This window comes from Nocardioides sp. BE266 (genome assembly GCF_031457855.1).
In the GTDB taxonomy this organism is placed as follows: domain Bacteria; phylum Actinomycetota; class Actinomycetes; order Propionibacteriales; family Nocardioidaceae; genus Nocardioides.
In genome coordinates, this window is the sequence record NZ_JAURTI010000004.1 from 273,737 (window position 1) to 385,773 (window position 112,037).

Annotated in this window: 116 protein-coding genes and 1 riboswitch (2 of these 117 running past the window's edge); of the genes, 53 read left to right on the forward strand and 63 right to left on the reverse strand. The window is 71.6% G+C overall.

Going from position 1 to position 112,037, the window contains the following annotated elements:
* The 17 genes from J2X46_RS13610 to J2X46_RS24110 form a co-directional block, all read right to left on the reverse strand.
* On the reverse strand, positions 1-38 hold the 5' end (the start) of the coding sequence (locus J2X46_RS13610) for a hypothetical protein (protein WP_310251396.1). Its footprint begins 97 nt before the window's first position; the window shows 38 of its 135 coding nt (coding positions 1-38); the start codon lies at positions 36-38; its stop codon lies beyond the left edge, outside the window.
* A complete protein-coding gene (locus J2X46_RS13615) occupies positions 35-904 on the reverse strand; it encodes a recombinase RecT (RefSeq protein ID WP_310251399.1) in 870 nt (289 codons plus the stop codon). Before J2X46_RS13615 ends, J2X46_RS13610 begins: the two co-directional genes overlap by 4 nt.
* Entirely contained in the window at positions 901-1,728 is an 828-nt protein-coding gene (locus tag J2X46_RS13620; protein WP_310251400.1) for a PD-(D/E)XK nuclease-like domain-containing protein, read from the reverse strand. Before J2X46_RS13620 ends, J2X46_RS13615 begins: the two co-directional genes overlap by 4 nt.
* Entirely contained in the window at positions 1,728-2,084 is a 357-nt protein-coding gene (locus J2X46_RS13625; RefSeq protein WP_310251403.1) for a hypothetical protein, read from the reverse strand. Before J2X46_RS13625 ends, J2X46_RS13620 begins: the two co-directional genes overlap by 1 nt.
* Positions 2,081-2,425 (reverse strand): hypothetical protein, encoded by a 345-nt coding sequence (locus J2X46_RS13630; RefSeq protein WP_310251405.1) that lies wholly within the window; start codon positions 2,423-2,425, stop codon positions 2,081-2,083. The genes J2X46_RS13625 and J2X46_RS13630 overlap by 4 nt, the downstream gene beginning before the upstream one ends.
* A gap of 8 nt (positions 2,426-2,433) precedes the next feature.
* A complete protein-coding gene (locus tag J2X46_RS13635; RefSeq protein ID WP_310251407.1) occupies positions 2,434-2,730 on the reverse strand; it encodes a hypothetical protein in 297 nt (98 codons plus the stop codon).
* Complete coding sequence (locus tag J2X46_RS13640) at positions 2,727-3,245, reverse strand: hypothetical protein (protein WP_310251409.1); 519 nt, start codon at positions 3,243-3,245, stop codon at positions 2,727-2,729. The genes J2X46_RS13635 and J2X46_RS13640 overlap by 4 nt, the downstream gene beginning before the upstream one ends.
* Positions 3,242-3,430 carry a hypothetical protein gene (locus J2X46_RS13645; protein WP_310251410.1) on the reverse strand — a complete coding sequence of 63 codons (189 nt, stop codon included), beginning with the start codon at positions 3,428-3,430 and terminating at the stop codon, positions 3,242-3,244. Before J2X46_RS13645 ends, J2X46_RS13640 begins: the two co-directional genes overlap by 4 nt.
* Positions 3,427-3,735: a DUF4406 domain-containing protein gene (locus J2X46_RS13650; protein WP_310251412.1), complete on the reverse strand. Its 309-nt coding sequence runs from the start codon at positions 3,733-3,735 to the stop codon at positions 3,427-3,429. Before J2X46_RS13650 ends, J2X46_RS13645 begins: the two co-directional genes overlap by 4 nt.
* Complete coding sequence (locus tag J2X46_RS13655) at positions 3,732-3,911, reverse strand: hypothetical protein (protein ID WP_310251415.1); 180 nt, start codon at positions 3,909-3,911, stop codon at positions 3,732-3,734. The genes J2X46_RS13650 and J2X46_RS13655 overlap by 4 nt, the downstream gene beginning before the upstream one ends.
* Before the next feature lie 67 nt (positions 3,912-3,978).
* Complete coding sequence (locus tag J2X46_RS13660; protein WP_310251417.1) at positions 3,979-4,248, reverse strand: hypothetical protein; 270 nt, start codon at positions 4,246-4,248, stop codon at positions 3,979-3,981.
* A complete protein-coding gene (locus J2X46_RS13665; protein ID WP_310251419.1) occupies positions 4,245-4,424 on the reverse strand; it encodes a hypothetical protein in 180 nt (59 codons plus the stop codon). The genes J2X46_RS13660 and J2X46_RS13665 overlap by 4 nt, the downstream gene beginning before the upstream one ends.
* Entirely contained in the window at positions 4,421-4,777 is a 357-nt protein-coding gene (locus tag J2X46_RS13670; protein ID WP_310251421.1) for a hypothetical protein, read from the reverse strand. The genes J2X46_RS13665 and J2X46_RS13670 overlap by 4 nt, the downstream gene beginning before the upstream one ends.
* Before the next feature lie 221 nt (positions 4,778-4,998).
* Entirely contained in the window at positions 4,999-5,367 is a 369-nt protein-coding gene (locus tag J2X46_RS13675) for a hypothetical protein (RefSeq protein ID WP_310251423.1), read from the reverse strand.
* Positions 5,364-5,585, reverse strand: a complete 222-nt coding sequence (locus tag J2X46_RS13680) for a hypothetical protein (RefSeq protein WP_310251424.1) — start codon at positions 5,583-5,585, stop codon at positions 5,364-5,366. The genes J2X46_RS13675 and J2X46_RS13680 overlap by 4 nt, the downstream gene beginning before the upstream one ends.
* A complete protein-coding gene (locus J2X46_RS13685; protein ID WP_310251425.1) occupies positions 5,582-5,770 on the reverse strand; it encodes a hypothetical protein in 189 nt (62 codons plus the stop codon). Before J2X46_RS13685 ends, J2X46_RS13680 begins: the two co-directional genes overlap by 4 nt.
* Positions 5,767-6,051 carry a helix-turn-helix domain-containing protein gene (locus J2X46_RS24110; RefSeq protein ID WP_397214363.1) on the reverse strand — a complete coding sequence of 95 codons (285 nt, stop codon included), beginning with the start codon at positions 6,049-6,051 and terminating at the stop codon, positions 5,767-5,769. The genes J2X46_RS13685 and J2X46_RS24110 overlap by 4 nt, the downstream gene beginning before the upstream one ends.
* 9 nt (positions 6,052-6,060) lie before the next feature.
* Between J2X46_RS24110 and J2X46_RS13690 the strand changes: the two genes are divergently transcribed.
* Positions 6,061-6,411: a helix-turn-helix transcriptional regulator gene (locus tag J2X46_RS13690; protein ID WP_310251427.1), complete on the forward strand. Its 351-nt coding sequence runs from the start codon at positions 6,061-6,063 to the stop codon at positions 6,409-6,411.
* Between the two features lie 11 nt (positions 6,412-6,422).
* On the forward strand, positions 6,423-7,409 hold the full coding sequence (locus J2X46_RS13695) for a carbohydrate kinase family protein (protein WP_310251429.1): 987 nt from the start codon (positions 6,423-6,425) through the stop codon (positions 7,407-7,409).
* A 107-nt stretch (positions 7,410-7,516) separates the two neighbouring features.
* Here J2X46_RS13695 and J2X46_RS13700 read toward each other — a convergent pair whose 3' ends face one another.
* Positions 7,517-7,756: a sulfurtransferase TusA family protein gene (locus J2X46_RS13700; RefSeq protein ID WP_310251431.1), complete on the reverse strand. Its 240-nt coding sequence runs from the start codon at positions 7,754-7,756 to the stop codon at positions 7,517-7,519.
* Positions 7,756-8,883 carry an aminotransferase class V-fold PLP-dependent enzyme gene (locus J2X46_RS13705; protein ID WP_310251433.1) on the reverse strand — a complete coding sequence of 376 codons (1,128 nt, stop codon included), beginning with the start codon at positions 8,881-8,883 and terminating at the stop codon, positions 7,756-7,758. Before J2X46_RS13705 ends, J2X46_RS13700 begins: the two co-directional genes overlap by 1 nt.
* 151 nt (positions 8,884-9,034) lie before the next feature.
* Between J2X46_RS13705 and coxB the strand changes: the two genes are divergently transcribed.
* The 5 genes from coxB (at position 9,035) to J2X46_RS13730 (ending at position 14,698) form a co-directional block, all read left to right on the forward strand.
* On the forward strand, positions 9,035-9,964 hold the full coding sequence (gene coxB, locus J2X46_RS13710) for a cytochrome c oxidase subunit II (RefSeq protein ID WP_310251435.1): 930 nt from the start codon (positions 9,035-9,037) through the stop codon (positions 9,962-9,964).
* 56 nt (positions 9,965-10,020) lie between these two features.
* Complete coding sequence (gene ctaD / locus J2X46_RS13715; protein ID WP_310252068.1) at positions 10,021-11,733, forward strand: cytochrome c oxidase subunit I; 1,713 nt, start codon at positions 10,021-10,023, stop codon at positions 11,731-11,733.
* The gene (locus tag J2X46_RS13720) at positions 11,730-12,128 is read left to right on the forward strand and encodes a cytochrome c oxidase subunit 4 (protein WP_310251437.1); all 399 of its coding nucleotides are present in this window, start codon (positions 11,730-11,732) and stop codon (positions 12,126-12,128) included. The genes ctaD and J2X46_RS13720 overlap by 4 nt, the downstream gene beginning before the upstream one ends.
* 87 nt (positions 12,129-12,215) lie before the next feature.
* Positions 12,216-13,436 (forward strand): Ig-like domain-containing protein, encoded by a 1,221-nt coding sequence (locus J2X46_RS13725; protein ID WP_310251439.1) that lies wholly within the window; start codon positions 12,216-12,218, stop codon positions 13,434-13,436.
* A 98-nt stretch (positions 13,437-13,534) separates the two neighbouring features.
* Positions 13,535-14,698 (forward strand): RtcB family protein, encoded by a 1,164-nt coding sequence (locus tag J2X46_RS13730; protein ID WP_310251441.1) that lies wholly within the window; start codon positions 13,535-13,537, stop codon positions 14,696-14,698.
* A 74-nt stretch (positions 14,699-14,772) separates the two neighbouring features.
* Here J2X46_RS13730 and J2X46_RS13735 read toward each other — a convergent pair whose 3' ends face one another.
* The 4 genes from J2X46_RS13735 to J2X46_RS13750 are packed head-to-tail and all read right to left on the reverse strand — an operon-like array spanning position 14,773 to position 19,140.
* On the reverse strand, positions 14,773-16,527 hold the full coding sequence (locus J2X46_RS13735) for a cytochrome bc complex cytochrome b subunit (RefSeq protein ID WP_397214371.1): 1,755 nt from the start codon (positions 16,525-16,527) through the stop codon (positions 14,773-14,775).
* Positions 16,524-17,591, reverse strand: a complete 1,068-nt coding sequence (locus J2X46_RS13740) for a Rieske 2Fe-2S domain-containing protein (RefSeq protein ID WP_310251443.1) — start codon at positions 17,589-17,591, stop codon at positions 16,524-16,526. The genes J2X46_RS13735 and J2X46_RS13740 overlap by 4 nt, the downstream gene beginning before the upstream one ends.
* Positions 17,588-18,460, reverse strand: coding sequence for a cytochrome c (locus tag J2X46_RS13745; protein ID WP_310251444.1), 873 nt, complete (start codon positions 18,458-18,460; stop codon positions 17,588-17,590). Before J2X46_RS13745 ends, J2X46_RS13740 begins: the two co-directional genes overlap by 4 nt.
* 32 nt (positions 18,461-18,492) lie before the next feature.
* Complete coding sequence (locus J2X46_RS13750) at positions 18,493-19,140, reverse strand: heme-copper oxidase subunit III (RefSeq protein ID WP_310251446.1); 648 nt, start codon at positions 19,138-19,140, stop codon at positions 18,493-18,495.
* A 66-nt stretch (positions 19,141-19,206) separates the two neighbouring features.
* Here J2X46_RS13750 and J2X46_RS13755 point away from each other — a divergent pair, with 66 nt between their 5' ends.
* Positions 19,207-20,163: a cytochrome c oxidase assembly protein gene (locus J2X46_RS13755; RefSeq protein ID WP_310251449.1), complete on the forward strand. Its 957-nt coding sequence runs from the start codon at positions 19,207-19,209 to the stop codon at positions 20,161-20,163.
* Here the strand turns inward: J2X46_RS13755 and J2X46_RS13760 are convergent.
* On the reverse strand, positions 20,045-20,932 hold the full coding sequence (locus J2X46_RS13760; protein ID WP_310251452.1) for a glycosyltransferase 87 family protein: 888 nt from the start codon (positions 20,930-20,932) through the stop codon (positions 20,045-20,047). The genes J2X46_RS13755 and J2X46_RS13760 overlap by 119 nt on opposite strands.
* Positions 20,933-20,983: 51 nt before the next feature.
* Here J2X46_RS13760 and J2X46_RS13765 point away from each other — a divergent pair, with 51 nt between their 5' ends.
* Positions 20,984-21,394, forward strand: coding sequence for a hypothetical protein (locus tag J2X46_RS13765; protein WP_310251453.1), 411 nt, complete (start codon positions 20,984-20,986; stop codon positions 21,392-21,394).
* Between the two features lie 16 nt (positions 21,395-21,410).
* Here the strand turns inward: J2X46_RS13765 and J2X46_RS13770 are convergent, their stop codons facing one another.
* Complete coding sequence (locus J2X46_RS13770) at positions 21,411-22,757, reverse strand: hypothetical protein (protein WP_310251455.1); 1,347 nt, start codon at positions 22,755-22,757, stop codon at positions 21,411-21,413.
* Positions 22,758-22,820: 63 nt separating this feature from the next.
* Between J2X46_RS13770 and trpD the strand changes: the two genes are divergently transcribed.
* Positions 22,821-23,852, forward strand: a complete 1,032-nt coding sequence (gene trpD / locus J2X46_RS13775) for an anthranilate phosphoribosyltransferase (protein ID WP_310251457.1) — start codon at positions 22,821-22,823, stop codon at positions 23,850-23,852.
* A 5-nt stretch (positions 23,853-23,857) separates the two neighbouring features.
* Here trpD and J2X46_RS13780 read toward each other — a convergent pair whose 3' ends face one another.
* The 3 genes from J2X46_RS13780 to J2X46_RS13790 are packed head-to-tail and all read right to left on the reverse strand — an operon-like array spanning position 23,858 to position 28,804.
* Entirely contained in the window at positions 23,858-25,246 is a 1,389-nt protein-coding gene (locus J2X46_RS13780) for a hypothetical protein (protein ID WP_310251459.1), read from the reverse strand.
* Positions 25,243-25,872: a hypothetical protein gene (locus tag J2X46_RS13785; protein ID WP_310251461.1), complete on the reverse strand. Its 630-nt coding sequence runs from the start codon at positions 25,870-25,872 to the stop codon at positions 25,243-25,245. The genes J2X46_RS13780 and J2X46_RS13785 overlap by 4 nt, the downstream gene beginning before the upstream one ends.
* A 28-nt stretch (positions 25,873-25,900) precedes the next feature.
* Positions 25,901-28,804, reverse strand: a complete 2,904-nt coding sequence (locus J2X46_RS13790) for an Ig-like domain-containing protein (protein ID WP_310251463.1) — start codon at positions 28,802-28,804, stop codon at positions 25,901-25,903.
* 159 nt (positions 28,805-28,963) lie between these two features.
* On the opposite strand from J2X46_RS13790, the gene J2X46_RS13795 reads away from it, so the two are divergent.
* On the forward strand, positions 28,964-29,242 hold the full coding sequence (locus J2X46_RS13795) for an Lrp/AsnC ligand binding domain-containing protein (protein ID WP_310251465.1): 279 nt from the start codon (positions 28,964-28,966) through the stop codon (positions 29,240-29,242).
* Between the two features lie 18 nt (positions 29,243-29,260).
* Here the strand turns inward: J2X46_RS13795 and J2X46_RS13800 are convergent, their stop codons facing one another.
* Positions 29,261-30,526 (reverse strand): hypothetical protein, encoded by a 1,266-nt coding sequence (locus J2X46_RS13800; protein WP_310251467.1) that lies wholly within the window; start codon positions 30,524-30,526, stop codon positions 29,261-29,263.
* A gap of 73 nt (positions 30,527-30,599) precedes the next feature.
* On the reverse strand, positions 30,600-32,384 hold the full coding sequence (locus J2X46_RS13805; protein ID WP_310251469.1) for a DEDD exonuclease domain-containing protein: 1,785 nt from the start codon (positions 32,382-32,384) through the stop codon (positions 30,600-30,602).
* Positions 32,385-32,486: 102 nt separating this feature from the next.
* Here J2X46_RS13805 and J2X46_RS13810 point away from each other — a divergent pair, with 102 nt between their 5' ends.
* The 11 genes from J2X46_RS13810 (at position 32,487) to J2X46_RS13860 (ending at position 43,964) form a co-directional block, all read left to right on the forward strand.
* Positions 32,487-33,404, forward strand: coding sequence for a glycosyltransferase (locus J2X46_RS13810; protein ID WP_310251471.1), 918 nt, complete (start codon positions 32,487-32,489; stop codon positions 33,402-33,404).
* The gene (locus tag J2X46_RS13815) at positions 33,401-35,389 is read left to right on the forward strand and encodes a hypothetical protein (protein WP_310251472.1); all 1,989 of its coding nucleotides are present in this window, start codon (positions 33,401-33,403) and stop codon (positions 35,387-35,389) included. The genes J2X46_RS13810 and J2X46_RS13815 overlap by 4 nt, the downstream gene beginning before the upstream one ends.
* Positions 35,386-36,090, forward strand: a complete 705-nt coding sequence (locus J2X46_RS13820) for a class I SAM-dependent methyltransferase (protein ID WP_310251473.1) — start codon at positions 35,386-35,388, stop codon at positions 36,088-36,090. The genes J2X46_RS13815 and J2X46_RS13820 overlap by 4 nt, the downstream gene beginning before the upstream one ends.
* Entirely contained in the window at positions 36,087-36,986 is a 900-nt protein-coding gene (locus J2X46_RS13825) for a lysylphosphatidylglycerol synthase domain-containing protein (protein WP_310251475.1), read from the forward strand. Before J2X46_RS13820 ends, J2X46_RS13825 begins: the two co-directional genes overlap by 4 nt.
* A 38-nt stretch (positions 36,987-37,024) precedes the next feature.
* Positions 37,025-37,300 carry a hypothetical protein gene (locus tag J2X46_RS13830; RefSeq protein ID WP_310251476.1) on the forward strand — a complete coding sequence of 92 codons (276 nt, stop codon included), beginning with the start codon at positions 37,025-37,027 and terminating at the stop codon, positions 37,298-37,300.
* A gap of 19 nt (positions 37,301-37,319) precedes the next feature.
* Entirely contained in the window at positions 37,320-38,558 is a 1,239-nt protein-coding gene (locus J2X46_RS13835) for an NYN domain-containing protein (RefSeq protein ID WP_310251478.1), read from the forward strand.
* A complete protein-coding gene (locus J2X46_RS13840) occupies positions 38,555-39,934 on the forward strand; it encodes a hypothetical protein (protein ID WP_310251479.1) in 1,380 nt (459 codons plus the stop codon). Before J2X46_RS13835 ends, J2X46_RS13840 begins: the two co-directional genes overlap by 4 nt.
* A gap of 80 nt (positions 39,935-40,014) precedes the next feature.
* The gene (locus tag J2X46_RS13845; RefSeq protein WP_310251481.1) at positions 40,015-40,221 is read left to right on the forward strand and encodes a hypothetical protein; all 207 of its coding nucleotides are present in this window, start codon (positions 40,015-40,017) and stop codon (positions 40,219-40,221) included.
* A gap of 118 nt (positions 40,222-40,339) precedes the next feature.
* Positions 40,340-40,508, forward strand: a riboswitch (cyclic di-AMP (ydaO/yuaA leader).
* Between the two features lie 78 nt (positions 40,509-40,586).
* On the forward strand, positions 40,587-41,507 hold the full coding sequence (locus tag J2X46_RS13850) for an NlpC/P60 family protein (RefSeq protein WP_310251482.1): 921 nt from the start codon (positions 40,587-40,589) through the stop codon (positions 41,505-41,507).
* 73 nt (positions 41,508-41,580) lie between these two features.
* Positions 41,581-42,753 carry a hypothetical protein gene (locus J2X46_RS13855; protein WP_310251483.1) on the forward strand — a complete coding sequence of 391 codons (1,173 nt, stop codon included), beginning with the start codon at positions 41,581-41,583 and terminating at the stop codon, positions 42,751-42,753.
* Entirely contained in the window at positions 42,750-43,964 is a 1,215-nt protein-coding gene (locus J2X46_RS13860; protein ID WP_310251486.1) for a M48 family metallopeptidase, read from the forward strand. The genes J2X46_RS13855 and J2X46_RS13860 overlap by 4 nt, the downstream gene beginning before the upstream one ends.
* Before the next feature lie 71 nt (positions 43,965-44,035).
* Here the strand turns inward: J2X46_RS13860 and J2X46_RS13865 are convergent, their stop codons facing one another.
* The 11 genes from J2X46_RS13865 to J2X46_RS13915 all read right to left on the reverse strand — a co-directional run bounded on the left by J2X46_RS13865 (position 44,036) and on the right by J2X46_RS13915 (position 55,499).
* Positions 44,036-44,227 (reverse strand): Flp family type IVb pilin, encoded by a 192-nt coding sequence (locus J2X46_RS13865; protein WP_310251488.1) that lies wholly within the window; start codon positions 44,225-44,227, stop codon positions 44,036-44,038.
* An 81-nt stretch (positions 44,228-44,308) separates the two neighbouring features.
* Positions 44,309-44,476, reverse strand: coding sequence for a Flp family type IVb pilin (locus J2X46_RS13870; RefSeq protein ID WP_310251490.1), 168 nt, complete (start codon positions 44,474-44,476; stop codon positions 44,309-44,311).
* A gap of 82 nt (positions 44,477-44,558) precedes the next feature.
* A complete protein-coding gene (locus J2X46_RS13875) occupies positions 44,559-44,750 on the reverse strand; it encodes a Flp family type IVb pilin (protein ID WP_310251491.1) in 192 nt (63 codons plus the stop codon).
* A gap of 176 nt (positions 44,751-44,926) precedes the next feature.
* Positions 44,927-45,580: a response regulator transcription factor gene (locus J2X46_RS13880; RefSeq protein WP_310251493.1), complete on the reverse strand. Its 654-nt coding sequence runs from the start codon at positions 45,578-45,580 to the stop codon at positions 44,927-44,929.
* Complete coding sequence (locus tag J2X46_RS13885) at positions 45,577-47,139, reverse strand: histidine kinase (RefSeq protein WP_310251495.1); 1,563 nt, start codon at positions 47,137-47,139, stop codon at positions 45,577-45,579. Before J2X46_RS13885 ends, J2X46_RS13880 begins: the two co-directional genes overlap by 4 nt.
* Before the next feature lie 4 nt (positions 47,140-47,143).
* Positions 47,144-48,073 (reverse strand): type II secretion system F family protein, encoded by a 930-nt coding sequence (locus J2X46_RS13890; protein ID WP_310251496.1) that lies wholly within the window; start codon positions 48,071-48,073, stop codon positions 47,144-47,146.
* 1 nt (position 48,074) lies between these two features.
* Complete coding sequence (locus tag J2X46_RS13895; RefSeq protein WP_310251497.1) at positions 48,075-49,970, reverse strand: type II secretion system F family protein; 1,896 nt, start codon at positions 49,968-49,970, stop codon at positions 48,075-48,077.
* Positions 49,967-51,418, reverse strand: a complete 1,452-nt coding sequence (locus J2X46_RS13900; protein ID WP_310251498.1) for a CpaF family protein — start codon at positions 51,416-51,418, stop codon at positions 49,967-49,969. The genes J2X46_RS13895 and J2X46_RS13900 overlap by 4 nt, the downstream gene beginning before the upstream one ends.
* A gap of 1 nt (position 51,419) precedes the next feature.
* Positions 51,420-52,661 (reverse strand): P-loop NTPase, encoded by a 1,242-nt coding sequence (locus J2X46_RS13905; RefSeq protein WP_310251499.1) that lies wholly within the window; start codon positions 52,659-52,661, stop codon positions 51,420-51,422.
* 3 nt (positions 52,662-52,664) lie between these two features.
* Positions 52,665-53,411 carry a Flp pilus assembly protein CpaB gene (gene cpaB / locus J2X46_RS13910; RefSeq protein WP_310251500.1) on the reverse strand — a complete coding sequence of 249 codons (747 nt, stop codon included), beginning with the start codon at positions 53,409-53,411 and terminating at the stop codon, positions 52,665-52,667.
* A gap of 291 nt (positions 53,412-53,702) precedes the next feature.
* Positions 53,703-55,499 carry an AMP-dependent synthetase/ligase gene (locus J2X46_RS13915; protein WP_310251502.1) on the reverse strand — a complete coding sequence of 599 codons (1,797 nt, stop codon included), beginning with the start codon at positions 55,497-55,499 and terminating at the stop codon, positions 53,703-53,705.
* Positions 55,500-55,636: 137 nt separating this feature from the next.
* Between J2X46_RS13915 and J2X46_RS13920 the strand changes: the two genes are divergently transcribed.
* The 4 genes from J2X46_RS13920 to J2X46_RS13935 are packed head-to-tail and all read left to right on the forward strand — an operon-like array spanning position 55,637 to position 58,632.
* The gene (locus tag J2X46_RS13920) at positions 55,637-56,074 is read left to right on the forward strand and encodes an SRPBCC family protein (protein WP_310251503.1); all 438 of its coding nucleotides are present in this window, start codon (positions 55,637-55,639) and stop codon (positions 56,072-56,074) included.
* A 14-nt stretch (positions 56,075-56,088) separates the two neighbouring features.
* Positions 56,089-57,282 (forward strand): ArsA family ATPase, encoded by a 1,194-nt coding sequence (locus J2X46_RS13925; RefSeq protein ID WP_310251505.1) that lies wholly within the window; start codon positions 56,089-56,091, stop codon positions 57,280-57,282.
* Positions 57,279-57,674, forward strand: a complete 396-nt coding sequence (locus tag J2X46_RS13930) for a hypothetical protein (protein ID WP_310251508.1) — start codon at positions 57,279-57,281, stop codon at positions 57,672-57,674. Before J2X46_RS13925 ends, J2X46_RS13930 begins: the two co-directional genes overlap by 4 nt.
* Before the next feature lie 7 nt (positions 57,675-57,681).
* Positions 57,682-58,632, forward strand: coding sequence for an ROK family protein (locus J2X46_RS13935; protein WP_310251510.1), 951 nt, complete (start codon positions 57,682-57,684; stop codon positions 58,630-58,632).
* Here the strand turns inward: J2X46_RS13935 and J2X46_RS13940 are convergent.
* Together J2X46_RS13940 and J2X46_RS13945 are read right to left on the reverse strand one after the other, a co-directional pair.
* Entirely contained in the window at positions 58,617-59,855 is a 1,239-nt protein-coding gene (locus tag J2X46_RS13940; protein ID WP_310251511.1) for a TIGR00300 family protein, read from the reverse strand. The genes J2X46_RS13935 and J2X46_RS13940 overlap by 16 nt on opposite strands.
* Before the next feature lie 27 nt (positions 59,856-59,882).
* A complete protein-coding gene (locus J2X46_RS13945) occupies positions 59,883-60,326 on the reverse strand; it encodes a hypothetical protein (protein ID WP_310251512.1) in 444 nt (147 codons plus the stop codon).
* 47 nt (positions 60,327-60,373) lie between these two features.
* On the opposite strand from J2X46_RS13945, the gene J2X46_RS13950 reads away from it, so the two are divergent.
* The 3 genes from J2X46_RS13950 to macS are packed head-to-tail and all read left to right on the forward strand — an operon-like array spanning position 60,374 to position 63,130.
* On the forward strand, positions 60,374-61,183 hold the full coding sequence (locus tag J2X46_RS13950) for an alpha/beta fold hydrolase (RefSeq protein ID WP_310251514.1): 810 nt from the start codon (positions 60,374-60,376) through the stop codon (positions 61,181-61,183).
* A gap of 10 nt (positions 61,184-61,193) precedes the next feature.
* Entirely contained in the window at positions 61,194-61,955 is a 762-nt protein-coding gene (locus tag J2X46_RS13955; RefSeq protein WP_310251515.1) for a lysophospholipid acyltransferase family protein, read from the forward strand.
* A gap of 53 nt (positions 61,956-62,008) precedes the next feature.
* Positions 62,009-63,130: a MacS family sensor histidine kinase gene (gene macS, locus J2X46_RS13960; protein WP_310251517.1), complete on the forward strand. Its 1,122-nt coding sequence runs from the start codon at positions 62,009-62,011 to the stop codon at positions 63,128-63,130.
* Here macS and J2X46_RS13965 read toward each other — a convergent pair.
* Complete coding sequence (locus J2X46_RS13965; protein ID WP_310251519.1) at positions 63,100-65,301, reverse strand: fused MFS/spermidine synthase; 2,202 nt, start codon at positions 65,299-65,301, stop codon at positions 63,100-63,102. The genes macS and J2X46_RS13965 overlap by 31 nt on opposite strands.
* Positions 65,302-65,398: 97 nt before the next feature.
* Here J2X46_RS13965 and J2X46_RS13970 point away from each other — a divergent pair, with 97 nt between their 5' ends.
* Positions 65,399-65,917, forward strand: a complete 519-nt coding sequence (locus J2X46_RS13970) for a flavin reductase (RefSeq protein ID WP_310251520.1) — start codon at positions 65,399-65,401, stop codon at positions 65,915-65,917.
* Between the two features lie 55 nt (positions 65,918-65,972).
* Positions 65,973-66,614: a response regulator transcription factor gene (locus J2X46_RS13975; protein ID WP_310251522.1), complete on the forward strand. Its 642-nt coding sequence runs from the start codon at positions 65,973-65,975 to the stop codon at positions 66,612-66,614.
* Positions 66,615-66,621: 7 nt separating this feature from the next.
* On the opposite strand, the gene J2X46_RS13980 is transcribed toward J2X46_RS13975, so the two are convergent.
* From J2X46_RS13980 to J2X46_RS13990, 3 genes are read right to left on the reverse strand one after another with little or no spacing between them, the layout of a single operon-like run.
* Positions 66,622-67,680 carry a hypothetical protein gene (locus tag J2X46_RS13980; protein ID WP_310251524.1) on the reverse strand — a complete coding sequence of 353 codons (1,059 nt, stop codon included), beginning with the start codon at positions 67,678-67,680 and terminating at the stop codon, positions 66,622-66,624.
* On the reverse strand, positions 67,677-68,333 hold the full coding sequence (locus tag J2X46_RS13985; protein WP_310251526.1) for a sortase domain-bontaining protein: 657 nt from the start codon (positions 68,331-68,333) through the stop codon (positions 67,677-67,679). The genes J2X46_RS13980 and J2X46_RS13985 overlap by 4 nt, the downstream gene beginning before the upstream one ends.
* Positions 68,333-69,187 (reverse strand): DUF4397 domain-containing protein, encoded by an 855-nt coding sequence (locus tag J2X46_RS13990; protein WP_310251528.1) that lies wholly within the window; start codon positions 69,185-69,187, stop codon positions 68,333-68,335. The genes J2X46_RS13985 and J2X46_RS13990 overlap by 1 nt, the downstream gene beginning before the upstream one ends.
* Before the next feature lie 170 nt (positions 69,188-69,357).
* On the opposite strand from J2X46_RS13990, the gene J2X46_RS13995 reads away from it, so the two are divergent.
* From J2X46_RS13995 to J2X46_RS14010, 4 genes are all read left to right on the forward strand, one after another.
* Complete coding sequence (locus tag J2X46_RS13995; protein WP_310251529.1) at positions 69,358-70,254, forward strand: arylamine N-acetyltransferase; 897 nt, start codon at positions 69,358-69,360, stop codon at positions 70,252-70,254.
* A complete protein-coding gene (locus J2X46_RS14000; protein ID WP_310251531.1) occupies positions 70,251-70,712 on the forward strand; it encodes a GNAT family N-acetyltransferase in 462 nt (153 codons plus the stop codon). Before J2X46_RS13995 ends, J2X46_RS14000 begins: the two co-directional genes overlap by 4 nt.
* Before the next feature lie 97 nt (positions 70,713-70,809).
* Positions 70,810-71,619: a class I SAM-dependent methyltransferase gene (locus J2X46_RS14005; RefSeq protein ID WP_310251534.1), complete on the forward strand. Its 810-nt coding sequence runs from the start codon at positions 70,810-70,812 to the stop codon at positions 71,617-71,619.
* 10 nt (positions 71,620-71,629) lie between these two features.
* Entirely contained in the window at positions 71,630-72,523 is an 894-nt protein-coding gene (locus tag J2X46_RS14010; RefSeq protein ID WP_310251536.1) for a hypothetical protein, read from the forward strand.
* Here the strand turns inward: J2X46_RS14010 and glpK are convergent.
* Together glpK and J2X46_RS14020 are read right to left on the reverse strand one after the other, a co-directional pair.
* Positions 72,520-73,986 (reverse strand): glycerol kinase GlpK, encoded by a 1,467-nt coding sequence (gene glpK, locus J2X46_RS14015; protein WP_310251538.1) that lies wholly within the window; start codon positions 73,984-73,986, stop codon positions 72,520-72,522. The genes J2X46_RS14010 and glpK overlap by 4 nt on opposite strands.
* On the reverse strand, positions 73,983-74,825 hold the full coding sequence (locus J2X46_RS14020; protein ID WP_310251540.1) for a DUF1028 domain-containing protein: 843 nt from the start codon (positions 74,823-74,825) through the stop codon (positions 73,983-73,985). The genes glpK and J2X46_RS14020 overlap by 4 nt, the downstream gene beginning before the upstream one ends.
* 90 nt (positions 74,826-74,915) lie before the next feature.
* On the opposite strand from J2X46_RS14020, the gene J2X46_RS14025 reads away from it, so the two are divergent.
* Positions 74,916-76,106, forward strand: a complete 1,191-nt coding sequence (locus tag J2X46_RS14025) for an MFS transporter (protein WP_310251542.1) — start codon at positions 74,916-74,918, stop codon at positions 76,104-76,106.
* Between the two features lie 6 nt (positions 76,107-76,112).
* Here the strand turns inward: J2X46_RS14025 and J2X46_RS14030 are convergent, their stop codons facing one another.
* Entirely contained in the window at positions 76,113-77,309 is a 1,197-nt protein-coding gene (locus tag J2X46_RS14030; protein ID WP_310251544.1) for a pyrophosphate--fructose-6-phosphate 1-phosphotransferase, read from the reverse strand.
* Positions 77,310-77,483: 174 nt separating this feature from the next.
* Between J2X46_RS14030 and J2X46_RS14035 the strand changes: the two genes are divergently transcribed.
* The 4 genes from J2X46_RS14035 (at position 77,484) to J2X46_RS14050 (ending at position 82,945) form a co-directional block, all read left to right on the forward strand.
* Entirely contained in the window at positions 77,484-78,935 is a 1,452-nt protein-coding gene (locus J2X46_RS14035; protein WP_310251546.1) for an APC family permease, read from the forward strand.
* Between the two features lie 69 nt (positions 78,936-79,004).
* The gene (locus J2X46_RS14040; protein ID WP_310251548.1) at positions 79,005-80,366 is read left to right on the forward strand and encodes a metallophosphoesterase; all 1,362 of its coding nucleotides are present in this window, start codon (positions 79,005-79,007) and stop codon (positions 80,364-80,366) included.
* A 64-nt stretch (positions 80,367-80,430) separates the two neighbouring features.
* Positions 80,431-81,768 carry a class II 3-deoxy-7-phosphoheptulonate synthase gene (locus J2X46_RS14045; RefSeq protein WP_310251550.1) on the forward strand — a complete coding sequence of 446 codons (1,338 nt, stop codon included), beginning with the start codon at positions 80,431-80,433 and terminating at the stop codon, positions 81,766-81,768.
* Positions 81,769-81,949: 181 nt separating this feature from the next.
* Complete coding sequence (locus J2X46_RS14050; protein ID WP_310251552.1) at positions 81,950-82,945, forward strand: GntG family PLP-dependent aldolase; 996 nt, start codon at positions 81,950-81,952, stop codon at positions 82,943-82,945.
* A 3-nt stretch (positions 82,946-82,948) separates the two neighbouring features.
* On the opposite strand, the gene J2X46_RS14055 is transcribed toward J2X46_RS14050, so the two are convergent.
* From J2X46_RS14055 to J2X46_RS14080, 6 genes are all read right to left on the reverse strand, one after another.
* A complete protein-coding gene (locus tag J2X46_RS14055) occupies positions 82,949-83,443 on the reverse strand; it encodes a GNAT family N-acetyltransferase (RefSeq protein ID WP_310251555.1) in 495 nt (164 codons plus the stop codon).
* 2 nt (positions 83,444-83,445) lie between these two features.
* Positions 83,446-84,609, reverse strand: a complete 1,164-nt coding sequence (locus J2X46_RS14060) for an NADase-type glycan-binding domain-containing protein (RefSeq protein ID WP_310251556.1) — start codon at positions 84,607-84,609, stop codon at positions 83,446-83,448.
* 47 nt (positions 84,610-84,656) lie between these two features.
* The gene (locus tag J2X46_RS14065) at positions 84,657-85,556 is read right to left on the reverse strand and encodes a DMT family transporter (RefSeq protein ID WP_310251557.1); all 900 of its coding nucleotides are present in this window, start codon (positions 85,554-85,556) and stop codon (positions 84,657-84,659) included.
* A 17-nt stretch (positions 85,557-85,573) separates the two neighbouring features.
* Positions 85,574-87,742 carry a Stk1 family PASTA domain-containing Ser/Thr kinase gene (gene pknB, locus J2X46_RS14070; protein ID WP_310251559.1) on the reverse strand — a complete coding sequence of 723 codons (2,169 nt, stop codon included), beginning with the start codon at positions 87,740-87,742 and terminating at the stop codon, positions 85,574-85,576.
* A gap of 127 nt (positions 87,743-87,869) precedes the next feature.
* Complete coding sequence (locus J2X46_RS14075) at positions 87,870-88,670, reverse strand: family 16 glycosylhydrolase (protein WP_310251561.1); 801 nt, start codon at positions 88,668-88,670, stop codon at positions 87,870-87,872.
* A gap of 84 nt (positions 88,671-88,754) precedes the next feature.
* The gene (locus J2X46_RS14080; RefSeq protein WP_310251563.1) at positions 88,755-89,471 is read right to left on the reverse strand and encodes a transglycosylase SLT domain-containing protein; all 717 of its coding nucleotides are present in this window, start codon (positions 89,469-89,471) and stop codon (positions 88,755-88,757) included.
* A gap of 169 nt (positions 89,472-89,640) precedes the next feature.
* Between J2X46_RS14080 and J2X46_RS14085 the strand changes: the two genes are divergently transcribed.
* From J2X46_RS14085 to J2X46_RS14095, 3 genes are read left to right on the forward strand one after another with little or no spacing between them, the layout of a single operon-like run.
* Positions 89,641-90,012: an Rv2175c family DNA-binding protein gene (locus tag J2X46_RS14085; protein WP_310251565.1), complete on the forward strand. Its 372-nt coding sequence runs from the start codon at positions 89,641-89,643 to the stop codon at positions 90,010-90,012.
* Positions 90,012-90,521, forward strand: coding sequence for a ribonuclease domain-containing protein (locus tag J2X46_RS14090; protein ID WP_310251567.1), 510 nt, complete (start codon positions 90,012-90,014; stop codon positions 90,519-90,521). The genes J2X46_RS14085 and J2X46_RS14090 overlap by 1 nt, the downstream gene beginning before the upstream one ends.
* Before the next feature lie 5 nt (positions 90,522-90,526).
* Positions 90,527-90,961: a barstar family protein gene (locus J2X46_RS14095; protein WP_310251569.1), complete on the forward strand. Its 435-nt coding sequence runs from the start codon at positions 90,527-90,529 to the stop codon at positions 90,959-90,961.
* Between the two features lie 310 nt (positions 90,962-91,271).
* Here J2X46_RS14095 and J2X46_RS14100 read toward each other — a convergent pair whose 3' ends face one another.
* Positions 91,272-92,336 (reverse strand): polyprenyl synthetase family protein, encoded by a 1,065-nt coding sequence (locus J2X46_RS14100; protein ID WP_310251571.1) that lies wholly within the window; start codon positions 92,334-92,336, stop codon positions 91,272-91,274.
* A 63-nt stretch (positions 92,337-92,399) separates the two neighbouring features.
* Between J2X46_RS14100 and metF the strand changes: the two genes are divergently transcribed.
* Together metF and J2X46_RS14110 are read left to right on the forward strand one after the other, a co-directional pair.
* Positions 92,400-93,290 (forward strand): methylenetetrahydrofolate reductase [NAD(P)H], encoded by an 891-nt coding sequence (gene metF, locus J2X46_RS14105; RefSeq protein WP_310251572.1) that lies wholly within the window; start codon positions 92,400-92,402, stop codon positions 93,288-93,290.
* Between the two features lie 34 nt (positions 93,291-93,324).
* On the forward strand, positions 93,325-93,927 hold the full coding sequence (locus J2X46_RS14110; RefSeq protein ID WP_310251574.1) for an SIMPL domain-containing protein: 603 nt from the start codon (positions 93,325-93,327) through the stop codon (positions 93,925-93,927).
* Here J2X46_RS14110 and J2X46_RS14115 read toward each other — a convergent pair whose 3' ends face one another.
* The 3 genes from J2X46_RS14115 to J2X46_RS14125 are packed head-to-tail and all read right to left on the reverse strand — an operon-like array spanning position 93,928 to position 96,323.
* Positions 93,928-95,229 (reverse strand): FAD-dependent oxidoreductase, encoded by a 1,302-nt coding sequence (locus tag J2X46_RS14115; RefSeq protein WP_310251576.1) that lies wholly within the window; start codon positions 95,227-95,229, stop codon positions 93,928-93,930.
* 30 nt (positions 95,230-95,259) lie between these two features.
* Positions 95,260-95,850, reverse strand: coding sequence for a DUF4126 domain-containing protein (locus tag J2X46_RS14120; RefSeq protein WP_310251578.1), 591 nt, complete (start codon positions 95,848-95,850; stop codon positions 95,260-95,262).
* Positions 95,850-96,323: a YbaK/EbsC family protein gene (locus tag J2X46_RS14125; protein ID WP_310251580.1), complete on the reverse strand. Its 474-nt coding sequence runs from the start codon at positions 96,321-96,323 to the stop codon at positions 95,850-95,852. The genes J2X46_RS14120 and J2X46_RS14125 overlap by 1 nt, the downstream gene beginning before the upstream one ends.
* 47 nt (positions 96,324-96,370) lie before the next feature.
* On the opposite strand from J2X46_RS14125, the gene J2X46_RS14130 reads away from it, so the two are divergent.
* The 7 genes from J2X46_RS14130 (at position 96,371) to J2X46_RS14160 (ending at position 104,109) form a co-directional block, all read left to right on the forward strand.
* Positions 96,371-96,838, forward strand: coding sequence for a hypothetical protein (locus tag J2X46_RS14130; RefSeq protein WP_310251582.1), 468 nt, complete (start codon positions 96,371-96,373; stop codon positions 96,836-96,838).
* A 177-nt stretch (positions 96,839-97,015) separates the two neighbouring features.
* A complete protein-coding gene (locus J2X46_RS14135; RefSeq protein WP_310251584.1) occupies positions 97,016-97,339 on the forward strand; it encodes a DUF6504 family protein in 324 nt (107 codons plus the stop codon).
* Between the two features lie 10 nt (positions 97,340-97,349).
* Entirely contained in the window at positions 97,350-97,751 is a 402-nt protein-coding gene (locus tag J2X46_RS14140; protein WP_310251586.1) for an SAV_6107 family HEPN domain-containing protein, read from the forward strand.
* Between the two features lie 8 nt (positions 97,752-97,759).
* Entirely contained in the window at positions 97,760-101,566 is a 3,807-nt protein-coding gene (locus J2X46_RS14145; protein WP_310251588.1) for a DNA polymerase III subunit alpha, read from the forward strand.
* Positions 101,567-101,609: 43 nt separating this feature from the next.
* Positions 101,610-102,344 carry a methyltransferase domain-containing protein gene (locus J2X46_RS14150; protein WP_310251589.1) on the forward strand — a complete coding sequence of 245 codons (735 nt, stop codon included), beginning with the start codon at positions 101,610-101,612 and terminating at the stop codon, positions 102,342-102,344.
* Between the two features lie 27 nt (positions 102,345-102,371).
* Complete coding sequence (dinB, locus tag J2X46_RS14155) at positions 102,372-103,571, forward strand: DNA polymerase IV (protein ID WP_310251591.1); 1,200 nt, start codon at positions 102,372-102,374, stop codon at positions 103,569-103,571.
* A 94-nt stretch (positions 103,572-103,665) separates the two neighbouring features.
* On the forward strand, positions 103,666-104,109 hold the full coding sequence (locus J2X46_RS14160; RefSeq protein ID WP_310251593.1) for a DUF3040 domain-containing protein: 444 nt from the start codon (positions 103,666-103,668) through the stop codon (positions 104,107-104,109).
* Between the two features lie 30 nt (positions 104,110-104,139).
* Here J2X46_RS14160 and J2X46_RS14165 read toward each other — a convergent pair whose 3' ends face one another.
* Positions 104,140-104,487 (reverse strand): hypothetical protein, encoded by a 348-nt coding sequence (locus J2X46_RS14165; protein ID WP_310251595.1) that lies wholly within the window; start codon positions 104,485-104,487, stop codon positions 104,140-104,142.
* A 145-nt stretch (positions 104,488-104,632) separates the two neighbouring features.
* Between J2X46_RS14165 and J2X46_RS14170 the strand changes: the two genes are divergently transcribed.
* Positions 104,633-108,952 carry a BTAD domain-containing putative transcriptional regulator gene (locus tag J2X46_RS14170; RefSeq protein WP_310251597.1) on the forward strand — a complete coding sequence of 1,440 codons (4,320 nt, stop codon included), beginning with the start codon at positions 104,633-104,635 and terminating at the stop codon, positions 108,950-108,952.
* A 6-nt stretch (positions 108,953-108,958) separates the two neighbouring features.
* On the opposite strand, the gene J2X46_RS14175 is transcribed toward J2X46_RS14170, so the two are convergent.
* Positions 108,959-111,334 (reverse strand): DUF3488 and transglutaminase-like domain-containing protein, encoded by a 2,376-nt coding sequence (locus J2X46_RS14175; protein WP_310251599.1) that lies wholly within the window; start codon positions 111,332-111,334, stop codon positions 108,959-108,961.
* A protein-coding gene (locus tag J2X46_RS14180) for a DUF58 domain-containing protein (protein ID WP_310251600.1) crosses the window boundary here: on the reverse strand, positions 111,331-112,037 show its 3' portion. 562 nt of this gene lie beyond the right edge of the window; 707 of the gene's 1,269 nt are visible here — the last part of the coding sequence; its start codon lies beyond the right edge, outside the window; the stop codon is at positions 111,331-111,333. The genes J2X46_RS14175 and J2X46_RS14180 overlap by 4 nt, the downstream gene beginning before the upstream one ends.

Sequence of the window (112,037 nt, forward strand, 5' to 3'; positions counted from 1 at the left end):
ATGCTGTCGAGCTCGGTGCCGAAGTCCTTGACGTTCAAAGGGACTCACCTGCCTGGTTGGCGTCGGCGGCGATCGACTCCATCGCCTTGATGACGGCGTGCGCGTCGTCGTCGGTCATCTCGGCGGACGACCCGATCTCGCGGCCGAGGACCGCGCTGGCGTAAGCGAGTCGGTCTTCCTTCTCCTCGAGCCCGGCCGAGCGGAACGTGGCAAACATCCGCTTGGCGAGGGAGCCTCGGGTGTCAAGCAGGGGGGACTCGTAGGCTGGTCGCTCTGCCACCGGCGCGGCTGGCGCGAGGGCGGCGGCAAGGCCCGGGCGCGGCGCGGCGGTGGTTCCGTCCCACGGCTGCTCCATCTGGAGCTCCTCCACCGCGTAGACGCCATTGAGCACGTCGGGGGCGATCTTCCGGCACACCTCCGAGAGCGCCTTGCTGTAGAGCATCGCCTGAGGGTCGGTGCGGTACTTCTCGTTGTTGGTGTAGCCCGCCTTCTTGGCGCGCTCGAAGGTCCAAGTGGACTCCTCGATGTGCGCCGATCCCTTGCGTTGGCCGGCGACCGTCACGGACTCGTCGGAGGTGGAGACCGTCCAGGTGTTGTGGCCGGCGCCCTTCACGAGTGCGTCCATCGCCCTGGCGTAGAGCGCGGCCTGTCCGTGCACGACGTAGATCTGCCGGGCGGACTGCATGGGGTCGAGGTTGAGGCTCGCGCCGTAGAGCATGGCGGCGGCGAGCTCGTCGGGCTTGTTCTGGAAGTGCTTCGGGATCATCTGCGTGCTGGCGACGGCGGTGGCGAGCTTGTGAGCGTCGACCATGACGGCGGCTGCCTCGCGGATGAGGTTGGCTCCAGTGGAGCCGGGCATGGGGACGACGGGCGTGGTGTCCTGGCGGACGGCGATCTCGGTCATGCGGATGTCTCCAGTTCTGCCCAGCGCGGGGCGGTGAGTGTCAGGAACCCGGTGGCGCCTTCGTAGGCGGGCGCGTCCGGGGTGGTCAGGCGCTCGATGGCGCGGCGCCGGAGTTCGGCTCCGCGGGCGAGCAGGGTGCCGTCGATCTCGGCGACCGTGACGCGGGGCTTGTCGTCCTTGCTGACGAACACGAGGGCGAAGGCCGGGGCATCGAGGCCAAGAAGGTCGGCGACGGCGAGGTAGTGCGCAGCGGACACGTCGTAGCCGTAGTCGATGGCCGCGCGGGTCAGCGAGTGCCGGCCGGGCTTGGCGCTGGTCGACTTGAGGTCCACGATCGCGCCGGGGATGCGCCTGTCGAAGCGCGCCTTGTGCCGGACCCCGTCGTCGTCCACGGCGAACGCCGACTCCTCGTTGGTTCCCTCGGGGCCGAAGAGGAGTTGTGCGGCGGTGGCGTGATCGCGCAGAGCCTCCGACATCCGCAGCGCCCGGTCGAGGTCGGCCTGCGCGACAACGGTGCTGCCACTCTCGCTGGCCTCTGCGACCGCTGCCTTGAACTTTGCGGTCATGTGCGGCGCGTCGTAGGGCTTGCCGGTCTTCGGGTTGTTGCCCGCGATGGCGGTGGCGTCAAGGGCGACGTAGCCGGCGAGATTGTCGGGCTCAAGCACGGCGGTGTGGAACAAGGTGCCGAAGTCGAGCGCCTCCTGGCTGCCACCGGGCTTGTAGTGCTCGGGAAGCGCAGCCTTGAGCTGGCTGGACGAGAACCAGTCGGTGATGGCGTGGTACTCGTCGTTGCTGAGGTCGTGGCGCAGGCCGGGCTCGATCATCACCCCTCCTTCTCGATCTGGTGCATCAGCTCGGCACGCATCTCCTCGCGCACCTTGAAACAGGTCGCGCAGTGACACGGGCAGTCGACGCAGGTGGTTCCGCAGGCACGTGGCTCGGGTCCGGTGCAAAGCATTCGGTCCCCGCAGCGGTCGCAGCGGATCTCGCCGCAGTCCTCGACCCCGCAGCGCAGGTGGCGCACGATCTCCAGCGACCTGTCCAGGGCGCCCTGCCACTCAGGGCCGAGCGGCTCGGTGTTGTCGGGCAGGCTCGCGGTGGCTGGGTCGAAGCCGCGGGCCTGGCAGTCGTCGAAGGAGCCAGGACGGGGCGGGGTTGGCTCCCAGTCGTTGGCGGTCATGATTCGGCCGCTTCATCGTTGGGCCATTCAGCGGCTGCAATGACAGTGAGCACGACGGCCTCGATCTCTGCCAGTCGGTGCCCGGCTTCGCTCTGCACGTGGTCATGGCGGGCCCGGATGGAGATCGGCTCAACCACGCCATCGGTAACGAAAGCGGTGAAGTCGTCCGGCTTCAGGGTCAGTCCGTGGTGGCGGCCCTCGCTCCACATGACGACGTCGATGGGCTTGACGTGCGACGTGCCCTTCTTGTCGTCTGGTCGCGTCACCCACCACGTACCTGTGATGAGTCCGCCGTCGTTGTTGACGAGTCGCCAGTAGCGGCTCATGTCGTGGCCGGTCACAGGTTCACTCATGACGCCACCGCCCAGATGGCCACGGGCTTGGCGTGCGTCGACTTCAGCGTCGAAGCCTCCTCGCCGACCTTCACCAGGCGCGGCTCCTTGCGCAGGGCAGCGGCATGGACGCGGCTGCCGATGAGCCCGGAGCGGACGGCTGGCATGAGGCGACGAATCGAGTTGGCGCTGAACGGCTCACCCGACGCGATGGCTTCGGCGATCACCTTGTCGACGGCGATCTTGAGGCGCGGGTCGGCACCATCCTCGGCCAGTCGCATCCCGGCGTCGCGAGCTTCGGTGGCGGCGGTCATGGCTGGACTCCTTCGCTGAGGATGCGGACGGCTGTGACCTTCGGCCAATACGTGGCGGTGCGGTCCTCGTCCTCCGAGCAGGCCCAGACGCCAGAGGCGTCGAGGCGAACCCAGTGGTCGCCCTTCTCGTCCTCCACCACGGCCCCCAGTCCGGTCGGCTCATCCGGCTTCAGCGGCGTCGGGTTGGCGAACTCGTGGAGGGCGTCAGCGAGGCGATCGGCGTGACAGGTCGTCGAGTAGCACGGCCTCCCCTCGTGAATGTCGTGACCGACCATGAGGTCGCGCAGCCGCTCGATCTGCTCGCGGTCCTCGGGGTCGATGACGACGAGGGGGCGTATGACCGCATCCCCGTCACGGTCACTCATCCAGCAATTGCCGTAGTTCTTCGTGTCGGGTCCGTCGCCGTTGTAAGCCCATCCCATGTTGCTCGGGACGCCAGACCGGACGGCCACCGCGTCGACTCCGATAGTGCCGCGGACCAGCGCCACGTTGCCGGGCTTCCACTCGCGCTTCATGGCTGCATCTCCTTGGCCCAGAACTCGAAGCACAGGGCGTCGTAGGTCGGCGTCTCGTCGTCAGCCCACTCGGGGCGCTCGTCGGTCCAGGCGTCGTCGTGGCTCTTGGACCACAGCACCAGCGCGACCACGGCGGCAGGGATCACGACCAGCCACAGCGCGAGGGCGATCAGGAGTAACGTCATGAGGACGCCTCCAGCCACTTGTCGACCGACCAGAGGCGCAACCCGAGGGCCTCGGCGATGTGGACCTCAAGCGAGGCCCCTCGGCTGTCCTGCCAGCCCGGCAGGAGCGCTAGTCCATCCACCTTGCTGATCTGGACGAGCGACATGCGCATGAACGCGAGCCACGACGCTTCGCCCTCCAGCTCATTCTCGGCTGGGTTCTCCACCTCGTAGCCAGCCCCGCGGAGGGCAGCGGCGGCATCGAAGAACGCGCGGTAGTTGAAGTCAGGGAGGCCGCTCATGGGGCCCGCGACATAGAGCCTCATCGTCGCGCCGCCTTCCGGTTCGAACTGGCAGCCAACCTCGGTGCAGGCTGCTCGGGCTGACCGTGGCGCGCGATCTGGCAGGCGACGGCAAGCGAGACCATCAGGATGATGAGCACCCACCCGACGAACACGGGGCCGTCGAGGTTGGTGATGTAGGCGAGCAGGGTGGCGGTCATGGTCGACCACCTCCGATCCGGTAGAAGGTCGTGTGTCCGAGTCGTCGGCTGTAGAAGGGGGCGCGCATCAGTCGTCCTCCCACTCGCGCGTCCAGCCGGGAAAGAGGTCGGTGCAGCCGCTCACCTCGCCCTGGATTTCGACGTGCGGCCCGTAGTACGACAGGCCATCGGGCACCATGACGACCCAGAAGAACTCGTGACGGCGGCGGTGATGGAAACACCAGCGCTCACCGAGGGATCGTCGACTGTGCTCAACCATCCGAGTTCCACAGAAAGCAATCCCGGCTTCCTCGTCGGCTTCGCACCAGTCGGCCCACTGTTCAGTAGCGGCGGTCATGAGTTCGCCACCGCCTCGGACAGCAGCCTCGCGAACGTGGTCGGGCTGACGGCTATCAGGTATTGCGCCAGGGCATCCGACAACAGCGCGTGCGGCATGTCGGGCAGCTCGGCGTAGGTGCGCCACAACTCGGCCTTCTGGGCGGTCGTGGTGGGCAACTCTCCGGTGGTGATCATCGGGCTGCCTCCTCGTCCAGCGCGGACCAGTCGACGAGGTCGCGACCCTCGGCCTTGGCCCATGCATCGACACCAGAACGCGCCCACGTCGGGCACACTTCGGTGTCGCCAGCCATGGACTTCTCCCAGCGCTCGGCGTTCCAGTCCCACGACCGCTGCTCGCTCTTGACCTTGACGTCAAGTTCGTCATCGGTCAGCGGAATGCGGATCGAACCGTCCGCCTCGCGGATCAGGCCGAGCCGGTCAGCCTCCGCGACCGCCGCGAGCAGGTGCGCACCCAGAGCAGGGTGGCGAGTGAGGTGCTCGCTCGGAATCTGTGCGACGAGGTGCCCCTGGCGCTGCCAGTCGGACAAGTCGTCGTGGGTTTCGGGTCGTGCCATGAGATGATCTCCTTGCAGTTGTTGAGCGGGCCCGGTTGCTTCGAGGTGGCCGGGCTTCGCTGTTCTCTTGTGGGCATGACCCAGCCGCCCGACGCCCTGAGGTGACGGCTGGGAGTTGGTGACCGACGGCTGGGGGTTGGTGACCGCGGCGTGGGGTCGGTGAGTCGCTCCACGCCGCGGCGGTCAGTGCGTTGTTAGGCGTCCATTGCGGGTGGAATGACGCGGTTCGCGTGCTCAGCCACTCGCACAGCTCGCTCAGCAGCAATGACCAACATCTGGGTCGTGTAGTACTGCTCGGCGCAGGCGAAGCACAGGTCCGTCACCATCGGGCGCGTCAGCGGTTGATGCGTGTCCCGGTCTACGTAGGCGTAGACGTCGTGATTCTTGAACATGACCGCTCGGACGTACTGCTCGCCCTTCTCGATCTTCCGAGGACACGGGGCGGGGTAGGTCGCCGTGCGGTCGCCACACCAACGCTCCTTCGCCGCCCGGACGATGCGGTAGGTAGCGCCCGGCTCCTTGGCTTTGAGCGCGTCATTCTCGGGAGACCGCTGCTCGCTCATGACGCCACCCGCCACGCACGCTTGGCCTTGCCGCGCACGATCATCAGGTCGCCACGACGACGCAGCCACGGACCGAACTCCTCGGCGCTGGCCTCATGGGCGTCCGCGTCGCGCAGGTCCTTCTCGTAGGCCACGAGCAGACGGTGCGCCTGCTGCCGGGTCACACCCAGCTCGGCGACAAGGAACCGCATCTGCTGGGTGCGGGTGGAGAGGTTCATGCGGCGCCTCCGAATAGCGTTTCTTGACCGAGTCGCTTGGCTGCGATCTCGCAGTAGCGCTCGTCGAGGTGGTACAGCGTCACCAGGTCGTCCTCGTAGTAAGGCTTCGACTGGGTGGAGAGCTCACTCTCCGCGCTGATCTGCTCAACGCGAGGCATGGGACTGGCTGAGGTGGGCGGGCTCATGCGGCGGCCTCTTCCTTGGCCCGCTCAACCTCTGACCGGGTGAAGAGGTATGCACCATGAGGCCCACCGGGGGCCGTCAGTGCGGGGACTAGAGCGCCGGCTGTAACCATCCGGTGGACCGTGCGCGTCGAGACGTGGAGTTCGGCAGCCACCTGGGGAGTGGAGAGGTAATCGCTGCTCATGCGTGCCACTTTGGCACAATGTCGCATGACGGACAAGCGACTACGTTGAGAAAGTGTTGACTTTCTGAAACTTGACGCACGAGCGTCACGATGTGCCATACTCAACCCATGACCACACAGGCACAGGAGCGCATCCCGGCCGTCACGCTCAAGTGGCGCTTGCAGATGTCGCTCGACGAGGCGGGGATCTCTGTCGAGGAAGCCGCCGCTCGGATGGACGTCAGCCGCTCTACCATCAGCCGCTGGCTCAATGGACGAGGCACCGCTCCGAAGCGCCCGTTCCTCGCTCAGTGGGCGCTCATGACCGGCGTTCCCGTCGAGTGGCTGGAGAACGGCGAGGGCACCGGCACGCCGACGCCTCCTGATGGCGGCGAGCCGAGCCCTGGTGTGGATACCGCCATCGCCAAGCTGGCGGCCGGGAAGCGAAGCGCGACACGCGGAGCAACTACCGGGAGGTAGTGTTTCGCGTCGTGTCCCTCCTTGTAGCCGGATCCATCGCGACCGACCACCTGATGTCCTTCCCGGGCAAGTTCTCCGACAGCCTCGTCGTCGACCAGCTCGACAAGCTGTCGGTGTCGTTCCTCGTCGAGGACCTGGAGGTACGCCGCGGCGGCTGTGCCGCCAACATCTGCTTCGGCCTCGGCAACCTGGGCCTGCGCCCGGTGCTCGTCGGCGCGGTCGGCGAGGACTTCGCCGAGTACCGCGCGTGGCTCGAGCGCCACAACGTCGACTGCGACTCCGTGCACGTCTCGGAGACGCGCCACACCGCCCGGTTCGTGTGCACCAACGACACCGCACACGCCCAGATCGCGAGCTTCTACGCCGGCGCGATGAGCGAGTCGCGCGAGATCGAGCTCAAGCCGATCGTCGACCGCGTGGGCGAGCCCGACTACGTGATCATCGGCCCCGACGACCCGCAGGGGATGCTGCGCCACACCGAGGAGTGCCGCCAGCGCGGCTACAAGTTCCTCGCCGACCCGTCGCAGCAGCTCGCCTTCGGCGACGGCGACCTGATCCGCCCGCTGATCGACGGCGCGGAGATCCTGTTCTCCAACGAGTACGAAGCCAGCCTGATCACCCAGAAGACCGGCTGGAGCCGCGACGAGGTGCTCTCGCGGGTCGGCACCTGGGTCGTCACCCTCGGCCCCGACGGCGTCCGCATCGACCGCGAGGGCGCGGAGTCGATCGTGGTCCCGGCGGTCCCCGAGATCGAGAAGGTCGAGCCCACCGGCGTCGGCGACGCCTTCCGCGCCGGCTTCCTCGCCGCCCTCAGCTGGGGCCTCGACCACGAGCGCGCCGCCCAGCTCGGCTGCCTCCTCGCGGTCTACGTCGTCGAGCGGGTCGGCACGCAGGAGTACGAGATCTCCCGCAGCGCCTTCCTCGCCCGCTGCCAGGAGACCTACGGCGACGACGCCGTGGCCGACCTCGAGCCGCACCTCAAGACGATCCGTCCCTGATCGAGGACGCGCCAGCGGACTCGATCGTCGGTGGTTGAGCAGCGACCGCGGCTGAGGGACGAAGCCGCGACGGAGCGTGTCGAAACCCGGTCAGCCGGGCAGCGCGCTCAGCTGACGCGTCGTACGACGTAGCGCGGCGCGCCGTCCGCGGCGGTGTCCGCGCCGACGTAGTCCTGCGCCTTCATCCGGCACCAGGCCGGTACGTCGACCGCTGCCGCGGGGTCGTGCGCGACGACGGCCAGCAGCTCGCCGACCCCGACATCGGCGAGGTGGCGGGCCAGCTCGATGACCGGCATCGGGCACGGCATCTCGCGGCAGTCGAGCTCGAGCGCGACGTCGTACTGCATCAGAGGCCGACCCGCGCGCGGATCTCGGCGACGACCCCTGGCAGGGCGTCGCAGAAGGCGTCCACGTCCGCGCGGGTCGTGTCGCGCTGCAGCGAGAGCCGCACGTTGCCGTGGGTGAGCACCCCCATCGCCTCCAGCACGTGGCTTGGAGTGAGCGTCGAGGCGGTGCAGGCCGAGCCGCTGGCGATGCCGAAGCCGCGGCGGTTGAGCTCGGTCACCAGAGCCTCGCCGTCGACGTAGAGGCAGGAGAACGTCACCAGGTGGGGGAGCCGCCGGTCGGGGTCGCCGACCACCTCGACGTCGGGCACCTCCGCCGCCACCCGCTGCCGTACGACGTCCACGAGCGCGTGCTGGCGCACACCGACCTCGTCACGCTCTGCCACCACCGCCTGGAGCGCGGCGGCCGAGGCGAGGATCGCGGGAACGTTCTCGAAACCGGTGGAGCGTTCGTCGACCCGGTCGTCGCCGGGGAACGGGTTGCGCCAGCGCGCCCGTTTGCGGACCAGCAGCACGCCGACGCCCGCCGGGCCGCCCCACTTGTGCGCCGAGCCGGCTGCAGCGGCCCAGCCCTCCGGCAGCGGCAGGCGGCCCATCGAGGCGCAGGCGTCGGTGAACAGCGGGACGTCGTCAGGCAGCTCGAGGTCGCCGACGTCCTGGACCGTGCCGACCTCGTGGTTGGCGGTCTGGAGGGCCACCGCCCCGACGTCTGGGGCGGCGGCGCGAGCAGTGAGCTCGCCGGCGTCGATGCGTCCGAGGTGGTCGACGCCCACCTCGGAGGCGCGGGCGCCCCACGCGACGGCGTGCCGCACCGCGGAGTGCTCCACCGCCGAGTGGACGACGACGTCCCCGCGGCGCGACCCGCGGACCAGCCCCAGCAGGCCCAGGTGGACCGCATGTGTCCCGGACGGCGTGAAGGTCACCTCGTCGGCCCGCACGTCGAGCGCGTCGGCCGTGGCCTCGCGGGCGTTGTCGAGCAGCAGCCGGGCGTCGCGGCCGGCGCCGTGCAGCCGGCGCGGGTCGGCGTACCCCCGGTCGAGGGCCGCGAGCAGCACCTCGCGGGCCGCCGGGTGCAGGGAAGCGGCGGACGCGCTGTCGAGGTCGCGCCTCCCGCTCGCCGGCCCAGTCACAGGGGCAACTTATGCCACGCACAGCCCTGTCCACGCGGGACGGCCGATGCTGATCCACGCAGATCCGCCGACACCCGACCCTGCCCGGCACGGCAGGCCCGGATGGGGATAGTCTCTGTTCGTCGAAAAGGACCGAGAGAGAGGCTCGTCAGTGGGTCTGCAAGTCCCCAAGCTTTCAGGCGCGCCAGCCCGGCGCATCCTGAGGGTCGCGCTGCTGGGCGTGACGATGCTGGTGCTGGCCGGGTGTTCCGAGGCCGACGAGCACCAGATCCGCAACCTCGCGATGCCCGACCGCGCGAGCGCGCAGGGTCCCTACACCTACGAGCTGTGGAAGTGGGCCTGGGTGGCCGCCATGGTCACCGGTGTCATCGTCTGGGGCCTGATCTTCTACGCCGTGGTCAAGTTCCGTCGTCGCAGCGACGACGAGATCCCCCGCCAGACGCGCTACAACCTGCCGCTCGAGGTCTTCTACACGATCGCGCCGGTCCTGATGTGCGTCGTGTTCTTCTTCCACACCGTCCGCGTGCAGGACGAGATGACCAAGCTCGTGCCGAACCCCGACCTCACCATCGAGGTGACCGGCCAGCAGTGGTCGTGGACCTTCAACCACGGCCTCGGCGAGCAGGACACCTCCGCCACGGGCGAGCCGGGTGCCAACGGCACCGAGGACGACTTCGCCTACAGCGACTACGTCTACGAGTCCGGCACCGCCCGCGACATCCCGACCCTCTGGCTCCCGGTCGACCAGACGATCCAGTTCAACCTGCACTCGCCCGACGTGATCCACGACTTCGGCGTGCCGGCGTTCCTCATGAAGATGGACGTCATCCCCGGCCGCGTGAACAAGCTCCAGGTCACCCCGACCGTCGAGGGCGACTACGTCGGCAAGTGCTACGAGCTCTGCGGTGTCTCCCACTCGCGGATGCTCTTCAACGTCAAGGTCGTCAGCCAGGCCGACTACGAGGCGCACCTCGCCGACCTGGCGGAGGCCGGCCAGGAGGCCGCAACGCCTGTCCTCGGTGGCGACTACGTCAACGACCAGGTCGGGCTCGACGACGACTCGGAAGGACAGAGCGAGTGACCGCCACCACCTCCGCCGGATCCCACACGTCGGCGCAGCCGCCGGAGCGCAAGCCGCTGGGACAGCAGGTCGTCCGGATCCTGACGACGACCGACCACAAGCTGATCGGCAAGATGTACCTGATCACCTCGTTCGGGTGGTTCCTGGCCGCGGGCCTGATGGCCATGCTGATCCGCGCCGAGCTGGCCTACCCCGGCCAGCAGATCGTCAACGACCAGCTCTACAACCAGCTGTTCACGATGCACGGCACGATCATGCTGCTGCTGTTCGCGACGCCGCTGTTCTTCGGCTTCGCCAACGTGATCATGCCGCTGCAGATCGGTGCGCCCGACGTCGCGTTCCCGCGCCTCAACATGTTCAGCTACTGGCTGTTCCTGTTCGGCGGGCTGATCGCCGGCTCGGGCTTCCTGACGCCCTCGGGCGCCGCCGACTTCGGCTGGTTCGCCTACACGCCCCTCTCCGACGCCGTACGCAGTCCCGGTGTCGGTGGTGACCTCTGGATCATGGGCCTCTGGATGGCCGGTCTCGGCTCGATCCTCGGTGGCGTCAACTTCATCACCACGATCATCTGCATGCGCGCGCCCGGCATGACCATGTTCCGGATGCCGATCTTCGTGTGGAACACGCTGATCACCAGCATGCTCGTGATCCTGGTCTTCCCGATCCTCGCGGGCGCGCTGCTCTCGCTGGAGGCCGACCGGATACTCGGGGCCCACGTCTTCGACCCGTCGCACGGCGGGCCGATCCTGTGGCAGCACCTGTTCTGGTTCTTCGGGCACCCCGAGGTCTACATCATCGCGCTGCCGTTCTTCGGCATCATCTCCGAGATCCTCCCGGTCTTCAGCCGCAAGCCGATCTTCGGCTACGTCGGCCTGGTGGCCGCGACGCTCGGCATCGCGATGCTCTCGGTGGCCGTGTGGGCGCACCACATGTTCGTCACCGGCGCGGTCGACCTGCCGTTCTTCTCCGGCATGACCTTCCTCATCGCCGTGCCAACGGGTGTGAAGTTCTTCAACTGGATCGGCACGATGTGGGGCGGAAGCCTGTCCTTCGACACCCCGATGCTGTGGTCGATCGGCTTCCTCACCACCTTCCTCTTCGGTGGCCTGACGGGCGTCATCCTGGCCAGCCCGCCGCTGGACTTCCACGTGTCCGACTCCTACTTCGTGGTGGCGCACTTCCACTACGTCGTCTTCGGCACCGTGGTGTTCGCGATGTTCGCCGGCTTCTACTTCTGGTGGCCGAAGATGACGGGCAAGATGCTCGACGAGCGCCTCGGCAAGGTCCACTTCTGGGTCCTCTTCGTCGGCTTCCACACCACCTTCCTCGTCCAGCACTGGCTGGGTGTCGAGGGCATGCCGCGTCGCTACGCCGACTACCTCCCCGAGGACGGCTTCACCACGCTCAACCAGGTCTCCACGGTGGGCTCGTTCCTGCTGGGTGCCTCGGTGCTGCCGTTCCTCTACAACGTCTACATCTCCGCCAAGGGTCCCAAGGTCGAGGTCGACGACCCGTGGGGCTGGGGCCGCTCGCTCGAGTGGGCAACCAGCTCCCCGCCGCCGCGCCACAACTTCCACACCCTGCCGCGGATCCGCTCCGAGTCGCCCGCCTTCGACCTGCACCACCCCGAGGTGGCGCTGCGTGAGCTCGACGAGCACGACGCCGAGCGCAACGGCGACTTCGCTGACGCGCCCGAGGTCTCCGGACGCGAGGAGATGCTGCGCGACCGCGCCGACACGACCACCCCGACCGAGGAGGACAACCGATGAAGGCCGAGGCCTGGATCTTCGGGCTCACCGCGCTGTTCGTCGCGGTGGTGACCCCGGCCTACTGGTTCCTCGCCGAGGACCCGACCGGCACGTCGGCCCTGGTGATGACCGCGCTGCTGTTCGGCATGGTCACCCTCTACCTCGGCTTCCACGCCTCGCGCATGGACCCGCGGCCCGAGGACCGCAAGGAGGGCGAGATCGCGGAGGGCGCCGGAGAGCTGGGCTTCTTCCCGCCCTACTCGTGGTGGCCGCTGTGGTGCGCCCTCACCCTGGGCGTGATCGTGTACGGCACCGCCCTCGCGGCGTGGTGGCTGGTGATCATCGGCTTCACCATCGGCGCCGTGGCCGTGTGCGGCTTCGTCTTCGAGTACTACCGGGGCGAGCACGCCCACTGAGCGTCCGCCGAATTCGGAAGAGCCCGTCCGCGTCGTACGCTGGACGGGTTCTTCCGTTTCGTCAGCTCGCCCAGGGGGTCTCGTCGCATGGTCCGTGCGTCCCTGCCCGTGTCCACGCGCCGCCCGCACCGTCGTACGGCGCTCGCTGCGGCGCTCCTCGCCGTCACCGCCCTCGCCGGCTGCAGCTCGGCGGGCGGCAGCTCGTCGTCGCCCGACGGCCCCGGAGCCGACGCGGCGTCGGAGTCGGCCAAGCCCGACCCGGTCCGGCTCACCACGAGCTTCCAGGACGCGAAGGCAGTGCCGATCGACGCACCGGTGACGGTGGGTGCGACCGGTGGCACGCTCGGCACGGTGACGGTGACCTCCACGCTCGGTGAGCTCGCGGGCAAGGTCCAGGACGGCTCCTGGACGTCCGGCGCGGCCCTCGAGCCCGGCACCGACTACACCATCACCGCGAGCGCGGAGCGCAGCGACGGCAGCAGCGTGGAGCGCACTCGCTCGTTCCACACCGTCGACCTGACCCTCGACCAGCAGACCTACGCCGCCATCGCGCCGCTCGACGGCGAGACCGTCGGCGTCGGCATGCCGGTGATCGTCACCTTCGACGTCCCGGTGACCGACAAGGCGCTGTTCGAGAAGCACATGCACGTCACGAGCACCCCGCAGCAGAAGGGCTCGTGGTACTGGATGAGCGACCAGGAGGCGCACTTCCGCCCGGCCAGCTACTGGAAGGCCGGCACCGACGTCTCCGTCGACCTCGAGATCAACAGCCTGCCCGCCGGCAACGGCATCTACGGCCAGGAGGACCGCCAGGTCTCCTTCCACGTCGGTGACGCCCACGTCTACAAGGTCAACGCCCAGACCCACCAGATGCAGGTCTTCTCCAACGGCACGCTGCTGCGGACGATCCCGATCACCACGGGCAAGCCCGGCTTCACCACGCGCTCGGGCACCAAGGTGATCATCGAGAAGTTCGCCACCAAGCGGATGAACTCCGAGACCGTCGGCATCAACCGCAACAGCCCCGAGGCCTACGACATCGACGACGTGCGCTGGGCGATGCGGGTCACCTACTCCGGCGAGTTCCTCCACGCAGCACCGTGGTCGGTCGGCTCGCAGGGCCACGCCAACGTGTCGCACGGCTGCACCGGCATGTCGACCGCCGACGCCGGCTGGCTGTACGCGATGAGCCGCCGCGGCGACGTCGTCCAGTACACCGGCACCGACCGGCCGATGACCCTCCAGAACGGCTACGGCGACTGGAACCTCTCCTTCGCCGACTGGAAGCAGGGTTCCGCCCTCACCTGAGGCAGCACACGCGAAATGGGCGGTGCAACCCGTTTCGCGGCCTCTAGCGTCCTCCACCGGCCCGCAACCCTGCGGGCCCGGACAGACAAGGAAGGACGATGGAGAACCTGACCCCGACGCTGCTCAGCTGGGCGTCGATCCTCGAGGACACCACGCGCGCCCAGGCGGAGCAGACGGCCCAGATGCCGTTCATCCACCCGCACGTCGCGCTGATGCCCGACGCACACCTCGGCCTGGGTGCCACCGTGGGATCGGTGATCCCGACCCTCGGTGCGATCATCCCGGCCGCCGTGGGCGTCGACATCGGCTGCGGCATGATCGCCGTGCGCACCCAGTACGCCACCGACGACCTGCCCGAGGACCGCAAGCCGGTCCGTGAGGCGATCGAGCGGGCGATCCCGCTCAACGCCGGCGCCGCGAACCGCACCGTGAGCCGTGAGCACACCGAGCAGCGGCTCGAGCAGCTCCGAGGCCTCGCGGCCGGGGCGGGCTTCGACCCGGCGTCGTACGCCTCGCGGTGGGACCTGCAGCTGGGCACCCTCGGGTCGGGCAACCACTTCATCGAGGTGACCGCCGACGAGAGCGGGGGAGTGTGGCTGTTCCTGCACTCGGGGTCCCGCGGCGTCGGCAACCGGATCGCGCAGAAGCACATCGCGGTCGCCCGCGAGCTGTGTGCGGACGTGGAGCTGCCGCACCGCGACCTGGCCTACCTCACCGAGGGCACGGAGGAGTTCGACGCCTACATCCGCGAGATGCGGTGGGCGCAGACCTACGCGCTGCTCAACCGCGAGGAGATGATGGACCGGGTCGTGCGCCAGTTCGGCGAGTGGGTCGGCGGTGACGTGGAGCGGCAGGAGGAGATCAACTGCCACCACAACTACACCGAGCCCGAGCACCACTACGGCCGCGACGTGTGGCTCTCCCGCAAGGGGGCCATCAACGCCGAGGCCGGGCGCCCGGGGTTGATCCCGGGGTCCATGGGCACGGCGTCCTACGTCGTGGTCGGCAAGGGTGACCCGGCGTCGCTCTGCTCGGCGCCGCACGGTGCCGGGCGGGAGTACTCGCGGACCCGGGCGCGGAAGACCTTCACCGCCGAGGACCTGCGGGTCGCGATGGCGGGGATCGAGTACCGCGACACCGACGCCTTCATCGACGAGATCCCGGCGGCCTACAAGGACATCGACCAGGTGATGGCCGACGCCGCTGACCTCGTGGAGGTGCGCCACGTGCTGCGGCAGCTGGTGAACGTCAAGGGCGACTGACCCCGCTCACGCAGCAGGAACGACGAGGGCCCGCCGGGATGATCCCGGCGGGCCCTCGTGCTGTCGTACGACGATCAGTGGTCGCGCAGCGGCACGTCGTCGGTGTCGCGCAGGCGGTGATCGTCGAACTGGTGACCGTCGACCGGGTGGTCGAGACCTGCGGCGAGCTCCGCCTCGTGCTCGGCGTGGTGGTGCGCCTCCTCGAGCTCGGCGACCGTGGGCTTCTGCACGTTGTGGACGTACATCCACCTCGACAGGCGGGCCCGCAGGCGCTCGGAGCGACTGTTGGGGGCTGCCACACCGGCGGCGTCGGTGTCGCTGCCGACGGTGAAGACCTCGTCACGCTCCCGGGCCGTGAGGGTGTAGGCCGTCTTCTCGTTGATCGGCAGGTGCCGCTCGGCGTACTGGCCCTCGGGGGAGCGGGTGATGATGCCCGTCTCGTAGCCGTGGAGGAGCTTCTCGTTGTCGTGGCGCTGCAGCGAGATGCACCAGCGTCGGGTGATCCAGAACGCCAGGGCGGGACCGAGGAAGACGGCTCCGCGCATGAAGTAGGTGATCTGGTTGATGCTGGCATGCAGCTTGATCGCGATGATGTCGTTGCCGCCCGCGGCCCAGAGCAGGCCGTAGAAGGTCATCAGCGACACCATGACCGCGGTGCGCGTGGGCGCGTTGCGCGGGCGCTGGAGCAGGTGGTGGTCGCGCTTGTCACCGGTGATCCAGCCCTCGATGAAGGGCAGCAGCATCAGGATGACGAGCATCATCGGCGGCAGCAGCAGGATCGGGATCAGCACGTTCCAGGAGATCGTGTAGCCGAAGAGGACGGTCTCCAGGTGGCTGGGCATGATGCGCAGCGCGCCGTCGGGCCACCCCATGTACCAGTCGGGCTGCGAGCCGGCCGTGACCTTGGTCGGGTCGTAGGGGCCGAACTTCCACACCGGGTTGATCGACAGCAGGCCGCCCATGAGGGCCACCACGCCGAACACCATGAAGAAGAAGCCACCGGCCTTGGCGGCGTACACGGGCAGCATCGGGAAGCCGACGACGTTCTGCTCGGTGCGGCCGGGGCCGGGCCACTGCGTGTGCTTGTGGTAGACGAGCAGCAGCATGTGGGCGGCGATCAGCGCGAGCAGGATGCCCGGGATCAGCAGCACGTGCACGATGTAGAGGCGCGGGATGATCGACTCACCCGGGAACTCGCCACCGAAGAGCAGGAACGACATGTAGGTGCCGATGACCGGGCTGGCCTTCATGAAGCCGTCGGCCGCGCGGACGCCGGTGCCGGAGAGCAGGTCGTCGGGGAGCGAGTAGCCGGTGAAGCCCTCGAGCGTGCCCAGGAGCAGCAGCACGCAGCCGATGACCCAGTTGAGCTCACGCGGCTTGCGGTAGGCGCCGGTGAAGGCGACGCGGAGCAGGTGCACCATCATCGCGGCGATGAAGATCATCGCGGCCCAGTGGTGCATCTGGCGCATGAGCAGGCCGCCGCGCACGTCGAAGGAGATGTGCAGCGTGGAGGCCATCGCCTCGGACATGCCGATGCCCCGGAGCTGGTCGTAGGAGCCCTCGTAGGTCACCTCGCCCATCGACGGGGTGAACCACAGCGTGAGGAACACGCCGGTGAGGAGCAGCACGACGAAGCTCCACAGGGCGATCTCGCCGAGCATGAACGACCAGTGGTCCGGGAAGACCTTGCGGAGGTTCTTCTTCATCATCGTGGCCAGGCCGAGCCGGTCGTCGGCCCACGAGGCCAGCGACCCGGCGGGGCCGGGCTTCGATGCGGTCGCGGCGTCGGTGCGGTTGCTCGTCGCGACCTTGCTGGTGTCGACGCTCACTGCTTCTCACGCTCCCAGTAGCTTGCCCCGATGGGCTCGGTGAAGTCGCTCTGTGCGACGAGGTAGCCCGCTTCGTCCACTGCCAGGGGCAGCTGGGGGAGGGGCCGGGCAGCCGGACCGAAGATGACCTTGGCGTGGTCGGCCAGGTCGAAGGTCGACTGGTGGCACGGGCACAGCACGTGGTGCGTGGTGCGCTCGTAGAGGGAGATCGGGCACCCCACGTGGGTGCAGATCTTCGAGTAGCAGATGATGCCGTCGACGGTCCACTTCTCCCGACCCTTGGCCGGGATGATGTTCTCGGGCTCCATCCGCACGATGATGATGGCGCCCTTGGCCTTGTTGACCTGCAGCTCGGCGCCGTGGAGTTCCTCGTAGCCGTTCTCCTCGGTGGGGAACAGGGCCTCGGGAGCCGCGTTGATCAGGTCGCCCATCTCGACCTCGCTCGCGAGGATCGGCGTGCCGACCACGTCGCGCACCAGGCGCATGCCCGGCTCCCAGATCGTGTGCGCGAGCTTGCTGATGTCGAGCTCGTCGCCGGGGGCGAGGTCGCGCAGCAGCACGACGGCCGGGAGGCCGAGGATGCCGACCGCGCCGAGCATCGTGTTGCGCACCAGCGGGCGGCGGCCGATGCCGGCCTCGTCGAGGCCGGCGTTCAGCGCCTCGATGGTCGCCTCGCGGTCCTCGGGCGGGGAGGCGGCCGAGTGGCGCATCTCCACCATCTCGACGTCGGACATCAGCTTGCGGGCGAGGTGGATGATCGCGATGCCGATGAGCAGCAGCGTCAGGCCGAGGGTGACGCCGAGGGCCACCGTGGAGGCGCCCATGCCGGCGAAGGTGTCCCAGTTGTCGCCGACCTCGAAGGAGAAGTAGGCGACCACGAACAGGACCGCGCTGATCATCGCGGCGATGAACATCGCGGCGATCTGCCGCTCGGCACGCTTCTCGGCCTTGGGGTCGACGTCGGTCGGGCGCCAGTGGTGCGGCGGCAGGCCCGGGTCGGGGATCGGCTCGGCCTCGCGGTGCGTCGGCACGTGCGACTCGTGGGGAGGGGTCTCGATGCTCACGCGTTCACCTTGCTCTTCTTGCTCCGAGTCGTGTGCGAGGCGATCCAGATCGCCGCGCCCACCAGCGAGCCGATGCCGGCCAGCCAGGCAAACATGCCCTCGGAGACGGGGCCGAGGCCGCCGAGCGTGAAGCCGGCGTACTCGGGCGTGTCCTGGATGCTGCCGAGGTAGGCGATGACGTCACGCTTCTCGTCGGGGGAGAGGTTGCCGTTGCTGAAGTTGGGCATGGCCTGCGGGCCGGTCAGCAGGGCCTCGAAGATGTACTTGCCCTCGACACCGTGCAGGTTCGGGGCGTAGCCACCACGGGGCATGGCGCCGCCACGGCCGTTGAAGTTGTGGCAGGCCGTGCAGTTGGTCAGGAAGATCTGGCCGCCGCGGGAGATGGCCTCCTCGCGCTCCTCGTCCGAGAGCCCCTCGATGGAGTAGTCGGACTCGTTGGGGATGGCCGGGCCGGGCGCGAGCGAGGCGACGTACGCCGCGAGGGCCGCGGTCTCCTCGTCGTTGAAGGCGACGGGCTTGCGGGGTGCCTGCGCGCCGGGGCTGGCCATCGGCATGCGGCCGGTGCCGACCTGGAAGTCGACCGCGGCGGCGCCGACGCCGACCAGCGACGGGCCGACCTGGTAGCCCTCGCGCACGGTGGGCATGCCCTCGCCGTTCTTGCCGTGGCAGAACGCGCAGCTGGCGAGGAACAGCTCCTTGCCCTGAGCGACCTGGTCGGTCTCGCTGGGCTGGTTGTCAGCCTGCGCCGGGGCCAGGGCGGTGTAGAGGGAGCCGCTGATCAGCAGGCCCAGCAGCAGGACGGCGAGACCCGCGAGAGGTCCTCGACGGTGCCGGGAGAGGCGACCAGCGGTTCGGTTGAGCACACGCACTTTTCAGTCCTTAGCCGTTGCGGGGCGGGGCTTTACTGGATGACGTAGATCGTGAAGAACAGGCCGATCCACACCACGTCGACGAAGTGCCAGTAGTAGGACACGACGATCGCGGTGACGGCTTGCTCGTGGGTGAAGCGTCGGGCCAGGTAGGTGCGTCCCAGCACGAACAGGAAGGCGATCAGGCCGCCGGTCACGTGGAGGCCGTGGAAGCCGGTCGTGAGGTAGAACATCGTGCCGTAGGCGGAGCTCGGGATGGTCACGCCCTCGTGGATCAGCTCGGCGTACTCCAGCGCCTGGCCGCCGATGAACACCGCGCCCATCAGGTAGGTCAGGATGAACCACTCGCGCAGGCCCCACTTGGTGAAGTTGAGCAGGCCACCGGTGCGGCCGACCTGCCCGCGCTCGGCGGCGAACACGCCCCACTGGCAGGCGAACGACGACGCCACGAGGATGATCGTGTTGCCCGTCGAGAACGGCACGTTGAGCTTGCTGGTCTCCTGCGCCCACAGCTCGGGGCTGACGGCGCGGATCGTGAAGTAGGCCGCGAACAGCGCCGCGAAGAACATCAGCTCGCTGGAGAGCCAGATGATCGTGCCCACGCTGACCATGCTCGGTCGGTCGTGGTGCCCGTGCAGTCGGGATGCCGGAATCGCTGTTGCTGTCGCCACGGGCCTCATTATGGCTGCTCTTGAAGCCGGAGGGCACCCCGACCCCCTGTGTAGTCCCGTCATAAAGTTCACAGCGTGCTGATCCACCTGCCGATGCTCTCCGCGGCGGCTTCCGAGACCCTTCCGCGATTCACGCTCGGGCGGGTCTTCACCGACTGGGGGATCGATCCGATCCCGTTCGTCGTGACGGTCTGGGCGACCGGCCTCTACCTCCTCGGGGTGGCCGCGCTCCGGCGCCGCGGGGACCGCTGGCCGGTCGGTCGCACGCTCGCCTTCGTCGGGCTCGGCATGGGGTCGTTCCTCGTCGCCACGTCGTCCGGGCTCGGGCGCTACGACACCACGCTGCTGAGCGTGCACATGGTCCAGCACATGGTGCTGTCGATGGTGGTGCCGCTGGCCCTCGCGCTCGGCGCGCCCGTGACCCTCGCGCTGCGCACGCTGCCCGCCGCCCCGCGGCGCTGGCTGCTGGCGCTGCTGCACTCACGGGTCGCGAAGGTGCTCGCCTTCCCGCCCCTGGCCTTCGTCCTCTACGTGGCCTCGCCGTGGGCGCTCTACTTCAGCTCCTGGTACGACGCCAGCCTGGGCTCGGCCTTCGTCCACCAGATGATGCACGTCCACCTCGTCCTCGTCGGCACCCTCTTCTTCTGGCCGCTGATGGGCATCGACCCGGTGCCGGGCCGCGTCGGCTACCCGTTCCGGGTGCTGCTCACGATCATGACGCTGCCGTTCCACGCCTTCCTCGGGGTGACGATCATGGGACAGACGACGCTGATCGGCGGCGAGCACTACCTCGCGCTGCGGGAGGGCCCGATGGGTGCGTGGCTGCCTCCGGCCCTCGACGACCAGCACCTGGCCGGCGGCATCCTCTGGGCCAGCGGCGACCTGGTCGGCGTGCTGTTCTTCGCGGTGCTCTTCACCCAGTGGGTGCGGCAGTCGATGAGGGAGGCGTCGCGGGAGGACCGTCGGCTCGATCTCGCCGAGCGGCGCGAGGCCGGGCTGCCCGGAGCCGGGGGATCGCGGCCAGGAGCGTGAACGACCCGTTCCAGATGAACGGCGTCGCGAGCACCATGGCCAGGGGCAGCACCCACACCCGGTTCGTGCGGGCGCCCCAGACGACGAGGAGCAGAGCCACCGGGATCCGGTAGATCGGCCCGGGGATGAACTCGTAGCCGATGGCGCCGTCCGACAGCCGGGCCTGGTCGACCAGGAACGTGAACCACTGGTGCCACAGCCCCGGCGCGGCGACGTACGACACCACGGCGACGGCGAGCGTGGTAGCGGCGGCCTGCGCCACGGCCGTCCACTCGCGGCGGACCGCGAACCAGACGGGCCCGAGCGCGGGCGTGATCTTGGTGAGCGCCACGAAGGCCCACAGGTGGGGGCGCCGCATCCCGAGCACGGCGACGATCGCCATCGGGATGAAGATGTTGCCCGAGACGATCTCCTGCGACGCCGCGAGCCACAGCGGGACGGCCAGGCTCAGGGGGAGCGGTCGCAGCAGCCAGGCCAGCCCGACCGCGTTGATCGCGATGAAGACGCCGAGGAAGAGCGGCCACGTGGTCTGCGCGAGCGGCCACACCACCTGGGCGAAGGCGGGGCTGTAGAGGTAGTGGCCGGGGTCGCCGACGGAGCCGTCGTACATCGCGCCGCGCCAGGCGTCCCAGTAGGCCCAGGCGTCCCAGCCGGGGCCGCCCTGCTCGAGGTGGGCCCACGTCTCGATCAGTCCCACGCCCGCGAGCAGCATGCACAGCGCCAGTGCGGGCAGGCGCCGACGCAGGTCGACCTCGGCTCGCGACTCCACCGTCGGAGCCTAAGCGAACGACCCGCCGGTGTCCGTGGATACGATGGGTCGGTGAGCGACACCACGAAGCCGTTGAAGGTCCTGGTCTACAGCGACGACGTCAACACCCGCCAGCAGGTCATCCTCGCTCTCGGTCGTCGGCCGCACCCCGACCTCCCCGAGCTCGAGTACGTCGAGGTGGCCACGGAGCCCGTCGTCCTGCAGAACATGGACTCCGGCGAGATCTCCCTCGCGATCCTCGACGGCGAGGCCGTTCCCGCCGGTGGCATGGGCATCGCCAAGCAGCTCAAGGACGAGATCTACCAGTGCCCGCCGGTCCTGGTGCTCACCGGTCGTCCGCAGGACGCCTGGCTCGCCACCTGGTCGCGCGCCGAGGCCGCGGTCTCGCACCCGATCGACCCGATCCAGCTCGCCGAGGCCGTCATCGGCCTGCTCCGCTCGTCGGTGCCGGCCACGTCCTGAGGCCTGGGCCGACCACTCACGGACGGGTGGTCGACAGCGCCGGTGCCGGTCGGGAGAGGCTCGGGTCCGCCCAGATCCGGCGACCGAGGAAGCCGGCCATGAGGCACGCGGCGACGAAGAGCACCAGCAGCACCGGACGCTCGGCGAGCACGGAGAAGAAGCTGTGCCAGTGCCAGGCGTCCTGGTCGCCGGCGCCGAGGTCGCTGTCGATGGCGCCCGCGCTGATCACGAACGCCTGGAGCGCGAGGACCGGGGCGAACAGGGCTCGCGCCCACCGGCCCGTCCGGGCTGCGGAGAGGGCAAGCGCGGGGACCGCGCAGACGAGCATCTCGATCATCAGCCGGTAGGCGTAGAACGCGTCTCCTCCGCCGAAGCGGTCCAGCACACCCTGCAGCAGGCTGTAGGCGAGACCGCCGAGGACGAGCGCCTTCGTCCAGTCGGGGAGCGAGCGCCAGCTCCTCACGAGCGCCGGCAGCAGCAGGACGAGGACGGGCGTCCAGACCAAAAGACCGCGGTCGGGGGAGATCCAGAAGCCCAGGTGGTTGACCACGTCGAGCCTGTTGCGATCGGCGTAGGCCTCGAACTTGCCGGTCTCGTAGGAGGACATCGGGTTCCAGCTGCCGTAGAGCTGCCGGGTCCAGACCGTCTCGAGGGCGAGCAGGGCCGCGCTCGGGACGGCGACCTTGGCGACCAGCAGCGGGTCGCGGCGCCGCCACCCGACCAGCAGGCCGACCGCGGCCACCACGACGACCGCGTGGAGACGGCCCCAGAGGAGCACGCCGCCGAACAGGCCGACCAGCCACCAGCGCTCGCGGCTCGCCGCCCAGGCCATGCCGCTCAGGGCGAGGACCGTCACGGTGTGCGGCCACATCCCGTCGGCAGCCACGCACCACACAGGCGTGGACAGGGCGAGCGCGAAGCTGGCCAGCAGCACCTGCCGCCGGGGCACGAGGTTGCTCAGGGCGAGCGACATCACCGCCATGGCGAGGGCCGTCAGGAGGGCTGCGGTGACCGCACCGGGAACGAGCGAGAACTCCTCGCCGCCGAAGAGCCGGTATGCCGGCACGGCCGACGCGACGGCGCCGGGCGAGCGGCCGACGACCTCGTGGCCGTCAGCCGCCTCGATGATCCACCCCTCGCGCGCGGGGTGCTGGTCCAGCGGCGGGTAGGTCTCGGCGGTGAAGGTCGAGCTCCCCTGCGTCCCGAGCTGCCAGGCGAGCACGTCGGCTGCGACCACGTCGCCGGACGCCGAGGAGTAGCCGGCCGTGAGCAGATAGATCACCGCGGTGACGACGCCGACGGCCCAGGGCAGAACCCAGGCGGGTCGCCCCGCAGCGCGCTGCTCGTCGCCCCCGCTCGTCATGCGTGCATCCTCGCAGCCGTGGACAGTGCAGGCGCGCTGATGGCCCCCGACTAGCCTGACGGCATGTCGCACACCTGGCCCGATGTCCTCTCCACGCTGGTCGCCGGACGCGACCTGACGACCGAGCAGGCGCGATGGGCAACGGACGAGGTGTTCACCGGTGCGGCGACCCCCGTCCAGCTCGCCGGCTTCGTCGTGGCCCTGCGCGCCAAGGGGGAGACCGTCGAGGAGGTCTCCGGCTTCGCTGCCGCCATGCTGGCGGCCGCCAACCCGATCTCCGTGCCCGGTCGGCTGCTCGACGTCGTCGGCACCGGAGGAGACCGCTCCATGTCGGTCAACATCTCCACCATGTCGGCGATCGTCGCCGCCGGCGCCGGGGCGCGGGTGGTCAAGCACGGCAACCGCTCGGCCTCGTCGAAGTCCGGCTCCGCCGACGTCCTGGAGGCGCTCGGCATCCGGCTCGACCTGGCCCCGCCACGGGTCGCACAGGTCGCGGAGGAGGCCGGGATCACCTTCTGCTTCTCCGCGGCGTTCCACCCGGCCATGCGCCATGCTGCGGTGACCCGCCGCGAGCTCGGCATCGCCACGACCTTCAACATCCTCGGTCCGCTGACCAACCCCGCACGCCCGCAGGCCCAGGCGATCGGCTGCGCCGACCTGCGGATGGCTCCCGTGATGGCAGGCGTCCTCGCCGAGCGCGGCGTCGACGCGTGGGTCTTCCGGGGCGACGACGGGCTCGACGAGCTCACCACGACGACGACGTCGACCGTGTGGCGTGTGCACGGAGGTGCGGTGGACCAGGTGGAGGTCGACCCGGCGACGCTCGGCATCGCGCGGGCCACGACCGAGGACCTGCGCGGCGGCGACGCGGACCACAACGCCGACGTCGTACGTCGGGTGCTGGCGGGCGAGCCGGGGCCGGTCCGCGATGCGGTGCTGCTGAACACGGGTGCTGCCCTGGCGGTCCACGGTGCCCCAGAGCAGTCGGTCGAGGAGTCGCTGCCGGCGGGCATCGCGCGCGCGGCGGAGGCGATCGACTCGGGTGCCGCGGCCCGCGCGCTCGAAGGCTGGATCGCGGCGAGTTCGCGGGACTGACCCGCTCAGCTCCCGGGCGGCGTCAGCAGCACGAAGTCGTCGTCGCCCTCGACGCGCGTCCACCCGAGCTGGTTCTCGACGGCGTAGCCGAGCGGCGTGTCGGGGTCGAGCAGGGCGACGTCGACGTCGAGGTCCGCCAGCAGGTCGTCCCACCCGGGCTCGAGGCGGACCAGGTCGGCGTTGCGGGCGAGCTCGTCGTCGGTGAAGACCTCGCCGTAGCCGTGCATCACGAGCTCCAGGTCAGGGTGCTCGGCGAGGAGGTAGGCCCCGGCCGACCAGTCGTCGAGCACCTTCGCGCCGGCGGGCAGCGCGTCGAGGCGGCTGTCGACCCAGTCGGCGACGACCTCCTCCGAGGCCCTCTTCGCCGACACGACTGCCAGGGCGAGTGAGGTTACGAGCAGGATCGCGACGACGGAGGCGAGCTCAGGCCGGCTCAGCGGGCCGGTGTCCGGGACCAGTCGTTGGAGGGCGGTGGCGACGATCGGCGCGAGCATCAGCGCGGCGACGGGCGTCGTACGCACCGAGAACAGGGCCCACGCCAGCGCCAGGAGTGCGAGCAGCGCGGGCACCCACGGCACCGGGTCGGAGCGGAGCCCGGCGAGGAGCACGAGGGCGACCACGACGGCGAGGAGCGCGCCCGCAGGCTCGGTGAAGTCGGTGGGGCCCCACTCGGAGAAGTACGCCGACCGCGATCCGACGTCGAACACGCTGCGCACGACCGCCGGGCCGAGGGGGTTGAGCGCCGCCACCACGAGCGAGAGCACGGGGATGGCCGCCAGCCGGAGCAGCGGACGTCCGCGGACGTCGCCCTGCAGCGCGATCCCGACGACGGCGACCACGGAGATCGAGATGCCGATCGGCCACATGCCGTGGAGCATCGGCCAGACCCAGGCCAGCGCGACGACCCACCAGCGGGCCCGGCCGTCACGGGCGGTCCGGAGCCAGGCGTAGGTCGTCGCGATGATGAGCAGGTAGCTCAGGAGCTGGGGGCGGGCCGACAGGCCGGGGGAGGCCCCGAACATCGCGAGCGCCGTCGCCATCGCCGCCGGCAGCGGCGCGGCCGCGCGCCGGCAGGACAGGTAGAGGGCGACCGCGATCAGCAGCTGGACGAAGCCACCCGCGAAGACGACCCCGGCGATGCCGAGGTGGTCGTCGAGCCAGGCCATGCCGATCTGGGGGAGCCACTGTGTCGGGATCCAGTCCGCGGTGTCGAAGACGCCGAGGTGGCCCGGGTGGCGCAGGCTCCAGCTCCCGGAGAGGAACTCCTCGCCGAAGCGGAGGTGGAACCAGGTGTCGGAGATGACGATCGGCACCCGCTGCGTCCGTACGACGGCACCCAGCACGAGCGCCAGCGCGGCGAGCGGCACCACCCGCCGCACGACGAGGGTGATCATCCAGCCACGTCCAGGACCCACGACTGGCCCTCGCGGCGGAAGCCCAGGCGGTCGTAGTAGGCGCCCACCATCGACGGAGGGGTGACCACCCGCCGGATGCCGCGGTCGGCGAGCATCCCGCTGCGGCGCCAGACGAACTCGCCGGGGGAGAAGTCGCGGTAGCGGGGCGTGACGTAGTCGAGCAGGACGTTGGCCGTCTCGCCGTCCTCGCGCAGGAGCACCACGCCGACGGTCTCGTCGCCCTTCTGGACGAGGAAGGCGTCGTGGGTGTCGCCCGGGTCGTGGACGAAGTCGGGGTTGAACCGGAGGATGTCCTCGCCGTGGACCCGGAGGACGTGGCGGAGGTACTCGTCGGTCGCGCTGACCTGCAGCACCTCGAAGGCCTTCTCGTCGTGCCGCTCGCGCAGCATCTTCACGATGAACCACGCGTTGATCGCGACCAGCACCGTGTTCATGCCGACCATCGGCCAGACCTCGAGCACGCCGTTGAACACGATCAGGATCACGCAGGCGATCGCGTTGAGGATCCTCAGGCGCAGCACGCTCGCCTGGAGGAGGGAGTACACCAGGAGTGCACTCCCTCCCCAGCCGAGGACGTCGAGCCAGTGGTCGGAGAGCCAGGTCACGGGCGAACGCTAGTCCATCTGTCGGCCGCTACAGCCCCGGTACGGCGGCAGTCTGGTCGACGAGCTGGTTGCCGGCGCCGTCCCTGATCGAGGTGTTGGTGAACACGATCTGGTACGTGCCGCGCTTGAGCTTGCCCTTGGGGTCGATCAGGACCTCGCGGCCCTTCTTGGCGACCTTGACCTTGGCCTTGACCGCGATCTTGAACTTGCCCTTGCTGTTGGCGCGCATGAGCTTCACGGTCTTCTTGTTCGCGCCCTTGACGGCCTCGGTGAACCGCACCTTGAGCGTCGACTTCTTGGTGAGCTTCTTGGGCGTCACCTTGAGCACGCGAGGGGCGTCGGCGTCGACCCAGAAGGGTCGCGCCGAGCTGACGCCGAGCGTGCGGCCGGCGGCGTCGAGCGCCGTGACCTGCCAGACGTAGGAACCCGTGCGCAGCTCGGACGGCGCGTAGGCGGTGCCGACCGTGTTGATCACGGTGTTGTCCGTGCCGGCACGCAGCGCCACCTGGTACGACGCCGCGCCCTGCACGTCGCTCCACTCGAAGTACGCGCCCGCCGTCGGCTGGTTGGCGCCGGGGCCGGGTGTGAGGAGCTCGGGTGCGCTGCCGAGCGACACGAACGTGCCGGCGGACCAAGGACCCGGATTGCCGCGCGAGTCGATGCGGCGCACACGCCACACGTAGGGGACGTTCGAGGCGGCCAGGGTGTCCGTCGGTGTGTAGGCCGGGTTGGCGACCGTAGCGGCGGCGACCCGGTTCGGACCGGAGAACGCGGTGTCGCCGTTCTTGTAGATCTCCACGTCGTACGCCTTGGCGAAGGCCTGCGGCGCCCACTGGAGCGGCGCGGTGCCCGCGACGGCGGCGCCGCTGACGGGGGAGAGCAGGCTGATCGGCGGGCTGGCCTTGACCAGCTCGGCCGTGCTGGACCACGTCAGGCCGTTCCCCTCGCCGTCGATGGCCTGGACCCGCCAGTACAGGCGGCCCTCCGGGTAGAGCCGGTCACCGGACGTGAACGTCGCCTGGTCGACGGTCGCCGAGTCGATCAGCGGCTCGGCGAAGCTCGGCTCGTTGTCCACCTGGATCAGGTACGTCTTCGCGGACTGCTGGCCCGCCTGACCGTAGGTCGTGGCGCCCTGGTTGGTGTCGAAGTAGTCCTGCCAGCTGAACGTGATGTCCGAGCCGGCCGGGTCGGAGGACGTGAGCTGCTTCACCGGCGGCGAGGACTTGAGGAAGCTGTGCGCGCCCGGGAGGGGCGGGTTGCGCTTCACCGGGCTCGGGCCACAGGTGTCGTCGGCCCGGCACGGGATCACGTACCAGAAGTAGGGCTCGCCAGCCTCGCTCTCGGGCAAGGCGAGCTTCTCGTCGCCGCTGCGCAGCGAGAAGAAGTGGTTGCTGGTGCGGTAGCGCTCGACGTCAGGAATCGGGGAGAACGTGAAGTTCTCGTCGACCCCGACGACGACCTTGTAGTAGGCGATGCCGGGCTGGCGGTCCCACGTGAGGACGGGGGTCGCCGACAGCGCACCGCACGTCGTGGTGGCGCAGCCGAGGGCGGAGCTGGCTGCACCCGTGCCGGTCATCGCTGCGCGCAGGCCCGTGACCGTCGCGAAGCCGGTGAACGAACCGGACGGGGCAGGGTCGGCCCACTTCACCTTCTGCGGGACCGACCAGATGCCGGGGACACCACCGGGATAGGGGTCGTCGATGCCGCTGACGCGCCAGTAGTGCACCTGGCCGGGCACGATGCCGCAGTCGTAGAAGTTGTTCGACCGCGGGGCGAAGGTGGTGCTCGCGGTGAAGCAGCTCGCGGTGAGCGCCGGGGAGAAGTTCTGGTCCGTGGAGACCTGGATCACGTAGCGACTCGCGTGCTGGACGGGCGTCCACTCGTAGAACTTCTTCTCGCCGTCGGACTCGCCCACGGAGAGATCCGGCGTCTGCTCGTTGCCGAGCGGCCAGACGGCCGACGGGGTGTCGAGCCAGTTGCGCTTGAAGCTGAAGCGGGCGGTGGACCAGGCGGTCGGCTGACCGGCCTGGTCGACGGCGCGCACGCGCCACCAGAACTGGTCGTTGTAGAGGGTCGTCGCCGGGGAGTAGCGCGAGCCGTAGATGTTCTCGCCCTTGAAGGCGAAGTTGTTGAAGGTCGAGTCGGTGGCGACCTGGAGGTCGTACGTCACCGCGCCGGCGACCGGCTGCCAGTCGAAGACGACGTCCTCGACGGACTGGTTGATGTCGTCCACGGGGTAGGTGAGCTTCGGCGACGGCAGCGAGCCGAGGATGAAGCTCATCGTCGGGGACGGCAGGCTGTTGAACCCGCCGTCGAGGGTGGCCGTCACGCGCCAGAAGTAGTCACCCGCGGGCAGGGCCTCGGGGGCCGCGAACGAGGTGGTCTTGGTGGTGTAGGTCTTCGCGCCGATGAAGTCGGCGTCGCCGTCGATCTCGACGGTGTAGTAGACCGCGCCCCGGCTGGTCTGCCAGCGCATCAGCGGCGGCTGGTCGGGCTGGGGGAGGACCGAGCCGTTGGTCGGCGAGGTGCCGACCGGTACGTCGACCGGGCTGACGCTGAACGTCGCGGTCGACCAGGGGCCGAAGACACCGCCCTTCTCCGCTCGGACGCGCCAGTTCTGAGTGCCCCTTGAGAGGTTGCGGGTGGGCACGTACCGCGTGTTCTTGGTCGTGTCGGTCACCTCGACCGAGCCGAACGAGCCGTCGTTGTCGATCTGGAGCTGGTAGCTCGTGGCCCCGGCGGTGCGGGCCCAGGTCAGCACCGGCGTGGCTGTGTTGGGAAGCCGCACGGCGAGCCCCGTGGGGGCCTTGGGCGCCGCTGCCGCAGACGCGGGTGTGGCGACTGCGAGGCCGGCAGCAGCCACGGCGAGGCCGACGGACCCCACCAGCAGCTGGCGCGATCGCCGACGGGCGGTCGAAGTGGAACGACGCACTGGATATCCCCCTGAGACGGTGTCGATAGTCGCGTGAAGGCTAGGCGCGCCCGGTGCGCCACCGTCCGCGAATGACCCGCGCATAGTCCGAAGTGACTAGGAAGGCTGCCCGATCGGTCATCGCCACGGTCCATGACCGCGGGGCGATACGGTGGCGGCATGATCACCGCCATCGTCTTCGTCAAGGCCGACGTCGCTCGCATCCCCGAGGTCGCCGAGGCGATCGCGGCGCTCGACGGGGTGAGCGAGGTCTACTCGGTCACCGGGCAGGTCGACTTGATCGCTCTCGTGCGGGTCCGCGAGCACGACGACGTCGCCGCGGTGGTCGCCGACCGGCTCAACAAGGTCGAGGGCGTCACCGAGACCGAGACGCACATCGCCTTCCGCACCTACTCCCGCCACGACCTCGAGTCGGCGTTCAGCATCGGCCTGGACTGAGACCGAACGCTCGGGAGCTCACGGGAACGCCTGGAACGACGACGTCCCGTCGACCATGAAGACGTAGGTGATCCAGTAGTACTGGCCCACCACGCCGGCGACGGCCAGGAGCACGGGCAGGACCCATCGAGCCGCGGCACCCGCGCGTGACGTCGCCGGTGTGCTCGGCTCGAGCAGCGGGGAGAGCGGGAAGATCGCCAGCAGCAGGTAGCGGACGATGCCCATGCTGGGCTTCGTGGCGACCATGAGGTAGAGCAGGTACGACGGCCCCCACCACCGCAGCGCGACGGGAAGCGAGCGCGCCGGCTTCCGCGTCGCGGCGAAGACGGCGAGGGCCAGCACCACGAAGACGAATGATCCGAGGGCGAGCGGGTAGCGGACCGACAGGGTGAGCCAGTTGGTGGTCGCGCCGCCCCAGACCTCGTTGCCCGGCCAGGCGGCCATCGTGTCGGTGAACGCGGTCGGCTCCCCGGTGACGAGGGCGGCGATGCCCGGCCACGCACCTGCCAACGCCGCGCAGGCGACCGTGGCCGCCGCGCAGGTCCACCGCTCCCGGGTCGGGAAGTCGACGTCACGACGGCGGTGCCATCGGGTCAGCCACACGATCCCGCTGAGCAGCGCCAAGGGCAGGACGAGGGGCCGTGTCACCGCCAGGAGGGCTGCGAACCCGACCAGCCAGCCATGGCGGCGGTGCGCAAGCGCCCAGAGCGATCCCACGATGAGCAACAACGCCATCCCCTCGGCGTACGCCACCTGGAGGATCGGTGCTGACGGGAAGAACGAGACGGCCATGACGAGGCGTGCCGCGGCCGGGTCGCCCATGCGGGTGCGGACCATGGCGTAGAGCCAGGTGATGGCCGCGGCGCCGCAGAGGAGGCTGACGATCGTCGCGGCGAGCGGGAAGCCGATGCTCGCGACCTCCATCACGGCGCGCACGACGAAGGGGTAGCCCGGGGAGAAGGCCCACTCGTTGGGCACGACCTGGCCGTCGAGGCGGGGCAGCGGCACGGGATAGCCGTGCTCGGCGATGGTGCGGTACCACCCGCCGTCCCAGTTGGCGATGACGCCGAGGTACCCCACGGGGTCGGGCACCGGCGTCACCAGGTCGTAGGTGCCTGCGGGCATGGCCGCGGCGTCCCGCGCGATCTCGGCCTGCTGGACGGCGCTGCGGTGCAGCAGGACTCCCGAGACGAGCCGAGCGATCGCGAAGATCCCCAGCGGGACGAGGACCCACCCGTGGCGACGGCGCAGCCGCGCGGTCCGGGACGGGTCGACGCGGCTCACGAGGGATGAGAGTAGGTGCAGCCGTGGCGTCGTGTGGGCGGATGCGGCGGTCTGCGCCAGCGAGACACGCGGGTCATCGCACGGGGCGGTGCACCGGGGACGGCAGGCGCTGCTCGTCGAACGGCGTCAGCGAGAGGCGCGACTGGTTGACCGCGTCGTAGACCGCCAGGTGGCGCGCCGCGCCGGCGACCGGGCACACCCAGTCACCCTCGACGTCGACGAGGCGGATGCCGGGTGACTCCAGCCAGCGCAGGATCCGCTCGCTCTCCTCAGCCGTCGCGGCCGGGACCGGACCGGGTGCGCCCTGGACGGTCTCCGCGCTGGCCGTGAGCTCGCGGACGAACTGGTGGGCGTCGCCACCGCGCGGGATGACGCCGGCCGCGGCGAGGCGCCCGCGCCGGATGACGTGGACCGCCCATCGTCCGCTGTCCTCACGTCGGGCCGCGACGATCTCGGGGCACTGGGTCAGGGCGGACAGTCGCTGGGTGCGCGCCGCGGCCCGCACGAAGGTCGAGAGCCGGTCGCGGTGCACCCCGGCCTCCTCGAAGCGCTCGTGCTCGGCGAGCGCCTGCATCCGCTCGTTGATCGCCTCGACGACCTGGTCGGGCCGGCGCAGCAGGGTGTCGCGCAGCTGCCGCACCACGGCGGCGTACGCGGTGGCGTCGACCGTGCCGTCGCAGGGGGAGAGGCAGCGGCCCATCTCCGCCAGCACGCAGGCCGAGCCGGAGGGCACGGCGGGCATCCGGCCGCTGCACTGCCGGACTGGGAACGTCTCGTGGAGCGCGGCGAGGCACTTCTCCGCGGTCTTGCGGGAGGAGAACGGGCCGAGGTAGTCGGCGTCGTCGTCGAGCACGCGGCGCACGAGCGACAGGCGCGGCCATGCCTCCCGGGTGAGCTTGACGAAGTGGACCTTCTCGGGGAACCGGGAGCGCCGGTTGTACTTCGGCTTGTGCTCGGCGATCAGCCGCAGCTCGCGCACCTCGGCCTCGAGCGGCGTCGCGCACTCGATGCCCGTCACCGAGGTGGCCAGGCCGACCATCTCGCCCATCCGGCTGCGCGTCTCGGAGGCGGTGAAGTAGGTGCGGACGCGGGTGCGCAGGTCGCGCGAGGTGCCGACGTAGAGCACGCGTGAGCGCTCGTCGCGGAAGAGGTACACCCCCGGGGCGTGGGGGAGGCCCTCGGCGAGGTGGCGCTTGCGGCGCTGCGCGGTCGACACGCGCGAGGAGAAGGTCGAGAGCTCCTCGAGGGTGTGGACCCCGAGCCCGCCGAGGCGCTCCATCAGGCCGTGGAGCACGTCGACCGTGGCGCGGGCATCGGAGAGCGCTCGGTGGTTGGGGGTGGTGCCGGAGTTGAACACCTTGGCCAGCGAGGAGAGCTTGCAGTTGGGGGCGTCGTCGCGGGTGATCACGCGGCGGGCGAGCTTAGCTGTGTCGAGCACCTCGAACTTCGGCCACGTCCGGCCCTGCCGGGCCGCGAAGTGCTGGAGGAAGCCCACGTCGAACGGCGCGTTGTGGGCGACCAGCACGCACCCCTCGGCGAACTCGAGGAAGGCGGGCAGGGCGGACTCGATCGCGGGTGCGTCGTGGACCATCGAGTTGGTGATGCCGGTGAGGACCGCGATGAAGGCGGGAATCTCGGTGTGCGGGTTGACCAGGGTCTGGAACTCGCCGAGCACCTCGCCGCCGCACACCTTCACCGCGCCGATCTCGGTGATCATCGACCCGCCGGCGGCCGATCCGCCCGTCGTCTCGAGGTCGACGACGCAGAAGGTGAGGTCACGCAGGGGCCGACCCAGCTCGTCGAAGGTGCGTTGCGCCTCCCACCGGGATGTCGCAGACCGCATGATGGTCGTGCCCATGTCTCGAAGGTAGACACGACGTCCGACAATCCGGCGTGGGACGCGCCCGACTACTGGCACACTGAGCCCGTTTGACGAGGGCACGACGGAAGGGTGGAACCTGTGATCTCGGTCGTCATCCCCGCCTTGAACGAGGCGGAGAACCTGACCGTGCTGGTCCCGCGGGTGGTGAGCACGCTGGCCGGCCTGCCGGGCGACTGGCGCGTGCTCGTCGTCGACGACGGCTCCACCGACGACACCACCACGGTGGTGGCCAAGCTCTCGGCCGAGGACGCGCGCGTCTCGCTGCTGCAGCACCGCCGCAACCTCGGCAAGGCCGCGGCGCTCAACCGCGGCTTCTCGCAGGTCCTCGACGAGGGCGCCGACGTCGTGGTGATGATGGACGCCGACGGCCAGGACGATCCCGACGAGCTGCCGCGCCTCCTGGAGGCCCTCGAGACCGCCGACCTGGTGACGGGGGCGCGGCTCAAGCGCAACGACCGCTTCATCAAGCGCAACACATCCAAGCTCTACAACTGGACGACCGGCCGGCTCTCCGGCGCGCCGGGCCGCGACTTCAACTCCGGCTACAAGGTGATGCGCGCCGACGTCGCGCGCGACGTCGTCCCGATGCTCTACGGCGAGATGCACCGCTACCTCACCGTCATCGCCCACCAGGCCGGCTACCGGGTCGCCGAGGTGCCGGTCCAGCACCACGCGCGGATGAGCGGGAGCAGCAAGTACGGCCCGGCGCGGTTCTGGCGCGGCTTCTCTGACCTGCTCACGGTCCGGTTCCTCATGTCCTACGAGAACCGGCCCTCGCACCTGTTCGGCGGCTTCGGTGCCGTCTGCTTCCTGCTCGGCATCGGCACCCTCCTCTACCTGACCGGGGTCAAGCTCACCGGCGAGGCGATCGGCGGGCGCCCGCTGCTCCTCGCCGGCGTCCTGTTCACCGTCGTCGGCCTCCAGCTCACCCTGTTCGGCCTGCTCGCCGAGCTCGTCGTCCACGCACGCAACCGGTCGACCCGGGCCGGCGGATGAGTCCGTGGGGCCAGCCGCCCCGATGGTTCGTGTGGCTCTGCGCTGCCGTGGTGGTGGCCGGGACGGTCGTCACGGTGGTCGGCACGGTGCGCATCGGGATCACGGTCGACGAGACCTTCCACGTCGTACGGCTGCGCAACTACCTCGACCAGGGGTGGTACCTCCTCGACGACGACCTGCGCGCGGGCAGGCCCGGTGCCTGGGTCACCGACTCCTATGTCTACGCCCCGGTCGCGGCCCTCTTCCTCCACGTGCTCAACGTGGTCGTCGGCAACGAGGCGTGGTCCGAGGTCTCGACGTCGACGGGCGCCTACGTCGTACGACACCTGGGCGTCGCGTTCCTCGCCGCCTGCACGCTGGGCGCCACCGCCGTGGTCACCCGTCTTGTCTCGGCCTCTTGGCGCTGGGCCGTGGTGGCGTGCGCGGTGGTCGCCGCGCTACCGATGTGGAGCGGCCACGCGATGTTCAACGTCAAGGACGTCCCGGTGGCGGCCGGCTACACCTTCGTCACCCTGGCGTGCATGCTCCTCGTGGTCGGTGAGCGGACCGCGCGGCGGCGTCGGGCCGCGGTGGTCGCGCTCCTGCTGCTCGGGGTCGTCCTCGCCGTCGGCACGCGCCCGGCGATCTGGCCAGGTCTCGCGGCCGCGGTGGGCCTGCTGGTCCTCGCGTCGTGGCGCCCGGCCCGCTGGTGGCGCGTGGTGGACGCGGCCGTCGGCGTGCTCGGCGGGCTCGCGGTCCTCGCGGCGGTCTACCCCTCGGTGTTCCTGCACCCGCTCCGTTGGGCGCTCGGTGCCACGTCGGAGTCCGCGGGCTACCAGGGAGTGCGCTTCTGGGGCTACATCCCGCTCTACGTGATGTGCACCGTGCCGGTCGTCCTGCTCCTCTTCGGGCTGGCCGGCTCCTTCGTGCGGTTCCGTGGCCGGGTGGCGACGCGCCGCGACGGCTGGGGCGCGCGCGACCTCCTGATGGGGCTGGTCGTCTCGCAGGCGCTGCTGCTGCCCGTGCTGCTGATGATCCGGGTGCCGTCGCTCAACGGAGGCCTCCGGCACCTGCTCTTCGCCGCACCGGCCGTCGCCGTGCTGATCGCGGCGGGCATCGCGCAGGTGGTCGGCGACGCGCCGGGCCGGCGCGGTCAGGGCGTGGTGACCGCCTTCGCGGCCGTCGGGCTCGTCGTCCCGGTGGGTGCACAGGTCCAGCTGTTCCCGCTGGGCTACGCCTACGCCAACCCGCTCTCGGACGCCGCCGGGCTCGGCCTGGCCGGCGACTTCTGGCAGGCCAGCTTCCGCGAGTACGCCGACGTCGTCCCCGACGGCGCCTGGGTGATCTGCGGCGCGAAGCTCGACGACGACGCCCACCCGCTGCGGGAGATGCCCAACGGCGGCCAGTCCTGGCTCGAGGTGGGCCGCGACTGTGCGGCGCCCGGTGTCACGAGCGTGCTCGAGCCCTTCCTCTCCTCCGGCCGGAAGGCTGCCGGCGACGAGGTGGCGGGCGACTTCGTCGCCTTCGTCGTGTACGACGACCCGATGCCCGAGGGCTGCCGGGAGATCGGGCGGGTCACCCGCCACCGGCTCGTGACCGAGGTGGTCGCGAGCCGCGCGCTGCTGTGCCCGCTCGTGCTCCCCGACTACGTCGGTCCGATCACCCTCGACGGCGAGGGTCGCGGGGCGACATACCTCCTGGGCGGGTGGAGCGGCGACGGCGGCGAGCGCGAGATCACGGTCGAGGACCGGGCAAGCCTGGGCTTCCACGTCGACGCCCCCTACGACGACGACGCGATCCGGGTCGAGGGCAGCGCGGACGGCGACATCGAGTTCCTGGTCAACAACGTGCCGGCGCAGACGGAGTCGTCGGCGGACGGCTGGCTGGTCCAGCCGCCGGCGTCGCTGCCGGAGCTGGGTGAGCCGGGCAACCTGGTGCTCACCGTGGTCCCCACCGACGGGGCCGCCCGGGTCTCGCACGTCGAGGTCGAGGAGGTCGTCGGGTGAAGCGCGTCTACGTGACCGCGGTCAGGGCCGTGCGCGGCCTGCTCCGCCTCCTCGGCCTGATGGGTCCCTTCGACGCGTGGGCACGCCGCTCGCGCACCGGTCGGTGGGCGCGTTCGCTGCTCGCCATCTACGACGTGCGCGAGCTCGTCGCGCTCGACACCCCGTGGTGGACCTTCGAGTCGGCCGAGCTCGTGGCCGCCCACCTGGCCGAGCGGCCCGGTGCCCGGGTGTTCGAGTGGGGATCGGGCGCGTCGACCGCCTGGCTGTCGAGGCGCGCGCGCGAGGTGGTCGCGGTCGAGCACGACGCGGCCTGGGCCGAGCAGGTCCGGCCGCTGGCCGGCGCCGGTGTCGAGGTCGTCACGGTGCCGCCGGTGCCGGCGACCGCAGGGGCCGGGGTGCTCTCGCAGAAGCCCGGCTTCGAAGGCCTCGACTTCAGCGACTACGTCGCCGCCATCGACCAGCAGGACGGCGTCTTCGACCTCATCGTGATCGACGGCCGGGCGCGCGAGGCCTGCCTGGCGCGGGCAGTGCCGCACCTCGCCGACGACGGCCTCATCGTCTTCGACAACGTCGACCGCCAGCGTTACCGCGACGCCATGGCCGCTCAGCCGGGCCTCGAGGTGCGGTGGACGCGCGGCCTCACGCCCTCCCTCCCGTACCCGACCCGGACCGCGCTGATCCGGCGGTCGCACCCGGCATGACCGGACCGGTGTGGTCCCTGCTGCGGTGGGTCTTCCTCGCCGCGGTGGTCGCCGGCGCCTGGTGGTCGTGGCGCGACTCCGGCGACGACCTCGAGCGCGCGCTCGGCCAGGTCGGTCAGGGGCAGGTCGCACTCGCCGCGGTGTTGGTCGTGGTCGGTCTGGTGCTGACCGGTGCGGTGTGGCGGCTGGCCCTGGCCTCGCTCGGGATCCGGGGAAGCGCGCGTGAGGTCGTGCCGCCGTTCTTCGTCGCCCAGCTCGGCAAGTACATCCCCGGGTCCGTGTGGTCGTTCGCCGCGCAGGGCGCGCTGGGTGCGCGCCGCGGCCTGCCGCCGCGCGTCCCCGCTGCCGCGGCCGTGCTGTTCCTGGGCGTGCACGTGGCCAGCGGGCTGCTGCTGGCCGGGCTCCTCGGGTGGTGGGCCGACCTGCCCGTCTGGGTGGTCGCCCTGTCGCTGCTCGTGGGGCTGGTCGGGCTGCTGCCCGCCGTGCATCGTCTCGTCGGCCGCCGGGTGGCCGGCACGACCTGTGACTGGGACGTGCGCCGCAGCGTCCTCGGCGCGCTTCTCATGGTCCCGGTGTGGTCCTGCTACGCGCTGGCGCTGGTGGCCCTCGCTCCTGACACGGACGCGTCGCTTGTGCTCACCCTCGGGTGCGGGTTCGCGGTCGCGCACGCCGTCGGGGTCGCCGTACCCATCGCGCCCGCAGGGCTCGGGGCACGCGACGGCGTGCTGGTCGTGCTCCTCGCCCCGGCCCTCGGCGCCGGGCCCGCGGGGATGGTGGCCCTGGTGGCCCGCCTGCTGCACGCGGTCGCGGACTTTGCGGTCGCCGGCGTGTCCTGGCTGCTGATGCGCGCGTCCGGGGCTGGGGAACCGTCCGGCGAGACACTCCCCGACCACTAGGCTGACGCCGCACCGATCCCGAGCGCACAGGAGTGACCGTGACCGACCAGAGCACCGACCTTCGCCTCCCCACCGAGGGGGAGAGGTGGCGCTGCGCCGGCTGCGGCAACCTGACCCGGTTCGACGTGACCCGCACCCGTCGTACGACGGAGTACTGGCACTTCGACCTGTCCGGTGACCACCAGGTGGAGGAGGAGACCGTGCGCTCCGAGGCCGTCGAGGCCGTCTCGTGCCGCTGGTGCGGCCGTGACGACGCCATCGAGCTGGTCGACCGCGCCTCCGCCGACACCGCGGCCGACCCGGCAGCGGACTGAGCCCACCGACCGGACGACCGTGGCCGACGCCGACCAGCTGCCCGAGCGTCTCCGCCTGCGGGTGGTGGCGCTGGTCTCGGCTGTGCTCCCGTCGGTCACGCCCGTCCCGCCGTCTCTGCGCAAGGTGGCCGGCTTCGCGCCGGCCCGCCGGGCGCGTCTCGGCGGCCAGGCGGTGTGGGACGCCCTCGCCGACGACGACTTCCGCGAGCACGCCGCCGTCCAGGTGGCGGCGGTGCCCGCGCAGGCCGAGGACCCGATCGACGCGGCCGCCCGGGCGTGGCTGGGACGTGAGGAGGGGTGGAGCACGGTCGTCGCGCCGGTCGTGGCCGACCTCGAGGAGACCGGCGCCAAGGACGAGCGCGTCCAGGGCGAGGTCGCGCGGCTGACCGCACAGGTCGCCGCGCTCCAGGCCGAGCTGTCCTCGCTGCGGGCCGAGCACCGCGACGAGGTCGACGGGATGCGCGCCGAGCACAAGGTGCTGCGCCAGCGCCTCGGCCAGGCCCGGAGCACCCTCCGCGACGCCGAGCAGGAGCGCGACGACGCCGTCGCCGCACGGGAGGCCGCGCAGGCCACGGCCGATGCCATGGTGGCGGCGGCGGAGGCCGACGTACGCCGGCTGCGCGCGCAGGTGGAGGAGGCCGAGAGCGGCCTCGCCGCGACTCGCAGGGAAGGGCGCGTCACCCGCGAGCAGGCCACCATCCGGGCGCGCTACCTCCTGGAGACCGTGGTCGAGGCCGCGACCGGGCTGCGCCGCGAGCTGGGCCTCCCCGCGACCGAGGGAACGCCCGGCGACGCTCTCGAGTCCTCGTTCGACGAGCCGTCCTCGGCGCCGGCGTCCAGTGCGCCCGGGAGCCCGGCACTGCTGGAGCAGACGCTCGGCCTCCCGAGGGCCCGCCTGCTCGTCGACGGCTACAACGTGACCAAGCAGGCGTGGCCCTCGGCCAGCCTCGAGGCCCAGCGCAGCCGTCTGGTGACGGCGCTCGGCCCACTGGTCGCGCGGTCCGGTGCCGAGACGACGGTGGTCTTCGACGCGGCCTCGGCCGCGACCCGCACGGTCATGCCCGCGCCGCGCGGCGTGAAGGTGGTCTTCAGCCCGCAAGGCGTCATCGCCGACGACGTGATCCGCCAGCTCGTCGGGGCGGAGCCGCGCGGTCGCGTGGTGGTCGCGGTGACCGACGACCAGGCGCTGGCCCGGGACCTGGCGCAGGCGGGTGCCCGCGTGCTGCCGTCCGCGGCCCTGATCGGCCTGCTGACGTGAGCCGGCGCCTGCTGGGGTGGCTCGACCAGTGGCGGTGGACCCTCCTCGCGAGCGTTCTCTCGCTGGCGCTGCTGGCCGCCTTCGTCCGCATCGGCGCCGACTGGGACTGGCTGGTCGCGATGGGCGACCACATCGCGTCCACGCGGTCGGTGCCGGGCTCGGTGCCCTTCGCCACCGCCGACAGCACGGGCTGGCACAACGTCCCGGTCCTCGCCGAGCTGCTGGCCGCCGGGCTGCACGCGCTCGGCGGCAGGGCGGCCGTCGTCGCCCACCTCGCGCTCGTTGCGGCCACGCTGGCGGTGCTGTCCTCCGCCGCCCGGGCCCGCGGGGCGCGCGACGCCTACGTCGGTGGTGCGCTCGCCGCCCTCGTCGTCGGCAGCCTCGCGTCGCTGGGCGTCGTACGGGCGCAGACGTTCTCGCTGCTGCCGTTCGCCCTCCTGGTCGCCCTCGTGTCGAGCCAGACCACGCGGCCGGACCGCCGCATCTGGTGGGCGGTGCCCCTCGTGGTCGTGTGGGGCAACCTCCACGGCGCCGCGCTGCTCGGCACGTGCGTGCTCGGCGCGTACCTCCTGCTGCACCGGCTTCCCCGTCGGCCGCTGGAGACCATCGGCGTCGGGACGGCCGCGCTGGTCGGACTGTGCGTGACGCCGCAGGGCTGGCGCACCCCGCAGTACTACGCCGACGTCTTCGACAACGTCTCGGCCCAGCGGGCCGAGGGGCTCTGGGCGCGGCCAGCGCTCGACGCGCCCTTCGACGTCGTGATGCTGCTCGCAGCCGTCGGGCTCGCGGTCGTCGCGCTGCGCACCCGCCACGCCCTCTGGGAGTACGTCGCCGTGGCCGGGCTCGCGGTGGCGACGGCCAGCGCCGCCCGTCACGGCGTGTGGCTGCTCGTCCTGCTGGTCGTCGTCGCAGCGGGCCGCCGCGAGCGCCCCGAGGAGGCCGACGGGACGCCCGCCCCGGTCAGGACGACGGCCGTGCCCGGGGCGGTCGCCGTCGCCTGCGTGGCGACTGCGGTGGCCCTGCCGGTGGCGCTGCTGCGCGGCGAGTCGGTGCTGGGTGCGCGGACCGAGGTGGTGGCGACGGTCGCCGAGGTCGCCGGGGACCGGGTGGTGCTGGCGCAGGCGCCGCTCTCGGAGGCGCTGGCCGTTGCCGGGGTGCGGCTGTGGGCCACGAACCCGCTCGACGCGTTCGGGCACGACGACCAGGCCGCCTACCTCGACTTCCTCGACGGCCGGGCCGGTGGTCGGGCCGCGGTCGAGGAGGCCGACGTCGTCGTGGTCGGCCAGGAGTCCGCGCCGCAGGCGCTCGTGGCCGACGACCCGGCCTTCGTCGCGCAGCCCTGCGGCGGGCGCTGGCTCTGCTACGTCCGGAGCTGACGTCGCCCGGGCGCCCGGCGACACGCGGGCCGCGACACGCCGGGGAGCCGTTGTCGGTGGGCCCTGCGACCGTGTGACGCATGACGACACGGATCGACTGCGACACCTGCGTGGTGCGGGGGCTGCACTGCCACGACTGCGTGGTGAGCGTGCTGCTCGGCCCCCCGCCGGAGCTGACCATCGACGACGACGAGATGGCCGCGCTCGACGCGCTGGCCTCCGGGGGACTGGTGCCACCGCTGCGGCTGGTGGAGCCGGTGGCCGGGCCGGTGATCGAATCCGCTTGACACGCAGGTGGACCGAAGTGTGTCGAAGATTGGCGGGGCTCGCGTTCCCGGTCTAGGGTGTGGGCTGACGTCCGTGGGAGTGGGTCACCCGGCCCGCGCGGGCGTCGCGCCGAGTCACAGCCCACGTCCCCCGCATCACCCGTGGTCTGTGAGCCGGGGAACCACACTTCCCCCTGGGGTGAATCCCCTGTGAGGCGCACTGCGCGAGCGGTGCGTGGAGCAGGGGTAGGACACGTCGTGCCGAACCCGTCAGCTCACCTGGTAGGCGTACGACACCCCGAGGAGTTCCCCCGCTCGTGGCTCACACCCGCAAGCGAGTTGGCGCGACCGTTCTAGGTCTCTCCGCGATCGCTGCCATCGCTCTCGTGCCTGCGACCCCTGCGCAGGCCGACCCCGACATCAAGGACGTCAAGGCCAAGGTCGACCGCCTCTACCACGAGGCCGAGGCTGCGCAGGAGCGCCTGCACGACGCCCAGCTCGACCTCGCCGACCTCAAGAGCGACCTCGCCGGCCTGAAGGCCGACCAGGCCCGTCAGGACGAGCGCCTCGACGCCGTCCGCGACCAGGTCTCCGACGCCGTCGTCCGCCAGCTCGAGGGCGAGGGGATCTCGACCGTCGGCCAGATCGTCGTCTCGGAGGACCCCGGGTCCTTCCTCGACACGCTGTCCACGATGTCGTCCTTCAACGACCTCCAGTCCTCGCTCCTGTCGGACTACGACACCGAGCTCGAGGCCCTCGAGATCCGTCGCGAGGCCACCGACGCCCGCACCACGGAGATCGCCGAGCTCACCGACCAGCTCAGCACCGAGAAGGAGACGGTCGACGACAAGCTGGCCGAGGCCAAGAGCCTGCTCTCCGACCTCGAGGCCGAGGAGCGCGAGCGGCTGCTCGCCTCCCGCAGCAGCGTCGGCCGCATGCCCACCTCCGTCGAGGCCTCCGGCCGCGCGGCGGCAGCCGTGCAGTACGCCCTCGCCCAGGTCGGTGACGCCTACGTCTACGGCGCGGCCGGCGAGAGCGCCTTCGACTGCAGCGGCCTGACCATGCGCGCCTGGGCCCAGGCCGGTGTGTCCCTTCCGCACTCCTCGAGCGCCCAGTACGGCTCCGGCCCGCACATCGCCGCGAGCGACCTGCAGCCGGGCGACCTGGTGTTCTACTACAGCCCGATCAGCCACGTCGGCATGTACATCGGCAACGGGATGATCGTGCACGCGGCCAACCCCGGCACCGGCGTGACGGTCTCGGGTCTGTACTCGATGCCCTACGTCGGCGCGGTCCGCCCTGGCTGACCTCCAGACCTCGAAGGCCGGTCGTCCACTCCTGTGGGCGGCCGGCCTTGCGTTGTGCCTGGTCGCGGTCATCGTGGCGGTGCTCCTCGTCCGCGACCCGACCCACGAGGTGGAACCGGGGTCCGTCGACGCGCCGCGGGCCAGCCCGGCCGAGGCGACGGCGGCGTTGCAGGCGTTCGTCGCTGCCGTGAGGTCCGGCGACCCTGACGCGCTCTCCGCGCTCGCCCCGGACGGCGACAGCGAAGCCGCAGACCTGCTCGCCGGCATCGCTGCCAACGTATCGGCGCTCGACCTGCGGGGCGTGACGGCCCGCTACGTCGACGAGACGGGCACCGTTGCCGCCGACGGCTCATGGACGGGCGTCGCCGAGCTCACGTGGCAGCTCGGGTCGTTCGACGCGCACCCGTCGGAGTCCGACGTACGCATCTCGTTCGTGCCGTCGGGCGACCGGCTGGGCATCGTCGGCTTCAGCGGTGGTGCGGCCGGTGCGCCCGGGCGGGTGCCGCTGTGGCTGCGGGGCGAGCTCGCGGTGGCCGAGTCGCCCGGTGTGCTGGTGCTGGCCGACGGACCGCAGGCCGAGGCCGACGCGGTGGCCGCGCGCGTGGTCGTGGGCGTCCGCGTGGTGCGCCGCGTGCTGCCCGCCTGGCGCGGGCCCGTGGTCGTCGAGGTTCCCGCGAGCGCGACCGACCTCGACGAGACGCTCGGTGCCTCCTCCGGCACCTATGGCGCCATCGCCGCGGTGACCACGACCGCGGGCAACGCCTCCGGTCAGGCTCCTGTGCACGTCTTCGTCAACCCCGAGGTCACGGCCGGCCTGCGCCGCGCCGGCGCTCAGGTGGTGATGAGCCACGAGCTCGTCCACCTCGCCACCGACGCGGCCCGCAGCCCGGCGGAGCCGTGGCTGCTGGAGGGCTTCGCCGACTACGTCGCCCTGCGCGACGTCGACCTGCCGGAGTCGACCACGCTGGGCCGGGCGATCGCGCTCGTCCGCCGTGACGGGGCGCCCGGCGCCCTGCCGGCCGCGGCCGACTTCGACACGCGGGCCGGGGACCTGCAGGCGCGCTACGAGCAGGCGTGGCTGGCGTGTCGGGTCGTCGCCGAGCGGCTGGGGGAGCAGGGCCTGGTGGACGTGTACGACGCCGCCCTCGCCGGCACGCCCGTGCCCCGGGCGCTGGCCCGGGCGGGGCTGCCGCTGCCCGAGCTCACCCGGACGTGGCGGACCCGCCTGCAAGACTTGGCCGGGTGACCCGCCCGACCGCTCCTGATCGCACTCCGGCGGCCGCGGTCGTCGTCCTCGCCGGCATCGCCTTCGTGCTCGTCGCTGCGTGGCTGGTGCCGTGGAGCCCGGTGCCGGGCGGGACGCCCGACCCGGTGTCGGCCGACTCGGCGTTCACCGCCTCGGAGATCGCGGCGGGGGAGCACTACGCCTTCTGGACACGGGTGTGGAGCTGGACCAGCCTGGCGATCCAGCTGGTCGTGGTCTGCGGGCTCGGTTCCGCGCGGGTGCGCGACCGGCTCACCGGGCGCCTGCCAGGCCCGTGGTGGGTGCAGGTGCCGCTGGCCGTCGTGGTCGTGACGCTGGTCCTGCGGGTGCTCGCGCTGCCCTTCGCCGTCGCGCTGCAGCAGCATCGGCTCGACCACGCCCTCTCGACGCAGTCGTGGTGGGGCTACGCCCGCGACCAGGTCACCGGCCTCGTCGTGAGCATCGTGGTGACCTCGCTCGGCGTGCTGGTCCTCGTCGGCCTGGCACGTCGGTGGCAGCGCGCCTGGGTGCTGGTCGGTGCCGGCCTCGCGGCGGCCCTCGTGCTGGTGGGCTCACTCGTCTACCCGGTGGTCGTGGAGCCGCTCTACAACTCGTTCACGCCGCTGCCCGACGGTCCGCTGCGCACCGGGGTCCTCGAGGTCGCCGACCGCGAGGGCGTGCCGGTCGACGACGTGCTGGTCGCCGACGCCTCACGTCGTACGACGACGCTGAACGCCTACGTGTCGGGCTTCTCGGGCACCCGGCGCGTGGTGCTGTACGACACGCTCGTCGACTCGCTGCCCGAGGACCAGGCCCTCAGCGTGGTCGCCCACGAGCTCGCGCACGCCAGGCACGACGACGTGCTGACCGGCACCGTGCTCGGGGCGCTGGGCGCGGCGCTCGGCGTCGGTCTGCTGGGGATGCTGGTGGGAGGGGACCGGATGCGGAGGGCGTCCGTCGTACCCCTCGTGATGGCGCTGCTCGCCGTCGGCTCGCAGCTGGCGAGCCCGGTCGAGAACGGCATCAGCAGGCGGATCGAGACCCGGGCCGACGTGGATGCGCTGAAGGCGACCGGAGATCCGGTCGCCTTCAGGGAGATGCAGCTGATGCTGGCGCGCCGCTCGCTGGCCGACCCGACCCCGCCCGCGTGGTCGCAGTGGTGGTGGGGCTCGCACCCCACGGTCCTCCAGCGCCTGGCCCTGGCCCGTGACTGAACGGGCCGGAGCATGCGACGAGCCGGCGTCGAGGAGTCCTCGACACCGGCCCTGAGGTCGCGACGGTCTGGTCAGACCTTGGCGGCGATCGAGCTGAAGAGGGTCTTCAGGTTGCCACCCAGGAGGGTGACGGCGCCGATGATGACGATCGCGATCAGGGCGACCATGAGGCCGTACTCGACGGCCGTGGCGCCACGCTCGTCGCGCTTGGCCTTCAGGTCGTTGACGAGCATGATCGTCATGAACTGGAGCTTCTCAATCATGGTGTTCCCTTTGCGGTCTGGCGTGTGGTGAGTGGTACGAGATGACTTCGGGTCCGAGGGCCCGGAGGCGGGAGTCGAGGACTACCCGCGGCTGAAGATGCCGGCCGGGATGGAGTACAGGTTGACGACCGAGGTGCCGAAGAAGCTGATCGCTCCGACTATCACGATGGCGATCATCGCCACCATCAGTCCGTACTCGACGGCTGTGGCACCGCGCTCGTCTCGCTCGAAGAGCTCGGGTGCAAGCATGGATGTCACCTCCTGGTGGAATGCGCAAGGCCGGTGCCGCGAACCCGCGACACCGGCCTGCACTATCGCGAAGATCTGGTGATCAGACCTTGGTGGCGATGGAGCTGAAGAGGGTCTTCAGGTTGCCACCCAGGAGGGTGACGGCGCCGATGATGACGATCGCGATGAGGGCGACCATGAGGCCGTACTCAACGGCGGTGGCGCCACGCTCGTCGCGCTTGGCCTTGAGGTCGTTGACGAGCATGATCGTCATGAACTGCAGCTTCTCAATCATGTGATTCCCCTTGTGATAAGTCGAGTGTGATGAGTCCCGAGCCCACGAGGACCCGTCAGGGATAACTCTGCTCGACTTCCTCCTCCAGCGGATCGGGTGAACGGCCGCGAGTGGATAGTCCGATGTGACTATCTTGCGATCACCCTCGACGAAGGGTCGGGTGGCACGTCCTTGCGTCAGCGCAGCGGGTCGCTCGAGGACAGGTGGTCCAGCATGCCCATCCGCATCGCGGTGACCAGTGCCTGAGCGCGGTTGGCGGCGCCCAGCTTCTGGTAGATGTGCGTGATGTGGGTCTTCGCGGTGGACTCGCTGAGGTAGAGCCGCCCGGCGATGTCGCTCGTGCCCAGGCCCTCGGCAAGCAGCACCAGGACCTCCTCCTCGCGACCTGACAGCTTGGGCGCGGCAGGCGTCGTGGCGCGCCGCATCATGGCCGCGCTGAGGCCGGCGCACAGGAACGTCCGCGGCGCCACGGCGGCGTGCTTCGCCGCACTGACGACCTCGGACGCCTTGCTGTCCTTGCCGACGAAGGCCGACGCACCCGCCTCCATCGCGGCGAAGATCTGGTCGTCGCCGGCGTGCATGGTCAGCACGACCAGGCCGACGGAGTCGCTCTCCTGACGGACCGCACGGACGATCTCGAGGCCGAGGCCGTCGGGGAGCTGCAGGTCGGTCACGACCACGTGGGGGCTCAGCTCGCGGTAGGCGGCCAGCGCCTCGTTGACGCTGCCCGCCTGGCCGACGATCGCCATCTCCTCGTCGCGCTCGAAGGCCTTGGCCAGTCCCTGGCGGATCAGTTCGTGGTCGTCGACCAGCATGACGGTGGTGCTCATGGGTGAGCGCTCCCCTCTCGGGCGGTGGTGGAGTGGTCGGTTCTGAGGTGGACGCGGGTGCCGCCTCCCGGACGGTCGCCGACAGTCAGGGTGGCGCCGACGCCACGCGCCCGCTCGGACATGGTCTGGAGTCCCCAGTGCCGTTCCTTGGGGCCGGCCTGGCCAATACCGTCGTCCTCGATGGTGAGGTCGATGAGCAGCCCGTCGGTCACGAAGCCCACCCAGACGTTCTTGGCCTGCGAGTGCCGTCGTACGTTGGCGATCGCCTCCTGGGCGATGCGGAGCAGCTCGGTCTCCGTGCGGGCGGTGAGCGCAGAGCCCGACTCGTCGAAGCTGAGGTGCACGCGCATGTCGGTGCCTGTGCTGAGCTCGCGGACGTACTCCGCGAGCGCGCCGGAGAGCCGGTGGTCGGTGACGTGGTGGCGCAGGTCGTAGATCGAGTAGCGCAGCTCGCTCACGACACGGCTGATCTCCTCGCGCAGCGACGCCGCGAGCTGACGTGTCCGGGTGTCGTCGGAGACCGACTCGATCTCGTCGACGACGTAGCCGAGCGCGACGATCTCCTGGGCGACGCCGTCGTGCATCTCCCGTGCCAGCCGGTTGCGCTCCTCCGACGTCGCCATCCGGCGCACCTCGTCGAACAGCACCGCGGTGTCCAGACGCAGGGCGAAGTTGTCGGTGACCTGGACCGCCTGCTCAGCGATGTCCTCGTTCCACCGGATCACCCCGCCGAGCACGAGGTAGCCGAGCACGCCGTCGGTGCCCTGGATCGTCAGGACCCGTGCACCCGCCGTGCGCTGCTCGGGGGAGCGGGCGATCTCGGCCGCCAGCGGCGCGCCGTCGCCGTAGCTCGAGAGCATCACGGGTGACTCGTCGCCCGTGCAGGTGAATACGGCCGACGCGACGGCACCGGTCTTGCGGCGCAGGTCGGCCTCGAGGTCGGCGGCCAGCTGGGCGCTGTCGAGGCCGATGTCCCCACGCCGGGCGAGGCCGTGGAGCTGCGCCATCAGCTGGTGGGCGGCCTGGTACGGCGCGCGGCGGGCGTCCTGGTCGCGTCCGGAGCGGGACTGCCAGCTGGTGAGCAGGCCGGCGCCGAGCCCGCTGAGCACCCACGGCAGGGCCGCGACGAGCTCGGGGCGGGGGTCGGAACCGGTGGCCGCGCCGACGGCTGCGAGCACTCCGAGGGCGCCCACGAACGCGACGTTGATGGTGGTCACGAAGCCGTGGCGCACGCCGGCGACGACGGGCGGTGCGGCGAGGTAGGCGTACAGGCCGGCGGACGCGTCGGCGCTGGCGAGCATGAGCGCAGCCAGCAGCATCTCGGCGGCAGCCGTCCACGACGTCCGGTTGAGCTCCGGCGTCCAGTCCAGGGCCGCACCGGCGCAGGCGATCACGCCGAGCGCGGCGAGCAGGGGACCCGAGACACCGGCCCGGTCGTCGGAGAACACGATGCCCGCCGCCAGGGCGAGCGCGAACACGCGCACCGCCGTGGTGACCCGCCAGGTGTACTGCAGGCCGCTCCGAGTGCCTGTCCTGTCCACCCGATTGGTCAGGCGCATCGGCTCACTGGCCCCCGAACGTCTGCGCGATCTGGATCGCTGCGGGACCCATGATCACCAGGAACAGGCACGGGAGGATGAAGAGCACCAGGGGGATCATCATCCGCACCGGGACCTGCTGCGCCTTCTCCTCGGCCCGCTGGCGGCGCTTGGTCCGCATCTCACCGCTCTGGATGCGCAGCACGCGCCCGATCGGGATGCCGAGGCTGTCGGCCTGGACCATCGCGAGGCAGAACGACTTGAGGTCGTCGAGCGAGGTGCGCTCGGCCATGGCCCGCATGGCGTCCGTGCGACCCACGCCGATGTTCATCTCCTGCAGGAGACGGGCGAACTCCGCGGCCAGGGGACCGTCGGTGTTGCGCGCCACGCGGTCGACGGCGGCGTCGAAGCCAAGGCCGGCCTCGACGGAGACCGTGAGGAGGTCGAGCGCGTCGGGCAGCGCGTTGCGCATCAGCTTCTCGCGCTTCTGGCCAGCGTTGTAGAGCAGCACGTTGGGCAGGATGTAGCCGAACGACGCCACGAGGGCGGTGCCGATGACCATCCGGATGAACGGCCAGTCCATGCCGGCGATGTAGAGGAACCCGATCCCGCCGAAGACGGCGAGACCCAGGACCTTGAGGCCGATGAGCCGGTTGGCGTCCCAACCGGGCGGGTTGCCGGCCACGTTGAGGCGGTAGGTGAGCTTCTGGTGCGTGTCCGCGCGCACCAGCTTGCGACCGGTGCCGACGAGCTGGTCGCCCAGTGGTCCGAGGACCCGCTCGGCGAAGGGTCGCTCGAGCTCGGTCTTGAGCATGTCGGGCGTGTTCTGGCTCATCGCCTGGATGGCGGCCATGGAGCGCGCCACACCGCGGCGCTCCTTGCTGACCACACCGATCATCGACAGCGCCAGGACGAGCGCCAGGAAGACGAGCCCTGCTCCGATGTACAGGATCATCTCAGACCTCCACCGTGGCGAGCTTGGCCATCGCGAACGATCCCAGACCCAGGAGGAACAGCGCCACTCCCAGGATGATGTAGCCGGGCAGCGTCGTGTAGAGCAGTGCCACGTAGTCAGGGTTCGCGAAGGTCATGTAGAAGAAGATCAGCGGGGGCAGGCCGGTCAGAATGTAACCCGACAGACGGCCCTCAGCACTCAGTGCCTTCACCTGGCGGCGGAGATACTCGCGCTCACGCAGGGTGTCCGCGACCGTGTGGAGGATCTCGGCCAGGTTGCCGCCGACCTCGCGCTGGATGCGGATCGCCATGACGACCCACGCGAAGTCGTCGCTCTCCATCCGGTCGCCGACGCCGTCCAAGGCGTCGGTGATGTCGACGCCGAGGCGCTGCTCGACGAGCGCGCGACGCAGCTCGCCGGCCATCGGCTCGTGGCCCTCGCGGACCACGGTGTCGACGGCCTGGGGGAGCGACAGACCGGCCTGGAGACCACCGGCCATCAGACCGAGGGTCTGGGCGAGCTGGGCGTTGAACGCGCTGAGTCGGCGCCCGTGCTTGAACTTCAGGTAGACCCACGGCAGCACGATCCCCAGGAGGAGTCCCAGCAGGCTGAGCGGGATGCCGCCCATGATCAGACCGACGAGGCCGCCCGCGAACGCGATGCCCGCATGGACGAGCACCCACTCGGAGGCCGTGAACGAGGAACCGGCGCCCGAGAGGCGCTGCGAGATCTTGGTCTCGAGGTCCTCGCTGACGAACTTGTTGGCGACCGAGACGGCCGAACCCTTGAGGTCGGACGGGGTTGCCTTCGGCTTCTTGCCCTTGGTGGCGGCCGGCGTGCCGTTGAAGTAGGCCTCGAGCTGCTTCACCGACTGCGGGCGGTTGTCACCGGCGCTGATCAGAGCAGTGGCGAGCAGGCCGAACAGGCCGATGGCGAGGGCGCCGGCACCCAGCAGCATGCCGGTGTTGCCGATCAGTGCCTTGCCGGAGTCGACCACGTCGGGCACGGCGAAGCCGGGGCCGAGGGTCGCGAAGGCGGTGTCGTGGTACTGCGTGCCGCCGGACTCGACGACGACGTCGATGTTGGCGTCCTCACCGCTGGCGTACGGCGCCTCGAAGGTCACCAGCAGCTGCTGGGACAGGGCCGCGGCCCGTTCGTTGAAGACCGAGGTGAGCGCGGTCGGATCGGCCGGGATGACCGAGCCGTTGGTGTCAGTGGCGACGGTGGCGAGCTCGTCGGACTTGGCGCCCTGCACCAGCGACACGACGTCGACGACGACGCCGGCCTCCTTGGCATCCGCGGTCGCGACCTCGATCGTCATGTCGCTGCCCGTGTCGGCGCCGTCGGACAGGACGAGCAGGTTGCGCGAGCCGTCGTTCTGCAGCAGCTTCACGCCCTCGACGATGCCGTCGTACACGCTCGTGCCCTTGGCGAGCTTCACGTCTGCGAGCGCCTGGCGGACGTCGGCGTGGTCGATGGTGGGGGAGACCGTCGTCGTGACCTCGCCGGCGAAGGCGACGAGGCCGATGGCCACGTCCTCGGGAGCGCTGTCGAGGAAGGCGTTGATGGCGGTGGTGGCCGCCGCGAACTTGCCCTGTCCCTTCATGCTGTTGCTGGCGTCGAGGACGATGACCGTCGAGCGGTCGATGTCGCCGGCGTCAACGAGCTTGGCCGACGACTCGACCGACGAGCCGTTGAGCTCGACGAAGACCTGCGACGGGTCGACCTCGCTGCCCTCGGGCAGCCCGTCGGTCGACAGCAGCAGGTTGACCGTGCCGCGGTCGGTGTCGACGTGGTCGATGCTGATCTCGTCCTCGGCGAATGCCGGGGCGCCGCCGTACAGCGCGAGCACACCGGTGACGAGCGCGCCGGTGACGCAGCGCCGCACTGTGCTCATCGGGCCCCGCCGACGGTGAACACGGCCGGGTTGAGGTGGACGCCGTGGTCGGCGAGACGCTCGAGGAAGCGCGGGCGCAGACCGGTCGACTCCAGGCCGCCCTTGAACTTGCCCTGCTCGTTCATGCCCGCGGCGTAGTCGAAGAGGAAGACGTCCTGGGTGGTGATGATGTCGCCCTCCATGCCCACGATCTCGGTGATCGCGGTGATGCGACGCGTGCCGTCCTTGAGTCGGGTCTGCTGGATGATCAGGTCGACGGCGCTGGCCACCTGCTCGCGGATGGCGCGGACCGGGAGGTCCATGCCCGCCATGAGCACCATGGTCTCCAGACGCGACAGGGCGTCGCGCGGGGTGTTGGCGTGCAGCGTCGAGATCGAGCCGTCGTGACCGGTGTTCATGGCCTGCAGCATGTCGAGCGCCGCGGCGTCACGGATCTCACCGACGACGACGCGGTCGGGGCGCATGCGGAGGGAGTTCTTCACCAGGTCGCGGATGGTGACCGCACCCTTGCCCTCGATGTTGGGCGGGCGCGACTCCAGGCGGAGCACGTGGTCCTGGACCAGCCGGAGCTCGGCGGCGTCCTCGATGGTGACGATGCGCTCGTCGTCGGGGATGAAGGACGAGAGCACGTTGAGCGTGGTCGTCTTTCCGGCACCCGTACCACCCGAGACCAGGATGTTGAGCCGGCCGCGGACGCACGCCTCGAGCAGGTCGGCCGAGGCGCGGCTCAGCGTGCCGAAGCCGATCAGGTCGTCGACCGTGTAGGGGTCTTCGGAGAACTTGCGGATGGTCAGCTTGGAACCGTCGAGGGCCAGCGGCGGGATGATCGCGTTGACACGGCTGCCGTCGGGGAGACGGGCGTCCACCATCGGGCTGGTCTCGTCGACGCGGCGACCGATCTTGCTGACGATCTTGTCGATGGTGCGGCGCAGGTGCGCCTCGTCGGCGAACGTCGCGTCGACCTTGACCAGCTTGCCGCTGCGCTCGACGTAGATGTCCTCGAACGTGTTGACCATGACCTCGGAGAGGTCGGCGTCGCGCAGCAGCGGCTCGAGCGGTCCGTAGCCGAGGATGTCGTCGGCGATCTCCTGGGAGATGCGGGACTTGTCGGCCGAGGACATCGGCATGTCGACCTCGGCGAGCGTCGTCTGCAGGGCGAGGCGGACCTGCTGCTCGAGGTCGGACTGCGTCAGGTGGGCGTCGTACAGCGTGGGGCCCAGGGTGCTCACCAGCCGTGCGTGGACGATCCGCTTCAGGTCCTTGTACGGGTCGTTGCCCGTCGCCCGTGCGGCCGCGCGGCGGCGGCCGGCCTCGGTCGACTCGGACGTCTTCGCGGGCGTGGTGCTCGTGGGGGCAGCACCCGTGGGCGCACCCGCCGGCGCGCCGGGAGCGGCGGGCTCGGCGGAGCGGGAGCGCGATGCAGCAGCGAGCCGGTCGGTGAGACTCATGTCAGCCCTTCCTCATGCGGAGTCGGCCGGCCTTGCGGCCAGCGGGAGCAGCGACCTGCGGGTCCTCGGCGTGGGCCGTGGCCAGTGCGGTCGCGAAGGTGGTGAGTGCCTTGCTGTTGGGGTTCGCGGGGAAGGCGCTGACCAGGGGCTCACCGCGGTTCACGGCAGCCAGCACCTCGCGGCTGGAGACCAGCGTGGAGTCGGCCTTCAGGCCCAGGGTCGACTCGAACTCGGGCTGCGTCAGGCCGACCTTGGCGTCCGCCCGGTTGAGCACGAAGCGCCACGAGTCGCGCGAGAAGTTGAGCAGGTCGAGCGTGCTGGTGGCGAGCTTCACGCCCTTGAGCGCGGGGATGTCCAGGGTGCCGACCAGGATGATCGTGGCCGAGCGGTCGAGCGCGGCGAGCGCCTGGTCGTCGAAGACGCCCGAGGTGTCGATCACGACGAACTCGAACATCGCCTTGAGCCCGTCGAGGAGCTGGCCGATCTCGTCGGCCGACGCCTGATCGGGGGAGTCGAGGTGGACCGGCGCGGCCACGACGGACATCGTGTCGGAGTACTTCGTCAGCAGGGACTCGATGGCGCCCTCGTCGATGCCGCCGCGGAAGCTCACCAGGTCGTTGACGTTCCGGGTGGGGGAGAGCTGCAGCATGATCGCCACGTCTCCGCTGTTCACGTCGAGGTCGACGAGGCAGACGCGGTGGCCGCGCTGCGACAGTGCGACGGCCGTGTTGACCGCCACCAGGCTCTTGCCCACGCCACCCTTGGTCGAGAAGACCGTGAAGACCTTGCCCTGCGGCGCCTCGTCGGCGGCGCGCTGGGCCTCCGCCTCGGCGACGAGGCGGGCCTTGGCCTCCTCGGCAGCGGCCTGGACCTCGCCGAGCATGGTCTGACCTATCGCGCTGGCGACCGACCGGGCGCGCTGGACGGCGGTAGTGATGCCGGCCAGGTCCTTGCTCTGCACGACCTCACGCATGCCGCTGCGCAGGGCGAGCGACAGGGTGCCGGCGTCGACGGTGTCGCGCAGCAGGATCACGCCGAGGTCGGGTCGGTTGACCCGGGCCCACTGGGCGAACGAGGCCGCCTCGTCGGTGGTGATGCTGGGGCCGATCACCACGGCGAACTCGTTCGGCGAGGACTGGATGTGGTCCGAGAGGGCCTCGGCGCTGCCCACGCCGGTCGACCCGTGCAGCATTGCCTGGAGCACCGCCCGGTTGGCGGCGTCGTACTCGAGAATGGCAGTCATCGGTCAGCTCACGGAGGCAGCGGGGAGGCCGGGGAGGACGATCGGGGCGTCGACCCCCTTCTGGTCGACGACCTTGGTCTTGTCGCTCAGCAGGGCGAAGTTCAGGTCGCCGAAGCGGTCGGCCCAGATGAGCTTCTCGCTCTCCTTCTGGCTGAGCGCGAGAGTGAGGATGGTCTTGGGGACCTCCTCGATGGTCTGGGCGCCGGACTCGTCGGTGGTGGTCCGAGACGTCGTGGTCGTGGTGCCGACACCGATCACCGTCACGCGGGTCAGGAGCACCCGGGTGTAGGACTTCGGGTCGCTGACCGTGACGAACACGGCGACCTCGGAGCCCGGGTTGACGAAGCCCGCCACGCGCTCGGGGTCGGTCAGCTCGACCGACATGGCGAGCATGTCGTCGGGGATCACCAGCGTCTCGGTGTCGCCGACCGTGCCGAACTTGTCGGCGATCAGCTGCTCGCCCGGGAAGATGTTCCCGGTGGCGACGAGTCCCGTCACGCTGGTGGAGGAGGAGAGGGCGCCCGGGACGAGGTCGTCGCGGCGGATCTCCTTCTTCTCGAACTTGCCGGCCTCTTCGGCCGCGGAGACGGACTCGCCGGCGTTGACGATGTCCTTGGCCACCAGTACCTCGACCAGCTCCTGGCCCTCGGTGGCCCGGTTGTCGATGCCCTGCACGTACATGACGATCAGCAGGGTGCCGACGAGGGCCGTGACGATGGCCAGGGCGAGGAGTACGGAACGACGCGCCATCAGGCTTCCTTCGGTGTCAGGGATCCACGTCTCGTGGATCGCTCAGCAACGTGCCGGGAAGGGGGTCCGACCGGTGAGGGTGCCTGTGCCACCGTCTTCAGTCCACGAGCGGCCCCGACGTCCTCTCGTGCATCGACGAATGTAGGGGCGTCGTGGCGGGTGCCGAGGGCTAAGCCTGACAAACCACCCGAAGGTGGCGCACGGGTAGCCCGAAGTGACTAGTCCGTCGTAGTCATGGTCTAGCCCGGGAGCCGGGCGGGGCCGCGGGAAGTGGCTGGAGGGACTGCCGGGTCAGGAGAGGTAGAGCGCGTCGATCTCGTCGCGCGCCTCGCGGACGACGACGTTGCGCTTGAGCTTGAGGCTGGGCGTCAGCTGGCCGCCCTCCTCGGTCCACTCGCCGGGCAGGATCGTGAACTTGCGGATCGACTCGGCCTTGGACACCGCCTTGTTGGCGTCGTCGACGGCCTCCTGGACGGCGGCCACGAGGTCGGGGTCGTCGACGAGGTCGGCGACCTCGCCGGCCTTGCCGTGCTGCTCGGCCCAGGCGGGGAAGGTCTCGCGGTCGATGGTGACGAGGGCGCCGATGAACGGCTGGCCGTCGCCGACGACGAGGCACTGGTCCACGAGCGCGTGGGCGCGGAGCCGGTCCTCGAGGACCGCCGGGGCGACGTTCTTGCCGCCTGCGGTCACCAGGATCTCCTTCTTGCGCCCGGTGATCCGGACGAAGCCCTCCTCGTCGACCTCGCCCACGTCGCCGGTGTGGAACCAGCCGTCGCGGTCGAGCGCCTCGCTGGTGGCGGTGTCGTTGCCCCAGTAGCCGGCGAAGACCTGGCCACCCTTGAAGAGCAGCTCGCCGTCGTCGGCGACGCGCACGCTGGTGCCCGGGAGCGGTCGGCCGACCGTGCCGATCTTGGTCGCGTCGGGGAGGTTGGCCGAGAGCGCGGCCGTCGTCTCGGTCAGGCCGTAGCCCTCGAGCACGACGAGGCCGATCCCGCGGTAGAAGTGGCCGAGCCGGTCACCGAGCGGTGCGCCGCCCGAGATGGCGTACGCGCACCGGCCACCCAGGGCGAGGCGCAGCTTGCCGTAGACGAGCTTGTCGAAGAGGGCGTGCTGGGCGCGCAGGCGCACCGGGACCCGCTTGCCGTCGAGGGCACGCGAGTAGGCGATCGCCACGTCGGCGGCGCGGTCGAAGATCGTGCCGCGGCCGTCGGCGGTGGCGCGCTGGGAGGCGGTGTTGAAGACCTTCTCGAAGACCCGGGGGACGGCGAGGATGAACGTGGGCTTGAACTCGCCGAGGTCGGCGACGAGGTTCTTGATGTCGGCGCTGTGGCCCATCCGGGCGCGGCTCTTGACGCAGCCGATCTGGATGATCCGGGCGAACACGTGGGCCAGCGGCAGGAAGAGCAGCGTGGCCGCGTCGTCCTTGTCGAAGAGCTCGTGCAGCTCGTCGACCGCGACGCCGAGCTCGAACATGAAGTTGCCGTGGGTGAGCATGCAGCCCTTGGGCTTGCCTGTCGTGCCGCTGGTGTAGATCAGCGTGGCGAGGTCGAGCGGCGTGGCCGTCGTACGACGCTCCTCGAGGAGGTCGTCGGAGATGTCGGACCCGAGGCGGTCGAGCACGTCGACGGCGTTGTCCTGGATCGACCACACGTGCTGGAGCTCGGCGAGGTCGCCGGACTCGCGGGCCTCGCGGACGCGGGCGAGGTGGTCGGGGCCCTCGGCGACGACGGCCCGGGCGCCGGAGTCGGCGAGGATCCAGCCGATCTGCTCGGCGGAGGAGGTCTCGTAGATCGGCACGGTGACGGCGCCGGCGAACCAGATCGCGTAGTCGAGGAGCGTCCACTCGTAGCGGGTCTTGGACAGGAGCGCGACGCGGTCGCCGGCCTCGACGCCCGCAGCGATCAGGCCCTTGGCGACCGCACGGACCTGGTCGTGGAACTCGGCGGCGGTGACGTCGACCCAGCCGTCGCCCGTGTTGCGGCTGAAGACCGCGACGTCGCCGGCCTCGCGGGCGTTGGCGACCACGTCGTCGGTGAGGTTCCCGGTCGTGGGGATGACGGTGGAGAGGGGCGTGGCGAACTCACGCACGGTGGAACCTCCTGGGAAGCGGTCAGTGCCTGCGCAGGCTATCCCCTGAGGGATCTCGCCCGGCCTGCCGGGCGAGCAGTCAGACCCCCGCAGCCGAGTGGGGCTGCGTGCCCGAACGGCATGTGTAGGCTCCGGACATGGCCGAACAGACCTCCTCGTCGATCACGATCGACGCCCCGCCGGCCGACGTCATGGCCGTCATCGCCGACTTCGAGTCCTACCCCGAGTGGGCCAAGGGCGTGCAGACCGCGGAAGTCACGGCCGGCGGCACCGGCGGTCGCGCCGAGCAGGTCTACTTCGCGCTCGACGTCTCCCCGATCAAGGACGAGTACACCCTCGCCTACGACTGGGACGGCGACCGCGAGGTCACCTGGACCCTCGTCGAGGGCAACATGCTGAAGGCGCTCGACGGCGCCTACACCCTCGAGGACCTCGGCGACGGCAGCACCGAGGTGACCTACCGCCTCGCCCTCGACGTGAGCATCCCGCTCATCGGCATGCTCAAGCGCAAGGGCGAGAAGATCCTCATCGACACCGCGCTGAAGGGCCTCAAGAAGCGCGTCGAGTCGCTCTGACGCCCGGGTCCCGCATGCGGATCCTCCTGTTCACCGGCAAGGGCGGTGTCGGCAAGTCCACCCTCGCGGCCGCCTCTGCCTGCGCGAGCGCCGCGGCCGGTCACCGGACGCTGGTGCTCTCCACCGACGCCGCGCACTCGCTGGCCGACGCGCTCGACGTCGCCCCCAGCGCCGAGCCGAGCCAGGTCGCCGAGAACCTCTGGCTCCAGCACGTCGACGCCCAGGAGCGGTTCGAGCGCTCGTGGCGCGACATCCAGGGCTACCTCCTCAGCGTGCTCGACGTCGCCGGCGTCGACCCGGTGGCGGCCGAGGAGCTCACCGTGATCCCGGGTGCGGAGGAGGTGCTCGCGCTGCTCGAGGTCCGTGCGCAGGCGCGCTCGGGCGAGTGGGACGTGCTCGTCGTCGACTGCGCCCCGACGGCCGAGACCCTGCGGCTGCTCGCCCTCCCGGAGGCCCTGGGCTGGTACATGTCGCGCGTGCTGCCGGTCGAGCGGCGGGTGGTCAAGGCCCTCAAGCCGGTGCTCACCCGGGCTGCCGGCGTACCGATGCCGGAGGACTCGGTCTTCGACGCGATCGAGCGGCTGCACGCCGAGCTCGACGACGTACGCACCGTGCTGACGGGGCCGGAGACCTCGGTCCGGCTGGTGCTGACGCCCGAGTCGGTGGTGCTCGCCGAGGCGCGGCGGGCCTACACGTTCCTCACGCTCTTCGGCTACACCGTCGACGCCGCGGTCGTGAACCGCGTCTTCCCCGACGGCGGGGCCGACGCCTGGCGCGCGAGCTGGGTGGAGTCACAGCGCCGGGTCCTCGCCGACGCCGCCGACTCCTTCGCCGGGCTCGACCTGCGCACCTCGGTCTACCGCGACTCCGAGCCCGTCGGCCGCGAGCAGCTGCTCGACCTCGCCCGGGCTGTGTACGACGGCAGCGACCCGCTGGCCGCCGGGGACGACCGGACCGGCCTGCGCGTGCGCTCGGTGCCGGGCGCACGCATCCTGTCCTTCCCGTTGCCGCTCGCCGTCCAGGACGACGTGCGTCTCGCCCGGAAGGGCGACGAGCTCGTCGTCTCGGTCGCGTCGTATCGTCGTCTCCTGACGCTGCCCTCGGGGTTGGCGCGGCACCGCGTGGCGGGAGCCCGCGTGCACGACGGAGAGCTGCAGGTCAGGTTCACCGAACCCGATGCCGGCACGACCCCACAGGAGAGCACGTGAGCGACGCGGGTGACGCGCACGCCCCGGGACCCGAGGTCGGCTCGCTGGCCGAGGAGGCCGCCAAGCTCTTCGGCGCGCTCTCCGGCTGGGCACGCGACCAGGCGGGCGAGGCCGGGGAGGGCCTGTCCGGACTGGCCGCCCACGCGGCGACGACCGCGCACGACCTCAACGAGCACCTCGCCACCGGCTCGACGGAGTGCACGGTGTGCCCGATCTGTCGCACCGTGCACGCCGTGCGCCAGCTGAGCCCCGAGGTGATGACCCACCTCGCCGCCGCGGCGACCTCGCTGGCGCAGGCGGCAGCCGCCGTGATGGCGACGCCGGCGTCCCGCGAGGAGTCGGACGGGGTGGAGCACATCGACCTCTCCGACGACTGGCCCGAGGACGAGTGAGCCCGTCGTGACCGGGGTCGTGGTCGGGGTCGACATCGGCGGCACCAAGGTCCTCGCCGGGGTGGTCGACGCCGACGGCGCGATCACCTCGACCGCGCTGCGCACCACGCCCGGCCGCCGGGTCGTGACGAGCCAGGTGGAGGACGCCCTGGCCGAGGCGGTCCTCGAGGCGGCTGCGGGTCGTCCGCTGCTGGCAGTCGGCGTCGCCGCGGCCGGCTTCGTCGACTCGGCGGGGGAGCGGGTCCAGTTCGCCCCACACCTGCCGTGGCAGGGGGAGCCCCTGCGCGACCTGCTGGAGGCGCGGCTCGGCTGTCCGGTGGCGCTCGACAACGACGCCAACTGCGCGGCCCGGGCCGAGGCGCACCACGGCGCAGCCCGCGGTGCCTCGTCGGCGCTGATGATCACGATGGGCACGGGCATCGGGGGCGCGGTGCTGCTCGACGGCCAGGTCCTGCGCGGCGCGAACGGCATGGCGGGGGAGTTCGGTCACATGCAGGTCGTGCCCGACGGCCGCCCGTGCGAGTGCGGCGGCAGCGGGTGCTGGGAGCAGTACTCCTCGGGCAACGCCCTGGTCCGCACCGCTCGGGCGCTGATGGCCGAGGAGCCCTCCGTGCTGCAGGAGATGTGCGAGGACAACCCGGAGCGGGTCACCGGGCCGATGGTCACCGCGGCCGCCGAGGAGGGCGACCTCGTGGCGCGGCGTGCCTTCGCCTCCGTCGGCGACTGGCTCGGGGTGGGCACCGCCAACCTCATCGCCGCCCTCGACCCGGAGCTCGTCGTCATCGGCGGCGGGGTGTCTGCGGCGGGCGACCGGCTGCTCGACCCGGCGCGCACGGCGCTCAGGCGCAGCCTCGTCGGAGCGGCACACCGCGTCGTGCCCGACCTGGTCGCCGGTCGGCTGGGACCGCGGTCCGGGATGGTCGGCGCGGCCCTGCTCGCCGCTCAGGCCCGCCGGTAGTCCGGCACCAGCTCCAGCGCGAGCTGCTCGAGGAACAACCCCACGTCGGTGACGATGCCGCGACCCCGGTTGGAGCCCCGGTCGGCCAGCTTGGTCACCGTGGACGGGTTGATGTCGACGCACACCAGCGGGACCGTCGCGGGCAGGATGTTGCCGGTGGCGACCGAGTGCAGCTGGGTGGCCATCATCAGGCAGTAGCCCACGTCGGGGATCGCGGCCCGCATCGCCCGCTGCCCCTCGATGACGTCGGTGAACACGTCGGGGAGGGGACCGTCGTCGCGCACGGAGCCGACGAGGACGTAGTGCTTCCGGTGCGTGACGAGCGCGTGCATGATCCCGCTGGTCACCACCCCGTCGGCGACCGCCTGGGCGATGGACCCGGCCTTGCGGACGGTGTTGAGCGCCCGGACGTGGTGCTCGTGCCCGTGCTCGACGCCCTGGGTGATCGAGAGGTCGACGCCGAGGCTGGCGCCGTAGAGCGAGGACTCGATGTCGTGCGTCGCGAGCGCGTTGCCCGCGAAGAGGGTGTCGACGAAGCCCGCACCGATCAGCGCGACCAGGGCCGGCACCGCACCGGTGTGCACGACACCGGGCCCGGCGACCCAGAGCAGCCTGCGGCCCTCGGCTCGGGTGCGTCGCATCTCGTCGGCGACCTGGCGCACCAGCACCGCCTGCGGCTTGTCGTACGGCGACTCGCCCACGAGCTGGCCGTAGGCGTCGGGACCGGACTCGGGCTCGGGCACGGAGACCTGGATGCCTGCGGCCCCGATCACGACGTGCATGCCGGCCTCGACGTCCGACATCGGCACCGTGCGCACCCGACGACCGCCGGGGCCGTCGATGACCACGAGGCCGCAGTCCATCTCGGGGTTCTCGACGTCGTACCAGGCTCCCTCGATGCGGATCCGGGTCTCGAGGTTGGTCGTGGAGTAGAACCCGTCCGGCAGGACGCCGTCGCGCTCGGCCACGCCGACGACGGCCTCGCCGGGGTCGATCTGGTTGACGCCGCGCGTCTGCAGTCGCATCAGCAGCCGCTGGAGCGAGTCCTCGTCCTCGGCCTCGACCGTGATGCGGGCGCTGCTGGGGTCGTTGGCCTCGTGCCCGACGTCGAACTGGTCGATGACGTAGTCGCCGCCGTAGTCCCGGATGTCGTCGAGGATCCGCGACAGGATGCCGCTGTCCATCAGGTGTCCGGTGACCTCGACCGTCTCGCTCGATCCCACGCCGTCGACCCTATCCAGACCTCCGGCTCAGATGCGGGAGCCGTCGTCCCACGGGTCGCGCGGCGAGCGCGGCATCTCGCGCACGAGGAAGAGGAAGCCGCCGACGAACCAGAGCACGAGCAGCCAGCCGAAGAGCGGGTTGACGTAGATCGAGAAGAGCCCGACGACCAGGGCGAAGACCGGGGCGAGGAAGATGCCGGCCCACGCGAGGCCGCGCTGCCAGGTCCGGGGCCGGGGGAACGGTGGGGCGGCCGGCGGGTGGAAGCGCTCGACCTCCGGGACGTCGTCGGCCTCCGCGGCGCCTGCCTCCGCCTCGAGCGTGTCCTCGGCGTCGGTCGGCTCGTCCGGCACCGACCGGTCCACGACCGGCTGCGGGGCCTTCTCGTCGGGCAGCACCGCGCGCTCGCCGTAGTTCTCCACGATCTCGCGCCAGGCGAGCTCGGTGCGGCTCTCGTCGCCTGGCGTCGTCACGCGATCACGGTACCCGCGCCGCGGTTGCATGCGGCAGACTGACCGCCGTGAAGCTCCCCTTCAGCGGCGCCGCGGACGCGCCCCTCGACCCCGCCCTCGTCGCCCCGATGTCCACGGCCGCCAGGCCGGAGCTCACCGGCGGGCGCCGCATCGGCGTGCTGGTCCAGCACGGGTTCACCGGCAACCCTGCCTCGATGCGTCCCTGGGCCGAGGACCTCGCCGCGCGCGGGTACGCCGTCGAGATGCCGCTGCTGCCCGGCCACGGCACCCGGTGGCAGGACCTCAACCGCACGACGTGGGCTGACTGGGTCGCGACTGTCGAGGGTGCTTACGACAAGCTCTCCGCCGAGAACGACGCCGTCGTCGCGGTCGGCCTCTCCATGGGTGGTGCGCTGTGCCTGCGCCTGGCCGCCGACAAGGGCGAGGGCCTCGCGGGCATCTGCCTGGTCAACCCGGCCGTCGACACCCTCCGCAAGGACGTCAAGGCGCTCCCGGTGCTCAAGCACGTGGTGCCGGCGATGCCCGGCATCGCCAACGACATCAAGAAGCCCGGCGCCGACGAGCACGGCTACCCGATGACGCCGCTGAAGGCGGCCGCCTCGATGTTCGCCGGCTACGCCGACCTGCGCCGCGACCTCCCGCGGATCACCATCCCCGTGCTGTTCTTCCGCTCCGCCGACGACCACGTCGTCGACATCTCGAGCTCGCGCGCGCTCAACGCCGGGCTGTCGTCGAAGGACTTCGAGGAGCGGGTGCTCGACGACAGCTTCCACGTCGCCACCCTCGACAACGACGCCCCGCGGATCTTCGCGGAGTCGGCCGAGTTCATCGACCGGGTCACCCAGCAGCAGGGATAGGCTCGGCGGCGTGCTCTATTGGTTCCTGAAGTGGATCGCCCTCGGGCCGGTGCTGCGACTCGTCTTCCGGCCCAAGGCCTACGGCGTGGACCACGTGCCGGAGGAGGGCCCCGCGATCCTGGCGAGCAACCACCTGTCGTACGCAGACTGGCTCTTCATGCCTCTGACGCTCAACCGACGCGTCACCTTCGTCGCCAAGGCGGAGTACTTCACGACCCCCGGCGTGAAGGGCTGGTTCCAGAAGAAGTTCTTCACCGGCGCCGGCCAGGTGCCGATCGACCGCTCGGGAGCCAACGCCGCCGACGGCGCGATGAAGTCGGCGATGAAGATCCTCGCCGAGGGTGACCTGTTCGGCATCTACCCCGAGGGCACCCGCTCCCACGACGGCAAGCTCTACCGCGGCAAAACCGGAGTCGCGCGGCTGGCGCTGGAGACCGGCGCCCCGGTCATCCCGTGCGCCGTCGTCGGCACCGACGTGGTCGCCCCCGCGGGCAAGGTCTACGGCACGTGGACCCGCCCGGTGGTGCGCTTCGGCAAGCCCCTCGACTTCTCGCGCTACGCCGGCATGGAGAACGACCGCTACATCCTGCGCTCGATCACCGACGAGATCATGTACGAGATCATGCGCCTCTCCGGCCAGGAGTACGTCGACCTCTACGCCGGCAAGGCGAAGGAGCTCGACAAGGAGGCCAAGGAGAAGGCCAAGCAGGCCGCTGCCGAGCAGGCGGCCCAGGAGAAGGCCGGCGACGGGCCGGAGCAGAAGGCGTCCTGAGCGCCCAGCCGGCGCCCTGGGCGCCGACGCCCCGCGCCGACTCGGCGCTGGCCGTGGAGGACCGCCTCCACGCGGCGCTGGCCATCGTCCGCGTCGTGGTGACCATCAACATGGTCGGGCTCAACGCCTACCGCCGCGACAACTTCGACCACCCGACCGCCGGGCTGACGATCGTCGTCGCGCTGGCGGTGTGGACCGCTGCCGCCATCTGGCTCTACCGCGACCGCGCCCGTCGTACGCCGGTGCTGCTGGTGGCCGACCTCGCGATCACCCTGGCGGCCATCGCGGCGACGCCGTGGGTGAAGTCCGACCACTTCAACGCCACCATCCCGGGCTTCTGGGTAATGGGCGCGCTGCTCGCGTGGGCGATCCACTGGCACTGGCGTGGCGGCCTGGTCGCCGCGGCGCTGATCGCGGCCTTCGACCTGCTGCCACGCACGGAGGTCGACCAGGGCAACTACGGCAACGTCTTCCTCATCCTCATCGGCGGACCCGTCGTCGGGTTCCTGTGCGAGTCGCTGCAGCGGATGGCGCGCGAGCGCGACGCCGCCGAGCACGCAGCGGCGGCGGCCGAGGAGCGCACCCGGCTCGCACGGGCCGTCCACGACGGCGTCCTCCAGGTGCTCGCCATGACCCAGCGTCGCGGCGCCGCCGAGGGCGGCGTGTGGGCCGAGCTGGGCCGGCTCGCGGGGGAGCAGGAGCGCAGTCTGCGCTCGCTCATCCGCCAGCAGGACACGGTGCCCACGGAGTCGGGCGGCAGGGTCGACCTCGCCGGCGCGCTCGAGGCGATGGCGACGGCGCACCCGGTCCGGGTCGAGGTCGCGACCCCCGGTGCGGCCGTGCTCGTCGACGCGCACGTGGCGACGGAGACCGTCGCCGCCGTTCGCGCGTGCCTCGACAACGTGCTGGCCCACGTCGGGCCGGACGGGTCGGCGTGGGTGCTCGCCCAGGCCGCCCCCGACGAGATCACCGTCTCGGTGCGTGACGACGGCCCCGGCATCGCGCCGGGCCGGCTGCAGCAGGCCGAGGGCGAGGGCCGGCTCGGCGTCGTCTCCTCGATCCGCGGCCGGGTCGAGGACCTCGGCGGCACGGCCACGGTCGAGAGCGGCGACTGGGGCACCGAGTGGGAGATCGTCGTCCCGGTTCAGCGGAGCACGGACAGCACGGACGAGTAGTCGTCCGTCCACTCGACGGTCCTGTCGTCCGGCAGCGGCTCCCAGCGCGGCAGGGCGTCGAGTGCCTCGGCGACCTCGCTCGAGCGGGTCAGCACGGCCCACTCGCTCGTGGAGGCGCCAGGACCCTCGCCGCCGGTGCCGAACACCGCGTGCAGGCCCAGGGCCTGCGCGTGCGCCGCCAGGACCGGCCGCAGGTCGAAGACCCGGTTGCTGATGTGGATGGCCAGGACACCGTCCTCGTGGACGCGGTCGAGGAACACCTCGATCCCCTCGCGGGTGAGGATGTGCACCGGGATCGAGTCGGAGCTGAAGGCGTCGAGGGCGACCACGTCGAAGGAGTCCTCGGGCTCCTGCTCCATCGCCAGCCGCCCGTCGCCGACGACCACGTCGACGTCCGCGTCCGACTTGCTCAGGTAGGTGAACCACCGCGGGTCCTCGGCGATCCGGGCGACGACCGGGTCGATCTCGAAGAAGCGGATCCGCGAGACGTCGGAGCCGTAGGCCGCGATCGCACCGGCGCCCAGCCCGACGACGGCGAGGTCGTCGGGAGCCACGGTCGTCATCACGTCGCCGAACGGCCCGTCGGTCGCGTAGTACGTCGTCGGGGTGCGCTCGAGGTCCTCGTCCAGGAACTGCGTGCCGTGGATCGTCGTACCGTGCAGGAGGCGGTGCTGCCCCTCGACGGACTGCACCCGGTAGCTGCCGTAGAAGGTGCGCTCCGTGAGCAGCGACGCCTGCTCCTGGACAACGATCACCGCGAGCGCGGCGACGAGCAGGGTCGCGGTCAGCATCCCGGCCACCCGCAGGCTCAGCCAGGTGATGACCGCTGCGGCGAGCGTGCCGCCGAGGAGGACCACCGCCTCCACTGCGGTGAGCCCGCCCAGGCCCCAGGCGGCACCGATCGCGAGGAGCACGGCGGCCACGACGGCGAGCCCGGTCAGCACGCGCCGGGCGGTCACGTGCAGGACCGGCAGCCCGATGGCGAGCACCGGGAGCAGGGCGACGGTCAGGAAGTACTCCCACACCCCGTCGAAGAGCAGCGGCGCCACGACACCGTTGAGCAGCCCGCCGAGGGCGCCACCGACGGAGATGACGAGGTAGAAGAGGGTCAGGTGCGCCGGGTCGGGCCGCGACACCGCGAGCCGCGCGTGGGCGGCGAAGCCGGCGACGCCGACCGAGAGCACGTTGGCACCGACGACGACCGCGACCAGCGGGGCGAGCGCGGTGCTGCCCAGGCCGGAGACGACACCGGTCGTGACGGCGAAGGCGACGCAGGGGACGACCAGGCGCGGCGAGACGCTGCGCGACGTACGTGCGAAGGCCAGGACGAACGACGCGAGGTAGGCAGCCAGGGGCAGGACCCACAGCAGCGGGACTGCGGCGATGTCGGTCGAGAGGTGGGCCGTCGCCGCGAGCATCAGGCTGGAGGGCAGGAACGCCCAGAGGCACCACAGCCCGACCTGCCGGGCCGACGGGCCGGCGGTCGCGGCCACGACGTCGGCCGAGCGGTCCTCGCGACGGCGGACCGTGAGTGCGCACGCGCCCATCAGCAGCATGAACGCCACGAAGGCGATCGACCAGGCCGTGCGCTGCTGGGTGAGGGTGAGCAGCGGCTCGATGGCGAACGGGTAGGCCAGCAGGCCGACGAAGCTGCCCATGTTGCTGCCGGCGAACAGGAAGTAGGGGTCGTCTGAGCGCGGACCGCCGGACCAGGCGTACCAGCGCTGGATGAGCGGGCCGGTGGTGGACAGCACCGCGAAGGGCAGGCCGACCATCAGCAGCAGGGTGCGCAGCAGCCACAGCACCGGGCTGGCGTCCGCGGGCGGGGCGGACTCCGCGGGCAGGGCGAGCGGGAGCGCGAGGAGCGGAAGGGCCAGCAGCAGGAGGTGCGCACGCGGCTGCCAGCGCGCCCCGAGGCGGCGCGTGGACACGTGGGCGTAGACGTAGCCGATCAGAAGCAGGAGCTGGAACAGCAGCGAGCTGGTGCTCCACACGGTCGCCGAGCCGCCGTAGGACGGCAGGATCAGCTTCGCCGCCAGCGGCTGGATCATGAACAGGAGCGACGCGCCCAGGAACGTGGTGCAGGCGAACAGGACCGCGATCCAGGCGCCCCGCTGCGGGGTGGCAGCGGCGGTGTTGGGCCGGTCGGTCCTCACGGCGGTGTCGGTCACGGTGTCCCCTCGGTGCCTCTACGTCGCCGAGAATGCTAGGGAGACGAGTGGGGCGCCGAGGCCGAATGGCCGAACTGGTGGCGGCTAGCGTGGCGTCGTGACCATCCACACCACGCACCCCTTCCTCGAGCCGGAGGGCGACCGCGATCCCGTACGACGCCTGCGCGGGCGCCTGGGCGGCACGGTCTCACTGTGGACCGCCGGCGCCTCCGACGCCGACCGGGCCGGGCTGACGGTGTCGTCGTGGCTGGTGGCCGGGGGCGAGCCGGGCCGGGTGCTCGCGCTGCTGGACCCCGACGCCGACCTGACCGAGGCGCTGCTGGAGACCGGGCGGGGCGTCGTACAGCTGCTGGCGTGGCCGGATCGTGGTCTCGCCGAGGCGTTCGCCGGCACGGCGCCGGCACCGGGAGGACCGTTCCGGATGGCCGACTGGGTCGCCACCGACCACGGACTCCGCCTCGCCCACGCGCAGACCTGGGCGCTGGTCTCGGTGGAGTCGGAGGCTGCCGTCGGCTGGTCGACGCTGGTCACCTGCACGCTCGACGAGGTCGTGGTCGGGGAGGGCGGCGATCCACTCGTCCACCGCCGCGGACGATTCAGTCCCCCCAGCGCGTAGCCGGTCTACGATTCCCCCATCTCTGGGACGGGGGACACGAACGATGGTGAGTGTGATGGTGGTCGACGACCACCCCATGTGGCGCGACGCGGTGGAGCGCGACCTGCAGGCCGCCGGGCACGAGGTGGTGGCCGTGGCCGCCAACGGGCGCGAGGCGATGGCCCGCTTCCCGGCGGCGGCACCGCACGTCGTGGTGCTCGACCTGCAGCTGCCCGACAACAGCGGGGTGCAGGTCACCAGCATGATGCTCGAGCACGACCCGACCGCCCGGGTGCTGATCCTCTCGGCAAGCGGTGAGCAGGCCGACGTCCTCGAGGCGATCAAGGCCGGCGCCACGGGCTACCTCGTGAAGTCCGCGTCCAGCGCCGAGCTCATCGACGCGGTGCAGCGGGTCGCCGAGGGCGACACCGTGTTCACTCCGGGCCTCGCCGGACTCGTGCTCGGGGAGTTCCGCCGCATCGCCGACGGCCCGGCCGACGACCCGCGCGACCAGCTCACCGACCGCGAGACCGAGATCCTCAAGATGGTCGCGACCGGGATGAGCTACAAGCAGATCGCCTCGCGCCTGGTGCTCTCGCACCGCACGGTCCAGAACCACGTCCAGAACACCCTGCGCAAGCTGCAGATGAACAACCGCGTCCAGCTCACCCGCTGGGCCATCGAGCACGGGCTCGACGAGACCGACGACCCGGCCTGACCTGGGCTCAGCCCACGGTGACGGAGGCGAGCACGCGGTCGGTCGTCCGCGCGCCGCTGAGGTCGACGTGCCACTCGCCGTCGCCGTCCGGCTTGCCGCACGGGACCGGCGAGCCGTCAGCGACGGGCGCGCAGGCCAGCGAGAGCACCTCGGGCGCCTTGACGACCCGCACCTCGCGCGCCGGTGCGGGGGAGAAGCGGGCCTCCAGCCCCGTCACCACCGCGAGCGCCCGGCCGGCCGCCGAGTCGCTGCGCTGGATCGCGCCGACCAGGCGGTAGCGCAGCTCGACCTCGGTGGCGCCGCCCAGGTCGTAGGCCGCGGTGAAGTAGGTGATCTCGTCCTGGCCGGCGACCGGGGTCCCGTCGGCCAGCACCTCGACGTCCTCGGCCGCGAGCTGGCCGGCGCTCGACACGTGCGGAACCCGCAGGGTCACCCGGTCGATCGGCTCGTCCGCGTGGATCCACTGCCGGACCTCCATGCTGCCGTCGGCGTGCACCCGCGTCTCCACGTAGCCCTCGTCGGCCTTCAGTCCGGCCGGCGCCGACCACCCGCTCCCGGCCTGCTGGCTGCCGTCGTCGCGTGCCGTCCACCAGTACGCCAGCGCGCCGGCCGCGATGCCGATCAGAAGCACGCCGACCAGGACCAGCGGCAGCACCGGTCGCCGGGACCGCTCGGGCTCGTCCTCGTAGGGCTCGTCGTACGCCAGGATGGCCTCTTCGTACGGCTCGTCGTACGGCTCCTGGACCTCGACCTCCTGCTCGTGGTCCTCGTCGTGCTCGTCATCGGTGTCGTCGGCGGCGTCGTCGTCGGTGTCGAGGTCCGGGTCGAGCACCGGGGCCGTCTCGCGCACGCCGGCCCGCTGCTTCATCTCGCGCACGAAGTCAGCGGTGGACTGCGACACGGCCGGCCGCGGCTCCGGCGGCCGTGGGGTCGGGAGCGCAGGCGCCGTCGGTGGCACCTCCGCCTGTGGCACCTCCGCCTGTGGCACCTCGGCGTCCGAGGCCGGACGCGGCGCGGGCGGCAGCACCGTCGGGAGCTTCTTCTTGTACTGCTTCTTCTTCGTCACGACGCCTCCGGAGCACCGAGCGGGACAGCGGTGACGACCGCCAGGTTCTGGTAGCCCCCGCGTGAGGCGTCGTACGGCGGCGCGCAGGTCACGAGGGTGAGGCGCACCGGTCCGGCGACGTCGAAGATCCACGAGTCGTCGGCGAGCGACCCCTGTGGAACGAGCGTGCGCGACTTCACCTGGAAGACCTGCTGGAGGCCGGCCGACGTGATCCGGATCCGGGTGCCGCGGTCGACGGTCAGCAGCTCGGCGAACGGGCCGAGGCCCTGCGTGCTGGAGTCGACGTGGGCGGCCACCAGGATCGAGCCGAACGGGTCGCCCAGCCGGGACCCGCCGCGCCACCAGCCCGCGACGTCGATGTCCTCGGGCACCGCGAGGAACCCGGCCGGCGTCGTGCCGACCGGACTGATCCGGACCGTGCGGCCGCTGGGCAGCGTGGCCGCCGCGGGCGGCTCGGGGCGCACCGCTCCGGTCCGGCGCGCCGGCGGCACCGTCCCCCTGGCGGTCGGCGTGGCGATCGAGGTGGAGGCCTCCGACGGCGCGGGCGCGGGCCCGTCCGAGGATCCGGACGAGCCCGCAGCCGCGCAGCCCCATGTCGTCGTCACCAGCAGCACGCCGGTCACCGCCAGTCCCCGCACACGTCGGGTCCGCATCAGACCGGCGGCGTGGCACCGTCCGGGCGGGAGCGGCGTCGTACGACCACGGCTCCCGCGGCGAGCAGCACCCCCAGCGCGGCGAGGGCCAGGGCGGTGCGCGCGGCGCCGGAGTCGTCGCCGAAGGTGGTGACCGGCTCGTCGACGAGCCCGGCCGACCCGGTGTCGATGCGCGTGGGCCGCACGGAACCGTCGGGCGAGAGGTCCTCAACGTGGGCGATCGCGCTCATCGAGCCGTCGCGCGGGTTGCCGTAGGCGTAGATCATCGAGAGCGTCTCGGCCTTGAGGGCCACGTCGAGCGGGCCGAGGATCGGGTCCTCGGTCGTGCCGGACGGCAGCAACGCGACCTTGATCGTGCCCGCCGGGACGTCGGCGTCGGCGTACTCGCCGTTCGCGATGTTGGTGAAGAAGGTCTCGCCGTTGACCTCCACGTCGGCGGGCGCGACGGTCGCGGTGTGGGCCAGCAGGACCCGCGCCTTGTCGGGACCGATCTTGCCGGTAGGCGCGTCGTAGGAGTGCACCACCGGGTCGCCGCCGACGTCGGCGGGCAGGTGGAGTACTACGTCGCTGGCGGCGCCCGCGTCGACCGAGATGCTGGTGTCGACCGCCACCCCGTCGCCCGCGAAGGAGACGTCGTGGTCGCCGGGCGCGAGGTCGAAGGGACCGAGGACATCTCCGATGCCCGCGCCCGTCGCGACCGAGCGGCCGTCGATGGTGACGTCGACGGTGGCATCCGGCACGGCCTGGATGACCGTCACGAGCGCCGGGTTGGGCGCTCCGGTGACCGGTGCGGCCGGCGCGAGCGCCAGCAGTGCCAGCGAGGCGGCGAGGAACGGTGGAAGAAGTCGACGCACGTGGATGCACCCCCCGGTGGACGATCCCGTCTGGGAACCGGACTTCACCTGAACACCCGGGTCGAAGCGCGCTCAACCCCAAAATCGGGTAGCAGGGGGCTGTTGTCCACCCCTACGGGTACGTTCGTGCTCGCCCCGGCAACGGCGGCTGAACAGGAGGGTGTCAAGGCATGCATGACGGGTCCACCGAGGTCGAGGGCTACCTGGCGCGACTCGGCCTCACCGAGCGGCCACCGGCGACGCTCGAAGGCCTCCGACGGGTGCACCGCGCCCATGTCTCGCGCATCCCCTACGACAACCTCTCCATCATGCTCGGGCGCCCCGATGCGGTCGACCCGCTGGCGAGCGTCGCGCGGGCCGCGGGCGGTGGACGCCTGGGCTACTGCTTCCAGCAGAACGGCGCGTTCGAGTGGCTGCTGACCGAGCTCGGCTTCGCGGTGAGCCGACGGCACGGCCACGTCTGGTTCCGCCCCGAGGACCAGCTCGGCACCGAGCTCAACCACCTCGTGCTCGTGGTCTCGGGACTGCCGACCGACGACAACCCCGGCGGCCACTGGTGGGCCGACGCCGGGCTGGGGGAGGGCTTCGCGGAGCCGCTCCCGCTCGTGCGGGGCGACCACGACGTAGACGGGTGGTCCTTCGGCATCGGCGCCGGCTACGGAGCCCAGGCCGCCGGCCGCCCGACCGGGCCGGCCGCGTGGACCTACCGCCACCCGCCAGGTGGGGCGATCAGCGGGATCGTGGTCACCTCGCGCGACCACTCCGCCGCGGTCATCGACGCCTCCCACGAGGTGCTGAGCCGCGGCGAGGCGTCACCCTTCCGTCGGGTGGTCGTCGCGCAGCGCATCGCCGGACCCGACTTCCGCACGGTGCGCGGCCTGGTGCACCACGTGGTTACCCCGGGCTCGCGCGACCAGCGCGACCTGACGTCGTACGACGACTGGCGCGGCGCTCTTGTCGACGACCTGCTCGTGCCGGTCGGCGACGTGACCGAGGAGGAGTGGACCTCGCTCTGGGACCGCACGGTCGCGTCCCATCGCGCGTGGGACGAGGCGGGTCGCCCATGAGCGACTGGCGCCGCGCGACGGCCGACGACGCCGTGGCGCTCCGCGACCTGGAGCGCGTCTCGAGCCGGGCGGGGCTGGCCCACGTCTTCGGTGAGCTGCCCTACCCCGACGACGACGTGCTCGCCCGCTGGGCGCTGCTGCTCGACGACCCCGAGGTCGTGGTCGAGGTGGTCGAGGACGAGCAGGGACTGATCGCCTTCACCGCCCACGACGGCGCCACCCTGCGCCACCTCGCCGTCCGCCCCGACCACTGGGGATCCGGCCTGGGCCGCGAGGGCTTCGCCCGCGCCGAGGCCGCAGGAGCCCGCCGGCTGTGGGTGCTGGAGGACAACCACCGCGCCCGCCGGCTCTACGAGACGCTAGGCTGGAGCCCGTCCGGCGTGACGCAGGACTGCCCCTGGGCGCCGTACCCCACCGAGGTCGAGTACGCCGCCCCAGTAGCCGTAACCACCGGTTGACCAGCGAGCGCAGCGAGCCTCGAAACCACTCTCCACATTCCCGCTCGGCCATGGCGGCTGTCGCGGGCTCGGCGAGCCACCTCACTATCCTGCCTCCATGGTGACGGGGGACCCTCAGCCGACGGCGGGCTCGACGGGCATCGGTGGTGGTGACGCGAGCCGACCGTGGGCCGACCTCGCGTCGGGCTACGAGCAGGCACGGTCCCGGGAGGACTCGCTGGACCGGCTGGTCGAGTGGCCCGCACAGCGCGACCTGCTCGGCGACGTCACCGGACTGTCCGTGCTGGATGCAGGGTGCGGCAACGGAGCCAAGGTCGCGCAGCTGGTCCAGGACGGCGCGGTCGCCTCCGTCGGAGTGGACATCAGTGACTCCTTCATCACCGAGACGCCGCAGGGTCTGGAGCTCCTCCAGGGCGACCTCTCCGACCTGGCCGCGGTGCCGCGCCTCGCGGGTCGACGGTTCGACCGGATCCTGTTCCTCCAGTCGTTCGGCTACGCCACGGACCCGGTCCACGCGCTCAGCACCGCGCGGTCGATGCTCACCGACGACGGGTTCGTGCTGCTGACCCGGACCCAGCCGGTCCGCTACGCCATCGAGCGCTCGGAGGAGAACGGGACCACCCTGGGCGAGGAGTACTTCTCCACCAGCACGTTCTCCTACCGCCACCGCAACTGGGACGAGGGCGTCACGCTGACCAAGCGGCCGTACACGATGGCCGACCTGCTCAACACGTTCAGCACGGCGGGGATGTGGGTGGAGACCACGGTCGAGCCCCAGATGTCGCGGGAGGTCGGCGAGCGCTTCCCGCACAAGCAGGCCGTGATGGACAAGTACCTCGGCATCCTCATGTTCAAGCTACGACCACTGCTGGCCCAGCCCAGACCGGGCGGATCCGTCCACACCTAGGATCACGGGCATGGCCGACCCGCTGCTCGAGATCGCCGACGAGCTCTACTCCCTGTCGCTGGCCGACTTCACGCCGGCGCGTGACGCCCTGGTGAAGGAGCACAAGGCCGACAAGGCGCTCGCCGGCTCGATCAAGGGCCTGCGCAAGTCGTCGCTTGCCGCGTGGGTCGTCAACCTGCTCGTACGCCGCGACCCCGACCAGGTCGACCAGGTGCTGGCGGTCGGCGCTGCCCTCCGCGAGGCGCAGGAGAACCTCGACGCCACGCAGCTGCGGGAGTTCACCAAGCAGCGTCGCCAGCTCACCGCCTCTGTCACGACCGCCGCCCGCCGAATGGCCCGGGAGGAGGGCGTGAAGGTGACGCAGTCGGTAGCTGACCAGGTGGAGGCGACGCTGACGGCAGCGATGCTCGAGCCCGACGCGGCGAAGGCGGTGCGCAGCGGGATGCTCGTGACCGCCCTCGAGGCAACCGGCCTCGGCGACCTCGACCTCAGCGGTGCGGTGGCCGTCCCCGAGGCGCTCGGCTTCAGCGCGAAGGCCCGCCCGGCGGCGGCGCCGGAGCCCACCGAGCGGCCCCAGCTCCACGTCGTACCGGACCCGGACGCGGAGGAGAAGGCACGTGCCGCTGCCGACGAGCGACTCTCCGACGCCCGCATCGTGCTGGCCGAGGCCGAGAAGGAGCACCGGGCCGCGCGCCGGTCGGTGGAGAAGCTGCAGGCGAAGACCTTGCAGATCCAGTCGGAGATCGACGAGCTGCGCAGCCGCGTGGCCGGGCTCGAGTCCGACCTTGAGGAGGTCGACGAGGAGCTCGGCGAGGCCGAGGCGGCCCAGGAGGAGGCGGTCGAGGCCGTGGACGAGGCGCGGGCCGAGGTCGACGATGCCAAGGCCGCCCGCCAGAAGCTCTAGCCCCAGCCCTTCGACCGCTCGACGGCGTCGGACCAGCGGGCGTACGACGCGTCGAGTGCGTCGCGGTCGCCGCCGGCCTCGAAGCGGCGATCCAGCGCCCACGTGTCGCGCAGCTCGTCCGTGGACGACCACACGCCGGTGCCGAGGCCGGCGAGGAAGGCGGCGCCCAGCGCCGTGGTCTCCACGATCTCCGGTCGCTCGACCGCCCGGCCGACCTGGTCGGCCTGGAACTGACAGAGCAGGTCGTTGGCCGCGGCGCCGCCGTCGACGCGCAGGGTGGACAGCTCGGGCAGTGTCTCGAGCACGTCGCGCACCTCGAAGGCGATCGCCTCGAGCGTGGCCCGCACGAGGTGGGCGCGGGTGGTGCCGCGGGTGATGCCGATGATCATGCCGCGCGCGTGCGGGTCCCAGTGCGGGGCGCCGAGGCCGGTGAGGGCGGGCACGAAGACCACGCCGTCGGTGTCGTCGACGGTCGCGGCGATGGCAGCCGTCTCGGCGGCGCTGCCGACGATCTGGAGCCCGTCGCGCAGCCACTGCACCGCCGAGCCGGTGACGAAGATGGCCCCCTCGAGGGCGTACGTCATCTCGCCCTCCGGCGAGCGCCACGCGGCCGTCGAGAGCAGCCCCGCGTCGCTGCGGACCACGGTCGAGCCGGTGTTGGTGAGGATGAACGAGCCCGTGCCGTAGGTGCACTTCGACTCGCCCTCCTCGAAGCAGGTCTGCCCGAAGAGCGCCGACTGCTGGTCGCCGGCGATGCCCGCGATCGGCAGCGACAGACCGAGGAAGGTGGACGGATCGGTGGGCGCGACCTCGCCCCAGTTGGGCACCAGCTCGGGCAGGGCGTCGCGCGGCACGCCGAACAGCGAGCACAGCTCGTCGGACCAGTCGCCCGCCTCGAGGTCGAAGAGCAGGGTGCGGCAGGCGTTGGAGACGTCGGTGACGTGCCACGTGCCGCGGGTCATCCGGGCGATCAGGTAGGAGTCGACGGTGCCGACGGCGTACCTCCCGGACTCCACCAGCGCCCACGTGTGCGGCTCCTGCTCGGCCAGCCACATCAGCTTCGTGCCGGAGAAGTACGGGTCGAGCCGCAGGCCGGTCAGCTCGGCGACCCGGTCCTCGTGGCCCTCGGAGCGCAGGCGGTCGCAGATGTCGGCCGTGCGCCGGTCCTGCCACACGATCGCGCGCCGCGGCGACCCCAGCGTCTCGCGGTCCCAGAGCACGATCGTCTCGCGCTGGTTGGTGATGCCGACGGCGGTGAGCGCGGACTGGTCGACCTTGCCGAGCACCTCGCGGGTGGCCTCCAGCGTCGCCTGCCAGATCTCCTCGGGGGAGTGCTCGACCCACCCCGGCTGCGGGAAGTGCTGGCGGAACTCCTGGTAGCCCTTTGCCTCGATCCGGCCGTCCGGCGTGACGACGACAGCCGTGACGCCGGTGGTGCCGGCGTCGATGGCGAGGATGCTCATGCCTGCTCCTCGCCACGAATGATGCCGAGGATCCGGCGGTCGATCCACTCCGGGCGCGCGCCCGAGTCGACCCGCATCTCGTAGTTCTCCGAGCCGACCCACATGTGGAAGCTGTCCTTGCCCTCGGCCTTGGCCAGCGCCTCGAGCTCCATCATCAGCGCGTCGTCGACGGGCACCTGCTCCTCGGGTGTCGAGGCCGTCAGGTAGAGCTCGTTGAGGTCGACCAGCCGGGCGAGCTCGGTCACCGGGTCGGCGTGGTCGTCGACGCGGAGGTCCACCGCCACGTCGTCGTGCCCGCCGTATCCGGCCCCGTCGCGTACGACGAGCAGTGCCGCCGACTGGCGGCCGCGGCTGTCGCCTCCCGCGGCGTCGCCGGCGGTGAGGGCGGCCAGCAGGCGCCGCTCGACCGGCTGGCTCTCGGAGTCCTGCCACGCCTTCTCCATCGCCTCGACGACCTCAGGGCCGGTGAGGATGTTGCCCTGGATGGCGTAGCCGCCGCGCTCGCCGCTGCGGCCGGTGACCCCGCCCGCCCACGCGAAGCACTCGGAGCCGGTCCAGGTGGCGGCGTTGCCGTCGGAGTCGACGATACCGGCCTGCCGGTGCTCGCGGCCGTCGTCCTCCTCGACGAGCCGGTCGAGCGCCACCTGCGCGGTCGCGCCGTCGTCGAGGTGGGCCAGGCCGAGGTACTTGTAGGCGAGGTTCGCGTCGGCCTGCGTGGCGATCGCGCCCACACCCGCCGCCGCAGCGGGGACCGCAGACCCCACCGCCAGGAACTTCGACGCGACGGCCACGCCCCACGAGTCGCCGTCGTCGGACCGGGCCACGATCGAGAAGGTCATGTGCCGCAACATAGCCGGGTGGCGCGGCCCTAGTCTGGACACGTGCTGAGCCGTCTCGGATTCCCTCACGTGGGGGAGCACCGCCGATTCGTGACCGCGATCGTCGCGGACACCGTCGGCAGCGGGTTGTTCATGCCCATCACGCTGCTCTACTTCCTGGCGATGACCGACCTGTCGCTCGTGCAGATCGGGTCGGCCCTCTCGCTGTCGGCGCTGCTCACGATGCCCGGGGCGTTGGTGATCGGCAGCTTCGTCGACCGCTTCGGCCCGCGCCGGATGATGCTGATCGGCAACCTCGTGCAGGCGCTCGGCATGGTCGCCTACCTCTGGGCCGACTCCTTGTTCGCGGTGGCGCTGTGGACCACCTTGCTCAACGTCGGGCGGCAGTCGTTCTGGGGCTCCTTCGGCAACGTGGTCACCGCGATCTCCGCGCCCGGCGAGCGGGAGCTGTGGTTCGGCTTCCTCCAGGCGGTGCGCAACCTCGGCTACTCCGTCGGCGGCGTGCTCGCCGGCATCGCGCTGCAGATCGGCACCGACGTCGCCTACCAGTCGGTGGTCGTGATCAACGCGATCACCTTCGTCATCGCCTACGCGCTGCTGCTCGACGTGCCCGACCACCGGGTGGCCAAGGCCGACGACGCGCCGGTCGAGGGGTGGGGTGCGGTCTTCCGCGACGGCGCCTACCTGCGTCTGGTCGCCGGCCAGATGGGGTTCGTCGTCGGGATGATGGTGCTCAACTTCGCCCTGCCCGTCTATGTCGCCGAGACCATCGACCTCCCCGGTTGGGTGGTCGGCGCCATCTTCACGGTCAACACCGCCCTCGTCGGGCTCGGCCAGGGCATCGTCGTACGACGCATGACCGGGCAGGTCCGCGCCCGCATGATGGGGCTGGCCCAGTTGGTGTTCGTGACGAGCTACGCCATGTTCGTGGTGGCCGGCTGGCTCCCGGTGTGGCTGGCCGTCGCGGTAATGCTGGTCGGGGCCGCCGTCTACACCGGCGGCGAGCTCGCCGGCGGCCCGGTCTTCAGTGCGACCGCAGCCGAAGCCGCGCCCGACCACCTGCGCGGGCGCTACCTCGGACTCTTCCAGCTCAGCTGGGGCGTCGGGGGAGCCGTCACGCCGGTGGCCTTCACCTGGCTGCTCGCCCACGGCGCGACCACGATCTGGTGGGTGCTCGCCGCGATCGCCTTCGCCAGCGCGGCGTACCTCCAGACCCTGCCCCGCGTCCTGCCCGCCGCCGGGCTCCGCGTCACCAACCGCGCCGAGCCGCAGGAAGCCTGAGGCTCCTCAGGCCTGGCCGATGCCCGCCAGGAGGTCGGTGAACCAGGGCTGCGTCGCGTCGAAGGCCTTGTGGCCGGCGATCCGCTCGAACTCGATCGCGCGCAGCTCGTCGCCGCGATCCTCGTCGTGGCCGATGACGCCGGGCGTGCCGTCGAGGGCGCAGGCGACGGCGAGCTCGGCCATCTCGCGGATCAGTGCGCGGTCGGTGTCGTTGGCCGGTGCGGAGCGGGAGAAGTAGCCCGACTTCTGCACCATCTTCTTCTCGGCGCCGATGGCCTCGGAGAAGCGGTCGGCGAAGTAGCGACCCGGGTTGATGGTGTCGATCTTCACGTGGCCGAAGGGGTCGCGCCCGACGGTCTCGCCCGCGGACTCGAGGTCGGCCACGATGTCGTCGATGCCGGCGCCCTCGGCGAGGAAGATGTTGACGCAGCCGATCTCGTCCATCACCGCGCGCAGCCGCTCGGCCTCGGCAGCGAGGTCGATGCCGAGCTCGGGGACGTAGACCGCGTGGATGGCCCAGCGGCGCGGGTCGAGCCCGATCCCGGGCAGCCACTCCTGCTCGGCGTGCCAGGCCATGTAGTCACGGGCCGCGGCGGCGGTCAGCCAGCCGCTGGCGCGGCCCATCACCTCGTGCACGATCAGCATGCGCGGGTTGGAGCCGTGCTCGGCGAGCACGTTCTGGGCGAACCGCGACGCCTGCTCGGCGGCTGTCTGCGCGCCCAGGCTCTGCCGGATCGGCACGATGTCGTTGTCGATGGTCTTGGGCAGGCCGACGACGGTGAGCTCGGACCCCAGCGTGTGGAGGTACGCCGCCAGGTCGGCCGCCGCGGTGTTGGTGTCGTCGCCGCCGATGGTGTGCAGGACGTCCACGCCGTCGGCCTGCAGGCGCCGGGCCGCGACCTCCAGCGCCGTCTCGCCCTCGCCGATCAGGCCGCGGCGGCGGCAGTCGTCGTCGTTGGTGAGCTTGACCCGGCTGTTGCCGATCGGGCTGCCGCCGTAGCGGTGCAGGAGGGCCGCACCGGCTCGCTCCTCGGGCCCGATCACCAGGCTGTTGCCGGTGAGCAGGCCGTGGTAGCCGTGCTTGTAGGCGATCAGCTCGATGGAGGGGTCGGTGGCGTCGTAGGACTCGATCAGGGCACCCACTGCGGAGGACAGGCAGGGGGCGTAGCCACCGGCCGTCAGGAGCGCAACACGCTTCGGCATGGGCAGCAGGGTAGTTAGATCGATCCAAGTCGGGAAGGGTGCCCCGCCGTCCGAGACCGCGCCGGATCGGCGGTTCTCCCTCCCCAGGAAGGTGCAGAGGTTGCCTCGCACCGCGCTCACACGCGAGGGTGAGGGCACGCCGTGCCCGGGCACGGACCGACGAGGGGAGCCCCCATGAGCACGACCGAAGCCGCCGAGCCCGACGTCAACGGCCCGGAGGACGCGGACCTCAAGCGGGTGCTGGGGCCCAAGCTGCTCCTCCTCTTCATCGTCGGAGACATCCTCGGCGCGGGCGTGTACGCCGTCACCGGCAAGCTCGCCGGGCAGGTCGGCGGCATCGCCTGGCTGCCGTTCCTGGTGGCCTTCGCGGTCGCCACGATCACCGCGTTCTCGTACCTCGAGCTGGTCACCAAGTACCCCCAGGCCGCGGGTGCAGCGCTCTACACGCACAAGGCGTTCGGCATCCACTTCGTCACGTTCCTGGTCGCCTTCACCGTGGTCTGCTCGGGCATCACGAGCGCCTCGACGTCGTCCAACCTGCTGGCCGCCAACCTGCTGATCGGCTTCGGCAACGACGAGCCGAGCTCGGCCGCCACCCTCATCACCGCGCTCTGCTTCATGCTCGTGCTGGCCGCGATCAACCTGCGCGGCGTGGGGGAGAGCGTGAAGTTCAACGTGCTCCTGACCCTCGTCGAGATGACCGCACTCGCCATCGTGATCCTGATCGGCTTCTGGGTGATCGCCAGCGGCGACGGCGACCTGGGCCGGATCACCGTCTTCGAGAGCCCCGACGACAAGGGCCTCTTCATGGCCGTCACGATCGCGACGGCCATCGCGTTCTTCTCGATGGTCGGCTTCGAGGACTCGGTCAACATGGTCGAGGAGACCAAGGACCCGATGAAGATCTTCCCGCGCACGATGCTGACGGGCCTGGGCATCGCGGTGGTCATCTACATGCTCGTCGCGATCTCCGTGGTCGCGGTGATCCCGGCCGGCCAGATCGCCGAGCCGACCAACGCGGAGGCCGGCATCCTGCTCGACGTGGTCAAGGTCGGCGCCCCCGACCTGCCGATCGACAAGCTCTTCCCGTTCCTCACCGTCTTCGCGGTCGCCAACACCGCCCTCATCAACATGCTGATGGCCAGCCGCCTGATCTACGGCATGGCGCAGCAGGACGTGCTGCCGCGCTCGCTCGGCAAGGTGCTCCCGGGACGCCGGTCGCCGTGGACGGCCATCATCTTCACCACGCTGCTCGCGCTCGCCCTGATCACCGTGGTCACCCTGGACTCGGAGTCCTCGGTGGTCGCGGCCCTGTCCGGCACCACGGCACTCCTGCTGCTCGCGGTCTTCACCATCGTCAACATCGCCTGCCTGATCCTGCGCCGCGACCCGACGCCCGACGGCGCCTTCCGGGCGCCGTCGCTGCTCCCGGTCCTCGGCGCGGTCTTCTGCGGCTACCTCCTCGGCCCGTGGGCGCGCCTCGAGGCCGACATGGTGCAGTACAAGATCGCCGGCGGCCTGCTCGCCGTCGGAGTGGTGCTCTGGGCGCTCACCTGGTTCACCAACCGCGGCGTGCGGGCCAAGCGCACCGGCTTCCGCGACATCGAGCACCTCGAGCACGACTGAGCAAACCGCCCACCGCGACACGGCGGGGGACTCCCCGGACCGCTGGGTGCCGCCCTCTACGGTGTCCCGGTGACACGACGACCTCTCGGGCCGCTGGCGGCTGTGCTCATCGCCTCCGCGCTCGGGTGCTCCGCCGTCACCAGCCCGGCCTCGCCGTCGGCGAGCGCCACTCCGGGCGACTACCCGCCGGCGAGCGTGGCTCCGGACGACACGTCAGGGCCCCCCGGACCGGTGGAGCGCAGCAACCCGCGCGACCGGCCACCGGTGCCGCGGGTCGCCGACCTCCCCGGGGCCTACCGCTTCATCTCCACCCCCGACTTCCTCAACCAGGACGTCGCCGACCTCACCGCTGACGGCCGGCGCCAGTTCGTCGACCGCCGCACCGGCGAGGTGGCCAACTCCACGAACAGCGAGTACGACGCCGCGCTCGAGCACGTGATGACCGAGATGGCCTCCCACGACACCGACGACGTGCTCGTGGCGGGCGACCTCGTCGAGGGCCGGTGGGGTCGCGACGACTCGCGCACCGGGGTGTTCGGGCCGGTGCGGACGGAGGCCCAGCGGCTGCGCGCCTGGCGCCGCGCCGCGGCGACCTACTTCCCGGCCTACCGCGACCGCTTCGAGGCGCTCGGCCTGAGGACGTACACCGCCGTGGGCGACCACGAGATCGGCGACGACCCGTGGCGCAAGCCGCGCAACGACGCGTGGATCGACTTCAAGCGACGGCACGTGCTCGAGTTCAAGACGCTCTACGCCCGGCAGATGCTGACCCGCGCCGACGGCCGTCCGCGGTTCACCGACCGGCCCCCGGGCCCGGCCCATGACACCGCCTACGCCACGCGGCTCGACGAGAACGTGCTGCTCGTGACGATCGACGTCTTCGAGCGGCGCGGGGGAGACGTGCACATCTCGGTCGACCCGCAGCAGCTGAGCTGGCTGAAGGGCGTGCTGCGCAAGGCGCGCAAGGACGACGTGCCGTGGGTGATGGTGCAGGGCCACACGCCGATGACCGGCGACGTCCGCACCCGCAACTCCAGCCACCTCGTGTACGAGAAGGGCTACCGCTCCGACCTCTGGAAGGCCATGGTCCGCGGTGGCGTCGACGTCTACCTGAGCGGCGAGGTGCACGACCAGACCGTGCACGTGCACGACGGCCTCCTCGAGGTCTCGCACGGCTCGCTGTTCTACCGCGGCGAGGCGTCGTACGTCGTCGGGCAGGCGACCGCCGACGAGCTGGTCCTGGAGAACCACCAGTTCCGCGGCACGATCAGCTTCGACGACCGGCTCTGGACGACGTCGCGCCAGGGTGCTCCCGGTCACATCAGCTACCCGCGTCCCTCGATCGTCACCGGCACCCTCGAGGCCCACCGGACCGCCTCGGGCGGCGTGCGCGTCGACTCGGCCGAGGGAGTGCTCGAGCCGAGGGGCTGACGAGCGCCGTTCAGCGGGCGGTCAGGGTTCGGGTCGGGCGTGCTCGGCGCCGTACCCTTGTCCGGTGAGCGCGATCCCCACCCTCGAGCAGTTGCACGCCCTCGAGCCGTTGCAGCAGCCGACCTACCCCGACTCCGGGGCGGTCGACGCTGCGGTCGCCCGACTGAGGACTGCGCCGCCGCTCGTCTTTGCGGGCGAGTGCGACGACCTGACCGAGAAGATCGCCGCGGTCACCCGTGGCGAGGCGTTCCTGCTCCAGGGCGGCGACTGCGCCGAGACCTTCGCCGGCGTCACCGCCGACAACGTGCGCAACAAGCTGCGCGTGCTCCTGCAGATGGCCGTCGTCCTGACGTACGCCGCCTCGGTGCCGGTCGTGAAGCTCGGCCGCCTCGCCGGCCAGTACGCCAAGCCGCGCAGCTCCGACGAGGAGACCCGCAACGGCATCACCCTCCCGGCCTACCGCGGCGACGCGGTCAACGGCTACGACTTCACGCCCGAGGCCCGCGTCCCCGACCCGCAGCGCCTGGTCGAGGTCTACAACTCCTCGGCGGCGACGCTCAACCTGGTCCGCGCCTTCGTCACCGGTGGTTACGCCGACCTGCGCCAGGTGCACACCTGGAACACCGACTTCGTGCAGACCTCGCCGTTCGGCCAGCGCTACGAGGCGATGGCCGACGAGATCGAGCGCGCGCTGACCTTCATGAAGGCGATCGGCGCCGACCCCGACGAGTTCCACCGCGTCGACTTCCACTCCAGCCACGAGGCCCTGCTGCTCGAGTACGAACAGGCCCTGACGCGCATCGACTCGCGCACCGACCAGCCCTACAACGTCTCGGCGCACTTCGTGTGGATCGGTGAGCGCACCCGCCAGCTCGACGGCGCCCACGTCGAGCTGCTGTCGCGGATCAAGAACCCGATCGGCATGAAGCTCGGCCCGACCACGAGCCCCGACGACGCGCTGGCCTACGCCGCGCGCCTCAACCCGGAGAACACCCCGGGCCGGCTGACGTTCATCACCCGCTTCGGCGCCGGCAAGATCCGCGACGGCCTGCCCGCGCTGGTCGAGAAGGTCACCGCCGAGGGCCTCAACGTGGCGTGGGTCTGCGACCCGATGCACGGCAACACCTTCGAGGCGTCCTCGGGCTACAAGACCCGCCGCTTCGACGACGTGATCGACGAGGTCCAGGGCTTCTTCGACGTCCACCGCAGCCTCGGCACCTGGCCGGGCGGCATCCACGTCGAGCTCACCGGTGACGACGTCACCGAGTGCGTCGGCGGCGGCGAGGAGATCGACGAGGCCCAGCTGGCCAACCGCTACGAGTCGGTCTGCGACCCGCGCCTCAACCGGGTCCAGTCCCTCGAGCTCGCGTTCCTCGTCGCGGAGATGCTTCGCAAGGCCTGAGCTTCGTTCGGGCGGTGCGTGAGGCGGCTTTTCGGGCCGTAGAACCCGCCTCACGCACCGCCCGCCGGAGTGTCGTACGCCAACGCGCGCCCCGGCGGTGAGTGAGGCGGCTTTCCGGTGCCCAGAACCCGCCTCACGCACCGCTCGGCGGTACGGCGATGCCGGCTGGTTGGATGACGGTGTGATCGACCTGCGCTCCGACACCCTGACCCGGCCGACCGAGGCGATGCGCGAGGCGATGGCCCGCGCGGAGGTCGGTGACGACGTCTACGGCGAGGACCCGACGGTCGCGGCGCTCGAGGAGCGGGTCGCGGGGATGTTCGGCCACGATGCCGCGCTGTTCACGCCCACCGGCTCGATGGCCAACGTCCTCGCGGTGGCGAGCGTCGTCGCGCCGGGCCAGGAGGTGCTCTGCGAGTCCTCGGCCCACATCGCGCGCGCCGAACTCGGAGCGCACGGCGCGATCACCGGCATCACCATGCGCACCTGGACCGACCCGCGCGGCCAGGTCGACCTGACCGCGATCGAGTCGATGCACGCCCCCGACATGGGGCCGTTCTTCGTCCGCACGGCAGCCGTCTCGGTGGAGAACACCCACAACTTCGCCGGCGGTGCGGTGCTCCCGCTCGAGGACCTGAAGGAGCTCCGCGCCTGGGCCGACACCACCGGAACGTCGGTCCACCTCGACGGCGCGCGCCTCTGGAACGCCCACGTCGCGACGGGCACGCCGCTGGCCGACTACGGCCGCGTCGCCGACGTCCTCGCGGTGTGCCTGTCCAAGGGCCTGGGCGCCCCGATCGGTTCGCTCATGATCGGCTCCGCCGACGCGATCGCCGAGGCGCGGGTGCGACGCAAGCGGATGGGCGGCGGGATGCGCCAGGTCGGCGTGCTCGCGGCAGCCGGTGCGTACGCCCTGGACCACCACGTCGAGCGGCTCGCCGACGACCATGCCCATGCCCGGCTGCTCGGCGAGGCGCTGAGCCTCGACCCGGAGACCGTGGACACCAACATCGTCGTCGTGCAGCGGCCCGACGCGCAGTCCTTCGTGGCCGCCGCGGCGGAGGAGGGCGTACGCATCGCTGCCGTCGGGCCGCGCGCGGTGCGCCTGGTCACCCACCTCGACGTCACCCGCGCCGACGCCGAGCGGGCAGCCGCGGTGCTCGCCCGGCTGGGCTGAGCCTCACGCGTCTGCGCGCCACTCCCAGCGGCAGATGACCTCGCCCTCGTGGAGGGTCGCGCGCTCGCCGGTGTCGGCGAAGCCGCGCGCGACGTAGAGCCGCTCGGCGCGGCGGTTGGTCTCGCGCGTCCAGACCGAGAGCCGGGTCCAGCCCGGGCCGTGGTCGCCGCGCTGCAACGAGCGCACAAGGGCGCCCGCGACGCCGCACCCCCACAGGGCGGGATCGACGAAGACCATGGACAGGTGGCCGCACGCGGCGTCCGGCCCGTCGTCGCCACGGTAGGGCTCCGCGACGAGCATCCCTGCCACCCGCTCGCCGTAATGGGCGAGCAGGGCGACGTCGCCGTCCGCCACCCGGGTCGCCACCTTGGCCGCGACGCGCTCGCTCCTCGTCGTCGACGGGCGCCGACCGGTGGCCCGCCGCGCCGCCTCCCACACCCCGACCGCGAGGCGTCGCGAGTCGTCGTCCGCGATGGGCGTGATGACGGTGCGGGGCATGCTCAGGCGGCTCGGCGGCCGACCAGCGTGACCTCGCTGATGGCGGTGTAGTCGCGCCCGAGCGGACCGCTGCCGGGAGGCGTGACCGAGGTGATGGTGAGGGTGACCGTGCTCGCCTTCACCGGCGGCACCTTGAGCAGCTGCATGGTCGGTCGCTCCGCGAAGGTCTGCTCGGCCGTGGTGCCGTCGTCGAAGGCCCAGGTGGCGCTGAGGATGCGGCGGTTGTTGGGGTACCAGTTCACCCCCGCGACCTGCTTGGCGTAGCCGTTGATGAGCCCGACGCGGTTGATCACGCCGGGCTCGGCCAGCGAGATGGTGATGCTCTGCCCGGTGGCGTCGCCGGCCATCCGCCAGGTGGTGGCCGGGTTGCCGTCGCCCATCTGGCTCGCCTCGTAGGCGACGGTGTTGCCGTCGAAGTCCTGCGTCGGCGGGGCCGTGTCCGGCGCGGTGAAGGTGGCCGTGTCGGCGAGGTCGAACCGCTTGCCGACACCCTCCGGTGCCGGCGACTCGGAGCCGTCGGTGGTCGTCTCGTCCGGGTCGCTGGCTCCGTCGTCAGGCGTCGTCGACGACTGGCCGGCCGGCTGCTCGCTCGCCGTGTCGTCGACCGGGTCGCTCTTGAAGACCTGCAGCAGGACGAAGATGAGGGCGACCAGCGCGACCGCGCCGACCACCCAGTAGACCCAGGCCAGGCCGGTGAGCGGCGCCTCGGGCTCCAGCTCGTCGACCTCGTGGTAGGGCAGCAGGTCGCGCTCGGGGTCCCACTCGGAGGTCGCCGTGGCGACCGTGCCCGCCGCGGGCACCGCGTCCTCGCGGGCCGTGGCCGCGGGCCGCCCGCGCAGCCGGAACCGCGGCTCGCGCCCTGGCGGCACGACCGGCGCGGGTGGGAGCGGGACGGGGTCGGCCGCCTGCACGGGTACGGCGGCGGGCGGGGCCTCGCTCACCTCGGGCACGTCCTCGGCCTCGGCGGTCGGGTGCTCGGGAGCCGGCTTCGGGGTGGGCTTCTGAGCGGACGTCGGAGTGGTCGCCTCGGGTGTCGGGGCGGCCGCGGGAGCCGGCGCGACGGCCGCCTTGGGCGCGGCGGGAGCGGGCGCCCCGATCGGGTGCCCGCAGTTGAGGCAGAACCGGCCCACACCGAGCTCGGCCCCGCACCTCACACAGGTGTCCACGGCCCCACGATAGGGGGCGGCGCCCACTGCGGGCTCCTGATCTCGGGTCAGACGGCGATGTGCGGGACCTCGCCCTCGACCACGCGCCGGGGCGCGAGCTCGACGGTCAGCATCGCGACCAGCACCATCGAGCCGCCGACCAGCAGCCTCGTGGTCAGGTCCTCACCGCCCAGCCAGACGGCGAAGAACGAGGCGAAGACGGGCTCCATGCTCATGATGATCGCGCTGCGGGTGGGCGGCAGGTGGGCCTGCGCCCACGTCTGGCCGAGCAGCCCGAGGGCGCCCACGATGACGGCCATGTAGGCCACCGACACCCAGTCGCCCGTGCGGTCCGGCAGCACGATCCCGTCGTGCACGGTCGCGAGCGTGCACACCAGTGCGATGACCATGACCTGGAGGATGGTGATGCCGACGGCGTCCTGGGCCGTCGACCAGGCGCCGAGCCCGACGATGTGCAGCGCGTAGAGGACGGCGGAGGACAGCGTGATCAGCTCGCCGTAGCCGATGCTGAAGCCGTTGAGCGCGAGCACGCCGAGGCCGACGGTGGCGAGCACGACGGCCACCCAGGTGATCGGCGGGATCCGGGTCCGCAGGATCGCCGCGGCGAGCAGCGGGGTGCAGACGACGTACAGGCCGGTGACGAAGCCGCTGATGCTGGCCGGTGTGTGCGCGAGGCCGGCGGTCTGCAGGATCTGCGCGACGCCGTAGAGCAGGCCGAGCACCACCGCGTGCCGGCGCACGACAGGGGAGAGGCGGCCGATCGCCTTCGGCGCGACGACGAGGAGGGCCAGCGACGCGATGCTGAACCGGAGCGCCAGGAAGTCGAGGGTCGGCACCCGGTCGAGCAGGTCCTTGATCAGGAAGAACGTCGAGCCCCAGCAGGCGGCGAGCCCCAGCAGCGCCGCCGCCGCGAGCAGGGTCGTACGACGGTCGTGCGCGGATTCCACGGACGAAATCTAGGGCGTCAGATCAGGAACAGCGTGATCGTCGAGCCCTTCGGGACCTGCGCGCCCTGGTCCGGGTCGGAGCTGAACACGAAGCCGAGGCCGAGGTAGTTGTCGGCCTCCTCGGTGACCACCTCGAAGCCGAGGCCCTGGAGCAGCTCGGTGGCCGCCTCCACGCCCATCGCGCGCACCCGCGGCACCTCGACCAGCTCGGGTCCCTGCGACACCACGAACGAGACGGTGTCGCCGCGGTAGAGCGTGCCGGTGGTGGGGTCCTGGGAGATGATGTCGCCCTCGGCGACGGTGTCGCTGTACTCGTCGCTGGCGACCGTCACCTTCAGCTTGCGCTTCTCGAGCGCAGCCTTGGCGTCGTCGAACGACTTGCCCGTCCAGTCCTTGATCTCGAGCGGCTTGCGGCCCTTGCTGAGGACCAGGTCGACCGTGGCGCCGGGCTTCAGCGTGGTGCCGGCCTTGGGGGAGGTGCGGATGACCTGCCCTTCGGGGACCTTCTCGCTCCACCGTCCGACGCTCTTGCCGAAGTCGAGGTTGGTCGCGGCCAGCGCGTCCTGCGCCTGGTCCTCGGTCTGCCCCTTCAGCTGGGGCACGTCGTAGCGCTCGGGGCCGAGCGAGAGGGTCAACGAGACGGTGCCGCCGTCGAGGACCTTGCCGCCGGGCTTCGGATCGGTGGCGATGACCAGGCCGGCCGCGACGTTCTCCGAGTACGCCGGGTCGCCGGCCTCCGCCTCGAGCCCGGCCTTCTCCAGCCGCGCGGTCGCCGCGGCCTCGTCGAGCCCCAGCACGGCGGGCGCCGTGGTGTAGCGCGCCCAGCCGAACCAGTAGGCGCCGAGGCCGACGCCCGCGACGAGCAGGAGCGCGAGCAGCAGCAGGAGCGGGCCCTTGACGGAGCGTCGCCGGGCCGTCGTGGTGACCGGGGCGACCGGGCTGGGGGCGCGCGACGGTGCGCGCGACGGCGTACGGGGTGGCGGTGCCGCCTCGGTGTCCTTGGGACGGACGGGCATCGCGGTGGTGACGGGCTCGGGCTCGACGACCTCCGGCTCGGGAGCCGGGGGCGCCGGGTGGCGCTCGATCGCCGTCGTCCGGTCGGGGCTGCCGTCGTCGACCAGCCCGGACTCCTTCGGGTCGACCTCCGTCAGCAGGGCCAGCGCCGCGGCGTCGAACGGCTGCGGCATCGTGTCGTAGCCGTGGCCCTCGGAGGCGTCGTCGGCGTCGGGCGCCCGGCGCGGCATCAGGTCCTCGGCGAGCTCGGGGTCGGTGGTGAGCCCCTCGCGGAGCGCCTGTGCGACCCGGTGGACGTGGTGGAGCAGCACGGCAGCGTCGGCCGGGCGCTGGCTGCGGTCGCGCGAGGTGGCCCGCGCGACGAGCGCGTCGACGTAGTCGGGGATGCCCGGCTCCACGAGCGAGGGGAGGGGTACGTCGTGGTGGACGTGGCGGTAGGCGACCTGGATCGGCGACTCGCCCTCGTGCGGCTTGCTGCCGGTCAGCAGCTCGTAGAGGACGACGCCGGTGGCGTAGACGTCGGCGCGGGCGTCGGCCCGGCCGTCGACGACGAGCTCGGGCGCGAGGTAGGAGACGGTGCCGATCAGGACGCCGCCGGTGGCGGTGTGCTGGGTGTCGGCGCTGACCGCCTTGGCGAGGCCGAAGTCGGCGACCTTGACCCGGCCGCCGTGCGCCTCGTCGGCGATGAGGACGTTCTCGGGCTTGACGTCGCGGTGGATCAGGCCGGCGCGGTGGGCGGCGGCGAGCGCGGAGACGACCGGCTCGAGCAGGGCCAGCGCCCTGCTCGGAGGCATCGGCGCCTCCTTGCGGATCACGTCGCGCAGGGTGTGGCCCGGGACGTACTCCATGACGAGGAAGACGGTGTCGGTGCCGTCGGAGGTGTCGTCGCCCTGGTCGTAGACGCCCACGACGTGGGGGTGGTTGAGACGGGCCGCGGCGCGCGCCTCCCGCACGAAGCGCTCGGCGAACTGCTGGTCGTCACCCAGGCCCGGGTGCATCACCTTGACCGCGACGGTGCGGTCCAGACGAGTGTCGGTGGCCTCGTAGACACTGGCCATGCCACCGCGCGCCACCCGGGCCCCGATGCGGTAGCGGCGGTCGAGCAGCCGTCCGGTCAGGGGGTCGCCAGCGGCGCCGGGCGCGGTTGCGCGGGCGTGCTCGGGTGGCTCCACGTCGACCTCCAACGCCGGACGGGGAAGGATCCGGCGCGACCATCGTACGGAAACCACGCTCGGAGCCGTCTCTCGTCTCGGCCCCGGCGTGGCGCGCACCCTGACTGGTCCGGCGCCGGATCACTCCTCAGCAGGCGTCGTTGTAGGTGCTCAGCTCGAGCTGGGGTGCCTTGACGGAGCGCTCGTTGGGGGCGCGCATGGTCCAGTAGCGCATCCAGTCCATCTGCATCCGGGCCGGGTGCATCTTCTTCTGGCCCTTCGAGCGCAGCTCGAACTTCAGCTGCCGGGGCACCGGGTCGAGGGCCGCGGCGCGTCGCTCGGTGTGGATGATCTTCGCGTCCACGAACCACGAGATGTGGTCCTTGGCGACCTCGACGGCGTAGGTGTGCCAGCGGTCGTTGCTGAGGTTGCGACCCTTGAAGCCCCGGTAGGAGCTGTTGGGCAGGGTGTGGACGTAGGACTTCACGGTGTTCGTGCCGAGCGTCCAGTTGTTCAGCGCGATGTCGCGGCCGCCGCAGTGCTGGGGGCGCTTGCCCGCGGGGACGAGCTCGGTGACCACCTTGTAGTTGCTGCCGCCCGGGGTGGTGCCCATCCGGCGGGCGCGGGCGCGGATCTCCCAGCGGCCGTAGGTGTGGCCAGGCAGGTCGAGCTTGGCCGAGACGCTGCCCTTGCGGGTGGTCATCAGCGTGAGCATCCCGTGCTGGGTGCGGACGATGCCGCGGCCGTGCTTCTTCCAGTAGGCCGGCTTGGGGCCGACGAACTCCTGGCGGAAGACGCCGTACTGGTACCAGCCCCAGGTGTTGCCGGCGTGGATCGGGCCGGGGACGCGGTGGTCGGGGACTGCTGAGGCAGGGGAGACCGCCGGCGAGAGCGTCAGGGCCAACAGCCCGACGAGCGCGGCGGCGAGGGTGGATCGGAGAGAGCGCATCCGGACAACCTACGAAGGGCGTCAGCGCGGCGACAAGTCCACGTCCGCCCGCGTGCGGGTGCCTGCGAGCCGCCCGCGAGTCGCTCAGGCCGGCGGGCGGCCGGCCTCGAGACGCCGCTTGATCGCCTCGACGTTGTCGACGTAGGTCCGGGTCTCCTCGTAGAGCCCGTGCCGCCGCACCGCCCCGAGGCCCTGGTAGTAGGCGCCGATCGTGTGGGTACGACGATGCGTGTGGCGCGCCAGCACCCGGAGCAGCAGCACTCCGGCCGTCGCGTTGTCGCCGAGCGAGCGCAGGTGCAGGCGACGGCCCGCGTAGCCCTCCATCCACCGCCCGGTCGACGGCAGCACCTGCATCGCGCCGATCGCGTGGGCGCCGGACACCACGCCCATCTGCCAGCCCGACTCCTGCCACGCGACCGCCAGCGCGAGCTGCGGGTCGACGCCGTGGTTGCGCGCGGCACCCGCGATCACGCGGCGGACCTTCTCGCGGCTCCGGACGGGGTGCTGCCACATCGTGGTGCCGCGGTCCGTGTCCTTGTCGCCGCTGCGGTCGCCCTTCCTGACGACCGGGATGACGATCCGCTGCCCGACCCGCAGGCTGCCCGCGCTGCCGAGGTGGTTGTAGGAGATCAGCTCGGCCGTCCACGCGTGGAACCTGCTCGCCAGGCCCGACGCGGTGTCGCCCCGCTCGACGACGTACGGCACCGCCTTGCGTCCGGCGGGCAGCCGCTCGTGGTCGGCGTGGGCGGGTGCAGCGACGAGGCTCGACACCGTCAGGCCGAGGACGAGCGTTGCCATCATGCGGGGGAACTGTCGGGGCACTGCTGCTCCTGGTCCCGTCCGCTGCGCCCACAGGGTCCGAGGCCCGTGGGAGGGAAGCGCGCGGACGAGCATTCGACGGTAGCGACCGCTCGTCGCCGACGCGAGGCGCCGGGTGGGTCGGGCGTGTCGCGCGTGACAGACTCCGCCCATGAGTGACGTCCCCCTCGCCGACCGTGACCTGGCCGCCCTCGTGCCCGAGTGGCTCGACTGGGGACAGGTGGCCGAGCAGCTCGGCGTGACCCCAAGCCGGGTCCGCACGATGATCAAGGAGCACGAGCTCGCTGCCGCCGTCTCCGAGCCGGGCACCGGCCCCCGGGTGCCGGCCGACTTCATCCAGGACGGCCTCGTCGTCAAGGGCCTCTCCGGCCTGCTGATGATGCTCCACGACCACAAGTTCGACGACCGCGAGTGCATCGCGTGGCTCTTCACCGACGACGACCTGCCCGGCCGTCCGATCGACGCGCTGCGGGAGAACCGCGGCAGCGAGGTCAAGCGCCGGGCCCAGGTGCTGGAGTACTGATGGCCCAGCCGACGACGGGCCGTCAGCGCTACCAGTGGGGGCTGCTGCTCCTCGTCGCGGTCCTGCTCATCGGCTGGCTGCTCACTGGCGGCAACGGCCAGGACGACCCGGAGGGCGACACCTCGTCCTCGTCCTCGTCGTCGGCCTCGTCGAGCCCCGAGGTCACCGGGGCCACCACGCCGACGACGACCGACGACACCGGCGGCGACGGGGGCACCGACCCCGAGAGCGGGCTGCCGATCGTGCAGGTCGCCGACCTGCCGCCCGAGGCCGCCGACACGCTCGACCTGATCGACGCGGGCGGCCCGTTCCCGGAGGACCGCGACGGCGTGACCTTCGAGAACCGCGAGGACCTCTTGCCCGACCACCCTCTGGGCTACTACAAGGAGTACACGGTCCCCACTCCCGGCTCCGACGACCGCGGCGCCCGACGCATCGTGGTCGGCGAGGACGGGGAGCTCTACTACACGGGCGACCACTACAGGTCCTTCTCACGCATAGCGAGGTAGTCGACATGAGCGGACTCGCAGCAGTCCTGGCCGGGCACGAGGCACCGGGGATCCACCTCTGGCACGGCGCATTCGAGGTCGACGACGTACGGCACTCGGTGGAGCACGCCGGCTGGGCCTTCGGGCACGTCGACGGCTGGACCGTGGGCGACACCAAGTCGGGCTTCCTCGCCGCGGTGGGGGAGGCGCTCGACTTCCCCGACCACTACGGGCAGAACTTCGACGCCCTCGCCGACTGCCTCCACGACATCGGCGCCCACGCAGGCGGCGTGATCCTCCTCTGGGACGGCTGGTCCACCCTCGCCCGCGCCGACGAGCGCGCCTTCAACGTCGCCCTCAGCGTCCTCGGCTCCCGCGTCAACGCCGACCGCGGTGTCCCCTTCACCGTCCTCCTCCGCGGCGAGGGACCTGCCGTCCCCGGCATCACCAGCCTCGACTAGGACCTGACCGCTGGTTGAGGTGCGAGCGAAGCGAGCCTCGAAACCAGGCTGCTTCAGGCTGGGGACGGTGCTATTTGGCGCTCGCTCCGCTCGCGCGTGCTCGGCGCCCTGCAAGACGTCGTCTTCCCTCGTCGCTCCCGAGCTGCCTCGCTGCGCTCGTCGCGCTCGCTCGCTCCTCAGTCCAGACGACGTCGGGCGCCGAGCGCGTGTGCTGGGGAGGCTGGGGCGATCCGGGCGGCGCGTGCTCCCCGCTGGTTGAGCAGCGAGCGCAGCGAGCGTGTCGAAACCAAGGCCCTCGATCTAGTGGCAGTCAGACCGTGCGCTGTGTGGCCGCCGCCGCCAGCTGGGTGAGCACCTCGCGGGCGTGGGGGTCGACGTCAGCGGCCTGGAGCGACTCGACGGCACGGTCGGAGAGGTGGCCGATGACGTCCTCGACCTGGGCGCGGGCGCCGGAGTCCTCGATGATGCCGCGCAGCTCGTCGACGTCGGCGGCGGTGAGCGGCGTACCGAGGGCGGCGTCGAGGCGCTGGGCCTGCGCCTGGGGCGCGGCGTCGAGCGCAAGGGCGACGAGCACCGTGCGCTTGCCCTCGACGAGGTCGTCGCCGGCGGGCTTGCCGGTCTCCTCGGGGTCGCCGAAGACGCCGAGGAGGTCGTCGCGCAGCTGGAAGGCCTCACCGAGCGGGAGGCCGAAGCGCGTCAGCTGCTCGAGCTGTACGTCGCTCGCGCCGGCGAGGCCGGCCCCGATGTGCAGCGGCCGCTCGATGGAGTACTTGGCCGACTTGTAGCGCAGGACCGTCATCGCGGTGTCGACGTCGGCACGACCGCGCGCCTGGACCGAGACGTCGAGGAACTGCCCGGCGATGACCTCGTTGCGGCACAGCTCGAACAGCTGGAGCCCGGCCGCGGTCTCGGACGCGGTGAACCCGCTGTGCCGCAGCATGTCGCCGGCCCAGCCGAGCTGGAGGTCGCCGAGCAGGATCGCGGCCGCGGCGCCGTACTGGGCCGGGTCGCCGCGCCAGCCGGCGGCGCGGTGCTCGGCCTCGAAGGCGCGGTGCGTCGCCGGGCGGCCGCGACGGGTGTCGGAGGCGTCCATGTAGTCGTCGTGGACCAGCGCGCTCGCGTGCAGCATCTCCAGCGAGGCGCACGCGCGGGCCAGGGCGGCCGGGTCCGAGACCTCGGGCCGGATCGCGCGGTAGCCCCAGTGGCAGAAGGCCGCACGGAACCGCTTGCCGCCGCGCACGGCCGTACGCGCCTCGGTGATCAGGCGGGTCGCGTCGGGACCGAGCGGGGCCAGCTCGGCCGCGCGCTCGTCGAGGAAGGCGTCCAGCACCTCCTGGACCTCGTGGCGGAAGGCTGCGGGGTCCCAGGTCGTCACCTATTCAGCCTAAACATCGGACAGGATGCGGCTGACGGCGCGGTCCTCCGTAGGCTGTTGCGTATGACGCACGCACGGGGACTGAGCATGCGCGAGCTGCTCGCGCGCGGAGACCGATCCTTCTCCTTCGAGTTCTTCCCGCCCAAGGACGAGGCCGGGGAGCAGCAGCTCTGGCAGGCCATCACCGAGCTCGAGCCCTACGGCCCGACCTTCGTCTCGGTGACCTACGGCGCCGGAGGCACCACCCGCGACCGCACGGTGGCGATCACCGCGCGGATCGCCCGCGAGACCGGCATGCTGCCGGTCGCGCACCTGACCTGCGTCGGCCACACGACGGGGGAGATCGAGGGGATCCTCGACGACCTCGACGCGGCCGGGGTCCAGCACATCATGGCGCTGCGGGGAGACCCGCCGGGCGGCCCGGGCACGCCGTGGACGCCCACCGAGGGTGGCCTGACCTACGCGAGCGAGCTGGTCTCGCTGATCCGGCGGCGGCCCGACATGCGTATCGGCGTCGCGGCCTTCCCGGAGGGCCACGTCGACGCCGTCAGCCTCGAGCAGGACGCGCAGGTCCTCAAGGCGAAGTACGACGCGGGGGCCGAGTTCGCCGTCACCGAGATGGTGCTGCGGGCCTCCGACTACGTCGCGCTCGTCGAGCGGGCCGAGGCCGTCGGCGCCGACCTGCCGATCATCCCCGGCATCATGCCGATCCTGAACCTCCGCTCGATGGAGCGGATGGTCGAGCTCTCGCGCCGGCACCTGCCGCAGGAGGTCCACGACCGGCTCACGCCCCACGCCGACGACCCCGCCCGCCTGCGCGAGGAGGGGATCGCGATCGCGACCGAGCTGTGCGCCGACCTCCTCGACGCCGGCGCTCCGGGCCTGCACTTCTACACGCTCAACCGCTCCCGCGCGACGCGCGAGATCTTCGACAACCTCCGCATCTGCGTCTGAGGCGGGGGCTTCCGCCGCGCACTACGGTGACGTCATGCGCACCGTCACCGTCACCGGAACCGGCACCGCCAAGGTCGCGCCCGACAGCGCCGTCGTGCGCGTCGCCGCGGTCGCCCGCGGAGCCGGCGTCGCGGAGGCGTACGACGCCATGGCGGGCAGCGCGACGACGGTGGTCGAGGTGGCCGGGCGCCACACCGACACCCGGCGCATCGCGTCGACGGGCATCTCGGTGTGGCCGTTCCACGACCACGAGGGGCGCAGGCAGGGCTACGAGGCGCGCCACGCGTTCGCGATTGCCTGCACCGACCTCGCCGAGGCGGGCACGATGCTCGGCGAGCTGGCCCGCGAGGTCGGCGACAGCCTGGCCGTCGACAGCGTCGGCCTCGAGGTCACCGAGGACCACGGTGCCGGCGGCAAGGCCCGCGAGGCGGCCTTCCACGACGCCCGCGAGAAGGCGGCCGCCCTCGCGCGGATGGCCGGCGCGGGCCTCGGCGCCGTGCAGTCGGTCGTCGAGGACGGCGCGGACGCACCCGGCCCGATGCCCAAGATGGCGATGATGCGCGACTCCGGCGGCGGGATCGAGCCGGGGGAGACGACCGTGACCACGACCGTCACGGTCGTGTGGGAGCTGGCCTGATCAGGCCCGTCCGACCAGCTCGGCCACCAGCGCCGCGCTGAGCCCCGCGAACGGCAGGCCGCTGCCGGTCGTGGCATGGGCGCCCGCCGCCAGCACGCCCGGCACCGGCGTCCGGGGACCCAGCCGGCTGCGCGCGGTGCGCGGGCCCTGCCACAGCATCCCGTGGGGCGAGCCGCCCCACTGCTCGACGAGCTCGCGCGGCGAGCGGTCGACGCGCGCGACCACCTGACGTCGTACGTCGATCCCGCGGCGCGCGAGCGCCAGCAGCGGGTCCTCGGCGAGCCGGCCGCGACCGAGCACGGTCCACGCCGCACCGCTGTCGGGTGCGCGGCCGCCGGTGCGCACGACCAGCAGCGGGTCGCCGTGCAGCACGACCTCGTGCGGGATCTCGGGCACCTCGCCCTCCAACCCCACGTGGCACACGACCGGCGGGATGGCCGGCATCGTCCTCCTGACGTACGACGCCAGCGCAGGGAGGCGGCGCGGGTCGATCGCCACGACCACCCGGTCCGCCGGGACCTCGCCCTGAGCCGTCCGGACCGCGGCGACGCCCGCGTCGCCGACGACCAGGTCGAGCGCCTCGGCGCCCGTCAGCACCGTGACGCCGCGCAGCTCCAGCCGTTCGGCCATCGCCGTGCCGAGGGCCGCAAGCCCGCCGGGCACGGTCCAGGCGCCGAAGCGCTGCTCGAGGTAGGCGTCGACCCCGGCGAAGACCGGTACGTCGCGGAGGTCGTGGCCGTCCATCACCAGTCGGTGGCCGGCGACCAGCCGCAGCCGCTCGTCGGTGAGCGCCTTCCGGAGCCGCTTGTGGAGCGACTCGCGGCGACCGAGCAGGTCGGTGAGCTCGCGCGGCGCCACGTCGTCGTCGAAGGGCCGCTCGAACCACTCCTTGCGCAGCAGCTCCCACGTGTCGCCGTACGACGCCACGTGGTCGACCCACTGCCGACCGAGGCCGGGCGCGAGCGCGTCGACGGCCTCGAGCTGTGCCGACCGGGAGCCACCGGGCAGGCGCAGCGAGGTGCCGTCCTCGAAGCGGTGCTCGCGGACGAGGTCGAGGGGCTGGAGGTCGACCTCGCGCTCGAGCGGACGGCCCGACTTGCGGAACAGGTCGCGGATCACGGCCGGCAGGAGCGTGGTCGTCGGTCCGGCGTCCCACGCGAAGCCGTCGAGCTCCTCGGTCGTGAGCGCACCGCCCAGGCGGTCGGACCGCTCGAGCAGGGTCACCTCGTGGCCGACCTTGGCGAGCCGGGCCGCCGCGGCCATGCCGCCGAAGCCACCGCCCACCACCACGACCCGCGCCACGGTCGGAACCCTAGAGGGTGGGCGCGGGCGTCAGGCGACCTGCTGGACTGGGTCCCGCTTCTTCCAGCGTCGCCAGCCGCGGCGGATCGCCCGGCCGAGGACGTAGAGCATGGTGAGGCCCAGCACCAGCAGGACCGCGGCGATCGCGGCTGCAGCCCTCGGGTGCTCGAGCGAGAACCACACGACGCCGAGCACTGCGGCGTCCTCGCTGAGGCTGGCCACGACGTTGGTCACGGGCTCGGGCGAGGAATTGATGGCCAGGCGGCCGCCGGCCTTCGCCAGGTGGCTGAGCAGCGCGGTGCCGCCGCCGACCACGCCGAGCACCGCCTGGTCGAGCGAGTCGGCGTCACCGGCGAGCAGCACGCCGATGACCGCCCCGGCCGTCGGGCGGATCGCCGTGGAGATCGCGTCCCAGGTCGAGTCGATGTAGGGGATCTTGTCGGCGATGAACTCCATCGCGTAGAGGAATCCGGCCACCGCCAGCACGTCCCAGCGGGCCAGCACGTCGGGGATGTCGGTGAACGAGCCGACCCGGTCGGCGATGCCGAGCACGAGCACCACGAGGTAGGCGTTGATGCCGCTGGCCCAGCCGCTGGAGAAGGTGAGTGCGAGCGCGTCCATCAGTCCACCTGCACCTCGACCGCGTCGGTCATCGCGACCAGCTCGTCGTAGGTCGAGGAGAAGACGGCCGCGGGGTGGCCGGCCGCCGCCCACACCACCTCGTGCTGCCGCAGCCACGGGTCGATCCAGGTGCGGATGGGGGTGGGGTGGTCGATGGGGGAGACGCCGCCGATGACCTGGCCGGTGTGGCGTCGTACGAAGTCGGGGTCGGCACGCTTGAGGCGGCCCACGCCCATGCGCTCCGCGGTGGCTTTCGTGTCGACCCGGTGGGCACCCGAGGTGAGGATCAGGACCGGCTCGCCGTCGCTGTCGAAGAGCAGGCTGTTGGCGATGGCGCCGACCTCACACCCCAGCGCCGCCGCGGCGAGTGCCGCAGTGTGGGCGCTGTCGGGCAGGATGACCACGTCACCCGTGCCGCCGCGCCGGGTGAGCTCGCCTCGAAATGAGGTGATGGACGTGTGCTCGCTCGACATGATGGTGAGCCTAGCGACGACGACCGACCAGCCCGAGGGAGTTTTGCATGGCGCGCGACGTGCCCGGATCCGTGGTCAACAGCATGCGAGTGCTGGGCCTGATCGTGGCGACCTCGGGGGTGATCACGCTCCTCATCTGGCTGATGCGTGACGACGTCATCCTCGGGTGGGCCGAGGGCAACCCGTCGGCGCAGGAGATCCTGGCGCAGGGCGGCATCGACCAGCTGCGCGAGAGCCCGATCGTGCCGGGCTTCGTGGCGCTCTCGATCGTGGCGTTCGTCGGCTTCGCGCTCCTGGCGATGGTGCTCGGCTCGTTCTTCATGGGCGGCCACGGGTGGGCGCGCTTCGTGCTGACGGCCACGGCCGGTGTGGGCGTGCTGGTGGGTGCGGTCGCGCTCGACTCGCACCTCCCGACGATCTTCGTGGTGCTCTCCGCCCTGGTGATCGTGGAGGGCCTGGTCCTCTCGTTCTTCCTGTGGCAGCGCGAGACCAGCGCCTACCTCCGCCAGGTCTGATCCACCCTTCGTCCACAGTTCGCCGATTCCTCCTCGAACGGCTTGACGGGCTGTCGGTGGGGGGTAGTACCGTTCTGGGTGTTCGAACAGATGTTCGATGCGACCCGGTGGCGGTGACCTCGACCCCCATCACCACCGGGTCGACCCCGGGGTCGACGGACGTGTCGAGGAGGCGCAATGAGGCAGTACGACGACCCCGTCGAGGTGCGACGCGGCGAGACCGAGGACCCCGACCAGTTCCTGTGGCGCGGGCGGTTGTGGAAGGTGCGCGCGGTGGTCGCGCACTGGGTGGAGACCGGTCCGTGGTGGCAGACCGCGCGGTCCGCGGGGGCTGAGGCCTCGGAGCAGGCGGCGCCGGCCGACCTCGTCGCCGAGCGTGAGCTCTGGCGGGTCGAGGCCGGTCGCGGGATCCCGAGCGAGGCGCAGGAGTCCTACGGCGTCTTCGACCTCTCCTTCGACTGGACCGACGGGCGCTGGCAGCTCGTGGGCTGCGTGGACTGAGGTGGACCTGATGAGCCCCCACGCGCTGCCGGCCACCGCCCACTCCTACCTCGAGCGTTCGGCCACCTCGCTCCGCGAGTCGATCACGGCGCGCGACGTGCCCACCCGCTATGCCTGCGCCCACGTCGCCGCGCTGTGCGCCGCGGCCGCCCTTCTCGCGGCGCGGGCCCGGCCCGCCCCACGAGGACGACGCCAGAAGAACGCGTGGGTCCTGCTCGCGGAGGTCGCACCGGAGCTCTCCGAGTGGGCGACCTTCTTCGCCGCCGGTGCCGCCAAGCGGGCCGCCGCCGAGGCCGGCTCGACCCGCGCAGTCACCGAGCGCGAGGCCGACGACCTGGTGCGCGACGCCGACCGGTTCCTCGCCGTGGTCGAGCAGGCGCTCGGCCTGGTGCCCCACGCCAGCGTCGCCTGAGGCCGCGGGTGTCACCCGACCCCTTCGTCCACCTCCACGTCGCCTCCGGCTATTCGTTGCAGTACGGCGCGTCCCACCCGCACGTCCTGGTGGAGCGGGCCGCCGAGCAGGAGATGGACACGCTCGCCCTCACCGACCGCGACGGCACCTACGGCGCGGTGAAGTTCGCCCGGGCCGCCGCTCGGGCGGGGATCCGGCCGGTGCTCGGCGTCGACCTGGCCGTCGCTCCGACCATGGCCGGGCCGGGCGGCGCGCGCCCGGCCCCTCGTCGTACGCCGGCGCGGGGTGGGGCGGTGCGCGACCTGTCGCTCCAGCAGGGCGGCAGCGCGCGGGTCACGTTCCTCGCGAGTGGGCGCGCGGGCTGGGCCGCGCTGTGCCGGATGGTGTCGGCGGTCCACCTGTCGGGGGAGCGCGGCCGTCCGGTCGCCACCCTCGACGTGCTGGCCCCTCACCTGGCCGGCGGCGACGTGCTGGTGCTGCTGGGGCCGGCCTCCGAGCTCGGGGCTGCGGCGACCCGGCGACGCGACGACTTCGCCCTGGCTGCGATTGCCCCCTGGCTCGAGCTCGTGCCGCGGGCCAACCTCGTCGTCGAGCTCGTGTCCCACCGGCTCGGCGGGCGGGCCGGCGACTGGGGTCCGGGCACCTCGCCGCACGCCGCACGGATGGCCGGCGTCGCCCACCGGGCCGGCCTCACCTCCGTGCTGACCAACATGGTGCGCTACGCCGACCGCCTCGACGCTCCCACCATCGACGTCCTCGACGCGGCGCGGCGGCTGGTCCCGCTCGGGTCGGCCAGCCTGCGCGACGTCGGGCCCGGCACCACGCGGGGCAACGCCGAGGGCTTCCTCAAGTCGGGCAAGCAGATGCACGAGGTCGCCGAGGAGGTCTGCCGCCTCGCCGGCCTCGCCCACGACAGCGACCGCGAGGCCACGCGGCTGGTCGCCCGCACCCGGGCCGTCGCCGACCGCTGCGCGCTCGACGTGCGCGCCGACCTCGGCATCGGCGAGGTGCACTTCCCCGAGTTCGAGCTCTCCGACGCCGCAGCGCCGTCGGCCGACGTCGCGCTCCGGCTCCGGTGCGAGGCCGCGATCGGCGGGCGCTTCGGCTCGGCCCCGCGGATGCGGATCTGGACCCGGCTCGACGATGAGCTGGAGATCATCCGGTCCCTGGGCTACGCGTCGTACTTCCTCACCGTCGCCGACGTCACCGACCTGATCGGGGAGATGGGCGTGCGAAGGGCCGCACGGGGGTCGGGGGCCGGCAGCCTGGTCAACTACCTGCTGGGCATCTCGGGCGTCGACCCGATCCGCCACGGGCTGCTGATGGAGCGGTTCCTCTCGCCGCTGCGGGCCTCGCTGCCCGACATCGACGTCGACGTGGAGTCGGCCCGCCGCGAGGACGTCTACCGCGCGATCCTCGACCGGTTCGGCGGCGAGCGGTGCGCCTGCGTCTCGATGATGGACACCTACCGCGTCCGCCACGCCGTGCGCGACGTCGGTGCCGCGCTCGGCATGCCGCCGGGAGAGGTCGACGCGATCGCCAAGGCGTTCCCGCACATCCGCGCTCGCGACGCCCGGCTCGCCCTGCGCGACCTGCCCGAGCTGCGGGTCAGCGGCCTCGGCGACGGCGCCTTCGACCACTTCTTCGGCCTCGTCGAGCGGCTCGACGGCCTGCCCCGCCACATCGCGGTGCACCCCTGCGGCGTGCTGCTCTCCGACACCACCCTGCTCGACCGCACGCCCGTCGAGGCGTCGTGGGCGGGCTTCCCGATGAGCCAGTTCGACAAGGACGACGTCGAGGACCTCGGCCTGCTCAAGCTCGACGTGCTCGGCATCCGGATGCAGTCGGCGATGGCCCACGCGGTTGCCGAGGTGCAGCGCGTCGACGGCGTCACGGTCGACCTCGACGACGAGGTGCAGGTGCCCTTCGACGACGCCCCGACCTACGCGATGATCAGCGAGGCGAAGACGCTGGGCGTCTTCCAGATCGAGTCGCCCGGGCAGCGCGAGCTCGTCGGCAAGTCCGGCATCGAGAGCTTCGGCGACATCATCACCGACATCTCGCTCTTCCGGCCCGGCCCGGTCAAGAGCGACATGATCACCCCCTACCTCGAGGTCAAGCAGGGCTGGACGAGCGCCCACTACCTCCACGACGACCTGCGCCCGATCCTCGAGCAGACCCGCGGCGTGGTGGTCTTCCACGAGCAGGTGATCGAGATGATCGCGCTGTTCGGCGGCGTCTCCTACGCCGAGGGCGACGAGAAGCGCCGGGCTCTCGGCGACCCCGTGGGGATGGCGGAGACCAAGACGTGGTTCTTCCGGCGGGCCGTCGCCCGGGGCTACGACCTCGCCCTGGTCGCGCAGGTCTGGACGGTGCTGGAGGCGTTCGCGTCGTTCGGCTTCTGCAAGGCGCACGCCGCCGCCTTCGCCCTCCCGACCTACCAGTCCGCGTGGCTCAAGGCCCACTGGCCCGCGCACTTCCTGTCCGGCGTGCTCACCCACGACCCGGGGATGTACCCCAAGCGCCTGATCCTCGACGACGCCCGCCAGCTCGGGATCGGGGTGCTCGGCCTCGACGTCAACGCGAGCGAGTCGTCCTACGTCGTCGAGCGCGGCGAGTCGGGCGAGAGCCACGCGATCCGGCTCTCGCTCACCGACGTGAAGGGGATCAGCGAGGCCGAGGTCGCCCGCATCGTCGAGGCCCGCGACGGCGGCCCCTTCGTGTCGCTGTCCGACTTCTTCCACCGCGCCCGCGTCTCACGACCGGTGCTCGAGCGGCTGGTGCTCGCCGGCGGGTTCGACGGCGTCTACGGCATCGGGTCGGGCGAGCAGGCGGTGCATCGGCGGGGTCGGGTCACCCGGCGCGACCTGCTGCTCCAGGTGGTCGAGCTCGACCTACACGCCCGCGCGCTCGACCGGGCCTCGCGGGGGCGCGGGCTGTCCCGTCGAAGGGCGCCCCTGCCGGCCACCACCGCAGCGGCCGACGCCGCGGTGCGCAACAGCTCCGACCCGTCGGTGCGCGACGGCGCCGAGCCGACGGAGCGGCACGCGCTCGCCGACGGCGGGGTGTGGGCCCGCGCGTCCGCCCAGTCGCGGGCGGCGAGGCCGGTCGTCGCGGCGGAGTCGGTGCAGCTCACCCTGAGGCTCGGCGACGAGCCGGGCGAGCCGGGGGAGCGGCCCAGCGGACTGCCGGAGATGACCACCGTGGAGCGGATGCGAGCCGAGCTCGAGATCCTCGGCCTCGACGTCAGCCAGCACGCCATCGCGACGTTCGACCCGTTCCTCGACGCCCTCGGCGTCACCCGCAGCCGCGACCTGCTGCGGCGCCGCAGTCGCTCGGAGCTGCTGGTCGCGGGGGTCAAGGTCGCCACGCAGACACCGCCGATCAAGTCCGGGCGACGCGTGGTGTTCCTGACGCTCGACGACGGCACCGGCCCGGTCGACGCGACGTTCTTCGAGGACGCCCAGGGCCCCTACGCCGAGACTGTCTTCTCGTCGTGGCTCCTGCTGGTGCGCGGCGAGCTGCGTCGCACCGGTCGGCGTGGGGTCTCGCTGCGTGCGACCGGGGCGTGGGAGCTGCCGGCGCTGCACGGGCTGTGGCAGCAGGCTCGCACCAGCGACGAAGGGCTCGAGGCGGTGCGGACCGAGCTGGCCCGGGTCCACGAGCCGACTGGCGAGGCGCCCGCCCAGCGGCGGGTGCTCGTGCACACGAGTGGCTTCCAGATGTCGCCCTACTCCGACGTCAAGCCCGCGGGCGACCCGGTCAAGGACGTCGCCCGCAAGCTGTGGCACCGCAGCCCCGGGAGCGCCGGATGACACGCGCCCGGAGCCATCACCCGCACGCACTAGGGTTGCTGCCATGCCGCAGCCCTCTGCCAGCGACCGCCGCCAGTCCGTCCGCGCGGGCGTGGTCTGGGACGGCGTGCGCACCCTCCTCGAGGGTGGCGCCCTCGGCGCGGATCAGGCCCGCATCGTCGACATCGGCGGTGGCACGGGCGGGTTCGCCGTCCCGCTGGCCGAGCTCGGCCACACCGTCCAGGTCATCGACCCCAGCCCTGACGCCCTCGCGGCCCTCGACCGCCGGGCCCGCGAGCGCGGGGTCGCCGACCGGGTCACCGGCCAGCAGGGCGACCTGTCCGACCTGGCGAGCCTGGTCGACGAGGCCGACCTGGTCCTGTGTCACGGAGTCCTGGAGATGGTCGACGACCCCGCGGCCTCCCTCGCTGCCATCGCCGGTGTGCTGCGCCCCGGTGGCCACCTCAGCCTGCTCGTCGCCCAGCGCCACGCGGCCGTCGTCGCCCGGGCGATGGCCGGGCACTTCCAGGCGGCGCGCGAGCTGCTCGACGGCGACCCGGCGACCGGTCGCGGCGGTCGTCGCTTCACCAGCGACGAGGTGGTCGACCTCCTCGGGGATGCCGGCCTGCAGCCGTCGACGGTCCACGCGGTCCGGGTCTTCGCCGACCTCGTCCCCGGCAGCCTCCTCGACCTCGAGCCCGGTGCCACAGCGGCCCTCGTCGACCTCGAGCGCGCCGTCGCGACCCGGCCGGAATACCTCCCGCTGGCGACCCAGCTGCACGTCCTCGCCGCGCGCTGACCCGCGCCCGCGCGTCGGGAGCCGGCCATGACCGACACCCCGATACTGCACGTCGACATGGACGCCTTCTACGCGTCCGTCGCGCTGCGCGAGCGCCCCGACCTCGTCGACGAGCCCGTCGTGGTGGGTGGCAGCGGGCGCGGGGTGGTGCTCGCCGCCAACTACGTCGCTCGCCGCTACGGCATCCGCTCCGCGCTGCCGATGACGCGCGTACGACGCCTGTGCCCGCACGTGACGGTGCTCGAGCCCGACTACGACACCTTCACGAGCGTCTCGGCCTCGGTGATGGAGACCTTCCGCGAGGTGACCCCCGTGGTGGAGGCGATGTCGCTCGACGAGGCGTTCCTCGACGTGCGCGGCTCCACCCGCCGGCTCGGTCCGCCGGCCGAGATCGCCGAGCGGCTCCGCTCGACGATCCACGACGAGCAGGGCATCACGTGCTCGGTCGGGGTCGCCGCGACGGTGTCCGTCGCGAAGCTCGCCAGCCGCCGCGCCAAGCCCGACGGGGTGATCGTCGTGCGGCCGGGAGAGGTGACGTCGTTCCTGCATCCGCTCGACGTCGGCGAGCTCTACGGCGTGGGGGAGAAGACCCAGACGCTGCTCCACCGCTTCGGCCTGATGACCGTCGGCGACGTCGCGCACACCCCGGTGGGGACGCTCCAGCGGGCCGTCGGGGTCCACCTCGGCCGCCACCTGCACGCCCTCGCGTGGGGCACCGACCGCGACGAGCTCACCGCCACGGCCGGTCCCCACGAGCCGGAGCGCTCGATGGGCGCCGACGAGACGTTCGGCCGCGACACCGACGACCGGGACGTCATCGTGCGCGAGCTGCTCCGCCTCTCGGCCCGGGTGGGCGGCCGGATGCGCTCCGCGGGCGTCGCGGGGCGCACCGTCACGATCAAGGTCCGCTTCGCGGACTTCACCACGATCACCCGCTCGCGCACCCTGCCCGAGGCGACCGACGTGACGGTGGAGATCCACCGCGCGGCGACCCGGCTCTACGACGCCCTCGGCCTGCAGCGGGCCCGCCTGCGCCTGGTCGGCGTACGGATGGAGGGGCTCGTGCCACGTGCCACGGTGCACCGCCAGCTGGTGCTCGGGGAGCCCGAGCACGGGTGGTCCGATGCCGACCGGGCGGTCGACCGGGCCACCCGTCGGTTCGGCTCTGCGGCGGTCCGCCCGGCGAGCCTGGTCGGGGCCAACGGGTCGGGCCGGTCGGCGGTGTGACGAGAACCCACCTGCGAGGGGGTGAATTTTCCGAGGACGCCTACCGTAGGCGCACCGGCGTGCCTAGACTTGCCACGAGAGGTGAGGAGGAACCGTGGAGCTCTCCGAGGAAGAACTGCGACTGCTCGAGCAGATGGAGCGCGCCCTCGTCGAAGAGGACCCCAAGCTCGCCTCCACCCTGCGTGGCGCCTCCTTCCAGCGCGCCGCGCGTCGCCGCATGATCCTCGGTGGCGTGATCCTCGCTGCGGGCGTCGGCCTGCTCATCCTCGCGGTGCTCCTCGACCAGGGCGTCGTGGTCCAGACGATCGTCGGCGTCCTCGGCTTCGTGGTCATGCTCGGCGGCGCGATCCTCGCCCTGACCTCGGCCCGTTCCCCGGCCGCCGCACCCATCGCCAAGGCCCGCACCAACGGCGGCCGCCCCGGCTTCAGCGTCATCGACGGCGGTCGGGCCCACCGACCGTCCCGCGGCCGCAACCACAGCCCCTTCATGGAGCGCATGGAAGAGCGGTGGCGTCGCCGCCGCGAGCGCGGCTTCTGACCCAGCATCCGCCCGTGACCGGACGGCCCGTCAGGGCCGCCAGTCGAGCCCGACGCGGATGACGCGCGGCGCCGCAGGTACGGAGTCCTCCCGGGCTGCCTGCCGACACGTCGGCTGGGGCCAGTCCAGCGCCTCGTTCCAGCTCGCCCGGTGGAGGAAGCACAACCCCTCCGTCGAGTAGCCCGAGTCCGGGTCCTGGGTGCTGTCCACGACGACGTACGACGTCGCGGGCTCGTGCCTGGTGGTCGAGACGGGCATCGCCTGGCCGGCCACGGGCAGGGCGGTGACGACCAGGATGGCAGCGGTGCTGGTGGCGCCGGCGAGGGCCGACCCCCACCACCAGCGGTTGCCGTCTGCGTTGAGCGTGTAGCGGTTCATGATGGTTCTCCTCGGTGGTCCGGGACCTCGTGCCCCGGGTGCACCATCTGTTCTGTCAACGGCCGGTACACGTCCGGGTCCGGAGTGGTATCGACCGGGTATCGACGCGGTTGACCCCTCCGAGCGGTCGGCGGACTCTGGGCTGATGGGAGTGACCGTTCTCGGCCCGGTGACCGTGGACGACGAGGCACGGCTCAGTCCGCGCGACCGCTTGGTCTTGCAGGTCCTCGCGCTCCACCTCGGCCGGCCGGTCTCGGCGGACCGGCTCGCCGATGCGATGTGGGGTGACAGCCCGCCCGCGTCACGCACGAAGATCCTGCAGGGCTGCGTCGTCCGGCTCCGCAAGGAGCTGGGAGCGGCCGCCGTTCTCACCTCGGCTCAGGGCTATGCACTCCACCTGTCCGCCGACGAGGTCGACGCTGCGCGCTTCGAGGCGCAGGTGGATCGTGCTCGCGAGCTGCTCGCAATCGGCGAGGCCGACCGGGTGGCGTACCTCCTGACCGAGGCGCTCGCCCTGTGGCGCGGTGAGCCCTACGCTGAGCTGGAGGAGTGGGCGCCGGCGCGCGCCGAGGTGCGCCGGCTGCAGGACGTCCGACTCGAGGCCGAGGAGCTCCTCGTCGACGCACGGCTGCGCACCGGACGGCACCGCGAGGTGCTGGCCCGGGCGCGCACGATGGTGGAGGCAGCACCGCTGCGTGAGCGACGGTGGGCTCTGCTCGCCCTCGCGCAGTACCAGGCCGGCAACCAGGCCGACGCGCTGCGGACCCTGCACCAGCTCAAGACGGTGCTGGTGCAGCAGCTCGGCATCGACCCGAGTCCGGAGGTCCTCGACCTCGAGGAGGCGATCCTCAGGCAGGACGCCGGGATCCTCGGCGGCGCCACGGCCACGCCCACGCGGTCGACCTGCCCATGGCAGGGCCTGCACGCGTACGACGCGAGCGACGCCGACCGGTACTTCGGTCGTGACCACGACATCGCGGCCTGCCTCGCGATCCTCGCCCGCGCCCCACTGCTCGCCCTCGTCGGTCCGTCTGGTTCCGGGAAGTCATCGCTCCTCCGGGCAGGTGTGGGCGCCGCGCTGCAGTCGCGTGGACGCGTGGTGCGGATGATCACGCCGGGCTCACACCCGGTCGACGCCCTGCCCCGGCTCGAGAACGCCGACGACGTCCTGTTCGTGGACCAGCTCGAGGAGCTGTTCACCTCCTGCGAGGACCCGGCCGAGCGTCAGCAGTTCGTCGACGCAATCGTCACGGAGGCGGGCCGGCGCACCGTCGCCGTCGCCATCCGCGCCGACCACCTCGCCGACGTGGTGGCCCACCCCGGGCTGAGCAGGCTGGTGGAGCAAGGGCTGCACCTCGTCGGCGGGCTGGGCGAGGACGGGCTCCGGGAGGCGATCGTCGCCCCTGCGCGCCAGTTCGGGCTGCTCGTCGAGCCAGGGCTCGTCGACCTGCTGGTGCACGAGGTGGGTGACGACCCAGGCGCGCTCCCGCTGCTCTCGCACGCCCTCCTCGAGACGTGGAAGCGCCGGGAGGGGAACACCCTGACCGTCGCCGGCTACCGCGCCAGCGGCGGCATCCGGGACGCCGTGGCGCAGTCCGCGGAGCAGCTGTACGCCAAGGTCCAGGCCGGTCGTCGCCACGAGCTGCGCGACCTGGTCCTGCGCCTGGTGTCGCCCGGGTCCGAGGGGGTGCCGGTGCGCACCCGGGTGCCTCGCCGCCTGGTCGCCACGGACGCCAGTCACGACGAGCTCATCGAGATGCTCGTCGGTGCCCGGTTGGTCACCAGCGACGAGGGTGTCCTCGAGATCACGCACGAGGCGCTCACCCGGGCGTGGCCCCGGCTCCAGGCCTGGCTCGACGACGACGTCGAAGGACAGCGGATCCGCCACCACCTCACGGCCGCGGCCGACGCCTGGGACGCTCTCGGACGACCCGAGAGCGAGCTCTACCGCGGGGTGCGGCTGGCCCGGGCCGTCGACTGGCGGGACCACACCACCACGACACTCACCGAGACCGAGAGCGCCTTCGTCGACGCCGGCCTGCTCGTCGCGGCCGACGAGGAACGCGAGGTCCGCGCACGAGCCCGGGTCCAGGCGCGGCTGATCCGCAGGCTTCGTGTCGTCCTCGCTGGCGCCGTCGTGCTGCTCGTCCTCGCGCTCGCAGCCGGCGGTGTCGCCGGTCTCCAGACTTCGCACGCCCGGTCCAACGCCGCCGCTGCGCGCGCGGCCCAGTCCAGCGCCGAGGACAACGCGATCGCAGCCGAGGCGCGCCAAGCTGGCATCCGAGCCGCTGCGACGACCGACATCGACCAGTCGTTGCTGCTCGCAGCTGCGGCGGTACGACTCGACGACTCCCCGTCGGAGTTGGGCAACCTCGCCAAGGCCTTGGCACAGCACCCGGCCCTGATCTCGTCGGTGAGCCTCACTGCACCCGACCGCGTGCAGGCACTCGATGTGAGTCCGGACGGAGCCTCGGTCGCAACCATCGACGACGACCACCTGGTCACCGTGCTCGACCGCGCGTCCGGTGCCACGAAGACCTATCAGGCGGGGCGTACGGAGGCGGAACGGAACATCCTGCGCTCAGTGCGCTACAGCCCGGACGGCCGGATCCTCGCGGTGGGGCGCGCGACCGGCTCGTCGCAACCGGTCACCCTGCTGGACCCGCAGACCCTGCGCCCTCTGTCGCATCAGCTCGGCGGCCTGCCGCAGGCACGATGGGCCGTGGCCGACGTGACGTGGTCTCAGGACGGCCGCACCGTCGCTGTCGGACTGTGGCGGATTGCCCGCCGCAAGGGTGACCTCGAGTACGGCGATGCCCTGGCGGCCGTGTGGAGGGTCGACCAGCCCGGCAAGCCGACCCTCCTCGACGTCGCTGGATCGCGGGTCGTCACCGGTGACTGGGGCTATGTCGCGCTGGCGCTGAGTCCCGACGGCGAGCGGCTGTACGTAGGCCCGGACGCCCGGGTCTACGACGTGCGCACCGGGAAGTCCCACCGTTTCACCGACGTGCAGATGGGCCAGCCGCTCGGCTCCGTCGCGGTGAGTCCCGACGGCCGGCTTGTCGTCGTGACCCAGGATGAGGGCATCTCCGTGGGAGACGTGACGGATTCGTATGGGGCAGTCGTCGTGGACGCCCGCACCGGCCGCACGGTCCGTCGGATCTCGACGGACCACTTCGCCGACGACGTCCGGTTCAGCGAGAGCGGCGAACGCCTGTTCCTCACTGACCTGTCCCTCGGCCCGCGTACGGCCCAGATCTGGGACGTCTCCTCAGGCCGACTCCTTGCCACGGCGACGCTCGACGGCGGCGACCACCGAGCGGTCGACCTGGCCCCGGACGGGCGCACGGCGATCTCCGCGGACTGGAGCGGCCACGTCAGGACGTGGGACATGTTCGGCGCTCGCAGCTACCTGCAGCGAGTGTCGTTCCGGGGGTTCCTGCCTGACCCGTGCATGGCCACCCCCTCGCCGGATGCTCGCTTCGTGGTCTACGCGATCTGCTCTCCCGACCTCACGATCGACGGGAGCGAGACGTTCCTCGACGTGGGGCAGCGCCGCGCGCACTTCGCGCGCCATGCCACGTCCGGATGGTGGGTGGGCAACGGTGGGTGGGATGGTCCGCACTACATGCACGCTGTCGACGGGACCATCAGCGTCTTCGACGGCCGCGACGGCAGGCCGGAGCGTTCAGCGCATCCCTTGGGCGACTGGGTGGTCGACGTCGTCTACACCCCCGACCGGCAGCACGTCGTCGTGGCTGAGCGGTCGGGTCGCGTGAGTCTGCTCGACGCCTCGACCTTCCGGAAGACAGGTCGTCCAGTCGAGCTGGGGATGGATCCCCTGCTGGTGTCGGCAGGCCCTGACGACACGGCATTCGTGGTCTACGGGCCCTCGGCCACCTCTGCGTACCTGAAGGTCCCCGCGGATCGCTGGGCCTTGGTCGACCTGCGCTCCGGCGAGATCCGGTTGCGTGGTCCCATCGACGTCGAGAGCCCGATCTGGTCCGCGGTCACACCCGACGGTCGTCGCGGCGTCGTGACCGGGTTGAGCGGGCAGGTGCAGATCCTCGACCTGACCACGGGGCACCCCATCAGGCCGCCGAGGAGGGCGCACGATGCCAGCGTGTACTGGGCCGCGTTCTCGCCGGACGGTTCCCGACTGGTCAGCAACGGAGAGGACGGCTCGGTCCTGCTCTGGGACGTCGACACGGCCGAGGTCGTCGCCTCCGTGCAGCTGCCGTCGCCCGGCGCGGACCAGGACACGAACAGCTCGGCCGAGTTCACGCCCGACGGCCGGACCGTGCTGATCGCACCCTTCCTCGGCCACGCCGTCTACGTCTGGGACCCCTCACCCGAGCGCGCCCTGGAGTTCGCGTGCCGGATGGCGGGGCGTGACCTCACCGAGGCGGAGTGGGCCGAGAACTTCCCCGACCAGCCCTACCGGGAGACGTGTCCCGAGGACTGACCCCGGTCAGCCGACGAGCTCGTCGACGGTCTGGCTGGTCTCGTGGTCGATCGGCGTCTCGGGGGTGCGGGACTGGCCGGAGCGGCCGAGCGGGCGCCAGGACGTACGCCGTCCCACGACCGAGGACGGCCACCAGGACGCGCGTCGTACGTCTCGGGGCGTCGCGCCGGCAGCCATGGCCTCCTCGACGAGGGCCGCGTCGGCGTGGAAGCGCTCGGCGGTGAAGACCTCGGGGTCGCGCGCGTAGCGGCTGTGCTCCAGCGCGCCGACCAGGCGGTCCAGTGCCTCGGCGGCCTCGGGTGCCTGGTCGCGCCCGCGACGCGGCCGGTCCGGGCGCGCGCGACCCTCGACGGGCTTCGCGAGGAGCCGCCCGAGCCATTCGCCCGCGCGACGCGGTGAGCGGCCGACCGGCCAGGAGTGGCCGAGGTCCTGCGCGACGTCACGCAGCTCCAGCCAGAGGTCCTCGATGTCGCCGGCGAGGCGACGGCGACGGCGCGCGCCGCGCACCAGCCGCGGCGTCACGAGCACCAGCGCCAGCAACGCGAGCCCGAAGGTCCCGGCGAGGATCGGGAACCACGGGATCGACGACGTGTTGTCGTCGGCCGACCCGGAGTCGGCGCTCGGGGTCTGCCCACGCTCGGGGAGCTCGTCGCTCGGCTGCGCGGAGGGCGACGTGGTCGGGCTGTCGGTGACCGGCGCGAACTCGGTCGTCGTGTAGTCGGGCACGTTGGAGGCGCGGTCGGCCGGGGTCGGCTCGAAGCGCACCCAGCCGGAGCCGGGGAAGTAGAGCTCGGGCCAGGCGTGCAGGTCGTGGGCGGAGAACTCCCACGCACCGTTGGTGGCCTTCGTCGGCTCGAGGAACCCGACGGCGACCCGGCTGGGGATCCCCAGCACGCGCGCCATGATCGCCATCGTCGCGGCGAACTGCTCGCAGTAGCCGACCTTGTCGTCGAGGAACGCCATCAGGTCAGCGCCGCCGTTGCCGGCCGACTCGACCTGCGCCTGGTCGTAGCGGAAGCCGCCGTCCTCGCGGAACCACTGCTGGAGGAGCTGGGCCTTCTGGAAACGGGTGGGTCCGTCGGCTGTCACGGTCGCGGCGATCCGGCGGATCTCGTTGTTGAGCTCCGGCGGCACGTCGGTGAACACGCCCGCCACGGTGCCGGCGCCCGAGACCGCGTTGTTCATCGACTCGGCGTCGTAGGTCAGCTGCGCGCCGGTGAAGTCGTAGCTGATGTCCGCGGTGGTGACGTCGTCGCGCGCGGCGATGAAGTCGCGGGTGGTGGTGTCGTAGCGCCAGTCGGAGCCGGCGGCGATCCGGGTGACCTGAGCGGTGGTCGGCAGCCACGTCGAGGAGAAGTCGGGCCCCACGCGGACGTCGTACTTGAACTCCTTGCGCTGCACGGCCGAGCTCACGCCGTCGAGCGGCGGCAGGGCGCCGGTCGCGGTCTGGGTGTCGGGGATCTCGCGGTCGCCGGGCGTCCACTGGGCACCGTTGAAGCGCGCCAGCACCGACAGCCGGAGGTAGGTGGGTTTGGGGCCCGACGTGGTCACCCAGAGCAGCGGGATGTCCTCGCCGCGGCTCAGGTCGCGGCGCAGGTCGACCATCGGATCCTTGACCTCGACCTCGCGGGTGCCGGGGCCGTTGCCGTCGAAGACCGTCATGCTCATCGTCGGCACCGCAGCAGGTACGACGACGGCAAGCGCGATGGAGGCCGCGCCGAGCGCGAGGGCGGTGTTGCCGATGGCCCCGGTGCGCACGGAGAAGGAGCCCTTCTCCCCGTCTGGCGCACGACCCCAGCTGGTCACGTGGTCGCTGTGCTGGATGAAGACGAGGGTCAGGAAGAGGCCGGCGATGACCACGAAGAGCCACCACGACACGGCCTCGCCGGTCACCGCCACCGGCAGGGTGTAAGCCGCCAGCAGCGCGAGCCCGGCCACCGGCGCGCGGCGCAGGGAGCAGGCCACGAAGTCGACGAGGACGAGGACGAGGACGCCGCCGATCAGCAGCAACGGATAGACAGGAGGCACACCCACCTGCACCGGTGCGGCGTAGTGCTGCGAGGTGTCGAGGGCGTCGCGGACGGCGGCGAGCAGCTCGTCGACGTTGGAGGGGCTCGGGACGGGGGAGCCGGTCGTCGTACCGAGCACGAGCAGGCCGCCGACCACGAGCTGGCCGGCGAGGATCGCGAGGACGGGCAGACGGCTCCACCGGGCGAGCGCGCCGCCGCCGGCGAGCACGACGCCGATGAACAACAGCGGGATGCCGACCTGGGCGAAGCCCTCGGTGAGCACGCGCCACGACAGCACCGTGACCCAGCCCGCGAGCATCGCCAGCCCGGCCAGCCGCAGCTGGTGGGGAAGGCTGGTCCAGCTGGCCCTCATCGCGCCGCTCCTGCCGACGCGGTGGCCCGGCTCTGCATGAGGCCGAGCTCCTGCCAGGCGGTGTCGAGCCGGTCGCGCGGCCCGAGGGTGATCGAGCGCCAGCCGGTCGAGGTCAGGTGCGCCGCCGACCCCGGACCGGGCTGGACCGGCAGGTGGGGCGCCCACGCGTCGACGTCGAGGGCGATCGCCAGGCTCGAGGACGCGTGATGCTGGAGCCGGCGCAGGAACGGGAGGTCCTGCTCGCCGAGGCTGCCGAACACACCGACGACCAGCCCGCCGTGGCCCTGCTCGGCCAGCCACTGGGTGTCGGGAGCGGGTGCGTGGTCGAGCTGCACCACGGCCAGCGCCTCGAGCAGCGGGACCGTGCTGGCCTCAGCGGTCTGGGTGTGCCACGTGGTCTCGCGGCTGTCGCCGGAGGCGGTGACGAGCCGGACGGTGTAGCCGTGGTGGGTCAGGTGCACCGCGATCGAGGCGGCCGCGGAGACCGCACCCTCGAGCGAGCTGGCCGCGCCCTGGCCGCGGTGCGAGGTGCCGCGGTTGTCGAGGAAGACCGTCGCCCGCGACTGCCAGGGCTGCTCCTCGCGGCGCACCATCAGCTCGCCGACGCGGGCCGAGCTGCGCCAGTGCACGCGGCGCAGGTCGTCGCCACGGCGGTACTCGCGGACGGTGACGTCCTCGGCGCTGCCCGTGGCGAAGGCCCGCG

Bases quoted from the DNA above. Each gene is read 5' to 3' on its own strand.
- J2X46_RS13845 (WP_310251481.1), top strand. From the start codon at position 40,015: ATGACGACACGGATCGACTGCGACACCTGCGTGGTGCGGGGGCTGCAC.
- J2X46_RS13640 (WP_310251409.1), bottom strand. From the start codon at position 3,245: ATGAAGCGCGAGTGGAAGCCCGGCAACGTGGCGCTGGTCCGCGGCACT.
- J2X46_RS13620 (WP_310251400.1), bottom strand. From the start codon at position 1,728: ATGATCGAGCCCGGCCTGCGCCACGACCTCAGCAACGACGAGTACCAC.
- J2X46_RS14170 (WP_310251597.1), top strand. From the start codon at position 104,633: ATGGGAGTGACCGTTCTCGGCCCGGTGACCGTGGACGACGAGGCACGG.
- J2X46_RS14020 (WP_310251540.1), bottom strand. From the start codon at position 74,825: ATGACCTTCTCGATCGTGGCCCGGTCCGACGACGGCGACTCGTGGGGC.
- J2X46_RS13825 (WP_310251475.1), top strand. From the start codon at position 36,087: ATGACCGGACCGGTGTGGTCCCTGCTGCGGTGGGTCTTCCTCGCCGCG.
- J2X46_RS13985 (WP_310251526.1), bottom strand. From the start codon at position 68,333: ATGCGGACCCGACGTGTGCGGGGACTGGCGGTGACCGGCGTGCTGCTG.
- J2X46_RS13685 (WP_310251425.1), bottom strand. From the start codon at position 5,770: ATGAGCCCGCCCACCTCAGCCAGTCCCATGCCTCGCGTTGAGCAGATC.
- J2X46_RS13880 (WP_310251493.1), bottom strand. From the start codon at position 45,580: ATGAGCACCACCGTCATGCTGGTCGACGACCACGAACTGATCCGCCAG.
- J2X46_RS13660 (WP_310251417.1), bottom strand. From the start codon at position 4,248: ATGACCGCCGCTACTGAACAGTGGGCCGACTGGTGCGAAGCCGACGAG.
- J2X46_RS14035 (WP_310251546.1), top strand. From the start codon at position 77,484: ATGAGCACGACCGAAGCCGCCGAGCCCGACGTCAACGGCCCGGAGGAC.
- J2X46_RS13890 (WP_310251496.1), bottom strand. From the start codon at position 48,073: ATGATCCTGTACATCGGAGCAGGGCTCGTCTTCCTGGCGCTCGTCCTG.
- J2X46_RS14030 (WP_310251544.1), bottom strand. From the start codon at position 77,309: ATGCCGAAGCGTGTTGCGCTCCTGACGGCCGGTGGCTACGCCCCCTGC.
- J2X46_RS13635 (WP_310251407.1), bottom strand. From the start codon at position 2,730: ATGACCGCCGCCACCGAAGCTCGCGACGCCGGGATGCGACTGGCCGAG.
- J2X46_RS14075 (WP_310251561.1), bottom strand. From the start codon at position 88,670: ATGCGCTCTCTCCGATCCACCCTCGCCGCCGCGCTCGTCGGGCTGTTG.
- J2X46_RS13875 (WP_310251491.1), bottom strand. From the start codon at position 44,750: ATGATTGAGAAGCTGCAGTTCATGACGATCATGCTCGTCAACGACCTC.
- J2X46_RS13885 (WP_310251495.1), bottom strand. From the start codon at position 47,139: ATGCGCCTGACCAATCGGGTGGACAGGACAGGCACTCGGAGCGGCCTG.
- J2X46_RS13700 (WP_310251431.1), bottom strand. From the start codon at position 7,756: ATGCAGTACGACGTCGCGCTCGAGCTCGACTGCCGCGAGATGCCGTGC.
- J2X46_RS14000 (WP_310251531.1), top strand. From the start codon at position 70,251: ATGAGCGACTGGCGCCGCGCGACGGCCGACGACGCCGTGGCGCTCCGC.
- dinB (WP_310251591.1), top strand. From the start codon at position 102,372: ATGACCGACACCCCGATACTGCACGTCGACATGGACGCCTTCTACGCG.
- J2X46_RS13780 (WP_310251459.1), bottom strand. From the start codon at position 25,246: ATGATCACCCTCGTCGTGCGGCGGGTGGTGCCGCTCGCCGCGCTGGCG.
- J2X46_RS13665 (WP_310251419.1), bottom strand. From the start codon at position 4,424: ATGATCACCACCGGAGAGTTGCCCACCACGACCGCCCAGAAGGCCGAG.
- J2X46_RS14010 (WP_310251536.1), top strand. From the start codon at position 71,630: ATGGCCGACCCGCTGCTCGAGATCGCCGACGAGCTCTACTCCCTGTCG.
- J2X46_RS13920 (WP_310251503.1), top strand. From the start codon at position 55,637: ATGGCCGAACAGACCTCCTCGTCGATCACGATCGACGCCCCGCCGGCC.
- J2X46_RS14165 (WP_310251595.1), bottom strand. From the start codon at position 104,487: ATGAACCGCTACACGCTCAACGCAGACGGCAACCGCTGGTGGTGGGGG.
- J2X46_RS14140 (WP_310251586.1), top strand. From the start codon at position 97,350: ATGAGCCCCCACGCGCTGCCGGCCACCGCCCACTCCTACCTCGAGCGT.
- J2X46_RS13815 (WP_310251472.1), top strand. From the start codon at position 33,401: ATGAGTCCGTGGGGCCAGCCGCCCCGATGGTTCGTGTGGCTCTGCGCT.
- J2X46_RS13615 (WP_310251399.1), bottom strand. From the start codon at position 904: ATGACCGAGATCGCCGTCCGCCAGGACACCACGCCCGTCGTCCCCATG.
- J2X46_RS14095 (WP_310251569.1), top strand. From the start codon at position 90,527: ATGAGCGGACTCGCAGCAGTCCTGGCCGGGCACGAGGCACCGGGGATC.
- metF (WP_310251572.1), top strand. From the start codon at position 92,400: ATGACGCACGCACGGGGACTGAGCATGCGCGAGCTGCTCGCGCGCGGA.
- J2X46_RS14055 (WP_310251555.1), bottom strand. From the start codon at position 83,443: ATGCCCCGCACCGTCATCACGCCCATCGCGGACGACGACTCGCGACGC.
- J2X46_RS13650 (WP_310251412.1), bottom strand. From the start codon at position 3,735: ATGAGGCTCTATGTCGCGGGCCCCATGAGCGGCCTCCCTGACTTCAAC.
- J2X46_RS14120 (WP_310251578.1), bottom strand. From the start codon at position 95,850: ATGGACGCGCTCGCACTCACCTTCTCCAGCGGCTGGGCCAGCGGCATC.
- J2X46_RS13675 (WP_310251423.1), bottom strand. From the start codon at position 5,367: ATGAGCGAGCAGCGGTCTCCCGAGAATGACGCGCTCAAAGCCAAGGAG.
- J2X46_RS14005 (WP_310251534.1), top strand. From the start codon at position 70,810: ATGGTGACGGGGGACCCTCAGCCGACGGCGGGCTCGACGGGCATCGGT.
- J2X46_RS14090 (WP_310251567.1), top strand. From the start codon at position 90,012: ATGGCCCAGCCGACGACGGGCCGTCAGCGCTACCAGTGGGGGCTGCTG.
- J2X46_RS13655 (WP_310251415.1), bottom strand. From the start codon at position 3,911: ATGACCGCCACCCTGCTCGCCTACATCACCAACCTCGACGGCCCCGTG.
- J2X46_RS13730 (WP_310251441.1), top strand. From the start codon at position 13,535: ATGGAGAACCTGACCCCGACGCTGCTCAGCTGGGCGTCGATCCTCGAG.
- J2X46_RS13865 (WP_310251488.1), bottom strand. From the start codon at position 44,227: ATGATTGAGAAGCTCCAGTTCATGACGATCATGCTCGTCAACGACCTG.
- J2X46_RS14110 (WP_310251574.1), top strand. From the start codon at position 93,325: ATGCGCACCGTCACCGTCACCGGAACCGGCACCGCCAAGGTCGCGCCC.
- J2X46_RS13725 (WP_310251439.1), top strand. From the start codon at position 12,216: ATGGTCCGTGCGTCCCTGCCCGTGTCCACGCGCCGCCCGCACCGTCGT.
- J2X46_RS14080 (WP_310251563.1), bottom strand. From the start codon at position 89,471: ATGATGGCAACGCTCGTCCTCGGCCTGACGGTGTCGAGCCTCGTCGCT.
- J2X46_RS13680 (WP_310251424.1), bottom strand. From the start codon at position 5,585: ATGAACCTCTCCACCCGCACCCAGCAGATGCGGTTCCTTGTCGCCGAG.
- J2X46_RS13905 (WP_310251499.1), bottom strand. From the start codon at position 52,661: ATGACTGCCATTCTCGAGTACGACGCCGCCAACCGGGCGGTGCTCCAG.
- J2X46_RS13805 (WP_310251469.1), bottom strand. From the start codon at position 32,384: ATGGGCACGACCATCATGCGGTCTGCGACATCCCGGTGGGAGGCGCAA.
- J2X46_RS13690 (WP_310251427.1), top strand. From the start codon at position 6,061: ATGACCACACAGGCACAGGAGCGCATCCCGGCCGTCACGCTCAAGTGG.
- J2X46_RS13795 (WP_310251465.1), top strand. From the start codon at position 28,964: ATGATCACCGCCATCGTCTTCGTCAAGGCCGACGTCGCTCGCATCCCC.
- cpaB (WP_310251500.1), bottom strand. From the start codon at position 53,411: ATGGCGCGTCGTTCCGTACTCCTCGCCCTGGCCATCGTCACGGCCCTC.
- J2X46_RS14130 (WP_310251582.1), top strand. From the start codon at position 96,371: ATGGCGCGCGACGTGCCCGGATCCGTGGTCAACAGCATGCGAGTGCTG.
- J2X46_RS13925 (WP_310251505.1), top strand. From the start codon at position 56,089: ATGCGGATCCTCCTGTTCACCGGCAAGGGCGGTGTCGGCAAGTCCACC.
- J2X46_RS14085 (WP_310251565.1), top strand. From the start codon at position 89,641: ATGAGTGACGTCCCCCTCGCCGACCGTGACCTGGCCGCCCTCGTGCCC.
- J2X46_RS14135 (WP_310251584.1), top strand. From the start codon at position 97,016: ATGAGGCAGTACGACGACCCCGTCGAGGTGCGACGCGGCGAGACCGAG.
- J2X46_RS13645 (WP_310251410.1), bottom strand. From the start codon at position 3,430: ATGACGTTACTCCTGATCGCCCTCGCGCTGTGGCTGGTCGTGATCCCT.
- trpD (WP_310251457.1), top strand. From the start codon at position 22,821: ATGTCGCACACCTGGCCCGATGTCCTCTCCACGCTGGTCGCCGGACGC.
- glpK (WP_310251538.1), bottom strand. From the start codon at position 73,986: ATGAGCATCCTCGCCATCGACGCCGGCACCACCGGCGTCACGGCTGTC.
- J2X46_RS14175 (WP_310251599.1), bottom strand. From the start codon at position 111,334: ATGAGGGCCAGCTGGACCAGCCTTCCCCACCAGCTGCGGCTGGCCGGG.
- J2X46_RS13770 (WP_310251455.1), bottom strand. From the start codon at position 22,757: ATGACGAGCGGGGGCGACGAGCAGCGCGCTGCGGGGCGACCCGCCTGG.
- J2X46_RS13895 (WP_310251497.1), bottom strand. From the start codon at position 49,970: ATGAGCACAGTGCGGCGCTGCGTCACCGGCGCGCTCGTCACCGGTGTG.
- J2X46_RS24110 (WP_397214363.1), bottom strand. From the start codon at position 6,051: ATGGCACATCGTGACGCTCGTGCGTCAAGTTTCAGAAAGTCAACACTT.
- J2X46_RS13995 (WP_310251529.1), top strand. From the start codon at position 69,358: ATGCATGACGGGTCCACCGAGGTCGAGGGCTACCTGGCGCGACTCGGC.
- J2X46_RS13720 (WP_310251437.1), top strand. From the start codon at position 11,730: ATGAAGGCCGAGGCCTGGATCTTCGGGCTCACCGCGCTGTTCGTCGCG.
- J2X46_RS14150 (WP_310251589.1), top strand. From the start codon at position 101,610: ATGCCGCAGCCCTCTGCCAGCGACCGCCGCCAGTCCGTCCGCGCGGGC.
- J2X46_RS13750 (WP_310251446.1), bottom strand. From the start codon at position 19,140: ATGAGGCCCGTGGCGACAGCAACAGCGATTCCGGCATCCCGACTGCAC.
- J2X46_RS13625 (WP_310251403.1), bottom strand. From the start codon at position 2,084: ATGACCGCCAACGACTGGGAGCCAACCCCGCCCCGTCCTGGCTCCTTC.
- J2X46_RS13870 (WP_310251490.1), bottom strand. From the start codon at position 44,476: ATGCTTGCACCCGAGCTCTTCGAGCGAGACGAGCGCGGTGCCACAGCC.
- J2X46_RS14125 (WP_310251580.1), bottom strand. From the start codon at position 96,323: ATGTCGAGCGAGCACACGTCCATCACCTCATTTCGAGGCGAGCTCACC.
- J2X46_RS13975 (WP_310251522.1), top strand. From the start codon at position 65,973: ATGGTGGTCGACGACCACCCCATGTGGCGCGACGCGGTGGAGCGCGAC.
- J2X46_RS13900 (WP_310251498.1), bottom strand. From the start codon at position 51,418: ATGAGTCTCACCGACCGGCTCGCTGCTGCATCGCGCTCCCGCTCCGCC.